At 60.8% G+C, this 85,846-nt stretch carries 79 protein-coding genes and 1 tRNA gene; 39 read left to right on the top strand and 41 right to left on the bottom strand.

Features of this window, described 5'->3' with window-relative positions; translation table 11 throughout:
• Positions 1-107: 107 nt before the first annotated feature.
• From C8K58_RS29965 to C8K58_RS29975, 3 genes are all read right to left on the bottom strand, one after another.
• Positions 108-2,006, bottom strand: coding sequence for a PhoX family phosphatase (locus C8K58_RS29965; protein WP_108574819.1), 1,899 nt, complete (start codon positions 2,004-2,006; stop codon positions 108-110).
• 79 nt (positions 2,007-2,085) lie between these two features.
• On the bottom strand, positions 2,086-2,850 hold the full coding sequence (locus tag C8K58_RS29970; protein ID WP_108574820.1) for a TOBE domain-containing protein: 765 nt from the start codon (positions 2,848-2,850) through the stop codon (positions 2,086-2,088).
• 52 nt (positions 2,851-2,902) lie between these two features.
• The gene (locus tag C8K58_RS29975) at positions 2,903-3,640 is read right to left on the bottom strand and encodes a ComF family protein (protein WP_108574821.1); all 738 of its coding nucleotides are present in this window, start codon (positions 3,638-3,640) and stop codon (positions 2,903-2,905) included.
• 92 nt (positions 3,641-3,732) lie between these two features.
• Here C8K58_RS29975 and bioB point away from each other — a divergent pair, with 92 nt between their 5' ends.
• The 10 genes from bioB (at position 3,733) to C8K58_RS30030 (ending at position 15,923) form a co-directional block, all read left to right on the top strand.
• Positions 3,733-4,788 (top strand): biotin synthase BioB, encoded by a 1,056-nt coding sequence (bioB, locus tag C8K58_RS29980; RefSeq protein ID WP_010207025.1) that lies wholly within the window; start codon positions 3,733-3,735, stop codon positions 4,786-4,788.
• A 46-nt stretch (positions 4,789-4,834) separates the two neighbouring features.
• On the top strand, positions 4,835-6,016 hold the full coding sequence (gene bioF, locus C8K58_RS29985; RefSeq protein WP_092355534.1) for an 8-amino-7-oxononanoate synthase: 1,182 nt from the start codon (positions 4,835-4,837) through the stop codon (positions 6,014-6,016).
• Positions 6,009-6,740: an alpha/beta fold hydrolase gene (locus C8K58_RS29990; protein WP_098480821.1), complete on the top strand. Its 732-nt coding sequence runs from the start codon at positions 6,009-6,011 to the stop codon at positions 6,738-6,740. Before bioF ends, C8K58_RS29990 begins: the two co-directional genes overlap by 8 nt.
• Positions 6,733-7,545, top strand: coding sequence for a malonyl-ACP O-methyltransferase BioC (gene bioC / locus C8K58_RS29995; RefSeq protein ID WP_098480822.1), 813 nt, complete (start codon positions 6,733-6,735; stop codon positions 7,543-7,545). The genes C8K58_RS29990 and bioC overlap by 8 nt, the downstream gene beginning before the upstream one ends.
• A complete protein-coding gene (gene bioD, locus C8K58_RS30000) occupies positions 7,542-8,222 on the top strand; it encodes a dethiobiotin synthase (RefSeq protein ID WP_108574822.1) in 681 nt (226 codons plus the stop codon). Before bioC ends, bioD begins: the two co-directional genes overlap by 4 nt.
• Before the next feature lie 106 nt (positions 8,223-8,328).
• Positions 8,329-8,610, top strand: a complete 282-nt coding sequence (locus tag C8K58_RS30005; protein WP_027605946.1) for a hypothetical protein — start codon at positions 8,329-8,331, stop codon at positions 8,608-8,610.
• A 252-nt stretch (positions 8,611-8,862) separates the two neighbouring features.
• Positions 8,863-10,668, top strand: a complete 1,806-nt coding sequence (locus tag C8K58_RS30015) for a phenylacyl-CoA dehydrogenase (RefSeq protein ID WP_027605944.1) — start codon at positions 8,863-8,865, stop codon at positions 10,666-10,668.
• 204 nt (positions 10,669-10,872) lie between these two features.
• Positions 10,873-12,162 carry a diguanylate cyclase gene (locus C8K58_RS30020; RefSeq protein ID WP_027605943.1) on the top strand — a complete coding sequence of 430 codons (1,290 nt, stop codon included), beginning with the start codon at positions 10,873-10,875 and terminating at the stop codon, positions 12,160-12,162.
• A 90-nt stretch (positions 12,163-12,252) separates the two neighbouring features.
• Positions 12,253-14,022, top strand: coding sequence for an acyl-CoA dehydrogenase C-terminal domain-containing protein (locus tag C8K58_RS30025; protein ID WP_027605942.1), 1,770 nt, complete (start codon positions 12,253-12,255; stop codon positions 14,020-14,022).
• A gap of 122 nt (positions 14,023-14,144) precedes the next feature.
• Complete coding sequence (locus tag C8K58_RS30030; RefSeq protein ID WP_098480824.1) at positions 14,145-15,923, top strand: acyl-CoA dehydrogenase C-terminal domain-containing protein; 1,779 nt, start codon at positions 14,145-14,147, stop codon at positions 15,921-15,923.
• A gap of 240 nt (positions 15,924-16,163) precedes the next feature.
• Here C8K58_RS30030 and C8K58_RS30035 read toward each other — a convergent pair whose 3' ends face one another.
• On the bottom strand, positions 16,164-17,063 hold the full coding sequence (locus tag C8K58_RS30035) for a LysR family transcriptional regulator (RefSeq protein ID WP_027605940.1): 900 nt from the start codon (positions 17,061-17,063) through the stop codon (positions 16,164-16,166).
• A 209-nt stretch (positions 17,064-17,272) separates the two neighbouring features.
• Between C8K58_RS30035 and C8K58_RS30040 the strand changes: the two genes are divergently transcribed.
• The 4 genes from C8K58_RS30040 (at position 17,273) to C8K58_RS30055 (ending at position 19,689) form a co-directional block, all read left to right on the top strand.
• Positions 17,273-18,541 carry an aspartate aminotransferase family protein gene (locus tag C8K58_RS30040; RefSeq protein WP_108574823.1) on the top strand — a complete coding sequence of 423 codons (1,269 nt, stop codon included), beginning with the start codon at positions 17,273-17,275 and terminating at the stop codon, positions 18,539-18,541.
• Between the two features lie 224 nt (positions 18,542-18,765).
• Positions 18,766-19,131, top strand: a complete 366-nt coding sequence (locus C8K58_RS30045) for a type II toxin-antitoxin system RelE/ParE family toxin (protein ID WP_065938221.1) — start codon at positions 18,766-18,768, stop codon at positions 19,129-19,131.
• Positions 19,115-19,435 carry a DNA-binding transcriptional regulator gene (locus C8K58_RS30050; RefSeq protein ID WP_027605937.1) on the top strand — a complete coding sequence of 107 codons (321 nt, stop codon included), beginning with the start codon at positions 19,115-19,117 and terminating at the stop codon, positions 19,433-19,435. The genes C8K58_RS30045 and C8K58_RS30050 overlap by 17 nt, the downstream gene beginning before the upstream one ends.
• Positions 19,436-19,530: 95 nt before the next feature.
• Entirely contained in the window at positions 19,531-19,689 is a 159-nt protein-coding gene (locus C8K58_RS30055) for a YqaE/Pmp3 family membrane protein (protein ID WP_024077743.1), read from the top strand.
• Positions 19,690-19,694: 5 nt separating this feature from the next.
• Here the strand turns inward: C8K58_RS30055 and pqqE are convergent, their stop codons facing one another.
• The 10 genes from pqqE to C8K58_RS30105 form a co-directional block, all read right to left on the bottom strand.
• A complete protein-coding gene (pqqE, locus tag C8K58_RS30060) occupies positions 19,695-20,825 on the bottom strand; it encodes a pyrroloquinoline quinone biosynthesis protein PqqE (protein WP_051429358.1) in 1,131 nt (376 codons plus the stop codon).
• Entirely contained in the window at positions 20,818-21,093 is a 276-nt protein-coding gene (pqqD, locus tag C8K58_RS30065; RefSeq protein WP_027605935.1) for a pyrroloquinoline quinone biosynthesis peptide chaperone PqqD, read from the bottom strand. Before pqqD ends, pqqE begins: the two co-directional genes overlap by 8 nt.
• Positions 21,090-21,842, bottom strand: coding sequence for a pyrroloquinoline-quinone synthase PqqC (pqqC, locus tag C8K58_RS30070; protein ID WP_065938223.1), 753 nt, complete (start codon positions 21,840-21,842; stop codon positions 21,090-21,092). The genes pqqD and pqqC overlap by 4 nt, the downstream gene beginning before the upstream one ends.
• Before the next feature lie 11 nt (positions 21,843-21,853).
• Entirely contained in the window at positions 21,854-22,765 is a 912-nt protein-coding gene (pqqB, locus tag C8K58_RS30075) for a pyrroloquinoline quinone biosynthesis protein PqqB (protein ID WP_010207003.1), read from the bottom strand.
• A 71-nt stretch (positions 22,766-22,836) separates the two neighbouring features.
• Entirely contained in the window at positions 22,837-22,911 is a 75-nt protein-coding gene (gene pqqA / locus C8K58_RS30080) for a pyrroloquinoline quinone precursor peptide PqqA (protein ID WP_003194766.1), read from the bottom strand.
• A 159-nt stretch (positions 22,912-23,070) separates the two neighbouring features.
• Complete coding sequence (gene pqqF / locus C8K58_RS30085) at positions 23,071-25,440, bottom strand: pyrroloquinoline quinone biosynthesis protein PqqF (protein WP_108574824.1); 2,370 nt, start codon at positions 25,438-25,440, stop codon at positions 23,071-23,073.
• A 48-nt stretch (positions 25,441-25,488) separates the two neighbouring features.
• Positions 25,489-26,283 (bottom strand): carbon-nitrogen hydrolase family protein, encoded by a 795-nt coding sequence (locus C8K58_RS30090; protein ID WP_108574825.1) that lies wholly within the window; start codon positions 26,281-26,283, stop codon positions 25,489-25,491.
• An 11-nt stretch (positions 26,284-26,294) separates the two neighbouring features.
• Complete coding sequence (locus C8K58_RS30095) at positions 26,295-27,977, bottom strand: NAD(P)/FAD-dependent oxidoreductase (protein WP_108574833.1); 1,683 nt, start codon at positions 27,975-27,977, stop codon at positions 26,295-26,297.
• A 168-nt stretch (positions 27,978-28,145) separates the two neighbouring features.
• Positions 28,146-28,592, bottom strand: coding sequence for an Lrp/AsnC family transcriptional regulator (locus tag C8K58_RS30100; RefSeq protein WP_027605929.1), 447 nt, complete (start codon positions 28,590-28,592; stop codon positions 28,146-28,148).
• Positions 28,593-28,628: 36 nt separating this feature from the next.
• On the bottom strand, positions 28,629-29,498 hold the full coding sequence (locus C8K58_RS30105) for a LysR family transcriptional regulator (protein ID WP_027605928.1): 870 nt from the start codon (positions 29,496-29,498) through the stop codon (positions 28,629-28,631).
• A gap of 111 nt (positions 29,499-29,609) precedes the next feature.
• Between C8K58_RS30105 and C8K58_RS30110 the strand changes: the two genes are divergently transcribed.
• A complete protein-coding gene (locus C8K58_RS30110) occupies positions 29,610-30,035 on the top strand; it encodes a VOC family protein (RefSeq protein WP_027605927.1) in 426 nt (141 codons plus the stop codon).
• Positions 30,036-30,108: 73 nt separating this feature from the next.
• Here the strand turns inward: C8K58_RS30110 and C8K58_RS30115 are convergent.
• The 5 genes from C8K58_RS30115 to rpsU form a co-directional block, all read right to left on the bottom strand.
• A tRNA-Ile gene (locus tag C8K58_RS30115) sits at positions 30,109-30,185 on the bottom strand.
• Positions 30,186-30,200: 15 nt separating this feature from the next.
• Complete coding sequence (locus C8K58_RS30120) at positions 30,201-33,944, bottom strand: EAL domain-containing protein (RefSeq protein ID WP_098480832.1); 3,744 nt, start codon at positions 33,942-33,944, stop codon at positions 30,201-30,203.
• Positions 33,945-34,065: 121 nt separating this feature from the next.
• Positions 34,066-35,916 carry an RNA polymerase sigma factor RpoD gene (gene rpoD / locus C8K58_RS30125; protein WP_027605925.1) on the bottom strand — a complete coding sequence of 617 codons (1,851 nt, stop codon included), beginning with the start codon at positions 35,914-35,916 and terminating at the stop codon, positions 34,066-34,068.
• 67 nt (positions 35,917-35,983) lie between these two features.
• Positions 35,984-37,954, bottom strand: a complete 1,971-nt coding sequence (dnaG, locus tag C8K58_RS30130; protein WP_027605924.1) for a DNA primase — start codon at positions 37,952-37,954, stop codon at positions 35,984-35,986.
• A 445-nt stretch (positions 37,955-38,399) separates the two neighbouring features.
• Positions 38,400-38,615, bottom strand: a complete 216-nt coding sequence (gene rpsU, locus C8K58_RS30135) for a 30S ribosomal protein S21 (RefSeq protein WP_002551877.1) — start codon at positions 38,613-38,615, stop codon at positions 38,400-38,402.
• 203 nt (positions 38,616-38,818) lie between these two features.
• Here rpsU and tsaD point away from each other — a divergent pair, with 203 nt between their 5' ends.
• Positions 38,819-39,844: a tRNA (adenosine(37)-N6)-threonylcarbamoyltransferase complex transferase subunit TsaD gene (gene tsaD, locus C8K58_RS30140; RefSeq protein ID WP_027605922.1), complete on the top strand. Its 1,026-nt coding sequence runs from the start codon at positions 38,819-38,821 to the stop codon at positions 39,842-39,844.
• A gap of 33 nt (positions 39,845-39,877) precedes the next feature.
• Here tsaD and plsY read toward each other — a convergent pair whose 3' ends face one another.
• A complete protein-coding gene (plsY, locus tag C8K58_RS30145) occupies positions 39,878-40,447 on the bottom strand; it encodes a glycerol-3-phosphate 1-O-acyltransferase PlsY (protein WP_053131126.1) in 570 nt (189 codons plus the stop codon).
• A gap of 72 nt (positions 40,448-40,519) precedes the next feature.
• Between plsY and folB the strand changes: the two genes are divergently transcribed.
• On the top strand, positions 40,520-40,873 hold the full coding sequence (folB, locus tag C8K58_RS30150; protein WP_027605920.1) for a dihydroneopterin aldolase: 354 nt from the start codon (positions 40,520-40,522) through the stop codon (positions 40,871-40,873).
• On the top strand, positions 40,864-41,394 hold the full coding sequence (gene folK / locus C8K58_RS30155) for a 2-amino-4-hydroxy-6-hydroxymethyldihydropteridine diphosphokinase (RefSeq protein WP_027605919.1): 531 nt from the start codon (positions 40,864-40,866) through the stop codon (positions 41,392-41,394). The genes folB and folK overlap by 10 nt, the downstream gene beginning before the upstream one ends.
• On the opposite strand, the gene C8K58_RS30160 is transcribed toward folK, so the two are convergent.
• From C8K58_RS30160 to C8K58_RS30210, 11 genes are all read right to left on the bottom strand, one after another.
• Positions 41,377-42,609, bottom strand: a complete 1,233-nt coding sequence (locus C8K58_RS30160) for a multifunctional CCA addition/repair protein (protein WP_027605918.1) — start codon at positions 42,607-42,609, stop codon at positions 41,377-41,379. The genes folK and C8K58_RS30160 overlap by 18 nt on opposite strands.
• 63 nt (positions 42,610-42,672) lie before the next feature.
• On the bottom strand, positions 42,673-44,238 hold the full coding sequence (locus tag C8K58_RS30165) for a SpoVR family protein (RefSeq protein WP_027605917.1): 1,566 nt from the start codon (positions 44,236-44,238) through the stop codon (positions 42,673-42,675).
• Positions 44,235-45,506 (bottom strand): YeaH/YhbH family protein, encoded by a 1,272-nt coding sequence (locus C8K58_RS30170; protein ID WP_108574826.1) that lies wholly within the window; start codon positions 45,504-45,506, stop codon positions 44,235-44,237. The genes C8K58_RS30165 and C8K58_RS30170 overlap by 4 nt, the downstream gene beginning before the upstream one ends.
• A gap of 113 nt (positions 45,507-45,619) precedes the next feature.
• On the bottom strand, positions 45,620-47,542 hold the full coding sequence (locus C8K58_RS30175; RefSeq protein WP_003194732.1) for a PrkA family serine protein kinase: 1,923 nt from the start codon (positions 47,540-47,542) through the stop codon (positions 45,620-45,622).
• 285 nt (positions 47,543-47,827) lie between these two features.
• Entirely contained in the window at positions 47,828-48,157 is a 330-nt protein-coding gene (gene glpE, locus C8K58_RS30180) for a thiosulfate sulfurtransferase GlpE (protein ID WP_027605915.1), read from the bottom strand.
• 9 nt (positions 48,158-48,166) lie between these two features.
• Positions 48,167-49,018 carry a symmetrical bis(5'-nucleosyl)-tetraphosphatase gene (locus C8K58_RS30185; protein ID WP_027605914.1) on the bottom strand — a complete coding sequence of 284 codons (852 nt, stop codon included), beginning with the start codon at positions 49,016-49,018 and terminating at the stop codon, positions 48,167-48,169.
• Positions 49,018-49,398, bottom strand: a complete 381-nt coding sequence (gene apaG / locus C8K58_RS30190) for a Co2+/Mg2+ efflux protein ApaG (protein ID WP_027605913.1) — start codon at positions 49,396-49,398, stop codon at positions 49,018-49,020. Before apaG ends, C8K58_RS30185 begins: the two co-directional genes overlap by 1 nt.
• Positions 49,399-49,501: 103 nt before the next feature.
• The gene (gene rsmA, locus C8K58_RS30195) at positions 49,502-50,314 is read right to left on the bottom strand and encodes a 16S rRNA (adenine(1518)-N(6)/adenine(1519)-N(6))-dimethyltransferase RsmA (RefSeq protein ID WP_027605912.1); all 813 of its coding nucleotides are present in this window, start codon (positions 50,312-50,314) and stop codon (positions 49,502-49,504) included.
• The gene (gene pdxA / locus C8K58_RS30200; protein WP_027605911.1) at positions 50,311-51,300 is read right to left on the bottom strand and encodes a 4-hydroxythreonine-4-phosphate dehydrogenase PdxA; all 990 of its coding nucleotides are present in this window, start codon (positions 51,298-51,300) and stop codon (positions 50,311-50,313) included. The genes rsmA and pdxA overlap by 4 nt, the downstream gene beginning before the upstream one ends.
• On the bottom strand, positions 51,297-52,637 hold the full coding sequence (locus C8K58_RS30205; RefSeq protein WP_027605910.1) for a peptidylprolyl isomerase: 1,341 nt from the start codon (positions 52,635-52,637) through the stop codon (positions 51,297-51,299). The genes pdxA and C8K58_RS30205 overlap by 4 nt, the downstream gene beginning before the upstream one ends.
• Positions 52,612-55,425 carry an LPS-assembly protein LptD gene (locus tag C8K58_RS30210; RefSeq protein ID WP_108574827.1) on the bottom strand — a complete coding sequence of 938 codons (2,814 nt, stop codon included), beginning with the start codon at positions 55,423-55,425 and terminating at the stop codon, positions 52,612-52,614. Before C8K58_RS30210 ends, C8K58_RS30205 begins: the two co-directional genes overlap by 26 nt.
• Before the next feature lie 130 nt (positions 55,426-55,555).
• Between C8K58_RS30210 and C8K58_RS30215 the strand changes: the two genes are divergently transcribed.
• The 3 genes from C8K58_RS30215 to C8K58_RS30225 are packed head-to-tail and all read left to right on the top strand — an operon-like array spanning position 55,556 to position 58,021.
• The gene (locus tag C8K58_RS30215; RefSeq protein WP_027605908.1) at positions 55,556-56,581 is read left to right on the top strand and encodes an aminoglycoside phosphotransferase family protein; all 1,026 of its coding nucleotides are present in this window, start codon (positions 55,556-55,558) and stop codon (positions 56,579-56,581) included.
• Positions 56,578-57,252, top strand: a complete 675-nt coding sequence (gene murU, locus C8K58_RS30220) for an N-acetylmuramate alpha-1-phosphate uridylyltransferase MurU (protein WP_027605907.1) — start codon at positions 56,578-56,580, stop codon at positions 57,250-57,252. Before C8K58_RS30215 ends, murU begins: the two co-directional genes overlap by 4 nt.
• A gap of 1 nt (position 57,253) precedes the next feature.
• Positions 57,254-58,021, top strand: a complete 768-nt coding sequence (locus C8K58_RS30225) for a TerB family tellurite resistance protein (RefSeq protein WP_108574828.1) — start codon at positions 57,254-57,256, stop codon at positions 58,019-58,021.
• Between the two features lie 44 nt (positions 58,022-58,065).
• On the opposite strand, the gene C8K58_RS30230 is transcribed toward C8K58_RS30225, so the two are convergent.
• Positions 58,066-59,040 (bottom strand): alpha/beta hydrolase family protein, encoded by a 975-nt coding sequence (locus C8K58_RS30230; protein ID WP_098480837.1) that lies wholly within the window; start codon positions 59,038-59,040, stop codon positions 58,066-58,068.
• A 77-nt stretch (positions 59,041-59,117) separates the two neighbouring features.
• On the opposite strand from C8K58_RS30230, the gene C8K58_RS30235 reads away from it, so the two are divergent.
• From C8K58_RS30235 to C8K58_RS30300, 14 genes are all read left to right on the top strand, one after another.
• Positions 59,118-61,112 carry a histidine kinase gene (locus C8K58_RS30235; protein WP_108574829.1) on the top strand — a complete coding sequence of 665 codons (1,995 nt, stop codon included), beginning with the start codon at positions 59,118-59,120 and terminating at the stop codon, positions 61,110-61,112.
• Positions 61,113-61,130: 18 nt separating this feature from the next.
• Positions 61,131-61,760 carry a response regulator transcription factor gene (locus C8K58_RS30240; protein WP_027605903.1) on the top strand — a complete coding sequence of 210 codons (630 nt, stop codon included), beginning with the start codon at positions 61,131-61,133 and terminating at the stop codon, positions 61,758-61,760.
• A 225-nt stretch (positions 61,761-61,985) separates the two neighbouring features.
• A complete protein-coding gene (locus C8K58_RS30245; RefSeq protein ID WP_028618154.1) occupies positions 61,986-63,098 on the top strand; it encodes an ABC transporter ATP-binding protein in 1,113 nt (370 codons plus the stop codon).
• Between the two features lie 43 nt (positions 63,099-63,141).
• The gene (locus C8K58_RS30250; RefSeq protein ID WP_027605901.1) at positions 63,142-64,182 is read left to right on the top strand and encodes an ABC transporter substrate-binding protein; all 1,041 of its coding nucleotides are present in this window, start codon (positions 63,142-63,144) and stop codon (positions 64,180-64,182) included.
• Positions 64,183-64,275: 93 nt separating this feature from the next.
• Positions 64,276-65,523: an ABC transporter permease gene (locus C8K58_RS30255; protein WP_027605900.1), complete on the top strand. Its 1,248-nt coding sequence runs from the start codon at positions 64,276-64,278 to the stop codon at positions 65,521-65,523.
• A 12-nt stretch (positions 65,524-65,535) separates the two neighbouring features.
• Positions 65,536-66,360 carry an ABC transporter permease gene (locus C8K58_RS30260; protein ID WP_017739612.1) on the top strand — a complete coding sequence of 275 codons (825 nt, stop codon included), beginning with the start codon at positions 65,536-65,538 and terminating at the stop codon, positions 66,358-66,360.
• 119 nt (positions 66,361-66,479) lie between these two features.
• Positions 66,480-67,628, top strand: coding sequence for an iron-containing alcohol dehydrogenase (locus C8K58_RS30265; RefSeq protein WP_027605899.1), 1,149 nt, complete (start codon positions 66,480-66,482; stop codon positions 67,626-67,628).
• An 84-nt stretch (positions 67,629-67,712) separates the two neighbouring features.
• The gene (rpe, locus tag C8K58_RS30270) at positions 67,713-68,387 is read left to right on the top strand and encodes a ribulose-phosphate 3-epimerase (protein WP_027605898.1); all 675 of its coding nucleotides are present in this window, start codon (positions 67,713-67,715) and stop codon (positions 68,385-68,387) included.
• Positions 68,384-69,202, top strand: a complete 819-nt coding sequence (locus C8K58_RS30275) for a phosphoglycolate phosphatase (RefSeq protein WP_065925377.1) — start codon at positions 68,384-68,386, stop codon at positions 69,200-69,202. The genes rpe and C8K58_RS30275 overlap by 4 nt, the downstream gene beginning before the upstream one ends.
• A gap of 70 nt (positions 69,203-69,272) precedes the next feature.
• On the top strand, positions 69,273-70,754 hold the full coding sequence (gene trpE, locus C8K58_RS30280; RefSeq protein ID WP_027605896.1) for an anthranilate synthase component I: 1,482 nt from the start codon (positions 69,273-69,275) through the stop codon (positions 70,752-70,754).
• A gap of 10 nt (positions 70,755-70,764) precedes the next feature.
• Positions 70,765-71,358 carry an aminodeoxychorismate/anthranilate synthase component II gene (locus C8K58_RS30285; protein WP_065925376.1) on the top strand — a complete coding sequence of 198 codons (594 nt, stop codon included), beginning with the start codon at positions 70,765-70,767 and terminating at the stop codon, positions 71,356-71,358.
• A 9-nt stretch (positions 71,359-71,367) separates the two neighbouring features.
• A complete protein-coding gene (gene trpD, locus C8K58_RS30290; protein WP_027605895.1) occupies positions 71,368-72,417 on the top strand; it encodes an anthranilate phosphoribosyltransferase in 1,050 nt (349 codons plus the stop codon).
• Positions 72,414-73,250: an indole-3-glycerol phosphate synthase TrpC gene (gene trpC, locus C8K58_RS30295; protein ID WP_027605894.1), complete on the top strand. Its 837-nt coding sequence runs from the start codon at positions 72,414-72,416 to the stop codon at positions 73,248-73,250. Before trpD ends, trpC begins: the two co-directional genes overlap by 4 nt.
• A 142-nt stretch (positions 73,251-73,392) precedes the next feature.
• Positions 73,393-74,088 (top strand): lipoate--protein ligase family protein, encoded by a 696-nt coding sequence (locus C8K58_RS30300; RefSeq protein WP_108574830.1) that lies wholly within the window; start codon positions 73,393-73,395, stop codon positions 74,086-74,088.
• On the opposite strand, the gene crp is transcribed toward C8K58_RS30300, so the two are convergent.
• Complete coding sequence (crp, locus tag C8K58_RS30305) at positions 74,085-74,729, bottom strand: cAMP-activated global transcriptional regulator CRP (protein WP_027605892.1); 645 nt, start codon at positions 74,727-74,729, stop codon at positions 74,085-74,087. The genes C8K58_RS30300 and crp overlap by 4 nt on opposite strands.
• Positions 74,730-74,973: 244 nt before the next feature.
• Here crp and C8K58_RS30310 point away from each other — a divergent pair, with 244 nt between their 5' ends.
• Entirely contained in the window at positions 74,974-75,396 is a 423-nt protein-coding gene (locus tag C8K58_RS30310; protein WP_005792019.1) for an OsmC family protein, read from the top strand.
• 62 nt (positions 75,397-75,458) lie between these two features.
• Here C8K58_RS30310 and coq7 read toward each other — a convergent pair whose 3' ends face one another.
• The 6 genes from coq7 to hemJ all read right to left on the bottom strand — a co-directional run bounded on the left by coq7 (position 75,459) and on the right by hemJ (position 79,906).
• A complete protein-coding gene (coq7, locus tag C8K58_RS30315) occupies positions 75,459-76,106 on the bottom strand; it encodes a 2-polyprenyl-3-methyl-6-methoxy-1,4-benzoquinone monooxygenase (RefSeq protein ID WP_108574831.1) in 648 nt (215 codons plus the stop codon).
• 117 nt (positions 76,107-76,223) lie between these two features.
• Positions 76,224-76,562, bottom strand: coding sequence for a histidine triad nucleotide-binding protein (locus C8K58_RS30320; protein WP_098467455.1), 339 nt, complete (start codon positions 76,560-76,562; stop codon positions 76,224-76,226).
• A gap of 46 nt (positions 76,563-76,608) precedes the next feature.
• Positions 76,609-77,397: an SDR family oxidoreductase gene (locus C8K58_RS30325; RefSeq protein WP_108574832.1), complete on the bottom strand. Its 789-nt coding sequence runs from the start codon at positions 77,395-77,397 to the stop codon at positions 76,609-76,611.
• 62 nt (positions 77,398-77,459) lie between these two features.
• Entirely contained in the window at positions 77,460-78,422 is a 963-nt protein-coding gene (locus C8K58_RS30330; protein WP_027605889.1) for a DUF805 domain-containing protein, read from the bottom strand.
• Between the two features lie 69 nt (positions 78,423-78,491).
• Entirely contained in the window at positions 78,492-79,454 is a 963-nt protein-coding gene (locus C8K58_RS30335; protein WP_027605888.1) for a nitronate monooxygenase family protein, read from the bottom strand.
• Between the two features lie 23 nt (positions 79,455-79,477).
• On the bottom strand, positions 79,478-79,906 hold the full coding sequence (gene hemJ / locus C8K58_RS30340; protein WP_027605887.1) for a protoporphyrinogen oxidase HemJ: 429 nt from the start codon (positions 79,904-79,906) through the stop codon (positions 79,478-79,480).
• Between the two features lie 135 nt (positions 79,907-80,041).
• On the opposite strand from hemJ, the gene argC reads away from it, so the two are divergent.
• Positions 80,042-81,076, top strand: coding sequence for an N-acetyl-gamma-glutamyl-phosphate reductase (gene argC / locus C8K58_RS30345; protein ID WP_092355503.1), 1,035 nt, complete (start codon positions 80,042-80,044; stop codon positions 81,074-81,076).
• Positions 81,077-81,241: 165 nt separating this feature from the next.
• Positions 81,242-81,592 (top strand): iron-sulfur cluster insertion protein ErpA, encoded by a 351-nt coding sequence (gene erpA / locus C8K58_RS30350; protein ID WP_003176443.1) that lies wholly within the window; start codon positions 81,242-81,244, stop codon positions 81,590-81,592.
• A 91-nt stretch (positions 81,593-81,683) separates the two neighbouring features.
• On the opposite strand, the gene C8K58_RS30355 is transcribed toward erpA, so the two are convergent.
• Positions 81,684-82,775 carry an anhydro-N-acetylmuramic acid kinase gene (locus C8K58_RS30355; RefSeq protein ID WP_092355500.1) on the bottom strand — a complete coding sequence of 364 codons (1,092 nt, stop codon included), beginning with the start codon at positions 82,773-82,775 and terminating at the stop codon, positions 81,684-81,686.
• A gap of 3 nt (positions 82,776-82,778) precedes the next feature.
• Complete coding sequence (locus C8K58_RS30360; RefSeq protein WP_027605884.1) at positions 82,779-84,197, bottom strand: peptidoglycan DD-metalloendopeptidase family protein; 1,419 nt, start codon at positions 84,195-84,197, stop codon at positions 82,779-82,781.
• A gap of 208 nt (positions 84,198-84,405) precedes the next feature.
• On the opposite strand from C8K58_RS30360, the gene tyrS reads away from it, so the two are divergent.
• Positions 84,406-85,605, top strand: coding sequence for a tyrosine--tRNA ligase (gene tyrS, locus C8K58_RS30370; RefSeq protein WP_027605883.1), 1,200 nt, complete (start codon positions 84,406-84,408; stop codon positions 85,603-85,605).
• Positions 85,606-85,846: the final 241 nt, after the last annotated feature.

The following is an 85,846-nucleotide window of genomic DNA, read 5'->3' on the forward strand; positions in this document are numbered from 1 at the left end:
GAGGCTTGGACGAGGTATGACCCGCGTCCAGGCCTCAAATGTGTAAACGATGTCCCCGGTTTCAGATGTAAACGATGTCTACGGTTCTACACCCCGATAGCGGTCTATCAGGCGCCGACAATCCCGCCATCATCCCGCCGAATCGCCATCACCGAGGAGCGCGGCTTGCCATTCGGCAGATGCTCCGGCCAGGTCGAACCCCCGGTTTCACCCGGGTGCTGGATCCCCACAAACAGGGTTTTCTGATCCGGCGAGAAGCTGATGCCCGTCACCTCACAGGCCACCGGCCCGACCATGAAGCGACGGATTTCACCGATGCTCGGGTCGGCGCAGAGCATCTGGTTATTGCCCATGCCCGCGAAGTCGCCGGCGTTGCTGTAGTCGCCATCGGTGAGGATCCACAGGCGCCCGGCCTTGTCGAACCCCAGGCCGTCGGGGCTGTTGAACATGTTCTGTGGGTTGATGTTGGACGAGCCGCCTTTTGGCGTGCCGGCATGCACGCCCGGGTTGCCGGCCACTACAAACAGGTCCCAGCTGAAGTCCGCGGCGCCATGGTCATCGGCGTTGGCCTTCCAGCGCAGGATCTGGCCGTAGACGTTTTTCTCACGCGGGTTGGGCCCGCCCACCGGTTGGCCGTCTTCGCCGCGCTTGGCGTTGTTGGTCAGGGTGCAATAGACCTGCCCGTCGGTAGGGCTGACCACGATCCATTCCGGGCGGTCCATGCGCGTGGCTTTCACCACACTGGCGGCCAGCCGTGCGTGGATCAGCACTTCGGCCTGGCTGGCGAAGCCGGTGCTGGCGTCGATGCCGTTTTTGCCATGGGTCAGCTCGACCCATTGCCCTTTGCCCTTCGGATGATCGGCGTTGCCATCGCCCGCATCGAAGATGGCCACGTACAAGGTGCCGTGGTCGAGCAGGTCTTTGTTGGCCTTGGGGTTCTTGTGGTTGATCTTGTCGCGGCTGACGAACTTGTAGATGAACTCGCCGCGCTCGTCGTCGCCCATGTACACCACGGCGCGGCCGTCACGGGTTTGCGCGAGGGCGGCGTTCTCGTGCTTGAAGCGGCCCAGGGCGGTGCGTTTTGCCGGGGTGGATTGCGGGTCGAACGGATCGATTTCCACGACCCAGCCGTGGCGGTTGAGTTCATTGGGGTTCTTGGCCAGGTCGAAGCGCGGGTCGTGCAGGTGCCAGTTGATCTCTTTGCTGGCGGCCACCACGCCATAGCGTTTCTGCCCGGCATCGAACGCTTGCTGCGGGTTGCTGCTGCCGAAGCAGTCGGTGAAGTTCTCTTCACAGGTCAGGTAAGTGCCCCATGGGGTCTGGCCGTTGGCGCAGTTCTGGAAGGTGCCGAGGGCTTTTTTGCCGGACTTATCGGCGCTGGTTTTCAACCATTCATGGCCGGCGGCGGGGCCGCTCAGGCGGATCGGCGAGTTGCCGTGGATGCGGCGGTTGTAGCGCGAGTCCTGGACGAACTGCCAGGTGTCACCTTTGCGCCGCACTTCGATCACCGACACGCCTTCACTGGCCTGGGCCTTGTGCACGTCTTCGGCCGATTGCGGCGCGCCGCCATGGGCGAAGAGGTAGCGGTAGTTGGTGTATTCGTTGTTGATCGCCATCAGCGCGCGGTTGTCGTCGCCGGGGAAGGCGAACAGGCTCATGCCGTCGTTGTTGTCGCCGAACTGTTGTTCCTGGGCTTTGGCGGTGCCGTTGCCGGACGGGTCGAAGGCCGGCGCGCTCTTGTGCAGTGGCTGGCCCCAGCTGATCAGCACCGAAGCGCTGTAGCCCGGCGGCAGGGTGATGGTGTCGCTGGTGGCCGCGGCGATGCTGGTAAAGCCCAGCAGCGGGCTGGCGGAGGCGGCGTTGACGGCCAGGGCGCTGCGGCTCAGCAGGTTGCCGCCGAGGAACATCGCCGCACCGCACAGGGCGCCGGCACCGATGAAGCGGCGGCGGGTGAGGCCGACCATCTGTTCGAGGTCGGTGGCTTGGTTTTCTTCTAATAGGTTCATGTCAGGCTCCCTGCGGTTTTTGCAAACACCATAAGGAGCGGGCGTGACGAAATTGTTGCAGTTTGAAGCGCCGCCGGGCTTAGACCGGCGTGCCGAGCAGTACATTACTGGGTGCACATTGCACGCGGAGTGTTTGGCCAGCGGCGGCGCCCAGGGCCTCGAGCGCGGCGGGCTGCGCCAAGGCGCATAAAACCTGGCCATTGGGCAGGGCGATGCGCACTTCGCTGGGGCCGTCCTCGGCGGCGAGAATCGCGTCGACGGTTCCGCTCATGCAATTGTGTCCAGGTGTTGCAGGTTTGTCGGGCGCCAGCAATTCCAGCCAGCCGGCCTTGATCAGCGCAACAACTTCCACGCCGACCTCCAGCTCCAGCCGTTGCGTACTGTCATGGGTGATTTGTGCCGCCAGGGTCAGCCCTCCGGCGAGCTGCAAGTGAATCAGGTCGTTGCGGCCAAGCTGTTCAATCGCAATGACCTGGCCATGCAACTGGTTACGGGCGCTGGTGCGCAGCATCAAGCGGCCGAGCAGGTTGAAGTCGCTGGCGGCTTCGTCCGAGCCAAGCACTTCGGCCTGCAACACTTGCAGGCGCTGGTAGAGGCGCAACACCCGTTCACCCTCGGCCGTGAGTTTGGCGCCGCCGCCGCCCTTGCCGCCGACACTGCGTTCGACCAAGGGTTTTTGCGCCAGGTTGTTCAGCTCGTCAATGGCGTCCCAGGCGGCCTTGTAGCTCAAGCCCGCACTTTTGGCGGCGCGAGTGATGGAGCCCTGCTCGGCGATATGCCCCAGCAGGGCGATACGCTGGGGGCGGCGGACAATATGTTGGCTGAGCAGAGTCGGTAGGGACATGGGCATTCGCTGTGGTGGGATGAGCGGACGTTGCGGCCGCGAGGCATGAGAGTCAAGTGCCAGGCTTTGGCGTGCGGGCCAGGCAGTACACGTCTACCTGTCGCGCGCCGGCTTTGATCAATAACCGCGCCAGGCTGTGGGCGGTGGCGCCGGTGGTGAGCACGTCGTCCACCAGCGCCAGGTGGCGTCCGCGCACCTCGGCACCGGGGGCCAGGGCGAAGGCGTTGAGCAGGTTGCGTTTGCGCGTCTTGGCGTCGAGGGCTTGCTGCGCGACGGTTTCATAAGGGCGTAGCAATAGATGTTCATCGTGGGGAAGGTCGAGGTCGGCGCTGAGCCAGCGCGCCAGCATCAGCGCCTGGTTATAGCCCCGTTCACGCAGGCGCCTGCGGGCCATGGGCACCGGCAGCAGCATGTCCGGGCGGGTGAGTGAGTGGTTGTCGAAGCGATGTTGCAGGTAGTGCCCCAGCAAGCGCCCCAGCATATGCCCGAGGGGCCAGCGTGCCTGGTGCTTGAAGCGACTGATCAGGGTGTCTACCGGAAAGCTGTAGGTCCAGGGTGCGATCACGTGTTTAAAGGCGGGCGGTTGTCTCAGGCACTGGCCGCAGACCAGGCCGTCCATCGCCAAAGGCAAGGCGCAGATTTCGCAATGCTCCATCAGCCAGGGCAGCTCGGTTTCGCAGACGTTGCACACACAGTCAGTGGTTTCAGTCGTCTCGTCGCAGATTAAACATTTCTGTATGTTTTTTGACCAGATGTAAACTTCGTGTTTGTAGCTTGGTTGACAGCGCATGAATCTTCCTTAAATATGCCGAGCATCCGTGTCGTGCCTGTGGGTATTGCCCTTCCCGCAGCGTTTGCCAAAGCATAATCAAGGAATCGCCCATGAGCGCCAGCACCACCGCCACCTTGCGTCACGATTGGTCTTTAGCCGAAGTCAAAGCGTTGTTCGTGCAGCCGTTCAATGACCTGTTGTTCCAGGCGCAGACCGTGCACCGCGCGCATTTCGATGCCAACCGTGTACAGGTGTCGACACTGCTGTCGATCAAGACCGGTGCCTGCCCGGAAGATTGCAAATATTGTCCGCAGTCGGGCCACTACAACACGGGCCTGGAAAAAGAAAAGCTGATGGAGGTGCAGAAGGTCCTCGAAGAGGCCGCTCGCGCCAAGGCCATTGGTTCGACCCGTTTCTGCATGGGCGCCGCCTGGAAACACCCGTCGGCCAAAGACATGCCCTATGTGCTGCAGATGGTCAAAGGCGTGAAGGCCATGGGCCTGGAAACCTGCATGACCCTCGGCCGTCTCGACCAGGACCAGACCGAAGCCCTGGCCCAGGCCGGCCTGGATTACTACAACCACAACCTGGATACGTCGCCGGAGTTCTACGGCAGTATCATCACCACCCGTACCTACAGTGAGCGCCTGCAAACCCTGGCCTATGTGCGTGAGTCGGGAATGAAGATCTGCTCCGGCGGCATCCTCGGCATGGGCGAGTCCCTCGACGACCGCGCCAACCTGCTGATCCAGTTGGCCAACCTGCCGGAGCATCCGGAGTCGGTGCCGATTAATATGCTGGTGAAAGTCGCCGGTACACCGTTGGAAAATGCCGAGGACATCGACCCGTTCGATTTCATCCGCATGCTGGCCGTGGCGCGCATCCTGATGCCGCAATCCCATGTGCGCCTGTCGGCGGGGCGCGAAGCCATGAACGAGCAGATGCAGGCCCTGGCGTTCTTTGCCGGTGCCAACTCGATCTTCTACGGCGACAAACTGCTGACCACCGCCAACCCGCAGGCCGACAAGGACATGCAACTGTTCTCGCGCCTGGGCATCCTGCCGGAAGCCCGTGAAGAGCATGCGGATGAAGTGCACCAGGCGGCCATCGAACAGGCGTTGGTGGAGCAGAAGAGCAGCGAGCAGTTCTATAACGCCGTTGTTTGATTCCCACCTGTTTTGACCGAGTTGCACCTGCCACCCCGAGGCCTGCATGTCTTTTGATCTCTCCGCGCGCCTCGCTGCCCGCCGTGCCGAACACCTTTACCGTCAACGCCCGCTGCTCCAGAGCCCCCAAGGCCCGGAGGTGGTGGTTGACGGTCAACCCCTCCTGGCATTCTGCAATAACGATTACCTGGGCCTGGCCAATCACCCGCAAGTGATCGAGGCCTGGCGCGCCGGGGCGTCCCGTTGGGGCGTGGGCGGCGGGGCTTCGCACTTGGTGGTGGGCCATGCCACGCCGCACCATGAGCTGGAGGAGGCGCTGGCCGACTTTACCGGGCGCCCGCGAGCGTTACTGTTTACCACCGGCTACATGGCCAACCTTGGTGCGGTCACGGCGTTGGTGGGGCAGGGCGATACGGTGCTGGAAGACCGGCTCAACCATGCTTCGCTGCTGGATGCCGGCTTGCTGTCCGGTGCGCGTTTCAATCGCTACCTGCACAACGACGCGATCAGCCTGGCCAAGCGCCTGGAGAAAGCCACTGGCAATACGCTGGTGGTCACCGATGGTGTGTTCAGCATGGACGGCGACCTGGCCGACCTGCCGGCACTGGCCCGTGCAGCCAGGGCCAAAGGCGCCTGGTTGATGGTGGATGATGCCCATGGCTTTGGTCCGCTGGGTGCCAATGGCGGCGGGATCGTCGAGCATTTCGGCTTGAGCCAGGACGACGTGCCGGTATTGGTCGGCACCCTGGGCAAAGCGTTCGGCACGGCGGGCGCGTTTGTCGCGGGCAGTGAGGACCTGGTCGAAAGCCTGATCCAGTTTGCCCGGCCATATATCTACACCACCAGCCAACCGCCGGCGCTGGCCTGCGCCACCCTGAAGAGCCTGGAGCTGCTACGCACCGAACATTGGCGGCGCGAGCACCTCGACCGCCTGATTCGTCAGTTTCGCCAGGGCGCCGAGCAGCTTGGCCTGGACTTGATGGACAGCTTTACACCGATCCAGCCGATCCTGATCGGCGACAGTGCCAAGGCCGTGCGCCTGTCGCAGATGCTGCGTGAGCGCGGCCTGATGGTCACGGCGATCCGCCCGCCCACCGTTCCCGCCGGCAGCGCGCGTTTGCGCGTGACCTTGACCGCAGCCCACAGCGAGGCGCAGGTACAGCTATTGTTAAACGCATTGGAAGAGTGTTTCCGCTTGTCTGGTGCCACGGAGCCCGACCATGCGTGATCGACTGATCCTGCTGCCCGGCTGGGGGCTCGGCGTATCGCCGCTGGAGCCTTTGGCCGCCGCCTTGCGTGGCCTGGACGCACACCTGCAGGTGCAGGTCGAGCCATTGCCGGCGCTTGCTTCCAGCGACCTCGATGAATGGCTCGACGAACTCGACGCTACCCTGCCCGACAACGCCTGGCTGGGCGGCTGGTCCTTGGGCGGCATGCTCGCTGCCGAACTGGCGGCGCGGCGCGGCGAGCGTTGCTGCGGGTTGCTGACCCTGGCGAGCAATCCGTGTTTCGTCGCCCACGAGGGCTGGCCCCATGGGATGCCCGCCGAGACCTTCGATGCGTTCCTGGCCGGCTGCCATGCCGATTCCCAAGTCACCCTCAAGCGCTTCGGCCTGTTGTGCGCCAAGGGCGCCGAAGACCCGCGCGGGCTGTCGCGCCTGCTGGTCAGTGGCGCGCCGCATTCAGCGTCCAACGTGTTGATGCCCGGCCTGGAACTGCTGGCCCAACTGGATACCCGCGAAGCCTTGCTGGCTTATCGCGGCCCACAGTTGCACCTGTTCGCCGGCATGGACGGGTTGGTGCCCGCCGAAGCCGCCAGCGACCTGCTGAGGCTGCTGCCGGATGTGGAAATCGGCCTGATTGAACAGGCTGGTCACGCTTTTCTTCTGGAAGACCCCCACGGTGTAGCGGGGGCCATCCAGGCTTTTTTGCATGAGTGCGTCGATGACTGATTTATCCCAGCCCTCCCTCCCGGGCGCCTTGCCGGACAAACGCCAGGTGGCGGCGTCGTTTTCCCGTGCGGCGGCCAGTTACGACAGCGTCGCCGAGTTGCAGCGCGCCGTAGGGCATGGGCTGCTGGCCCGGCTGCCATCAGCGTGTGCGCCACGTCACTGGCTGGATATGGGCTGCGGCACGGGTTATTTCAGCCGTGTGCTGGGCGAGTTGTTGCCCGCCAGCCAAGGTGTGGCGCTGGATATTGCCGAGGGCATGCTTAACCATGCGCGGCCTTTGGGTGGCGCACATCATTTTGTCGCGGGCGATGCAGAACGCTTGCCGCTGAAAGCCGAGAGCCTCGAGCTGCTCTTCTCCAGCCTGGCGGTGCAGTGGTGTGCGAACTTCGAGGCGGTGCTCAGCGAGGCCTATCGCGTGCTGCGGCCGGGTGGCGTGCTGGCGTTCGCCAGTTTGTGCGTCGGGACGCTGGATGAGCTGCGCGAAAGCTGGCGGGCGGCGGATGGCCTGGTGCACGTCAATCGCTTCCGCACCTTCGAGGCGTACCAGCACTTGTGCGCGGCCAGCGGTTTGCGCGTGGTCAGCCTGGAGCGGCGTGCCCATGTGCTGCATTACCCGGATGTGCGCAGCCTGACCCATGAGCTCAAGGCGCTGGGGGCGCATAATCTCAACCCAGGCCGCCCGGGAGGGTTGACGGGCCGTGCGCGGATTGTTGCACTGGTAGACGCCTACGAGCAGTTCCGTCAGGCCGAGGGACTGCCGGCCACGTATCAAGTGGTGTACGCCGTCCTGGAGAAGCCCCTATGAGCGCCGCCTATTTCATCACCGGCACCGATACGGATGTCGGCAAGACCACTATCGCCGCCGGCCTGTTGCACGCCGCCCGGCAAGCGGGCAGAAGCACTGCGGCTGGAAAGCCCGTGGCTTCCGGCTGCCAGGTCACGGCCAAGGGCTTGCGCAACGCCGATGCCGTGGCGCTGCTGGCCGAGTGTTCATTGCCGTTGAGTTATGCCGAGGTCAACCCGGTGGCGTTCGAACCCGCCATCGCGCCCCACCTGGCCGCGCGGGAGGCCGGCGTCGCGCTGACGGTGCAGTCGTTGTTGAAACCCATGCAGCAGATTCTGGCGCGTCAGGCGGATTTCACCCTCATCGAAGGCGCAGGCGGTTGGCGGGTGCCGTTGGCTGACCAGGACAACCTGTCGGACCTGGCCATGGCGCTGCAACTGCCGGTGATCCTGGTGGTGGGCGTGCGCCTGGGATGCATCAGCCATGCCTTGCTCACCGCCGAAGCCATCGCCCGGGACGGTTTGCCCTTGGCCGGTTGGGTGGCGAATATCATCGACCCCAAGACCTCTCGTCTGGAAGAAAACCTCGCGACCCTGGCCGAGCGTTTGCCCGCACCATGCCTGGGCCGAGTGCCAAAGCTCAAGCACGCCGGCGCCGAGGCGGTAGCTGAGTACCTGCAACTGGACCTGCTTGACTGATTCTGGCTATCGGCAAGGCATTATGCCATTAGTGTTTTTAACGGGCTTTTTGCCAGTATGTCTGCTTCAATTCAACTTCACGATTCTCTAAAGGCAGGTTGAAGCCATGGACATCTCTGGCAGCAGCGCGTTTTACTCGGGGCTGAGCACCATTCAGGCCGGGCAGAGCCGTGTCGACCAGGCCGCCGGCAGGATTGCCAGCGCCGCGACCACCCAGCCGTCTGACGCACAGAGCGACCGGTTGCAAGCCAATGACCGCGCCCAGCCGACGAATTCGGCGAGCAATATGGTTGAAATGGCCCAAGGCAAGTTTCAAGTGGAGTTGGGCGCCAAGGTCGCCAAGGCTTCAGACGAAATGCTCGGTACCCTGATCGACACCTTCGCTTAACCCCTCTTTCGTACGACCGGCTTCTTCCTGGGGCTGGTCGCCTTTGCGCAATCCTCCATTTTCTTCTGAACACCTTGTGGCATCCCGCCGCAGGCCTCGCCATGCCTGCCATTGACCCGCGTCATGACAAACGGTGTCTGGACGACGCTTGACATCCCCAGGTCGTAAACGTATGTTTCAAACACCTGTTTGACCGCCACAACACATCCACGCGGTTGTTCATTCCAGATACATCAGCAGAGGTTTATCGCTATGCCTGACTACAAGGCCCCCTTGCGTGATATTCGCTTCGTTCGTGACGAACTGCTCGGCTATGAAGCGCACTATCAGAGCCTGCCGGCTTGCCAGGACGCTACCCCGGACATGGTTGACGCCATTCTCGAAGAAGGCGCCAAGTTTTGTGAGCAAGTGCTGGCACCGTTGAACCGCGTGGGTGACATCGAAGGGTGCACCTGGAGTGAGTCTGGCGTTAAAACCCCTGCTGGTTTCAAAGAAGCCTACAAGCAATTCGTCGAAGGCGGCTGGCCAAGCCTGGCCCACGACGTGGAGCACGGTGGCCAAGGCCTGCCGGAATCCCTGGGCCTGGCCGTGAGCGAAATGGTCGGCGAAGCCAACTGGTCATGGGGCATGTACCCGGGCCTGTCCCATGGTGCGATGAACACCATTTCCGAGCATGGCACCCCCGAGCAGCAAGAGGCTTACCTGACCAAGCTGGTATCGGGCGAGTGGACCGGCACCATGTGCCTGACCGAACCACACTGCGGTACCGACCTGGGCATGCTGCGCACCAAGGCCGAGCCTCAGGCTGACGGTTCCTACAAAGTCTCCGGTACCAAGATCTTCATCTCGGCCGGTGAACACGACATGGCCGACAACATCGTCCACATCGTGCTGGCCCGCCTGCCGGACGCACCGGCGGGTACCAAAGGCATCTCGCTGTTCATCGTGCCCAAGTTCCTGCCCAACGCCGACGGCTCGATCGGTGCGCGCAACGCCGTGAGCTGCGGTTCCCTGGAACACAAGATGGGTATCCACGGTAACGCCACCTGTGTGATGAACTTCGACGCGGCTACCGGTTTCCTGATCGGCCCGGCGAACAAAGGCCTGAACTGCATGTTCACCTTTATGAACACCGCTCGCCTGGGCACCGCGCTGCAAGGCCTGGCCCACGCCGAGATCGGCTTCCAGGGCGGCCTGAAATACGCCCGCGATCGCTTGCAGATGCGTTCCCTGACTGGCCCGAAAGCGCCGGAAAAGGCCGCCGACCCGATCATCGTGCACCCTGACGTGCGCCGCATGCTGCTGACCATGAAAGCCTTCGCCGAAGGTAACCGTGCGATGGTGTACTTCACCGCCAAGCAAGTGGACATCGTCAAATACGGCACCGACGACGAGGCCAAGAAACAGGCCGACGGCCTGCTGGCATTCATGACCCCGATTGCCAAGGCGTTCATGACCGAAGTCGGTTTTGAATCCGCCAACCACGGTGTGCAGATCTATGGCGGCCACGGCTTTATCGCCGAGTGGGGCATGGAGCAGAACGTTCGCGACAGCCGTATCTCCATGCTGTATGAAGGCACCACCGGCATCCAGGCACTGGACCTGCTCGGCCGTAAAGTGCTGATGACCCAGGGCGAAGCGCTCAAGGGCTTCACCAAGATCGTGCACAAGTTCTGCCAGGCCAACGAAGGCAACGACGCGGTCAAGGAGTTCGTGGCACCGCTGGCTGCGCTGAACAAAGAGTGGGGCGAGTTGACCATGAAGGTCGGCATGGCCGCGATGAAAGACCGCGAAGAAGTGGGGGCCGCTTCGGTGGATTACCTGATGTACTCCGGTTACGCCTGCCTGGCTTACTTCTGGGCCGACATGGCGCGCCTGGCTGCCGAAAAACTCGCCGCCGGTACCAGCGAAGAAGCGTTCTACACCGCCAAGCTGCAAACCGCGCGCTTCTACTTCCAGCGCATCCTGCCGCGGACCCGTACTCACGTGGCCACCATGCTGTCGGGCGCCAGTAACCTGATGGACATGAAAGAAGAAGACTTCGGCCTGGCTTACTAAGCCTTACCGGGTTCATCTGAAACCGTCGCTTCCCTTGGGAGCGGCGGTTTTTTCATTGGGGGATAAAAAACACAGTGCAGCGCTCAGGGATTTTCTCCGGCTGCCGTTACAGTGATGGCAATGTGATACATGGCGGGCAGGGTGTGCTTAACTGTTCGCATCAAGGCACAGTGCCACTACTTTTTGCGGGTCGGAGTTTTACCCTTGTCACGCGTGTCTGCTTTACGTTTCAGTCACTTTCTTCCTTCGTTGCTGCTGTTGCTGGCCGGGCTCTCGGCTGCGTACGTCAAGGACCTCAGCGTCTTCTTCACCTCGCTGTTCAATGTGTTGCCGACCCTGGTGCTGTTGCTGGGCGGTTCGTACTGCGCGGTTTATCGCCGTCAGCGTGAATTGTTCCTGATGATCACGGTGTACATCGCCTACTTCCTGCTCGATACCCAGACCGATTTCTATCGCGACAATGGCCGCGTGCGCGAAGACGCGGCTGTGGTGTTTCACCTGTGTTGCCTGTTATTGCCGTTGCTGTTCAGCATCTACGCGCTGTGGCAGGAGAAGACCCACCTGTTTCGCGACTTCGTTGCCCGTTGTGCGGTGCTGCTGGCAATCGGCAGTGTGGCGCTGGCCCTGGAGCAAAGTTATCCCCAGGCACTGCTGAACTGGCTGGCGGAGATCCGCTGGCCAGCCCTGCATGGGACCTGGATGAGCCTGATCCAGCTGTCATACCCGATGTTCCTGGTCGGCTTCCTCACTCTGGCGGCGCAATACTGGTACCAGCCGCGTCCGCTGCATGCGGCGCAACTGGTCGGGTTGCTGGGGATGTTCTGGATGTTGCCGCAGACCTTCATCCTGCCGTTCACGCTGAATATCATGTGCAGCCAGGTCATGCTGATGATCGCCGCCGGCGTGGCCCACGAGGCTTATCAAATGGCATTCCGCGATGAACTGACCGGCCTGCCGGGGCGCCGAGCCTTGAACGAACGCATGCAGCGGCTGGGGCGCAATTATGTGCTGGCGATGACCGACGTCGATCACTTCAAGCGCTTCAATGACACCCATGGTCACGATGTGGGCGACCAGGTGCTGCGCCTGGTGGCGAGCAAGCTGTCCAAGGTCAATGGGGGTGGGCGTGCCTACCGCTACGGCGGTGAAGAATTCGCCGTGGTGTTTGCCGGCAAGACCCTGGATGAGTGCATGCCGCACCTGGAGGAAATCCGCGAGATCGTCGCCAACTACGACATCAAGCTGCGCAATTCGGACCGGCCCCAGGATGATCAACAAGGCCGTCAACGCCGGGCGGGCAGCGGCGCGTCGAGTGTGTCGGTGACGGTCAGCATCGGCGTGGCCGAACGCCAGATCGACCAGCGCACGGCGGAAGAAGTGCTCAAGTCCGCCGACCAGGCGCTGTACGCCGCCAAGGGCGCGGGGCGTAACTGTGTGGTTGCGGCCGGGCAGACCCGCCGTGGCGCGGTGCGCATGCAGAGCGCTGCCGGTTGAGTGATGGCGCTGTATTCAGCGGTTCTACAATGATTGTCCGAGGCGCTGGCCGGCAGTAGGTTGAAAGGATCTGCCGCCGGAGACACCGCCATGCCTGAGTACAAAGCTCCCCTGCGCGACATGCGCTTTCTGATCGACAACGTGTTTGATTTCCACGGCCACTACGCTGCCCTGGGCGCCACGGATGCCAGCCCGGACATGGTCAGTGCAATCCTGGAGGAAGGCGCCAAATTCTGCGAGAACGTGCTTTCGCCACTCAACCGCAGTGGTGATGAAGAGGGCTGCCATTTCGACAACGGCGTGGTGACCACGCCCAAGGGCTTCAAGGAAGCCTTCGCCCAGTACGTCGAGGGCGGCTGGCACGGGGTGGCGGCAGACCCGGCCTACGGTGGCCAGGGCCTGCCGCAATCGTTGGGCCTGGTGCTCAGCGAGATGATCGGCTCCAGCAACACCTCGTGGGGCATGTATCCGGGCCTGACCCACGGCGCGATGTCGGCGATCCACGCCCACGGCACCGAAGAGCAGAAGGCCACGTTCCTGAGCAAACTCACCGCAGGCGAATGGACCGGCACCATGTGCCTGACCGAAGCCCATTGCGGCACCGACCTGGGCCTGATCAAGACCCGTGCCGTGCCCCAGGCGGATGGCAGCTACGCGATCACCGGCAGCAAGATCTTCATCTCGGCCGGTGAGCACGACATGAGCGCCAATATCATCCATCTGGTGCTGGCCAAGCTGCCGGACGCGCCGGCGGGCACCAAGGGTATCTCGTTGTTTATCGTGCCCAAGTTCCATGTGGATTCGGCTGAGCGCAATGCGGTGCACTGCGGCTCCATCGAGCACAAGATGGGCATCAAGGCCTCGGCCACGTGCGTGCTCAACTTCGACGGCGCCAAGGGCTTTTTGATTGGCGAGGCGAACAAGGGCCTCAACTGCATGTTCACCATGATGAACCACGCCCGCCTGGGCACCGGCATGCAGGGCCTGTGCAATGGCGAGGCGAGCTTCCAGGGCGCGATCAAGTACGCCAACGACCGCCTGCAGATGCGCGCGCTGACCGGCGCCAAGGCCCCGGAGAAAGCCGCCGACCCGATCATCGTGCATCCCGATGTGCGCCGTATGCTGCTGACCATGAAAGCCTTCAACGAAGGCAACCGCGCACTCACCTATTTCACCGCGCAGTTGCTCGACACCGCGCACCTTTGCAACGACGCCGGCCAGCGCCAGGAGGCCGAAGACCTGTTGGCGTTCCTCACCCCCATCTGCAAAGCCTTTATGACCGACACCGGGCTGGAGGTGACCAACCACGGCATGCAGATATTCGGCGGCCATGGCTACATTCGTGAGTGGGGCATGGAGCAACTGGCACGCGATGCGCGGATTGCACCGATCTACGAAGGCACCAACGGCATCCAGGCCCTCGATCTGTTGGGGCGCAAGGTGCTGGGCAGCCAGGGCAAGCTGCTGCGCGGTTTTACTAAAATAGTGCATAAGTTTTGCGCGGCGAATGCCGAACATGCGCAGCTCAAGGGCTATGTGGTGCAGCTTAATCAACTGAATCAGGAATGGGGCGAGCTGACTACCCAGGTCGGTATGGCCGCGATGAAAAACCCGGATGAGGTGGGCGCAGCGGCGGTGGATTACTTGATGTACAGCGGTTACATCATCCTCGCCTACCTGTGGCTGCGGATGGCCATTGCCGCGCTGGCGCAGGATGACACTGAGTTTGCCAAAGCCAAGCTGGCCACTTGCGACTTTTACTTCAAGCGTCTGCTGCCACGTACCGCAACCCATCGCGCCGCCGTGGAAGCGGGCAGCGAATGCCTGATGAGTCTGCCTGCGGAGTCGTTTGCGTTGTGATGACTTAAAAATACCAATCAGTCACAAGTGGACCCTATGTGTCTGAAAAGTTGTTCGGGTACACTCGGAGCCTGTAAAACCGATCCTATCGAATCACTTTTCACGTTCTCACGAGGTTTGCCATGGCTGATTACAAAGCGCCGCTGCGTGATATGCGCTTCGTCCTCAACGAAGTCTTTGAGGTCGCCACCACTTGGGCCCAATTGCCGGCATTGGCAGACAGCGTTGACGCCGAGACCGTAGAGGCCATCCTCGAAGAAGCCGGCAAGGTCACCGCCAAATCCATCGCCCCGCTCAGCCGCGGTGGCGATGAACAGGGCTGCCGTTGGGATAACACCGCGGTGTTTACTCCGGAGGGTTATCCACAGGCCTACAAGACCTACGCTGAAGGTGGCTGGGTCGGCGTAGGCGGCGACCCCGTGTTTGGCGGCATGGGCATGCCCAAGGCGGTATCGGCCCAGGTCGAGGAGATGATCAACTCGTCAAGCCTGGCGTTCGGCCTGTACCCGATGCTGACCTCCGGCGCCTGCGTGTCGATCAACACCCACGCCAGCGAGGAACTCAAGGCCATCTACCTGCCGAAGATGTATTCCGGCGAGTGGGCCGGCTCCATGTGCCTGACGGAAGCACACGCCGGTACCGACCTGGGGATTATCCGCACCAAGGCCGAGCCGCAGGCAGACGGTTCCTACAGGATCAGCGGAACCAAGATCTTTATCACTGGCGGTGAACACGACCTCACCGAGAACATCATTCACCTGGTACTGGCCAAGTTGCCGGACGCACCGGCCGGTCCGAAGGGGATTTCGCTGTTCCTGGTGCCGAAGTTCATGGTCAACGCCGACGGCAGCCTGGGCGCACGCAACCCGGTGAGCTGCGGCTCCATCGAACACAAGATGGGTATCCAGGCATCCGCCACCTGCGTGATGAACTTCGACGAAGCCGTGGGTTACCTGGTGGGCGAACCCAACCGTGGGTTGGCGGCGATGTTCACCATGATGAACTATGAGCGCCTTGGCGTGGGTATCCAGGGCCTGGCGTCCGGCGAGCGCTCCTACCAGAACGCGATTGAATATGCCCGCGACCGCCTGCAAAGCCGTGCGCCGACCGGTGCCCAGGCCAAAGACAAAGTGGCCGACCCGATCATCGTCCACCCCGACGTGCGCCGTATGCTGTTGACCATGAAAGCCGCCAACGAAGGCGGTCGCGCGTTTTCCACCTATGTGGCGACGCAGCTGGACATCGCCAAGTTCAGTGACGATGCCGCTGCCCGCGAGCGGGCCGATAACCTGGTGGCCTTGTTGACGCCGGTCGCCAAGGCGTTCCTCAGCGACCTGGGCCTGGAAACCACCGTGCTCGGCCAGCAAGTGTTTGGCGGCCACGGTTACATTCGCGAATGGGGCCAGGAGCAACTGGTGCGTGATGTACGCATCACGCAGATCTACGAAGGCACCAACGGCATCCAGGCACTGGATTTGATGGGGCGCAAGATCGTCGGTAGCGGCGGTGCGTTCTACACCTTGTTCGCCGACGAGATTCGCCAGTTCATCGCCTCGGCGGGGCCCGAACTGGCTGAGTTCAGCCAACCGTTGAGCGCAGCGGTGGATAACCTGGACGAATTGACCGCCTGGGTGCTGGATCGCGCCAGGACCAACCCGAACGAGATCGGCGCAGCCTCGGTGGAGTATTTGCATGCATTTGGTTACATGGCCTACGCCTATATGTGGGCACGTATGGCCAAGGCCGCGTTGGGCAAGGAGACTGAGGAAGACTTCTACGCCAGCAAACTGGGCACCGCGCGCTTCTACTTTGCGCGTCTGTTGCCACGTATTCACTCGCTGAGTGCGTCGGTAAAAGCCGGTAGCGAATCCTTGTTTTTGCTGGATGAGGCACTGTTCTAAGGGCTTGGAGGGCGTGTAAGCATTCTCTTACATGACGTACTGCTAATCGTCCTCTATCGCCAAATTGGATCCACGGATAATCTACTTCACATGGACGTCGCGCAGGAAGCGCAAAGCAACAACACGGACACGTAGGATTCTGCCAGGATGGCGGAGTGAAATGGATGTCAGGGAAACAGTCTGCAAAGCCCCGCTTCGGCGGGGTTTTCTTTTGCCCGCGAAAAAGTCAGGCGCCGAATTTCACGGCAGTGCCTGCGGCGCATTCATCACGTCTTCCAGCAAGGTGCGCAGCAGCGCCATGGTTGCCTGCTGGCGCTGTACATCGCGACACACCAAACCTACCTTTAGTGGCACCCTGGGTTCACTCAAGGGCTTCCAGAGCAGCGACTGGCTGTTGTGTTCGTCCTGGGAGCGTCCCGGCAGCACCGTGGCCAATTTGGTGTTAGGCAAGCTGTCGAGAATCCCCACCATGGTATTCAACTCCGCCTGTACCTGCGGCCGGCGTCCGAGGTTGGATAACTGACCCTGCCAGATCTGTCGAACCTGGAACTCTTCCCCCAGCAACAACATCGGCAGTTCGGCGGCCTGTTTCAGCGAGACTTTCTTGAATTCGCGCAGGGGATGGTCCTCGGGGATGACCACCTTCAGCTCATCCTCATACAACAACACGCCGTGCAGCCCCGGCTGGCGTGGCGGCAGATAGCTGATGCCGATGTCCAGCGAGCCGTTAAGCAACCGCCGTTCAATCTCGATCCCGGTCAATTCGTAGATCTGCACCACCAGGTGCGGCTGGGCCTTGCGCACGCGCTCGAGCATTTGCGGGACCAGGCTGGTGTGCACGGTTTGCAGCACGCCGATGGCCAGGGTGCGCATGGCCTGGCCCTTGAAGTTACGCAAGGCTTCGACGGCTTGCTGCATGCCATCGATCAGCGGCAAGGCATGGTTGTACAGCGTATGGGCGGCCAGGGTGGGCAGCAGGCGTTTGCTGCTGCGTTCGAACAGGCTCACATCGAGGTTGCGCTCCAACTGGCGGATCTGTTGTGAGAGCGCCGGCTGGGAGATCGACAGGCGTTCAGCGGCACGGCCCACATGGCCTTCTTCATACACCGCGACGAAATAACGCAGTTGCTTAAAATCCATAAGGCTTACTTATCGAAAAAGCTGGAAAATCGAAATGGCCGGTAGCCCCCGAGGCGCCTAGTCTAGCGCCTATTCGCAGGGCTTACAGGGCCGGATCGGGCAATGAACAGCGTTTATGTTGATGGCGTTTACATAGGCAAGGCAACACACCCGCAGACAGTGATTGCAGGGAAAACCGACCAAGGCCCGGTTGCCACTGGGGGCAAGCTGTGAATCTCTTCAATATGCGTCGCCCCGTGCCCAGCCTGGACGACCTGGTGCTGGAGGCTTCACCCGATACGCTGTCCAGCGAGGCGCTGATGCCCACTGTGGCGAGGCCGCCTCAGGTTTTCGTACGTGGCCAGGGCTCCTGGCTGTGGGACAGCGACGAGCGTGCTTACCTGGATTTCAGCCAGGGCAACGCTGCCAACAGCCTCGGCCACAGCCCGCAGGTCTTGATCAAAGCCCTTGCCGACCAGACCCAGGCCCTGATCAATCCAGGCCTGGGTCTGCATAACCGCGCTCAACTCAATCTTGTCGACCGCCTGTGCCATCGTACCGGCAGCGACCAGGCCTACCTGCTCAACAGTGGCGCAGAGGCCTGCGAAGCGGCGATCAAGCTGGCGCGCAAGTGGGGCCAACTGCATCGCGGCGGGGCCTACCGCATTATCAGCGCGAGCAATGGTTGCCATGGGCGCAGTTTCGCCGCACTGGCGGCGTCGGCCGGCAATCTGGAAAACCGCTTTGAACCGCAATTGCCCGGCTTCAGCCATGTGCCGTTCAACGATCTGCCGGCCCTGCATGCAGCGGTCGATGCACAGACAGTCGCCATCCTGCTGGAGCCGGTCCAGAGCGAAGCCGGTGTGATCCCCGCGACGGAGCATTACCTCAAGGGGGTTGAACGGCTGTGCCGCGAACTGGGGATCCTGCTGATCCTCGACGAAGTACAAACCGGCCTTGGCCGTTGCGGCACCTTGCTTGCCGAACAGCAATACGGCGTGCGAGCCGACATCATCACCCTCGGCAAAGGCCTGGGCGGCGGCGTGCCATTGGCTGCGCTGCTGGCGCGCGGCAACGCCTGTTGCTTCGACGTGGGTGAGCTGGAAGGTACCCATCATGGCAACGCATTGATGGCATCGGCCGGGCTGGCGGTATTCGATACGGTGCTGGAGCATGGCTTCCTGGAACACGTACGTGAATCCGGCCTTTACCTGGGCGAAGGCCTTGCCCGGCTGGCCTACCGCTACGACCAGGGCCAATTGCGCGGCCACGGCCTGATGTGGGGCCTGACGTTGTCGGATGATTCTGCAGATGCAGTGGTAAAAGCCGCCCTGCACGAAGGCCTGATCCTCAACGCCCCGCAACCTGACTGCCTGCGCTTCACCCCGGCGCTTACGGTGAGCAAAAGCAACATCGACGAAATGCTCCTGCGCCTGGCCCGCGCTTTTTCCCGGGTGCGCACCGCCCAGTTGCAATGCCGCAAGGGCATCGCCGTCTGACCCACATTCCTGAACCGTCTCGCGGTATACGCGGCGCCTCCAGCCTGATTTTTTCGGCTGGGGGCGTTTTTTTGCGTGTGAAATTTTTGGATTGAAAGCGTTGATTGATCGCCTGTGAAAACAATGGCTTTTTAGCGTGCGTCGATAAGGACTGTCGACGGAGCACGGGTTGCTCCACTTCTAATCTATACCACTGGGTGGTATGTTTGTGGGAAGGGATATCCATGAGGCTTAGGTTATTTAAAACACGGCAGTTTGCTGATGCGGCCAGCAAGTCCTGGATCTACGATTCGGAGTTGAGGGAGGCATTTGGCCAATTGCTGAGGGGGCAGGCAGATAATCTGGGAGGCGGTGTTTGGAAAAAGCGCCTCAACCAGAATAGGCATCGCTCCATAGTGTTGGCCAAGGGCAGGCAATACTGGGTTTATCAGTTGCTGTTCGCCAAGCAAGACCAAAGCAATATCAGTCAGAAAGATTTGGCTTGGTTTCGGGCGATGGCAAAAGTTTATGAAGGCTTAAACGAAACGCAGATCCAGCAGCTCTTGGATCTCAGGGAGTTTGTGGAGATACATCATGACCAAAAAATATGAAAGTGAAGCGCTGGAGTCCATTCACCAATCCGCCAAAGCGCTTTATGCCATCGGTGCTATTAGTAAAACTACCCTTCGTGAATACGACGAAGCGTGCTTCTCTGCCGTCCCGGAACAAATACCTGCTGAACAGATCAAGCAGCTACGTGAAAGTAGCCATGTCAGCCAACCGGTGTTTGCTCGTTACCTGAATACCAGCGCCTCCACGGTGAAGAAATGGGAATCTGGCGAGAAGCAACCCAGCGGCATGGCGCTCAAACTTCTTAGTATCGTGCAAAAGCATGGGTTAGAAATTCTGGCCTGAAGGATGGCCCGGTGCCAGATCCCACTGAACCCTCACGAACGCCCAAGGTCGATTAGCTACACGGTTCACACGAGCCGATTTTCTGGAGCTGACCCATGGACTTCATTCGTATCATCATCGCCATTCTGCTGCCGCCACTGGGTGTGTTCCTGCAAGTGGGTTTCGCTGGCGCGTTCTGGCTGAATATTCTGCTGACCTTGTGCGGTTACTTCCCAGGCATCATTCACGCCGTGTACATCATCGCCAAGCGCTGAGCCCGTCAGCCTTTTGCGATGAGCCGTGAATTGCGCTCATTGCGAAAGGCCAGTTGCTCGATGGTCTGGGTAGCGTGCTCGGCTTCTTCCCGCGCCTTGAGGATAATGCCGTGCTGCTCGGACTTGCTGCACACCGGGTCGGCATTGCTCGCATCCCCCGTGAGCATGAAGGCCTGGCAACGGCAGCCACCGAAATCCTTTTCCTTTTCATCGCACGAACGACACGGCTCGGGCATCCAGTCGTAGCCGCGAAAGCGGTTGAACCCGAAAGAGTCGTACCAGATGTGCTGCATGCTGTGGTCGCGCACATTGGGAAACTGCACCGGCATCTGTCGGGCGCCGTGGCAGGGCAGGGCGGTGCCGTCTGGCGTCACGGTCAGAAAGATACTGCCCCAGCCGTTCATACAGGCCTTCGGGCGCTCCTCGTAGTAGTCCGGTGTCACGAAGATCAGCTTGCATGGATGGCCTTCGGCTTCGAGCTTGGCACGGTATTCGTTGGTGATGCGTTCGGCACGCACCAGTTGTTCCTTCGTCGGCAATAAACCCACGCGATTGAGCTGCGCCCAGCCATAGAACTGGCAGGTGGCAAGCTCGACAAAATCCGCTTCCAGCGCAATACACAGCTCGATGATACGGTCGATCTTGTCGATATTGTGCCGATGGGTGACGAAGTTCAGCACCATCGGGTAGCCATGCGCCTTCACTGCGCGGGCCATTTCCAGCTTTTGCGCGAAGGCTTTTTTCGAACCCGCCAGCAGGTTGTTCACCTGTTCGTCGCTGGCCTGGAAGCTAATCTGGATATGGTCCAGGCCGGCTTTCTTGAAATCGCTGATCTTCTGCTCGGTCAGGCCGATGCCCGAGGTGATCAGGTTGGTGTAGAACCCCAGCTTGCGCGCCTCGGCGATCAACTCGGCGAGGTCCTGGCGCACCAGCGGCTCACCGCCGGAAAACCCCAGTTGCGCCGCGCCCATCTCGCGGGCCTCGCGAAATACCTTGACCCACTGCTCGGTGCTCAGCTCCTTGCCCTGCTCGGCAAAGTCCAGCGGGTTGGAGCAATACGGGCATTGCAGCGGGCAGCGGTAGGTCAACTCGGCGAGCAACCACAGCGGCAGGCCGATGGCGGGTTTCTCAGGCAAGGGTGATCCAGTGCTCAGCACGGGCGACCTCCATGAATTGCTCGATGTCGTCACCCAGCTCAGGCACGCCGGGGAACTGTTCTTCGAGGGCAGCAATGATCGCCGCCACGTCGCGCTCACCGTCAATCAGGCCACCAATCAGCGCGGCGCTGTCGTTGAGCTTGATCATGCCTTCGGGGTAGAGCAACACATGGCCTTTTTGCGCGGGTTCGTACTGGTAACGGTAGCCCTGGCGCCAGGTCGGTTTTCTGCTGCGATCGAAGCTCATAGGGTGATCCCTTTATGCCACACCCGCTGCTCGGTCACGCTGTGATACGGCGGGCGTTTCAGTTCGTAGGCCATGCTCATGGCATCCAGCATGCTCCACAGGATGTCGAGTTTGAACTGGAGGATTTCCAGCATGCGCTCCTGGCCTTCACGGGTGGTGTAGTGCTGCAAGGTGATTGCCAGCCCATGCTCCACGTCGCGCCGCGCCTGGCCCAGGCGGGTGCGGAAATACTCGTAGCCGGTGGGGTCGATCCACGGGTAGTGCTGCGGCCAGCTGTCGAGGCGCGATTGGTGGATCTGGGGCGCGAACAGCTCGGTGAGGGAGCTGCTGGCGGCTTCCTGCCAGCTGGCGCGGCGCGCAAAGTTGACGTAGGCGTCTACCGCAAAGCGTACGCCGGGCAGCACCAGTTCCTGGGAACGCAACTGGTCGGGGTCGAGGCCGACCGCCTGGCCCAAGCGCAGCCAGGCTTCGATGCCGCCGTCCTCACCGGGTGCGCCATCGTGGTCGAGCAGGCGCTGGATCCATTCGCGACGGATCTCGCGGTCCGGGCAGTTGGCCAGGATCGCCGCATCTTTCAGCGGGATGTTCACCTGGTAATAGAAACGGTTGGCGACCCAGCCCTGGATCTGCTCGCGGGTGGCACGGCCTTCATACATCGCCACATGGTACGGGTGATGAATATGGTAGAAGGCGCCTTTGGCCCGCAAGGCGGCTTCGAACTCGGCGGTGCTCAATGGTGTGTCAGTCATGTCGTCTGCTCCTACAATTCAATGCTCATGCCGTCGTAAGCGACTTCGACATTGCGCCGCACCAGTTCCGCGCGCTCGGGAGAATCTTCATCGAGGATCGGGTTGGTGTTGTTGATGTGGATAAGCACCTTGCGCTGCTTGGGCAACTGCTCCAGCACTTCGAGCATGCCGCCGGGGCCATTTTGCGCGAGGTGGCCCATCTCACGGCCGGTGCGGGTGCCGACGCCACGGCGCTGCATTTCATCGTCGTCCCACATCGTACCGTCCACCAGCAGGCAATCGCTGCCGGCCATGATCTCCAGCAACGGCGCGTCGACTTTGCCCAGGCCCGGGGCGTAGAACAGTTTGCCGCCGGTGCGCAGGTCTTCGACGATCAGGCCGATGTTATCGCCAGGGTGCGGGTCGAAGCGGTGCGGTGAGTAGGGCGGGGCAGCGCTGCGCAGTGGCAGCGGGGTGAAGCGCAGGTTGGGGCAGGCCGGGATGGTGAAGCTGGCATCCAGCTCGATGCGGTTCCAGGCCAGGCCGCCGTTCCAGTGGGTGAGCATGGTGAACAGCGGGAAGCCGGTGCTCAGGTCTTCATGGACCATGTCGGTGCACCACACCTGGTGCGGGCAACCTTCGCGCAGGCTCAACAGGCCGGTGGTGTGGTCGATCTGGCTGTCCATCAGGATGATGGCACTGATGCCGGTGTCGCGCAGTGCGCGGCCGGGCTGCATCGGCGCAAAACCCTGGAGTTGCGCGCGGATATCCGGTGAGGCATTGCACAGTACCCAGTTCACGCCATCGTCGGAAATGGCGATGGACGACTGGGTCCGCGCCTGCGCCCGCAGGCTGCCGTCACGAAAACCTGCGCAGTTCACGCAGTTGCAGTTCCACTGCGGGAAGCCGCCGCCAGCGGCGGAACCTAGAATCTGGACAAACATGGCCGCTCCATCAAGCAAAGCTCAAAACAAAAACGCCCCGGGCGAACCGAGGCGTTGTATTACCCAGCGGCTTAGCGGCTGGCGAAGTACATGGTGACTTCGAAGCCGATGCGCAGATCAGTGTAAGCAGGTTTGGACCAGGTCATATTCTTACTCCTACGAAGGGATGGGACGTTTACTACCAAGTAATACATATAGTCCACCTCCAGTCGGAGATGTTCAGATGTGTGCGTGGGAATGTTACGCAATTCTTCTCAAGTTAGCGCTGTCTTGGTGGAAAAAGCCTGTTGCAGGGTTGGCAATGATCAGCTCGCTGGTTGCCAGCTCTCGTCGACAGGCGGGCCGTTGGCGATGCAGCGCCAGCCGCCGGTCGCATCCTGCAGCTGTTGGGCCGCGTGTTGCAGGTCCTCCCGTGTGCGGGCCTGGATCAGCTGTTGAAGCCGGTACAGGTAATCCGACGGATGGCCCGCCAGGCGCGCGTGCCAAAGCAGTTCGGCGCTTTGGGTGATCGGTAACGTCGCAGCGCAGAACTGCTGTGCCAAGGCGTGATTGCCCACGTCATCGGTGCCGTCGATCAACAACGGTAGGTGTTTCAGGAAGGCTTGCAGGTGATCGACGATACCTGCCAGTGAAACGCTGGGTGATTGCACACCCAACAGCAGGCCGGTTTGCCCGTTGATCTGTCGGACACCGCTGAATACGGCGTAGCCCAACTGCAACTCGACCCTCAGGCGTTGGTAGAACGGCCCTTGGAGCATGTGTCCAAGCAGCCGCCATGAGGCTTCATCGGCCAGGGATTGGCTGGGTGCCGGGCAAAACAGCAGCACGGCGGCTTCGGTTGAGTCAGTTTTAACCGTATGCCACACACGTTGACCGCCGAGGTGTTGAAGAGACGGTTCGAAGTGTGCAGGTTGCCCAGGCAGGCGGGCGGCGGCGGCCTTTATCAACGTTTCACATGCGGCGGGCAGACTCAGCCCCAGGCCGTGCCAGCGGGCAGTGGCCCAGGATCCAGGCTGTTCGCTGGCGTCGGCACGGCCGGTGGCGCAGCACGTGGGCAGGGCCTGGAGCAGTTCCCGGATAGCGATCATGGGCGCAGGTGCCCGGGCAGTTTCCTGCGGCAGGTTCAGGCGCTGCGCCAACGCCTCCAGCACGGCCGGCATCGGCTCGTGCAGCCCGGTCATCTTCACCAGCCAATCATGGCCGGTGGCTTCGAGAGATAATTCGACGCCCGCCTGGCGCGCATGCTCACGCAATGGCTGCAAGGTGTTTTCCAGCCCGGCAGGCGCTGGCGCGTCGAAGCGCCACTGCACGTACAGCGCGCCTTCATCGCCGTCATCCGCCAAGGCCTGGCTGAAGGTCAGCGCCGATACGTCCCTTCGCCCCCGTGAACGATCCTGGGCAAACGTGCGCAAGCCTCGGTGAGCGCTGGTTTGGCCACGGATCAGGCCGGCGCGTTCTTCTTTGACCGTTGGGCGCAGGAACGGGTTGTTCGGCGGCAGTTGCCAACGGTGTTCGGCGGGCGGCAAGTGCAGTGAATCAAGCAGGGCCTTGAGCGCGGCGACGCCCTGTTCACTGAGGTCTTCGCTGTCGTTTCGAGCCAATGCCAGGGCGCCCTGGACCTGTTGTTGGCGAGCGTTCAGCAGGGCGAACTCTTCGCGCAGTGGCGTCCAATCGCTGTGGGCGAAAAAGCTCAGCCAGTCGTGCAGCAGCGCCTCAATGGGTGTGGTCGGTTCGTCCTTGCTGTCGAGTGTAAAGTCGATGTCCAGTACGGCTTGTCCGGCGAAGTGGTACAGCACTGACCCCCGCAGTGCGCTGGCCAAGTGTCGGGTTTTCAACTCGGCGAGCAGCCCGCCCGGCGCAGAGGCATTGAGCCAGGTGCAGAGGAAATCCAGGGCTTCACGGGGCGCGTCACAGGTGATGACGTGGTGCAGGTGGTTGTTGTCGATGTGTTGATAGCGCCGAGCCTGGCCTTGCATCAAGGCCGGTGGTGAGGCCTGCGGATGCAAGGGGCCAGCGATCAGTTGCGCGCTGAAACGCTGCGCCAGGGCTTCCAGCTCATCCAGCGTCTGCGGGCCGGCGAGGCTCAAGGTCATCTGCCCGCTTTGATAGAAATATCCGTGGAATTCCCTGAGTGCCTTTTGAAATTCCTCGCGCTCCACCGGCAGGCTGTCGCGGTTGCCCGCGTGAAAGCCGCGCAGTGGATGATCCGCTGCCAAGCCTTCTAGCAGCGCCACCTGCTGCTGTGCCTTGGCATCCTGGGACCAGGCGACGTACTCGGCGTGCAGCACTTCGCGCTCGCGCAGTTGATCTTCCAGGGTCAGGCGCGGATGGGTCAGCATGTCCGCCAGTCGCTCCAGCCCGTGGGCAAAGACTGAAACCGGGAGTTCAAAGAAGAAGTCCGTGGTGCGTTCGCGGGTGCTTGCATTCACTTGGCCGCCGTGGCGCTGCACGTAGGCCATCAGCCCTTCTCCGGCGGGAAAACGCTCGGTTCCCAGAAACAACAAATGCTCAAGAAAATGCCCCAACCCCGGCCAGGCCAACGGCACGTCGTGGCTACCGGCAGCCACCCGCAGCGCCGCCGCGCAACGTTTTAAGCGCGGTGCATGGCGCAGGGAAACCCGCAGGCCATTGGCCAGGGTCAGGTGAACGGGATAAAGGTGGGCCGGGGCGGGCATGGGCACTTCCAGAACGGGGCAAGTGCCTATGCTAACAAACCCATTCAATCAGGGCTTGTGCAGCGGGCCGTAAAGCTCGGGACGCCGGTCTTGCAGGTAATGGTTGGCGGCGCGGGCGTCGAGGATCGATTGCCGGTCCACTGTCCCGACAATCAAGGCTTCATCCAGGCCCGCCTGGGCGATTCGCTGGCCATCCGGTGCGGCAATGCTGCTTTGCCCGCAGTACTGGATATCGCCTTCGTGCCCGCAGTAATTGGCGTAGGCCACATAGCACTGGTTTTCGAAGGCCCGCGCCCGCACGGTGACATCGGCGACAAAGTCGAACGGCACCATATTGGCGGTGGGCACCAGGATCAGCTCGGCACCGGCCAGGGCCAGGCGTCGGGTGTTCTCCGGGAACTCCAGGTCATAGCAGATCAGGAACCCTAGCTTCCATCCGTTGAGTTCCACCAGCGGGAAATCATCGTCGCCGGCACTGAACATCGAGTGATCCAGATCGCCGAACAGATGGGTCTTGCGGTAGTTGCACAGGCGCTGGCCGTGGGCGTCGATCAACTGCACGGCGTTGTAGATCTGCCCGTCTTCGGCCCGCTCCGGGTAGCCGTACAGAATGGCCCGCCCGGCGTTTTGTGCGATTTCGGCAATGGCTTGCGCAGACTCCCCATCCTGCGCTTCGGCCAATGCACCTACGGCTTCGGCGCCGATGTTGTAACCGGTGAGGAACATCTCCGGTAGCACCAGCACATCGGCATCGGTCGCTTCATGCGCTAGCTGGTGCAGGCGCTTGAGGTTCCCGGCTACATCCAGCGGTAGCGGCGGGCATTGGTACAGGGCGACACGCATGGCGTAACTCCTTAATCGGCCAGGGCGATCGGCCCGATCTCATCGAACACATCACCCGGCCCCGGGTTCTCGGGGTGAGTGCTGCCGCCAAAGTGGGTCATGATGCCCCACACCGCGTTCAATGAGGTTTGTACCGCGCCCTCCACCCATGCTGGAGTCCAGGACACGTCGTCACCGGCGATAAAAATCCCACGTTGTTCAGCGGGCATGTCCTTCTGCATGAAGTGCGCATACATACGCTGGTTGTAGCGGTAGTGACCTGGCAACGCGCCTTTGAAGGCCCCGAGGAAATGCGGGTCGGCTTCCCAGGACACGGTGATCGGGTCGCCGATGATGCGCGCCTTGATGTCGACTTTCGGGTAGATCTTGTTCAAGGCGTCCAGCGCCAGTTTCACCCGCTTTTCGATGGGCTGCGGGAGCATTTTCAGCGCGTCGCTCATCCACGAGTACGACAGGCAGATCACCCCTGGTTTGTCCTCGCCGTTGTCGAATAGGTAAGTGCCACGGGTCAGGCGATCGGTGAGGGTCATGCTCATCAGGTCGCGGCCGGTCTCCGGGTCTTTGTCTTTCCAGAATGGGCGGTCGACCATCACGAAGGTCTTTGACGATTGCATGTAGCGGGTACGGTCCAGGGCCATCCACATCTTTTGCGAGAACAGGGTTTCATCGCACTCGATCTGGGTGGTCAGCAGCCAGCTTTGGCAGGTGGTGAGCACGGCCGCGTATTCGCGGGTATCGCCGTAGTTGTCGGTCACCGCGAAACGGCCATCGGCAGCATGGGCGATGCGTTTTACCCCGGCCCGTGGTGCACCGCGGTGCAGCGAGCTCAGGCTGGTACCGGCGGGCCAGTGGGCGCATCGTTCCGGCACATGGCGCCAGATGCCCATCGGCACCTGGGCTACGCCGCCGACCACCAGGTGCTGGTGATCGTCACAGTTGGTCATGACCACGCGGAATATTTCCAGCATGGAGTTGGGGAAATCCGAGTCCCAGCCGCCGGTGCCGAAACCTACCTGGCCAAACACCTCGCGGTGGTGGAACGACAACTTGGCGAAGGCCTTGGAGGTGGCTACGAAGTCGTAGAAGGTGCGGTCGTCCCACAAGGGCACCAGCTTGTTCCACAACGCTTTGAGGCGCGGCACATCACGATCGCGGATGGCTTGCTGGATATCGCCGAACTGCGAGCCGGCTTCCAGGGCGTCGGCCCAGGCGCCAGCCACTTCCTGGAACAGCGCGGGTAAATCGGACAGCTTTTGTGCGTAGTGGGTCTGGCCTTCCAGATCGATCACCGTACTGCCGGAAGCTGGCGTCAGCGGGTTGGGGAAGGGTTTGGTTTCCAGGCCCAGCTTGTCGACGTAGTGATAGAACGCGGTGGACGACACCGGAAAGCGCATGCCGCCCAGCTCGGCGATGATGCCTTCGGCGCCTTCGAAGGCCTGGGAACGCAAACGGCCGCCCATCTTCGAGGCCTCATACACCACGGGCTTGAGGCCCAGCTTCATCAGCTCGTAGGCGGCGACCAACCCGGCGATACCGGCGCCGACGATGGCCACTTCGGCGCCATGGTTGGCGGCGGGGATACTGCCGAGTCCGGCGGGGTGTTCGATCCAGTCATCGAAGGCGAACGGGAAATCCGGGCCAAAGATGGTGATGGGTTTTTTACCGTCGGCAGGGTGGCGATGGGTCTTGCTGATGGTGCTGGACGGAATGCTCATGGCGGGCCCTTGCTGACGACTCGGCGGGAAGTGACCCGCTGAGTATAGGAAAAGATGGCAGCCAGTTTAGGGAGCGTTACGTTCGTTAATAAGACGCAAAGTGTCGTCGGAATGAATTGTTTTTAGTCATAGTGACGAATTAGGTGGTCAGATGGGTTGGCCGCGATCCAATTTGTTACTGAGGATGATCGATGTGGTGGTTTTCTCTACGCCATCGACACTGCCAATCTGGTCCAGCAATTGATCGAGCTGTTCCGGCGAATCGGTGCGCAACCAGGCCACGTAATCGAACTCGCCGCTGACCGCGCACAATTGTTGAACCTGGGCCATGGCGCTCAGCCTGCGCAGCACTTCTTTGCCCGAGCGCGGTTGCACGGTGATCCCCACATAGGCCTGCAAGCCCCCATCTACCACGCGTTGACCCAGGCGCACACCATAACCGGTGATCACCTGGGTTTTCTCCAGGCGCGCAAGGCGCGACGTCACCGTGGTGCGCGCAATGCCCAACTGCCGGGCGAGCATGGCCACGCTTTCGCGGGCGTTGATCTGCAGGGCGGCGATCAACTGGCGATCGATTTCATCTAGAACAGGCACGTGAGGCTCCGTGACGGGCGGCAATGGGAACGCATGTTACAGGCTTGGATCGGCCAGCAGGCAGCGGGCAAACAGTTGTGGCACCGGCAGGTGACGTTGGCTGTAGCGGCCCAGCAGGATGATCTCGCGGAAAAAAGTCAGCTTGCCCAGCGGGATTATTCTTACTTGGGGCGAGCGCTCCAGCCACAAGCCTGCCTTTGGAATCAACGATACGCCCAGGCCACACTCCACCATCCTGACGATGGCTTCGAGTTCATCCAGCTCCAGCGCCACTTGCATCTCAAGCTTCTGCTCGCGCAGAAACCGGCTCACGAGTCGGCCGCCAAACGAAGCACGGTCATAGCGCACATGGGGCTGGGTGTTGAGTAGGTGCAAAGGGTCGTCGCCCACCAATGTGTTCGGCACGACCAACACGAACGGCTCCTTGCGCAGCACCTGCACATACAACTCCTTGGGCAGGTCGAAGGGCGGTCGAATGATGATTGCCGAATCCAACTCTCCAGCGTCGACCTGGTTCAACAGCTCTAGGGAGACACCAGGCACCAACTTGCACTCAACCGTTGGTGCGGCCTGGCGCAAGCGCACCAACGCCTGGGGCAGCAAACCGGTTTGAGCCGTAGTGATAGCACCGACTTTCAACTCACCCCGGTATTCGTTGGTATTCACCGGCACCGCCATGCGGTTGAAGGTCTCCAGAATCTCCTTGGCCAAGGGTAATGCGCGCAAACCGGCGGCATTCAGGGTGGCCTGGCGGCCGGTGCGGTCGAACAACTGCACGCCCAGCGCTTGCTCCAACTGACGAATCTGGGCACTCACCGCTGACTGCGTCAGCCCGATATGCATGCCCGCTGCCGCAAACGTCCCGTGGCGCGTTACCGCAATAAAGGTCTTCAATTCACGCAACATGGGGGTCTCGATTCATCAAAATTTTTTGAGCTCGACGCAAAAACTATCGTCTTTTCATCGTTGGGAGCAAGGCTAAACTCGGCTAACTAACGCCCATAGAGGTTTGAACTGATGACACTCGCGCCCTTTCACCTGGCAATTCCGGTATTCGATCTCGCCGCTGCACGGCACTTCTACGGCGACGTCTTTGGGTTGGAGGAGGGCCGCTCCAGCGAACACTGGGTCGACTTCAACTTCTTCGGCCATCAACTGGTGATTCACGAACACCCGAAAACCGCCTCCCAGGAAGCCGCCCACACTAACGCTGTCGACGGCCACGACGTGCCCGTGCCGCATTTTGGCGTGGTGCTGGGCTGGGAAGATTGGCACGCCCTGGCAGACCGTTTACAGGCGCGGCAGACGACGTTTGTGTTGGAACCGCATATTCGGTTCAAGGGACAGGTGGGTGAGCAGGCGACCTTGTTCCTGTTCGACCCGTGCGGCAATGCGTTGGAGTTCAAGGCATTCAGGGATATTGGGCAGTTGTTTGCGAAGTAAGGTTGTAGGCCGCCCCCCACGCAAAACGTCTGTGCCAGACACACAAAAGCCGCGCAATGCGCGGCTTTGGAGTTGGTGGGCCCACACGGACTTGAACCGTGGACCAAAGGATTATGAGTCCTCTGCTCTGACCAACTGAGCTATAGGCCCTCAGTAGGTCGCGGATTATAACGATGGTTTCTCTACTGTGCTATCCGAAAAATCCTCAATGCTCCTGCGAAGGAAGGTCGCCGCAAAAAGCTCGGGCGGTAGCGGCAGGCTGACGATGTAGCCCTGCATCTGTTCGCAGCCTTCAGCAGCCAGGAAGGCTTGCTGCGCGGGGTTCTCCACGCCTTCTGCGATGATGGTGAATTGCATGCTGTGGCCCAGGGCGATGATGGCGCGCACGATGGCGGCGTCGTGGGGGTCGTCAGGCAGGCCGCGGACGAAGGACTGGTCGATCTTCAGGAAATCCAGCGGCAGGCGCTTGAGATAGCTGAGGGACGAATAGCCGGTGCCGAAATCGTCGATCGCCAGCTGTACGCCCAGGCGCTTGAGTTGGTGCAGGACTGCCAGCGCTTCTTCGGCCTGGCTCATGATGAAGTTTTCAGTGATCTCCAATTGCAGGCAGCCCGGTTCGAGGCTGTAGTCGCGCAGTAGCTGTTCGATACGAGCCAGTAAACCAGGGTGGCGCAGTTGCGCGCCGGCGAGGTTGACCGATAGTGGGCCAAAGTCATCGAAAGTGCTTTGCCAGGTGTGCATTTGCCGACAGGCGTGCTCCAGCACCCAGTCGCCAATCTGCAGGATCATGCCGTTCTCTTCGGCCAGGGCAATGAAGTGTTCGGGCGAGACGTCGCCAAAGGTGGGGTGGTGCCAGCGGATCAAGGCTTCGGCGCCGATCAATTCTTGTGTCAGCAGGCTCAGTTTTGGCTGGTAATACAGGACCAACTCATCACGTTCGATGGCTCGCCGCAGTTCGTGCTCCAGTGCCACGCGCTCGTTGGCCTGGGCTGTCAGGTCGCGGGTGTAACTTTCGACCCGGTTACGGCCCTTGGCCTTGGAGCGGTACATCGCGGCGTCGGCGTTCTTGACCAGGGTGGCCACGTCGGTACCGTCCTGGGGGTACAGGCTGGTGCCGATGCTGGCGCTGATGAAGAACTCGTGTTCGCCGGCCTGGAACGGTGGGGTGAAGCAGGCCAGCAGCTTATTGGCCAGTTGCTCGGCGTCGCTGGCGTGTTGCAGGCCGGGTAGAAGGATGATGAATTCATCGCCGCCCAGGCGCGCGACGGTGTCGATGTCACGCAGTTGCTCCTTGAGGCGTACGGCGATGTCTTTGAGCAGCAGGTCGCCGATCGGGTGGCCGAGGCTGTCATTGATGTGTTTGAAACGATCCAGGTCGAGAAACAGCACCGCGCCTTGTTTGCCGGTTTCCTGATGGCCGTTGAGGGCCGCCTGCAGCCGACTTTCAAACAGCGTGCGGTTCGGCAGGCCGGTCAGTGGGTCGTGGTGCGCCTGATAGTCGAGGCGCGCCTGGGCCAGCTTGAGGCTGGAGATGTCGGCAAACACCGCGACAAAATGCGTGATCAACTGGTCGCGGTTGCGCACGGCGCTGATGGTCAGCCAGCTGGGGTACAACTCGCCGTTCTTGCGGCGGTTGGAGATTTCGCCCTGCCAATGACCTTGGGCCGTCAACTGGTGCCACATGGCGGCGTAGAAGGCGCTGTCATGCAGGCCGGAGGCGAGCAGGCGCGGTGTCTGGCCCAGGGCTTCGGCTTCACTGTAGCCGGTGATCTCGCTGAAGGCGCGGTTGACGGCGCTGATGTTCTGGCGCGTGTCGGTGATCAATACGCCCTCGGCGGTACTCTCGAATACCGTGGCGGCCTGTTGCAGTTTTTCCTGCATCAGCTGGCGCTCGGTGATGTCCCGGGCGATGGTGAGCATGCAGTCTTCACCGGCAATTGGCAGTGGGCGGCTGGAGACTTCGCACAGCCGGATCTGCCCGTCGCTGCGGCGTATATGGCAGATGAAGTCACGCACGTATCCATCTCGATGCATCAACTCCAGCATGTGCTTGCGTTCGTTAAGATCGACCCAGATGCCCAGGTCAAGGGTCGATTGGTCGAGGGATGTCGTACTGTTGAAGCCGGTGATGCGACTGAAACCATCGTTCACTTCAATCAGCAGGCCATCCCGCTGGCGGCTCAGCAGCAAGCCATCGGGAGAGGCGTGGAAGGCCTTGGCGAATTTCTCTTCGGAGATTTGCAGTTGTTGCTGGGTTTCCTTGAGTTGGGTGATGTCGCGGACCACCACCACAATGGCTTCGGTGGTGTCGAGTTGAAACGGTTCGGCGGAAATCAGCCCGATAAAGGCCTGGCCATTGCTGCGCAGAAAGGGCATTTCCAGGTTGCGAATGCTGGTGGTTTGCACGCGTTTCAACAGATCGGGGCCGATACCGGGGATGCCCCAGATATTCAGGGCGGTCGCGGTTTTTCCGATCACCTCTGCGGCTTTCAGGCCCACTTGGTCCTCAAATGCTTTGTTGACCTCAAGCAGGCAGCCATCGGACAGTCGCGCGATCACCAGGATGTCGGGGCATTGCTGAAACACGGAAGCAAACTTTTGCTCGGAAAGCTGCAGCGCCTCTTCAGTACGTTTGGCTTCGCTGATGTCGATCATCAAGCCCCGCAACACTGGTTCATGGCCGTGTTCGATCAGGCTCACAATGTCACGCACCCAAAGGCAGCGGCCGTCCGCCGTGATCACCCGATAGTCGATGCTGTGGTCGCGGTTGGCGCGGGTTTCCCGGTAGCAATAGGCTTCGGCGCGGATGAGGTCGGCGGGGTGAATGATGTTGCGCCAGAAGCCCGGAATCAGCCAATGGGCGCGCGGGTAACCGAGCAGGTCCTCGGCGTGGGGTGACACATAGCTGTAGGTGAAATCGGTAACGCTGGCTTCCCAGGCGATGGCGGACAGGCTCTCCACCAGGCCGCGATAATGGTATTCGCTGCTGCGCAGTTCCTGTTCGAGGGCGACGCGGCGGGAAATTTCCGAACTCAGCCGGCGATTGATCCGAATGACGATGGCCAATACGGTGCTCAACAACAGCACGGCGGGCAGGCCGTACATCAGCAGGTCGGTCCAGAACGTACGGTGGTCGGTGAGGCTGCCCACCCAGTGTTGCTGGATGGCTTCTGTTTCAGCGGGGCTGAGGTCGGCGAGAACCTTGTCCAGGATACCCACCAGTATTTTGTTGTCCCGTGGTACGCCCATCGCCAATTGATAGCGGTACGGCGTTTCGCCACTTACGTACAGGCCATCGAGCTTGAGCTGGCGCAGACTCCAGACGCTCGACGCGAGGTCGCCCACCACGGCGTCGACTTCGTCGGTGGCCAAGGCCTGCAGCGTCGAACTGACATTGGGCAGAGCCACCAGGTTGAGGTCTGGATGGTGGGTGCGTAGCAGTTCATGGGGGGCATAGTTTTCCACCACGGCAATCTTCAGCCCATAAAGGTCATTGAGGTTGCGTGGTCGGGCGCCGCCTTCATGGGCGAGGATGACAATGGGAAAGTCCAGGTAAGGGCGTGTGAATGCCATGAAGTCCTGGCGTTCGGGGGTAGACATGATGCCCGGCAGCAGGTCGAGTTGGCTGTGGCGTGCCTGCTCCAGCAAGGCACTCCAATTGACCGGCTCAATCAGTTTGATCCTGACCCCCAGGCGTTCCTGGATCAGGCGTACGTAGTCCGCCGCCAAGCCTTGGTAGCGGCCCTCTTCATCACGGTATTCGAAGGGTGGCCAGGAGGCGTCCACCCCCACGCGCAACTCCTGATGGTCCGCCAGCCAGCCACGCTCATCATCGCTAAGAGTCAACGCGCCAGCCGTTGCGGTCCAGGTCAGCAGCGACAGCAGTAACACAGTCGGCAATCTGGGCATAACGGTCTCGTTATGGCACGGGGAATGTTTCGAGTGTAGACGGGCATTGCGGGGGAGGGGATTTGCGCAGGATTTTATCTGTACAAAGCAAAACCCCCGGCCTGGGCCGGGGGTTCTGGTGTCACTCGTCGAGGAAGGAGCGCAGATGCTCGCTTCGCGTCGGGTGGCGCAACTTGCGCAACGCCTTGGCTTCGATCTGGCGGATCCGCTCGCGGGTCACGTCAAACTGCTTACCGACTTCCTCAAGGGTGTGGTCGGTATTCATGTCGATGCCGAAACGCATGCGCAGTACCTTGGCTTCACGGGCAGTGAGGCCGGACAGTACGTCGCGGGTCGCTTCCTTAAGGCTCTCAACAGTGGCGACATCGATTGGCGACTGCATGGTCGAGTCTTCGATGAAGTCACCCAGGTGGGAGTCTTCGTCATCACCGATCGGGGTTTCCATGGAGATCGGCTCTTTAGCGATCTTCAATACCTTGCGGATTTTATCCTCAGGCATTTCCATGCGTTCGCCCAGCTCTTCCGGGGTCGGTTCGCGACCCATTTCCTGCAACATCTGCCGGGAAATACGGTTGAGCTTGTTGATCGTCTCGATCATGTGCACCGGAATACGGATGGTGCGGGCCTGGTCGGCGATCGAGCGAGTGATCGCCTGACGGATCCACCAGGTGGCATAAGTCGAGAACTTGTAGCCGCGACGGTATTCGAACTTGTCCACAGCCTTCATCAAGCCGATGTTGCCTTCCTGGATCAGATCGAGGAATTGCAGGCCACGGTTGGTGTACTTCTTGGCGATGGAGATCACCAGACGCAAGTTCGCTTCAACCATCTCTTTCTTCGCGCGGCGGGCCTTGGCCTCACCGATCGACATGCGACGGTTGATGTCCTTGATCTCGGCAATCGTCAGACCGGTTTCGGTCTCGAGTGCGGTCAGCTTCTGCTGGCAACGGATGATGTCCGGCTGCAGGCGGCCAATGGCTTCAGCGTACTTCGCCTTGCCTTTGGCCAGGGCGTCGCTCCAGCTTTCGTCCACTTCGTGGCCCGGGAACTGGCGCAGGAAGTCGGTACGCGGCATGCGCGCATCACGGACACAGAGCTGCATGATCGCACGCTCTTGTGCACGCAGGCGTTCAAGGGCGCTACGAACACGTTCAACCAGGCCTTCGAATTGCTTCGGTACCAGCTTGATCGGCATGAACAGCTCAGCCAGCGCCAGCAGCTCGGCAATTGCCAGCTTGTTGGAGCGACCGTGCTTTTTCAGGGCCTTGCGCGTGATTTCCATTTGATCGGAAACCGCGCCGAAACGCTGGGCAGCAATGATCGGGTCTGGGCCGCTTTCGACTTCATCTTCGTCGTCGGTGCTGGCTTCGGCATCGTCGTCTTCGGTGTCATCGTCCGCTTTCGCGGCTTTGGCATCGACAGGCGGCGGTACTTCTGCAGCAGGCGGCGCGATGCCGTCGTCCGGGTCGATATAACCGCTCAGGACGTCGGACAGGCGGCCACCTTCGGTGGTGACGCGAGTGTACTCGGAGAGAATGTGGTCAACCGTGCCAGGGAAGTGCGCGATTGCGCCCATCACTTCACGGATACCCTCTTCGATACGCTTGGCGATTTCGATCTCGCCTTCGCGTGTCAGCAACTCGACGGTACCCATTTCACGCATATACATGCGCACAGGGTCAGTCGTGCGACCGATGTCGGTCTCCACCGCGGCCAACGCGGCAGCGGCTTCTTCAGCGGCTGCCTCGTCGGTATCGGCGTCGGCCAACATAAGGGCGTCCGCATCCGGAGCACTCTCGTGTACGGGGATCCCCATGTCATTAATCATGCGGATGATGTCTTCCACCTGCTCTGGATCTGAAATATCCTCAGGCAGGTGATCGTTGACCTCTGCGTAAGTCAGATACTTCTGCTCACGACCAAGGGTGATCAACTCTTTGATACGAGACTGCTGTTGCGCTTTTCCGGACATAACACCCTATCCACTGAAGGTCTTGGCGGGCAAAAAACAAGCCGAGGATTATACCCGAGCTATGACCTCACACGCCAGCTGAGGTCGGGTTTGATGCGGAAACATTCTGTTTTAAGAGGTCGCGCATCTGTTTTGCTATCTGAATTTGCTCTTCAGCCGATAATCCCGGCTGTCTTGCTCTCTTGATGAGTTCATCGAGGGTCTGCGTGTGCTGGCCCGCGGATAACCTAGTAATGGTGTCTAAAAACTGTTGTTCAAGGTTATCGCCGTCAATTAGCCACTCCTTTTCCGCGAGCGCCTTCAACAAACGACCCTGTTCTGTGCCATGCCAGCGAGCCATCAGCTGAATGGAGTTTAGCTTAGGATTTTTCTGCACGGCCTCGATCAGTGCGATCAGCACCTGAGCGTAGGTATTGCTCGCGTTGGCAAAATGGTCGGCGCTTTCAACCTTGCTCGCTAATTGCGGGTGGTGGATAAGCGTGCGCAGGGCAATCAATGTGGGCGCTTCTACGGCGACCGGTGTGCGCGGGGCATAGGCTTCATCGCGATCGCCGCGCTTGCCGTTTTTGCTCCAGGGTTTCTTGTCCCATTTCTTGCCGCCGGCACCGGGCTTCTTCGGCGTCCATTCCTGCTGGGGGGCATACGCCTCCTGGGGTTGATGGAAGTCGGCATAGTCCGGCATGGCGTCATAATCCATGCCGGGGTCGTAGGCGGGCGGCGCGTCCTGCGGTGCGCTGTGCACCAGCTGGCTGACGGCCTCGCCACTCAGTCCTGTAATTTCCAGCAGGCGTTGGCGCATCAGGGTGCGCAGGTTCGCGCCTGGAACCTTGTCGATCAAGGGGGCCGCGAGGGTGGCCATATGGGCCTTGCCTTCGAGGGAGCGTGGGTCGGCTTCTTCGGTCAGTTGCTGGAAGAAATAATCCGCCAACGGCTGCGCATGTTGATTGATGCGGGCGCGGAATGCGTCGGTGCCTTCGGAGCGCACCAGGGTATCCGGGTCTTCCCCTTCGGGCAGGAACAGGAAGCGCGCGCGGCGCCCATCCTGCAGGCTCGACAGGGTGGCTTCGAGCGCGCGCCAGGCGGCGTTGCGGCCGGCCTGGTCGCCGTCGAAGCAGAACAGCACGCTTGGCACGACGCGAAACAGGCGCTTCAAGTGTTCTTCGCTGGTGGCGGTGCCGAGGGTGGCCACGGCGTTGCGCAAACCTTGCTGGGCCAGGGCGATCACGTCCATATAGCCTTCGACCACGATGATTTCATCGAGGTTTCGATTGTTCTTGCGCGCCTCGAACAGGCCATAGAGTTCCTGGCCCTTGTGGAATACCGGGGTTTCCGGGGAGTTCAGGTACTTGGGTTTGTCATCCCCCAGCACTCGGCCGCCGAAGGCGATGATGCGACCACGGCTGTCGCGGATCGGGAACATCACGCGGTCGCGGAAGCGGTCGTAGCGCTTGCCGGTCTCGGCGTTCTCAACCAGGAGGCCGGCGTCGATCATGGCTTTTTGCTGCAGGGTATCGCTGCTCAGGTGTTTGTACAGGTTGTCCCAGCCCGGTGGAGCAAAGCCGAGGCCGAAGTCCCGGGCGATTTCGCCGGTCAGGCCGCGCCCTTTCAGGTAGTCGACGGCGGCCTTGCGCTGCGGATGGCTTTTAAGGGCCTGACGGTAGAAGTCGGCAGCGGCAGTCAGCAGGGGGTACAGCGGCGAGTCGGTGGGTTGCCGTGGTTTATGCGGGCGGCCACTTTCTTCGCGGGGGACTTCCATGCCGGCGGCTTTCGCCAGGTCCTCGATCGCCTGGGGAAAGTCCAGGTTGTCGTGGTCCATCAGGAAGCCGAGGGCGTTGCCGCCTGCGCCGCAGCCGAAGCAGTAGTAGAACTGCTTGTCGGGGCTGACGCTGAACGACGGGGTTTTTTCCTTGTGGAACGGGCAGCAGGCCGTGTAGTTTTTGCCGGCTTTCTTCAATTGCAGGCGCGAGCTGACAACATCGACAATGTCGGTGCGGTTCAGAAGGTCGTCAATAAAGCTCTGGGGAATCAGCCCGGCCATGGCGTTCTCGTCATCACTGCGTGTAAATGAGTGCCCGTGAAGTGCTCAAGCGCACGTATCGAATGGCTTGACCATCAATCGTCTGCTTGGGCTGTCAGGAAGTGTATCTGCCGAACATTCACTGACGTTAGTTTCAATCAGTGTGTCGGCCTGGAAATGTTGCCCTCGAGTCCGGCGCCGGCCAATCGTGGCCTCGGATGCTCGTCGCTGGGCACAGCCGATACAGTTGATCGCCTGCTTATAAAATGAGTGTGCTCGTCAGTAGCCTTGTTAGGCTCGTCAGAAGAGACGTGCACCGCTGGCAAAAGAGCCAGTCCTGACGTTTGAAGCAGGTGTATCAGTCGCGTGTGCGGCGTCAACGATGAAGCATCAAGCGATATCCGCAAATGCCAACAGCCCGGCTGAGGGCCGGGCTTGGCAGAAGCTTGCTACGAACGTCTGTGTATTAGTACAGACGAACGGCGCGGCGCTGTTCGCGCTGAACTTTCTTGGCGTGACGCTTAACAGCGGCTGCTGCTTTACGCTTACGCTCAGAAGTTGGCTTCTCATAAAATTCGCGGCTACGAACTTCAGCCAGAACACCGGCTTTTTCGCAGGAGCGCTTGAAACGACGCAGAGCTACGTCGAAGGGTTCGTTCTCTTTTACTTTGACGGCTGGCATCCAGAGCTACCTTCTTTCATTACCGGGAATCAACGTTCTCGTCGCAAAAAATTCGCGGCTGAGGTCGTCGGTTTTTAAGGGTTGCGGATGTTAACCCCTCATTGGCAGGAATGCAAAGCCTCTGATCGAAAACCGCTAGTCGGGAGGGGGAGTGGCGACTATTATGCGCGCCTTCGAATTCAGCCTCTACAAGGCGCAAACCCATGCTAGTACTGGGACTTGAAACCTCCTGCGACGAAACCGGTGTCGCACTTTACGACAGTGAACGCGGGCTTTTGGCCGATGCACTGTTCAGTCAGATCGACTTGCATCGGGCCTATGGCGGCGTTGTGCCGGAGCTGGCCAGTCGTGATCACGTCAAACGTATGCTGCCGTTGATTCGCCAGGTGTTGGACGAGGCCGGTTGCGTGCCGACCGAGATCGATGCGATTGCCTATACGGCGGGCCCCGGATTGGTCGGAGCCCTTCTGGTTGGCGCCTCTTGTGCCCAGGCGCTGGCTTTTGCCTGGGGCATTCCGGCCCTCGGCGTGCACCATATGGAAGGCCATTTACTGGCGCCGATGCTGGAAGAAAACCCGCCGCAGTTCCCGTTCGTCGCTTTGTTGGTTTCGGGCGGGCATACGCAGCTGGTCCAGGTCGACGGAATCGGTCAATACACGCTGTTGGGCGAGTCCTTGGACGACGCCGCCGGCGAAGCTTTCGACAAGACCGCGAAGATGATGGGCCTCAATTACCCGGGTGGGCCGGAAATTGCCCGCCTTGCCGAAAAAGGCGTTGTCGGTCGCTACACCTTCCCGCGCCCGATGTGCGATCGCCCTGGCCTGATGTTCAGCTTCAGCGGCTTGAAAACCTCCGCATTGAATACCTGGCAGCACAGTGTCAGCGCCGGGGACGACAGTGAGCAAGCCCGTTGCGACATCGCGCTGGCGTTCCAGCAGGCCGTGGTGGAGACTTTGACCATCAAGTGCAAGCGCGCCCTGAAACAGGCCGGCATGAAGCGCCTGGTGATCGCCGGTGGCGTCAGCGCCAACAAGGCGTTGCGCAGTTCATTGGAAAAGATGCTCGGTGATATGAAGGGTGATGTGTTCTACGCCCGCCCTGAGTTCTGCACCGACAACGGCGCGATGATCGCCTATGCCGGTTGTCAGCGCCTGCAGGCGGGGCAGCACGAAAGCCTGGCGATCAGCGTGCAGGCGCGCTGGCCGATGGAGCAGCTGCCGCCCTTGTAAGTGTGCAACATGAGTCGGGCTCATTGGCGGTATTTAAAAATGCCGTTCGCGCCCGGCAAACAGGTCGCGTAGATTGCCCCGGTGTCGCCAGACGATCAGCAGTGTCAGCACGCTCATCGGCAGCAGCGCCGCCGGTTCCTGCCAGGCCAGCAACGGCAGGGTGAGCGGTGTGGCGATCAGAGCTGCCAGCGAGCTGGTGCGGGTCAGGTAGAACGTCAGCAACCAGGCGAGCACGGCCAGCAATGCCGCCGGCGGGTAGATCCCCAGCAGCATGCCGGCTGCCGTGGCGACACCTTTACCGCCGCGAAAACGGAAGTACAGGGGAAACAGATGGCCGAGGACGGCGCACACGCCCACCCAGGCCTGCTGCTGCAGGGTCAGGCCGGCGAGGTTGGCGATCAGTACGGGCAACAGGCCCTTGCATACGTCGCCCAGCAGCGTCAGTACGGCGAGCTTCTTGCCGGCCAGGCGCAACATATTGGTGGCGCCGGCATTGCCTGAACCACTCATTCGCGGGTCGGGATTTCCCGTCAGGCGGCTGAGCAAAATGGCGAAGGACAGCGAGCCGAGCAGGTAGGCGAGAATCGCCAGTGACCAAAACATGCTAACTATTCCGGGCGAGGATGCCCTGATTCTAACGGGGCATCGCGCCCTTGTCGTGCTGCGGAGAAGAGCTTGGACAGAGTGTTTATCGAAGGCCTGGAAGTCGACACCGTGATCGGGGCCTACGACTGGGAGCGCGGGATCCGCCAATGCCTGCGCCTGGACCTGAGCTTCGCTTGGGATAACCGCCCGGCTGCGGCTGGCGACGACCTGGCCCTGGCCCTGGATTACGCCAGCGTGTCCGCGCGGATCCAGGCCTTTGCCGAGCAGTCCCAGTACCAGCTGGTCGAGACCTTTGCCGAACGCCTGGCCGAAGTGCTGATGAGCGAGTTCCAGATTCCCTGGCTGCACCTCAGGCTGACCAAGCCCGGCGCAGTGCCGGCTGCCAAGGGTGTAGGCGTGGAGATTGAGCGCGGATGTCGCTGACTCAGGTTTACCTTGGCCTCGGTAGTAATATCGAGCGCGAGCCCCACCTGCGCGCCGGGCTCGACGCGTTGGCGAGTTTCCTGACGGATATGCGCTGCTCGGCGGTGTTCGAGAGCCAGCCGGTGGGCATCAAAAGCGGGCCCTTCTTCAATCTGGTGGTGTCGGCCTATACCGACCTGTCATTGATGGAGTTGGATCGTCGTTTGAAATCCATCGAGGCTGACAATGGCCGCTATGCGCCGGATCGCAAAGGCCTGCCGCTGGATATCGACGTGCTGCTGTATGGCGAGTTGGTGGGTGACTTCGATGGTTTGATCCTGCCGCGGGCGGAGATCCTGAAAAATGCCTTTGTGCTGTGGCCGCTGTCGATGATGGCGCCGGATCGGGTGCACCCTGAAGCGGGCAAGACGATGGCTGCGTTGTGGCGTGATGCTCAGATTGATCAGGTGCTGGCGCCTGTCGGGTTTGAATGGCAGGGCCAGCAACTCACCCCGGACTCGCTCCTACAAGGGTTTGTGTAGTTCCTTGTAGGCTTTGAGTGCCCTGAGTCGTTCACGCTTGAGCGCCTCGCCCAACTCCGGCCCCTTGAATCCCCGCTCAAGCAGTGGCGCAACTGCAACCTCGCGCGCTGCTTTCGCCGCGCCGCGTAAGTAATCCGCCTGTGGGTAGCTTCTTCGCTCCAGCCCCTTGCGGCCCCGGGCATCCATTTCGCAGGCGACCACAAACTCCTCAAAGCGCTGTGGCCTGCGGTATACGTCAAAACTTTGCAGCAACTCCAGCAGCGTCGAGGCTTTCAGCTCCAGCGCGCGATGACCGTGGGTGTGATACTGGCCCACCAATAGCGCCAATTCCTGGCAATCCCTTGGCACTTTGAAGCGCTCATTGACGGCCTTGATCAGCTTCAAGCCTCGATGCTCATGAGCGATGTGCTGCGGTAACTTATCCACAGGCGTCAGGCCCTTGCCCAGGTCATGCAGCAGGCAGGCCCAGCGTACGGTCAGGGGCTGTTTGTGCACGGCAGCTTGTTCCAGCACGCTCAAGGTGTGCACACCCGTGTCGATCTCGGGGTGATGGGCCTCGGGTTGTGGCACGCCAAAGAGTGCGTCCACTTCCGGCATCAAGATCTTCAGCGCATTACAGTCCCGAAGTACCTGGATAAACACCTCTGGCTGATCTTCCATCAACGCCCTGGAGATTTCTTTCCAGCTGCGCTCTGGGGTCAGGGCTTCCAATTCACCGGACTCGCTGAGTTGACGCATCAGCTCCAGCGTCTCCGGTGCTACCGTAAAACCCAGGTGTGCGTAGCGCGCGGCAAAACGGGCGACACGGAGAACTCTGAGTGGATCTTCGGCGAATGCGGGGGAAACGTGACGAAGTATGCGGGACTCAAGGTCGCGCTGGCCGTGATACGGATCAGTCAGGTTACCGTCGTCGTCTTCGGCCATGGCGTTGATGGTCAGGTCGCGACGGATCAGGTCTTCTTCCAGCGTCACCTCGGGGCTGGCGTGAAACACAAAACCACCGTAACCCCGACCACTCTTGCGCTCGGTGCGGGCCAGGGCGTACTCATCGCCGTTTTTCGGGTCCAGGAACACCGGGAAGTCCGAACCCACTGGCTTGAAACCCTTGGCGAGCATCTCTTGGGTGCTCGCGCCGACGACCACGCGGTCGACATCGGTGACCTTGATGCCCAGCAGGCGGTCACGCACGGCGCCGCCGACTTTGTAGATTTTCATGAAAAAGCCTCCATTAGCGGCACAGGATACCGCCTGTGCCTGGCCAATGGAGGCTTTGCTGTTTCAGAGATGAACGACGGCCAGGTCCAGGCGGCCGTAGTCGTTGTCGTTGTGATCGTTGCGCGGTGGCACATGGTGGGTCTTCATCACTTGGTCGCCTTGCAGGGTTTCCAGGTGGATGTCGAAGCCCCAGAGCCGATGCAGGTGCTTGAGCACTTCTTCGGTGGATTCGCCCAGGGGTTTGCGGTCGTGCTGCTGGTGGCGCAGGGTCAGAGAGCGGTCGCCGCGCACATCGATGCTGTAGATCTGCACGTTGGGCTCACGGTTGCCCAGGTTGTATTGCGCCGCCAGGGTTTCACGGATGGTGCGGTAGCCGGGTTCATCGTGGATGGCCGGCACCACCAGGTCATCCTTGAGGTCATCATCCAGGATGCTGAACAGTTTGAGGTCGCGGATCACCTGGGGTGAGAGGTACTGCAGGATAAAGCTCTCATCCTTGAAGCTGCTCATGGCGAACTTGATCGTCGACAGCCAGTCACTGCCGGCGATTTCCGGGAACCAGCGGCGGTCTTCATCGGTGGGGTGTTCGCACATGCGCCGAATATCGCGGTACATGGCAAAACCCAGCGCGTAAGGGTTGATCCCGCTGTAATACGGGCTGTCGAAGCCGGGTTGGAACACCACGCTGGTGTGGGACGTCAGGAACTCCATCATGAAGCCGTCGGTGACCAGGCCTTCGTCGTACAGGTCGTTCATCAGCGTGTAGTGCCAGAACGTTGCCCAACCTTCGTTCATCACCTGGGTCTGGCGCTGTGGGTAAAAGTACTGGGCGATCTTGCGTACGATACGCACGATTTCCCGTTGCCACGGCTCCAGCAGCGGTGCGTGCTTTTCCAGGAAATACAGGATGTTTTCCTGGGGTTCGGCGGGGAACCGCGCGTTGTCCTTGTCGCTGTTCTTGCCGGCGCGTTTGGGAATGGTGCGCCACAGGTCGTTGATCTGCTTCTGCAGGTGCTCCTCGCGCTCCTTCTGGCGCAGGCGCTCTTCCTCGGCAGAAATAGGGTATGGGCGCTTGTAGCGGTCGACGCCATAGTTCATCAGGGCATGGCAGGAGTCGAGCAAGTCCTCCACGGCGTCGATACCGTGGCGCTCCTCGCACTGCATGATGTACTGCTTGGCGAACACCAGGTAATCGATGATCGAGCTGGCGTCGGTCCAGGTGCGGAACAGGTAGTTGCCCTTGAAGAAACTGTTGTGCCCATAGCAGGCATGGGCCACCACCAGCGCCTGCATGCAGATGGTGTTTTCTTCCATCAGGTAGGCGATGCACGGGTCGGAGTTGATCACGATCTCGTAGGCCAGGCCCATCTGGCCCCGGGTGTACGACTTTTCGGTGCTGAGGAAGTGTTTGCCGTATGACCAGTGGTGGTAACCCAGGGGCATACCGACGGAGGCGTAGGCATCCATCATCTGTTCGGCCGTGATCACTTCGATCTGGTTGGGGTAGGTGTCCAGGGCATAACCCGCCGCGATGCGGCTGATTTCCCGGTCATAGGCCTGGATCAGTTCAAAGGTCCACTCGGAGCCGGTGGAAATGGGTTGGCGCTTAGTCTCTTTTTTGGCGGTCATGTCACTAACCTGCGCTGGAAGAGTTCACGGAAGACCGGATAGATATCGCCGGCCGAGACCAGTTGCTGTTGTGCGAACGTGTCGGCAAAGGCTTCGCCGATGCGCTCGTATTCGAACCACAGTGCCTGGTGCTCACGGGGGGTGATTTCGACGTAAGTGTAGTACTGCACAAACGGCATGATGTGGTTGATCAGGATGTCGCGGCAGATCGGCGAATCGTCGTTCCAGTTGTCGCCGTCGGAGGCCTGGGCCGCGTAGATATTCCACTCGTTGGCCGGGTAGCGCTCGGCCATGATCTCCTGCATCAGCTTCAAGGCGCTGGACACGATGGTGCCGCCGGTTTCCCTCGAGTAGAAAAACTCCTCCTCATCCACTTCCCGTGCGCTGGTGTGATGGCGGATGAACACCACGTCGATCTTGTCGTAGTTCCGCTTCAGAAACAGGTACAGCAGGATAAAGAAACGCTTGGCGATGTCCTTGGTCGCCTGGGTCATCGAGCCTGACACGTCCATCAGGCAAAACATCACGGCTTTTGAGCTGGGGTTGGGCTGCTTGACCAGCAGGTTGTACTTGAGGTCAAAGGTATCGAGGAACGGTACGCGGTGGATGCGCGCGCTGAGTTTCTCTATTTCCGCCTCGATTTCCTGGATATCGCCGAAGTTGTCCGGCTCTTCGCGCTTTAAACGCGCCAACTCTTCCTTCGCCGCCCTCAATTTGGCGCGGCTGCTGCCCGACAGGGCGATACGCCGCGCATGGGCCGAGCGCAGCGTGCGGATGATGTTGATTCGAGAGGGGTTGCCTTCGTTGCTGATCCCGGCGCGTACGGTCTTGAAGGTATCGGTGCCGGTCAGGTTACGTTTGACCAGGTTGGGCAGTTCCAGGTCTTCGAACATGAACTCGAGGAATTCTTCCTGGGTGATCTGGAACACGAACTCGTCCATGCCTTCGCCGGAGTTGCCGGCCTTGCCCGGGCCTTTACCGCCGCCACCGCCCTGCGGGCGCTGGATATGCTCGCCGGTGGTGAACTCTTTATTGCCGGGGTGCACGACAGTCTGCTTGCCGCCCCGGCCGTGGTGCAGCACCGGTTCGTCGATGTCGCGTCCGGGAATGCTGATTTGTTCGCCATGCTCCATGTCTGTAATGGAACGGCGGCTGACGGCCTCTTCAACGGCCTTTTTGATGTGGTCACGGTAACGCCGCAGGAAACGCTGGCGGTTTACCGTGCTCTTGTTCTTGCCATTAAGGCGTCGGTCGATCACATAGCTCATGAGGAGCCCTCCGGGCAGCTTCACGTTACAAGCTTCAAGCGGCGAGCTGGAAGCTTAGAGACAAGCGGTCAACTGCCAGGTCCATGACCTGGCAGTGGACGCCCATCGCTGCCTTACTGCGATTTGCGCACCCGCAGGTACCACTCGGAGAGCAGTCGTACCTGTTTGTCGGTGTAGCCGCGCTCGACCATTCGTGTGACGAAGTCGTTGTGTTTTTGCTGGTCCTCCTTGCTGGCCTTGGCATTGAAGCTGATGACCGGCAGCAGATCCTCGGTGTTGGAAAACATTTTCTTCTCGATGACCACCCGCAGCTTCTCGTAGCTGAGCCAGGTAGGGTTCTTGCCGTTGTTGTTGGCGCGGGCACGCAGTACGAAGTTGACGATTTCGTTGCGGAAATCCTTCGGATTGCTGATGCCGGCGGGTTTTTCGATCTTCTCCAATTCTTCGTTGAGGGCTACGCGGTTGAGGATTTCGCCGGTTTCCGGGTCGCGGTATTCCTGGTCCTGGATCCAGAAGTCCGCATACAGCACGTAGCGGTCGAAGATGTTCTGGCCGTACTCGCTGTAGGACTCCAGGTACGCGGTCTGGATTTCCTTGCCGATAAACTCGATGTAGCGCGGCGCGAGGTATTCCTTGAGGAAGCGCAGGTAGCGTTCGCGGGTTTCGGCCTGGAATTGTTCCTGTTCGATCTGCTGCTCCAGCACATACAGCAGGTGCACCGGGTTGGCCGCGATCTCATGGGGGTCGAAGTTGAAGACCTTGGACAGGATCTTGAACGCAAAGCGCGTCGACAGGCCGTTCATGCCTTCATCCACGCCCGCTGTGTCGCGATATTCCTGGATCGACTTGGCCTTGGGATCGGTGTCCTTGAGGTTCTCGCCGTCGTACACGCGCATCTTCGAATAGATATTCGAGTTTTCCGGCTCCTTGAGGCGCGACAGCACGGTGAACTGGGCGAGCATCTTCAGGGTGTCGGGTGCGCAGTGGGCCTTGGCCAGCGAGCTGTTGAACAGCAGCTTGTCGTAGATCTTGATTTCATCGCTGACCCGCAGGCAGTACGGCACCTTGACGATGTAGATCCGGTCGATGAAGGCTTCATTGTTCTTGTTGTTGCGGAAGGTGTGCCATTCCGATTCGTTGGAGTGGGCCAGCAGGATCCCGGTGAACGGAATCGCGCCCAGGCCTTCGGTACTGTTGTAGTTGCCTTCCTGGGTGGCGGTAAGGAGTGGGTGCAGCACCTTGATCGGCGCCTTGAACATTTCCACGAATTCCATCAGGCCCTGGTTGGCCCGGCACAGTGCGCCCGAGTAGCTGTAGGCGTCGGCGTCGTTCTGCGGGAATTCTTCCAGCTTGCGGATATCGACCTTGCCCACCAGCGCCGAAATGTCCTGGTTGTTCTCGTCGCCCGGTTCGGTCTTGGCCACGCCGATCTGGTTGAGGATCGACGGGTAGAGTTTCACCACGCGGAACTGGCTGATATCGCCGCCAAACTCGGCCAGGCGCTTGGTGGCCCAGGGCGACATGATGGTGTTGAGGTAGCGTCGTGGGATGCCGAAGTCTTCTTCGAGGATCGCGCCATCTTCCGTGGCGTTGAACAGGCCCAGGGGCGACTCGAAGACCGGTGAGCCCTTGATGGCGTAGAAGGGCACCTTCTCGATCAGTTGCTTGAGTTTTTCGGCCAGGGACGATTTACCACCGCCAACGGGGCCGAGCAGGTAGAGGATCTGTTTCTTCTCTTCCAGGCCTTGGGCGGCATGGCGGAAGTAGGAGACGATCTGGTCGATGCATTCTTCCATCCCATGGAAGTCTTCAAAGGCCGGATAGCGGCGGATCACCTTGTTGGAAAATATTCGCGACAGGCGCGAATTGTTGGCGGTTTCCACCAGCTCCGGCTCGCCGATCGCCAATAACAGGCGTTCGGCGGCAGATGCGTAGGTGCTGCGGTCCTGCTTGCACAGCTCGAGATACTCTTGCAGCGTGAGTTCTTCCTGCTGTGTGGACGCGAAGCGTTGTTGGAAGTGGCTGAAAATACTCATGACGTCGTCACCTCGCTCGATACGTGGAGCCGACGCCGGATCTATCAGTCGATGCTGGCAGTCATTGACGAACGCCAATGGCTGTTTTCCCCCCAGAACACCCTGAAACGCTACCGATGACCCGTACGCCGGTGTACCGGCTCTCCCCTGATTCGGATGGCCTGCGCTTAAGGATAGTTCGGAATCTGAGAGGGCAAGGCGCGATGCGCAATTAGTTTGACTGCGCCGTTCGTCAGAAACGGCGCGAGCCCAAGCGTCACGCGGGGTAGCGGGGTGTGAAAAAAATTATTGCGAATCGCCGGAGGCAATTTCTGCAGGATACGTCGTACGCCACAGCTCAAAGCCACCATCCAGGCTGTAGACGTCGGAGAAGCCCTGGCTGACCAGGTAGGCGGCTGCGCTCTGGCTGGAATTGCCGTGGTAGCAGGCCACGATCAGCGGTGCATCAAGGTCGGCGGTACGGATGAAATCGGCGATGTTGACGTTGTCCAGGTGCTGGGCGCCAGAGATATGGGCGGCGGCGTAAGTAGGCTGGTCACGGATATCGACCACCACTGCACCTTGCTCGCGCAGGGCCTGGGCTTGTTCGGGAGGGATACGTTTGAATTCGCTCATGGTGGGCTCCTATGGCCTGGCTGCAGCCGGCAGGGTAACGGGAAGAGTGGGTGGGCACTGGCAGCCGTGACGCTCGCCGGTGTCGATGTTCATCAGGGTCATGGCGCCGCCCCATACGCAGCCGGTGTCGAGGGCGAATACGCCCGGTTCGTCGCACTTGCCTTCAAGGGCTGCCCAGTGACCAAAGATTATCCTGGTGTCGCGGGTCTTGCGTTCCTTGTGGGCAAACCATGGTTTGTAGCCGGGCAGTGCCGTGTCGACGCCTTCCTTGCTCTTGAGGTCCAGCTTGCCCTCGGCGGTGCAGAAGCGCATGCGTGTGAAATAGTTGGTAATCACCCGCAGGCGGGCGACGCCGGTAAGGTCGTTGTCCCACTTCACTGGCTCGTTGCCATACATGCCGTCGAGGTAGGCGGTGTACAGGCTGTCATCGGCCAGGGCGTTTTCGACTTCGGCGGCGCACTTGAGGGCTTTTTTCAGCGTCCACTGCGGCGGGATACCGGCATGGACCAAGGCCATATTGCGGCTTTCGTCGTAATGCATGATCTTTTGTCGACGCAGCCAGTCAAGCAGTTGTGCACGATCTGGCGCCTCGAGGATTTCCCGCAGGGTATCGCCCTTTTTCAGGCGCTCGATGTTATTGCCGGCCGCCAGCAGGTGCAGGTCATGGTTGCCCAGTACGCACACCAGGGAATCCCGCAGGCTATACAGGTAACGTAGCGTTTCCAGGGACTCGGGGCCGCGATTGACCAGGTCGCCTACCAGCCACAGGCGATCGTTCGCCGGGTCGAAGGCCACCCGTTCAAGCAGGCACTTGAGAGGCTCCAGACAGCCTTGCAGGTCGCCGACCGCGTACGTTGCCATCAGTGCAGGGCGCCTGGTACGGCGAGGCGGAAAGGCTTGATGATGGCGTCGAACAGTTTGCCATCAGTGGCTTTCATCTGATACGAGCCTTGCATGGTGCCGACCTTGGAGGTCATTACCGTGCCGCTGCTGTAAGTGTGGCTGGCGCCAATGTCGATCAACGGTTGTTGGCCGACAACGCCTGCGCCGCGAACTTCCTCGACCTGACCGTCACCGTCGGTGATCACCCAGTGGCGTGACAGCAGCTTGGCCGGCACCTGCCCGTTGTTTTTCACCGTGATGGTGTAGGCAAAGGCGAAGCGGTTCTGTTCAGGTTGCGATTGGTCCGCGAGGAAGCGGGTGACGACGCTGACGTCGATCTGGTAGCGAGGATCGGACATGCAAGAGGCCTTAAAAGCAAAAGCGGAGGACAGCAGATGCGGATCAGTCTAGGCCAAGAGGTGGGCACTAGGCCAGACATGTGTCTGGCCATGCCTGGGGGTTTCAGTCGGCGACTGGCGCAGGCTGGATGGCAAGTTGGTCGGCCAGGCGCACGAACGCGGCGAGGTCCAGTTGCTCGGGGCGCAGGCTGCCGTCGACGCCGGCTGCTTCGATCTCGGCGTTGCTCAGCAGGGCCTTGAGTGTGTTGCGCAGTGTCTTGCGGCGCTGGTTGAACGCTTCACGCACCACGCGTTCCAGCAATTTGTGATCCTTGGCCGGGTGTGGCAGCACGGCGTGAGGCACCAGGCGCACGATGGCCGAATCGACCTTCGGCGGCGGGTTGAATGCGCCCGGGCCGACATTGAACAGGTGTTCGACGCGGCAGTGGTACTGAACCATGATCGACAATCGGCCCCAATCACCACCACCAGGGCCGGCAGCCAGGCGTTCCACCACTTCTTTTTGCAGCATGAAGTGCATGTCGCGGATGATCCCGGCGTTGTTCAGCAGGTGGAAAATCAGCGGTGTGGAGATGTTGTACGGCAGGTTACCCACCACACGCAGGCTATTAGGCGCGGCGTTGAGGGTATTGAAATCGAACTTCAGTGCATCGCCCTGATGCAGGTTGAAGTTGGGCTTGTCGGCGAACTGCTGGTTGAGGATCGGGATCAGGTCCTTGTCCAGTTCCACCACGTCCAGTTGGCCGCCACTGGCGAGCAAGCCTTGGGTCAACGCGCCCTGGCCCGGGCCGATTTCCAGCAGGCGGTCTTCTGGCTTGGCATGGATGGAGCGCAGGATACGGTCGATCACGCCGGCGTCGTGCAGGAAGTTTTGCCCGAAGCGCTTGCGCGCCCGGTGTTGGTAATGCTCGGTCATATACGGGTCTCGGCCATCTGATAGGCGGTTTCCAGGGCCACGTGCAGGCTGCCGGTATCGATCTTGCCGCTGCCTGCCAGGTCCAGGGCGGTGCCATGGTCGACGGAGGTGCGGATGATCGGCAGGCCCAGTGTCACGTTGACTGCGGCGCCGAAGCCTTTGTATTTCAGCACGGGCAGCCCCTGGTCATGGTACATCGCCAGCACTGCGTCGCAGTGCTCCAGATATTTGGGGGTAAACAGAGTGTCTGCTGGCAGTGGGCCACGCAGGTCCATGCCTTCTTGGCGCAGACGCTCCAGGGTTGGTTCAATGATGTCGATTTCTTCATGGCCCAAGTGTCCGCCTTCGCCGGCGTGGGGGTTGAGCCCGCAGACCAGGATGCGCGGTTGGGCGATGCCGAATTTTTGTTGCAGGTCGGCATGCAGGATGCGCGTAACGCGCTCCACACGCTCGGCGGTGATGGCGTCGGCAATGTCGCGCAATGGCAGGTGCGTGGTCACCAGGGCGACCCGCAGGCCGCGTGTGGCCAGCATCATGACGACTTGAGCGGTGTTGGTCAGCTCGGCCAGGAACTCGGTGTGGCCGGAAAACGCAATGCCCGATTCGTTGATCACGCCCTTGTGGACCGGCGCGGTGATCATGCCGGCGAAGTCGCCGTCGATGCAGCCTTGCCCCGCGCGGGTCAGGGTTTCCAGGACGAACGCCGCGTTGGCCTTGTTGAGTTGCCCGGCAACGACCTTGGCTTGCAGCGGGGTGTTCCACACATACAAGCTGCCGGCGGGCGCCGGCAGGTCGGGCCAGTTGCCCGGTCCCACGTCCAGCAGATTGACGACCACACCCAGCTGCGCGGCCCGCTCAAGGAGCAGGTCGCGGCTGGTAATGGCAATCAGGGGGTGCGGCTGGGGGTGCGAGGCGAGCAGCAGGCACAGGTCTGGACCAATGCCGGCCGGCTCGCCGGGTGTCACGGCGAAACGCTGGGGTTTCACGGAGCTGCCTGGTCGGTGCCTGTTTGCTCGGCGCCTGGCAGCTTGTTTTCCACGTAGGCTTCGTCACGGATCTGACGCAGCCAGGTCTGCAGCTCTTCGTCGTATTTGCGGTTACGCAGTACGTTCAGCGCCTGCTGCTCGCGGGCCTGGCTGGTGTTGTCGGTGGCGCGACGACCAAGGACTTCCAGTACATGCCAGCCATATTGGGTCTTGAACGGCTTGGACAGTACGCCTTGCGGAGTATCGGCCATTACCTGCTGGAACTCAGGCACCAGGGCTTTCGGGTCGATCCAGTTCAGGTCGCCACCGTTGAGGGCGGAACCCGGGTCTTCCGAGAAGCTCTTGGCCAGGGTGGCGAAGTCTTCACCGCTTTCGATGCGGTCATAGATCTTCTGGGCCAGTTCCTTGGTTTGGGCCTCGGTGCGGATTTCGCTTGGTTTGACCAGGATATGACGAACATGCACTTCGTCTTTCAGCGAGGTCTCGCCACCGCGACGTTCCAGCAACTTCAGGATGATGAAGCCGCCTGGGGTGCGGGCTGGCTGGGTGATGCCACCCACTTCCATGGCACTCAGTTCACGGTCGAACGGAGGTGGCAGTTGAGCCGCTTTACGCCAGCCCATATCACCACCTTCAAGGGCGTTGTCGCTGCCGGACTGGGCAATGGCCATCTGGGCAAAGTCAGCGCCGGCTTTCAGGCGATCATAGATAGCCTGGGTTTTCGCCGCTGCCGCATTCAGCTGCTCGGAGTTGGCACTGTCCGGGGTCGGGATCAGGATATTGGCCAGGTGCAGTTCTTCGGAAAGCTGCATCTTGCCCAGGTCCGAGGCCAGGAAGTTCTTCACTTCCTGCTCGGATACCTGGACCCGCTCGGCAACGCGACGCTGGCGCACACGGCTGATGATCATTTCGCGGCGGATCTGGTCACGGGCGTCTTCATACGAAAGACCGTCGTGGGCCAGGGCCGCGCGGAATTGATCAATGCTCATGTTGTTGCGCTGAGCGATGGTGCCGACCGCCTGGTTCAGTTCTTCGTCCGAAATGCGGATGCCGGAACGCTCGCCGATCTGCAGTTGCAGGTTTTCGACGATCAGGCGTTCCAGTACCTGCTGGTCCAGCACGCTGGTCGGTGGCACGCCGCCGCCACGCTTGGCGATGGTTTGCTGCACTTCCTTGACGCGCTGGTCCAGTTGGCTTTGCATGATCACGTCGTTATCGACGATGGCCACGACTTTATCCAGTTGCTGAACCGCAGCGTGAGCCGATACGGTGCCCAGGAACAGCGCGCCCAGCACTAGCGGGCGCAGACAATCAGAAAGCTTGGTCTTCACGTTCACGATAACCTTCAATGCCTTTGTCGAGGAAGCTCTCTACCTTGGCGCCGGTCAGGCCGCCGAGTCCTTTGAGGACGATCTGCAGGAAGAGCCCGTGGTCACCCTTTTCGTTAAGCGGGGCGATCTGGCTGTATTCGTCGTTGGAAACCCAGTAACGGTTGATGACGCGCAGTTTCCAGCAGCAGTTGTCGTACTCGAAACCACCGAAGGCTTCCAGGGTACGGTTGCGAGCGTAGTCATACTGCCAGCGGGTGATCAGGTTCCACTGGGGAATGATCGGCCACATCATCGAGAAGTCGTGTTGTTGGATTTTGTAGTAATCCTTCACGTAGTTCGGATCGCCTGGTTGACCGTAGTCGCCACCGAACTGCCATTTGCCGGTCAACTGGTTGTAGACGACCTGGTCGTTACGATAGCGATAACCGACGTTGATGATCTTGTTCGGGTTGTCTTCCGGCTGGTAGTGAAGCATCGCGCTACCGGAACGAGGGCTGTGCTCCTCGGTATCCCAGTTGTAGTCGGCAGTGGCACGCCAGTCGCGGTTGAAGCGGAACTCGTAGTCCAGGGCAACGGGCGATACGTCGGACTGTGCATCGGCACGGTCGGCCGCCAGGATGCCAGGCAGTTGTACTTCACGATCCTTGAAGTACACAGCCTGTCCCACGGATACGCGTTGACGCTCGAAACCGTTTTCTTCGATCCACCGGCTGGTCAAGCCCAGGGACAGCTTGTTCTCGTCGCCGATACGGTCGGAGCCGCTGAAGCGGTTGTCGCGGAACAGTGACGCGTAGCTGAACGAGTATTCGCTGGTGTCGAAGACCGGGATATCGGCCTGGTCCTTGTTCGGCACGTACAGGTAGAACGCACGCGGCTCGAGGGTCTGGCGATAATCCTTGCCGAACCAGTTGGTGTTGCGATCGAAGTACAGGCCGCTGTCGACGCTGGCCACCGGAACCGCACGGTCCTGGGAGCTCTTGAAGGTGCCGCCCGCGTACTGGGTACCGGCTGCCACTGCTGCAGCCTGATCGACAAGGATCTGGTTCTTGCCAATGTTATCCAGGTCCAGGTCGTACTTGGTGTACACGTACTTGAGCTTCGGCGTTACAAAGCCGTAGGTCCAGTTCATCGGGTACTCGACAGCCGGCGCTACGTTCAGGCGCGTGCCATTGGCACGGGTAAGACCGCGGACATAAGTGTCGAGGCGGCGCTCGATGTCCCCGTTCTCATTGCTGAAATTGCCGTTTTCCAGGTCACGATCAAAGCGTACGGCTTCGGTCTCATAGCTGAAGTTCAAGCCACCCGGATGATAAGGCAGGGTACCGTTGAAGGTGATCTGCGGCAGGCGGTTATACGGCGTGACCTGGGAGATCGTCGCCAGCTGGTAAGCCTGCAGGTTCAGGCGTGCCTGGAAGGTGTCACCGCGATAAGCCACGGAGCCCTGCTGGTTGACGTAGTCGCGGCTCTCGACACCTTCCTGGTAGGACTTGAGGTCCTGGAAGTAGTAAGGGTCACTGATCGTGGTGTAGTCGACCTGGGTCAGTACACGCGAATCCAGCCCGCCCTTGTGCTGCCAATTGAGCATGTAGCGGGTTTTTTCGTAGTCGGTCTGCTTCTTGCGTTCGTCGTTGTCGTCGTTCAGGTACGCGCCGCCGAACTGGCCTTCGCTGGACTTGGTGAGGTAGCGGAATTCGCCTTCCATCATCATGCCGCGCTTGGTCATGTATTGCGGGTACAACGTGGCATCGTAGTTTGGTGCCAGGTTGAAGTAGTACGGCGTGACCAGGGTAAAGCCGGTTTCGCTGCCGGTGCTGAAGCTCGGTGGCAGGAAGCCGGACTGACGACGGTCGTCGATCGGGAAGTAGATGTAAGGGGTGTACAGGATCGGAATGTTCTTGATCCGCAGCGTCGCGTTGGTGGCCGTACCGAAACCGGTGGCCGGGTTCAACGTGATGTTGTTGCCCCTGAGCTGCCAGGCGTTGCTGTCCGGCTCGCAGGTGGTGTAGGTACCGTCCTTGAGGCGGATGATCGCGTTTTCGGCGCGCTTGGCGTACAGCGCGTTACCGCGGATACGCGACTTGTGCAGCACGTATTCGGCGTTGTCGATCTGCGCAGCGCCGGTATCCAGTTGAACCTGGGCGTGGTCGCCGACGATCAATGCACCGTTGTCGCGCAGTCGCACGTTACCGTTCAGCTCGCCCCGGTTCTCGGCCTGGTACAGGCTGGCTTCTTCCGACTCCAGCTGCATGCTGCCCTGGCGCATGACGACGTCACCGGCCAGGGTTGCGACTTGTTGTTCCTGCTCGTAACGAGAGGCCTTGGCACCGATGAAGGTGGGCGCATCGCTCTTGTTCGTCTTGTCGTTCATGCCAGGACGAGTTGGCTCGATGTACGCACCGCCGCAGTAAGGACCGGTTTCCGCCAGCTGGGCTGCGGTCAACTTTTCGCGAGGCACCCAGTCCAAGTGGCTGTAGTCGGCGCTGCGCGAACGCAGGCCACGGCCCTTGGACTCGGTGACCAGTGCGGTCTTCGGCTCGGCTTCGGCACTGCCGCCAGCGTCGGCCTGCGCCGTGCTGTTGGCCGAGCTGACGGCTGCGCCGTCATGCACCGGGCGCGGTGGCAATGGGGCGGCGGCGGTCTTCGGCGCGCAGTCCCAGGCACCCGAAGCAGAGACTGAGCAGTCATACTGTTCCGCGGCGACCACGAATGAGGTGGCGAAGGGTTGCATGACCAGCAGACTGCCGGTTACCAGCAACGGAAATTTTCTACGAAACGCGGGGGATTTCAATGCCATCTTATTAGTCCGGGCTTCCTGCGTGCCATCTGCCCGCGGTTTGGGCCGCACGCCTCTCGATGGTCTGAAAAAGATGCGTGATAATAAAGCATGACCCGCTTGACGGCTAGCGCCGTCGGAGACCCTTGTAATGCCCGAGCAAGATCTACGTTTACAGCAGCTGGAAGTCTGGCTGGATGAGCAGTTGCCGATCCTTTTCAACGCTCAAGGCTGGGGTGCCGTACCCCCGGCCACATTGACCGCGGCCAGCAGCGACGCGAGTTTCAGGCGCTATTTCCGTTGGGAAGGCGGCGGTCGGACTTTCGTGGTAATGGACGCGCCGCCCCCTCAGGAAAACTGCAAGCCTTTCGTCGATATCGCTTATTTGTTGTCGACGTCGGGAATAAATGTTCCAAAAATTTATGCACAAGACTTGCCGCGAGGCTTTCTTTTGCTCAATGACCTGGGCAGAAAAACCTACCTGGACGTGATAAACGACGAAAACGCCGATCAATTGTTTGCCGATGCCATTGACGCCTTGCTGGCTTATCAGCAGTTGCCGATGGACGCACCACTGCCCAGCTATGACGTCGCCTTGCTGCGCCGTGAACTCGAATTGTTTCCCGAATGGTACGTGCGCCGACACTTGGGTCTCGAGCTGGATACCCGGCAGCAGGCACTTTGGCAGCGTGTCAGCGATCACTTGATCGACAGCGCCCTGGCGCAACCCAAAGTGCTGGTGCACCGCGACTATATGCCACGCAACCTGATGATCAGCGAGCCTAACCCTGGCGTGCTGGATTTTCAGGACGCGGTGTATGGTCCGGTCACCTACGACATTACCTGCCTGTTCAAGGACGCCTTTCTCAGCTGGCCCCAGGCCCGTGTGCGGGAATGGCAGCGCGACTACTGGGAACGTGCGGGCCAGGCCGGCATTCCGGTACAGCCGGATTTCGAAGACTTCCTGCGCGCCAGCGACCTGATGGGCGTGCAGCGCCACCTCAAGGTCATCGGTATCTTTGCGCGCATCTGCCATCGCGACGGCAAGCCACGCTACCTGGCCGACGTACCGCGCTTCTTTGCTTATATAGAGGCGGTGCTGGCCGATCGCCCGGAGTTGAGCGAACTGGCTGAGTTACTGACCAGCCTGCGGCAGCCCGCAGAGGCCGGCGTATGAAGGCCATGATCCTGGCCGCCGGCAAAGGCGAGCGGATGCGTCCGCTCACCTTGCACACGCCCAAGCCGCTGGTGCAGGCCGGCGGCAAGCGCCTGATCGAGTACCACCTGGAGGCGCTGGCCAAGGCCGGCTTTACCGATGTGGTGATCAACCATGCCTGGCTCGGCCAGCAGATCGAGCGCTACCTGGGGGATGGAGCGCAGTTCGGCTTGCGTATCCGCTATTCCCCGGAGGGCGAACCGCTGGAAACCGGCGGCGGGATTTTCCAGGCGCTGCCGCTGCTGGGGGATGAGCCGTTCCTGGTGGTCAACGGCGATATCTGGACCGACTACGACTTCACCCGACTCAAGCAGCCGCTTAAGGGCCTGGCTCATCTGGTGATGGTCGACAACCCGGCACATCACCCCTCGGGCGGTGATTTCTACCTTGATCAGGGCTTGCTTCATGATGCGGCGCCCGGTGCCGATAACCTGACCTTCAGTGGCATTTCAGTGCTCGACCCCCGGCTGTTCGAGGGTTGCAGCGCCGGTGCCTTCAAGCTGGCGCCGCTGCTGCGTGCGGCCATGGCGAAAGGTTTGGTAACGGGGGAACACATGGCGGGACGCTGGATTGATGTCGGCACGCTGGAGCGCCTGGCGCACGTCGAAACCCTGCTGACAGCGGGGCAGTAGCATGTTGTGGCCAGGGACGCTGATCGGCGCCGGGGCTGGCTTTGCCATTGCCAGTATTCCGGGGGCCTTGTTGGGTGCGCTGTTGGGGCAGGCGCTGGATCGCCGCCTGCAACTGCACAGTTGGGCACAGTTGCGCGAGCGCTTGGGCGGGCGTCCGGCGTTACGCAATGACGAGTTATTGTTTGTGTTGCTCGGGCGCCTGGCCAAAAGCAACGGGCGTGTGGTAGACGGGCATATCCATCAGGCGCGGCAGGAAATGCGCTCACTGGACATGACCGAGTCGGCCCAGCGCCGCGCGATTGCGGCGTTCAACCGCGGCAAATCCGGTTCCGACCGGGTACGCCGCTACCTGCGTGTGCTCAAGGCCCAGCCCCATGCGGCGGAAGGGGTGTTGCGGGCGTGCTGGCGGATGGTCTGGGCGGACGGCAAGGCGGATGCCGCCGAGCGCGACTTGATCGACCTGTGGGGGAAGTGGTTGGGCTGGACACCGCAACAGCTCCAGGCGTTGGCGGCCGACTACACACCTGAGCGCAAGCCGCTGGTCAATCGTGGCACGACCTACCAGGAAGCGTTGCGCTTGCTCGGCGTGACCGCTACCACCGAGCCGTCGGTCATCAAGCGTGCCTATCGCCGCCTGCTGAGCCGTCACCACCCGGACAAGGTGGCCGGCAGTGGCGCCAGCCCCGCGCAAGTGCGTGAGGCGACCGAGCGCACCCGTGAATTGCACAATGCCTATTCATTGATTCGCGAGCGCCGGGATTTTCGTTAGAGGCCGGTCTTTCACGGATAACCACATTGGTTCTGTGCTGATCCTCAGTCGGCGCTGGCCTGCGGGCTCAACCAGCCGCGAACCCGGCGATACAACTGTTCCTGCTCGGCGGCGCTGTTGCCGGGCAGGGTCTTCAATGACACCTGCTTATAGCCGTCATTCTTCAAGCGCTTCGCGGCCTGGGCGCGCGCCAGGGCGTTGTTGCGTGCTTGAGCGTTGTCTTGATAGAAGACGTCGGCCGTCGGCAGCTTCAGCGCCGGCGCCAGTTGCTGCACATCCGGATGACGCCCGGCAGGCGTCTGGGCGGCAACCATCACGAGCTTCTGCACCTGGGAGGGTTGTTTTTCAGTCAGGTAACGCGCCGCCCACCAGGCGCCAGTGCCATGGCCCACCAGCACCACCGTGCGTGCGCTCTGGGTCTGGGCAAAAGCCACGGCGGCATCGATGCGCGCGAAGATGCGCGAGGCGTCGGTCTTGTCCTGTTCGTCGGCACCCGGGACCACCGCCGGGTCGGTGCCTTCCGCCTCGGCGCTGGCGGCTTGCTCGATCGGCTTGTCGGCGGTGCTCGCGTCTTTACTGCTGGTGTCGACGGTGGCGTTGGGTGCTTCCATGACACGCGGTGGCAGGGTGTCCATGCTCACGTCCGGTAACGACAGGCTGAGGCTGCCCCAATTGGCATCCGGCAATTTACGTCGCAACGGGCCGATTGCTTGCGGCCAGTCAGCATTTTCGCCGGCGCCCGGTACGATAATCACCACGCCTTCGGGTTCGGCGCTGTTGGCCGGTTTCCACAGGGCAAGGAATGAATCACTGCCGGCCTGCAACTGTTGCTGCTCTTGCTGCGGGATTTTGCGTTCCAGGGCGCTGGCCTCTTCCTGGCTACGCTCGGGCAGGGGTTGGCGTTCGACGGGTTTTTCGGCAGCCGGTGCCGGTGCGTCTTCAGCCTGCACAGAAAAGGCACTGGTAAACAGCAGTGACAGGCACAATGCTGGCAGTGCCGAACGGTTTCGATAGGACATCGTTGATTTCCGGCCAGAAGTGATTCCAGCAGCCTAATGGGTTGGTCAGTATTTGTCAGTGATGTGAGACGTGGATCATGGGTTTTCGCTGTCTGCTGGTTATCGGCTGTTTGTGCCTTGCCTTGATGGCAAACGCTTCCCCCGCGCCCGCCACACCGCAGGCGCAGCTGAATGCGCCGCAGCGCGAATGGCTGGCCCGGCACCCGGAGCTGCGGGTGGGCGTGGTGTTGCAGGCGCCTTACGCGCAATACGACCGACGCCTGCAGCGCTTGTCCGGGGCGAATGTCGAGTTGATGCAGTGGCTGGCCAAGGCGCTGAATATCGAGCTGACCTGGCGCAACTTCCCTGATCAGGAGCAGTTGGAGGCGGCCGTACGCGATGACGAGGTAGACATTGCCCCTGGCCTGCAGCAAACCCCGGCCGGTTTGCGCCTGTGGCAGTTCACCGACCCGTATATGCGTGTGCCTCAACACATTGTCGGCATCCGCGAGGGCGGTGGTGCCGTGGAGCTGGAGAAGCTCGACGGTCAATCCCGGGTTGCCGTGCGCATGCCCAGCGCCGTGGCCGATTACCTGCGCAGTACCTATCCCGGCCTCAACCTGCAAGGCGTGCCCATGGAGCGCCAGGCCTTGCAACTGTTGGTCAGCCAGCAGGCGCGTTATGCCGTGGTGGATGAAGCGCAATTAAGCCGCTTGTCTGCAGAGGCCGAGTTCAGCGGGCTGGCGGTGGTCGGGGACATCGGCCTGCCGCAATTGCTGCGGGTCGCCACGCGCCGGGATTGGCCGGAACTGGCCGGCATCATGGAAAGTGCCCTGAGCGCGATCCCGGCCCGCGACCTGGATCAACTGCACAGTCGCTGGCTGCAACCCAAATACCCACGTTTATCCGAATCCAAAGGCCTTTGGCAGAACCTCAGCCTGCTGCTCGGCCTGTTGCTGCTCGCCAGCCTGGCCGTGGTGTTCTGGCAGCGCCGCCAGCAACGTGTGCTGGAGCACGACCTGCTGGCGGCCCGCGAAGAAAGCGCCGCCCGTGCCGCCGGTGCCGAAGCGTTGCGCTTGACGCAGTTCTCCATCGACCAGAGCACCGTCGGCATCCTGTGGGTCAACTGGGACAGCCATGTGCGCTACGCCAATCGTGCGGCCGAGAGCATGCTGGGTTACGAGCCCGGTGCACTGATCGAACGGCCGCTGGTCGACCTCGACCCGACCCTGGATATGGACCGCTGGCTCAATTTGTGGAAGCGCGCACGGGCCAGCGAAGAGGGGCCGCAGAACTTCGCCACCGATTGTTTGCGCGCCGATGGCAGCATCCTGCCGGCCAACGTGTCCTTGAGCTTTGTGCGATTTGCCGAGGCCGAATACCTGGTTGTCTACCTGAACGATGTCACCGAACTGCGCCGCACCCTGGCCGCCTTGATGCAAAGTGAAGCGCAACTGCGCGAGTTGTCCGCTCACCTGGAAACCGTGCGCGAAGAAGAAAAAGCCCGCATCGCCCGGGAAGTGCACGACGAACTCGGGCAAATGCTCACGGTGCTCAAGCTGGAAACCTCCATGTGCGAGCTGTCCTATGCGCAACTGGATCCTGGCCTGCATGAGCGCTTGAACAGCATGAAGCGCCTGATCGCCCAACTGTTCCAGTTGGTGCGGGACGTGGCGACGGCGCTGCGCCCGCCGATTCTCGACGCCGGTATTGCCTCGGCGATTGAATGGCAAGCCCGGCGTTTCGAAGCGCGCACGCAAATCCCTTGCCTGGTGCAGGTACCGGATAACCTGCCGACCTTGAGCGATGCCAAGGCCATCGGCCTGTTCCGTATCCTGCAAGAGGCACTGACCAATGTGATGCGCCATGCCCAGGCGCATACTGTCGAACTGACCCTGGCGGTGGAAGGCACCGACCTGCGGCTGACCATCAGCGACGATGGCGTCGGTTTCGTCCAGGCCCAGGGGCGCCCGGTATCGTTTGGCCTGGTGGGGATGCGCGAGCGCGTGCTGATCATGGGCGGGCAACTGAGCCTGGACAGTCAATTGGGCGAGGGCACCACCCTGAGTGTCACGGTGCCTTTGGATGCATAACGATAAGAGGAAGCCCTTGTGATCCGTGTACTGGTAGCCGAAGACCACACCATCGTTCGTGAAGGCATCAAGCAATTGATCGGCCTGGCCAAGGACCTGCTGGTGGTGGGGGAGGCGAGTAATGGCGAGCAGTTGCTCGAGACCTTGCGCCATGTGCCTTGCGAGGTGGTGTTGCTGGACATCTCGATGCCAGGCGTGAATGGCCTGGAAGCGATTGCGCGCATTCGTGCGCTGAGCAATCCGCCGGCGATCCTGGTGCTGTCGATGCACGATGAGGCGCAAATGGCCGCCCGCGCCTTGAAGGTGGGCGCTGCGGGCTACGCCACCAAGGACAGCGACCCGGCGCTGCTGCTGATGGCGATTCGCAAGGTCGCCGCCGGCGGGCGTTACATCGACCCGGACCTGGCGGACCGCATGGTCTTCGAGGTCGGCCTGACGGATTCAAGGCCCTTGCATTCGCTGCTGTCCGAGCGTGAATTTTCGGTGTTCGAGCGCCTGGCCCAGGGCGCCAACGTCAATGACATCGCCCAGCAACTGGCGTTGAGCAGCAAGACCATCAGCACCCACAAGGCGCGGCTGATGCAAAAGCTCAATATCACCTCCCTGGCGGAGCTGGTGAAGTACGCCATGGAGCACAAGCTCCTCTAACCACATACCCAATAACGACAACCCCAAAACACCGCCGAACCCATTCTTGCCGCGTGCAGCTCGCCTCTTGCCGCTGCCCTGTCCCATCCCCGCCATCCGTGTAGGGCGATCCCTACCCCAAACCTTCCATCCGGCTGATGCCATTCTCTCCTGGCCCCCGATTTCCGGGGGCTCGCGCCTGGACTACGCTTGTGCCACAGCAGTCCAAAATACAAAGGTGCGGGTATGAGCGAGGTGGATTCAAATGATGTGCTGGTCAGCTTTCGTGGCGTGCAGAAGAGCTACGACGGCGAGAACCTGATCGTCAAAGACCTCAACCTGGAGATTCGCAAGGGCGAGTTCCTCACCCTGCTCGGGCCTTCCGGTTCGGGCAAGACCACCAGCCTGATGATGCTGGCCGGCTTCGAAACGCCGACCGCCGGTGAAATCCAGCTGGCCGGACGCTCGATCAACAACGTGCCGCCGCACAAGCGCGACATCGGCATGGTGTTCCAGAACTACGCGCTGTTCCCGCACATGACCGTTGCCGAGAACCTCGCGTTCCCGCTGTCGGTGCGGGGCTTGAGCAAGACCGATATCAGCGAGCGGGTCAAACGCGTGCTGAGCATGGTCCAGCTCGATGCCTTCGCCCAGCGCTACCCGGCGCAACTGTCCGGCGGCCAGCAACAGCGTGTGGCCTTGGCCCGGGCGCTGGTGTTCGAGCCGCAACTGGTGCTGATGGACGAACCCCTCGGCGCCCTCGACAAGCAACTGCGCGAACACATGCAGATGGAGATCAAGCACCTGCACCAGCGCCTCGGCGTGACCGTGGTGTACGTGACCCATGACCAGGGCGAAGCCTTGACCATGTCCGACCGCGTGGCGGTGTTTCACCAGGGCGAGATCCAGCAGATCGCCGCGCCGCGCACCTTGTATGAAGAGCCGAAAAACACCTTCGTCGCCAACTTCATCGGTGAAAACAATCGCCTCAATGGCCGCCTGCACAGCCATACCGGCGAGCGCTGCGTGGTAGAGCTGGCGCGCGGCGAGAAGGTCGAGGCACTGGCGGTGAACGTCGGCCAGGTCGGCGGCCCGGTGACCCTGTCGGTGCGCCCTGAGCGTGTCAGCCTCAATGGCTCCAGCGAAAGCTGCGTCAACCGTTTCTCCGGGCGGGTGGCGGAATTCATCTACCTGGGCGACCACGTGCGCGTGCGCCTGGAAGTCTGCGGCAAGGCCGATTTTTTTGTGAAACAACCGATCGCCGAGCTGGACCCGGCGTTGGCGGTCGGCGACGTGGTACCGATTGGCTGGCAAGTCGAGCACGTTCGCGCACTCGACCCACTTCTAGAGGCGAATTGATCGCCCCATGGCTTCACCAACCCTGCACGTGGAGAGAACAACAATGTTGAGATCCCTGAAGTATTCCGTCCTGGCCCTGAGCTTGATGGGCGCGACACAGGCCATGGCTGGCCCGGACCTGACCGTCGTGTCCTTTGGCGGTGCGAACAAGGCTGCACAGGTCAAGGCTTTCTATGCACCTTGGGAAAGCGCGGGCAACGGCAAGATCGTCGCCGGCGAGTACAACGGTGAGATGGCCAAGGTCAAAGCCATGGTCGACACCAAGAGCGTGTCCTGGGACCTGGTGGAAGTGGAGTCGCCGGAACTGTCCCGTGGCTGTGATGAAGACATGTTCGAGCCGCTGGACCCGAAACTGTTTGGCAACACCGCCGACTACGTGAAGGGCGCGATCCAGCCGTGCGGCGTGGGCTTCTTCGTATGGTCGACCGTTCTGGCCTACAACGCGGACAAGCTGGCGTCTGCGCCAACCAGTTGGGCGGATTTCTGGGACACCAAGAAATTCCCGGGCAAGCGCGGCCTGCGCAAGGGCGCCAAGTACACCCTGGAATTCGCCTTGATGGCCGACGGTGTTGCACCGAAGGACGTGTACAAAGTGCTGGCCGGCAAAGATGGCCAGGACCGTGCGTTCAAGAAACTCGACGAACTCAAGCCCTCGATCCAATGGTGGGAAGCCGGCGCACAACCGCCGCAATACCTGGCCTCGGGTGACGTAGTGATGAGCTCGGCCTACAACGGCCGCATCGCCGCGGTGCAAAAAGAAAGCAACCTGAAAGTGGTGTGGAACGGCGGCATCTACGACTTCGACGCGTGGGCCATCCCTAAAGGCCTGTCCAAGGAACGTGCCGAAGCGGCGAAGAAATTCATCGCCTTCTCGGTGCAGCCGCAGCAGCAGAAGACCTACTCGGAAAACATCGCCTACGGCCCGGCCAACACCCAAGCCGTACCGTTGCTGGCCAAGGACATCCTCAAGGATATGCCGACTACGCCGGAAAACATCGCCAACCAGGTGCAGATCGACGTGAGCTTCTGGGCGGATAACGGCGAGCAGTTGGAGCAGCGCTTCAACTCCTGGGCTGCCAAGTAACACTGCATAACCTTGTGGGAGGGGGCTTGCCCCCTCCCACAAGGGATTTCTTGTGTGAAAGATTGCATTCATTTTCAAGATTCGGAGTCAGCCATGGCCATCGCCGTTCCCTCGAACGAGGTCAACAGCCCCACCCTCAAGCAGCGCCTGGCGCGTGCCGAGCGGCTCAATCGCTGGAAGGCCCAGGCCTTGATTGCGCCGCTGGTGCTGTTTTTGCTGCTGGTCTTCCTGGTGCCGATTGTTGCGCTGCTGTTTAAAAGCGTCGGCAACCCGGAAGTGGTGGGCGGTCTGCCGCGTACCGTGGTGGCGGTGACGGCCTGGGACGGTCGTGGTCTGCCGGGTGAGCCTGTGTACCAGGCCCTCAGTGAAGACCTGGGCGAGGCGCGCAAAAACCAGACCCTGGGTGATCTGTCCAAACGCTTGAACATGGAACTGGCCGGCTATCGCAGCCTGCTGACCAAAACCGCGCGGGCGCTGCCGTTTACCGAAGCGCCCGGCTCTTATAAAGAAGCGCTGGAAAACCTCGACGAACGCTGGGGCGACCCGGCGTACTGGCAGGCGATCCGGCGTAATACCAGCAGCCTGACACCGTTCTACCTGCTGGCGGCCGTCGATCACCGCATCGACGACCTCGGCGAAGTGGCCCCGGCCACCCCGGACCAGGCGATTTACCTGGACATCTTCGCCCGCACCTTCTGGATGGGCCTGGTGATCACCGCCATCTGCCTGTTGCTGGCGTATCCGCTGGCGTACTTGCTGGCCAACCTGCCGGCGCGCAAAAGCAACCTGCTGATGATTCTGGTGTTGCTGCCGTTCTGGACCTCGATCCTGGTGCGGGTGGCGGCGTGGATCGTGCTGCTGCAATCCGGCGGGCTGATCAACAGTGCGCTGATGGGCATGGGCCTGATCGACAAACCCCTGGAGCTGGTGTTCAACCGCACCGGGGTCTACATCTCCATGGTGCATATCCTGCTGCCGTTCATGATTTTGCCGATCTACAGCGTGATGAAAGGCATTTCGCCCACCTACATGCGTGCGGCAATCTCCCTGGGCTGTCACCCGTTCGCCAGCTTCTGGCGCGTGTACTTCCCCCAGACGTATGCCGGTGTCGGCGCCGGCTGCCTGCTGGTGTTCATCCTGGCGATCGGTTACTACATCACCCCGGCACTGCTGGGCAGCCCGAACGACCAGATGGTCAGCTACTTCGTGGCTTTCTACACCAACACCAGCATCAACTGGGGCATGGCGACGGCGTTGGGCGGCTTGCTGCTGCTGGCGACCGTGGTGCTGTACCTGATCTACAACCGGCTGGTGGGCGCCAGCCGCCTGCGCCTGAGCTGAGGAGACCTTGCGATGCTGAGTCCTTATATGTCACCGGTGGAGCGGGTGTGGTTCTACAGCTTGCGGATCCTCTGCGGCTTGATCCTGTTGTTCCTGATCTTGCCTGTGCTGGTGATCATCCCGCTGTCGTTCAACAGCGGCAGTTTCCTGGTGTACCCGTTGCAAGGCTTCTCGCTGCACTGGTACCAAGATTTCTTCGCCTCGGCGGAATGGATGCGTGCGTTGAAGAACAGCATCATCGTCGCCCCGGCCGCCACGGTATTGGCCATGGTGTTCGGCACCCTGGCGGCGATCGGCCTGACCCGTGGGAATTTCCCCGGCAAGGCGTTGGTGATGGCCCTGGTGATTTCGCCGATGGTGGTGCCGGTGGTGATTATCGGTGTGGCCAGCTACCTGTTTTTTGCGCCACTGGGCCTGGGCAACAGTTTCTTCTCGCTGATCGTGGTGCATGCGGTGCTTGGGGTGCCGTTTGTGATCATCACCGTGTCGGCGACCTTGCAGGGTTTCAACCATAACCTGGTACGGGCCGCGGCCAGCCTGGGTGCCTCGCCCTTGACGGCGTTTCGCCGGGTAACCTTGCCGTTGATTGCACCGGGGGTGATCTCCGGCGCGCTGTTTGCCTTCGCGACGTCGTTCGATGAAGTGGTGGTGACCCTGTTTCTCGCCGGCCCCGAGCAAGCGACCTTGCCGCGCCAGATGTTCAGCGGCATCCGCGAAAACCTCAGCCCGACGATTGCGGCGGCGGCGACCTTGCTGATCGCCTTCTCGGTGTTGCTGTTGCTGACCCTGGAGTGGCTGCGTGGGCGTAGCGAGAAACTGCGCACGGCCCAGGTCTAAAGACCAGTACAGCCCCCCTCCCACAGGGGGGGCTTTGACCATTCAGCGCCTGAATGGAAGACAACCCGATCCAGTCAGCTACTCTTGTGCCAGCCCATCACCGATAAGAGGCCGCGCACATGAGTACTTCCTCATTCAAGATCGCCCACAAACTGCTGACCGGCGCTGGCGCCATCGAGCAACTTGCCGCCGAGCTGACGCGCCTGGATGTGGATAACCCGTTGATTGTCACCGATGCGGTGCTGGTCAAGTCAGGCACGGTGGCGCTGGCACTTGAGCATCTGGGCGAGCGCTCTTATGAGATCTTTGATCGCGTGCTCCCCGACCCGGAAATCTCCATCGTCGAAGACTGCATGCAGGCGTACCGCGACGGTGGCCACGACGGCCTGATCGGCCTGGGGGGCGGCAGTGCCATCGATATTGCCAAAAGCGTTGCCGCCTATGCCGGTTACCACGGCGCCCTGGCGGACTTATTCGGCGTCGACCAGGTGCCGCGCAAGGGCCCGCCGCTGATCGCCATCCCGACCACCGCCGGCACTGGCTCGGAAGTGACCAATGTGGCGATCCTCTCCGACAAGGTCGCGCAGTTGAAGAAGGGCATCGTCAGCGACTACCTGCTGCCGGACGTCGCGTTGATCAGCCCGCAAATGACCCTGACCTGCCCGCGCAGCGTCACCGCCGCCAGTGGCGTGGATGCGCTGGTACATGCCATTGAGTCCTACCTTTCCCTGAACGCCTCGCCGATCACGGATGCCCTGGCCATTGGGGCGATCAAGCTGATCGCCAAGGCGCTGCCCAAGGCCTACGCCAACCCGGCCAACCTGCAGGCCCGCGACGATATGGCCACCGCCAGCCTGATGGCCGGCATGGCCTTCGGTAATGCCGGGGTGGGCGCCGTGCATGCGTTGGCCTACCCGCTGGGCGGGCGATTCAATATTGCCCATGGCGTCAGCAATGCGCTGTTGCTGCCCTACGTGATGCACTGGAACAAACTGGCCTGTGTCGAGCGTATGCAGGACATTGCCCAGGCCATGGGCGTGAATGTCAGCGGCCTGAGTGTCAACGATGCCGCCGACCAGGCCGTCGAGGCGATGACGCGATTGTGTGCCGCCGTGGAGATTCCTTCCGGCCTGCGCAGTTTCGGGGTTCCCGAGGACGCCATCCCGGCCATGGCCACGGAAGCGGCGGGTATCGAGCGCCTGATGCGTAACAACCCGCGCAAGCTCAGCGCGGCCGATATCGAGAAAATCTATCGGGCGGCGTACTAGCCGTTGAGTTAGGTCACGGTGCGCAGGGCAAAGCATGAGGTATACAATGCGCGCCATCGTGATTTAGCTCAAAAAAGGTGCGTCATGCAGCCCTTCGTTATTGCTCCATCGATTCTCTCCGCCGATTTCGCCCGCCTGGGTGAGGAAGTGGACAAGGTGTTGGCCGCCGGTGCCGACTTCGTGCACTTCGATGTCATGGACAACCACTACGTGCCCAACCTGACCATCGGTCCGATGGTCTGCGCGGCGCTGCGCAAGTACGGCATCACCGCGCCGATCGATGCGCACCTGATGGTCAGCCCGGTGGATCGCATCATCGGTGATTTCGTTGACGCCGGCGCGACCTACATCACCTTCCACCCGGAAGCCTCGCTGCACGTCGACCGCACCTTGCAACTGATCCGCGAGGGCGGTTGCAAGGCCGGCCTGGTGTTCAACCCGGCCACCCCGCTGGACGTGCTCAAGTACGTGATGGACAAGGTCGACATGGTGCTGCTGATGAGCGTCAACCCAGGCTTCGGCGGGCAGAAGTTCATCCCCGGTACCCTCGACAAGCTGCGTGAAGCCCGTGCGCTGATCGATGCGTCGGGTCGCGACATCCGCCTGGAAATCGACGGTGGGGTCAACGTCAACAATATCCGTGAAATCGCGGCTGCCGGCGCCGACACCTTCGTGGCTGGCTCGGCGATCTTCAACGCCCCGGACTACGAGGAAGTCATCGCCAGGATGCGCGCCGAATTGGCGCTGGCGCGTCCATGAGCGGCTTTGAGCAGCTGTTCCCCGGCAAACTGCCACGGCTGGTGATGTTCGATCTGGACGGTACCTTGATCGACTCGGTGCCAGACCTGGCGGCGGCGGTGGACGAGATGCTGCTCAAGCTGGGACGCAAGCCGGCGGGGCTTGCGTCGGTACGCGAGTGGGTCGGCAATGGCGCACCGATGCTGGTGCGCCGGGCCCTGGCCAATCACATCGATGCCGAAGGTGTCGATGAGGTTGAGGCCGAGCACGCCCTGGAACTGTTCAACGCAGCCTATGAGCGCAGCCACGAACTGACCGTGGTCTACCCCGGCGTACGCGACACCCTCAAGTGGCTGAGCAAGCAGGGCGTGGAAATGGCCCTGATCACCAACAAGCCGGAGCGCTTTGTCGCGCCGCTGTTGGACCAGATGAAAATCGGCCGTTATTTCCGCTGGATCATTGGTGGCGATACCTTGCCGCAGAAGAAACCCGACCCGGCGGCGCTGTTTTTCGTGATGAAAATGGCCAATATTCCGGCGTCCCAGTCGCTGTTTGTCGGCGATTCACGCAGTGACGTGCTGGCGGCGAAAGCGGCCGGCGTGCAGTGCGTGGCCCTGAGTTACGGCTACAACCATGGTCGTCCGATCGCTGAAGAGTCGCCGTCGCTGGTGATTGATGATCTGAGACTGCTAATCCCCGGTTGCTTGGGAGCTGGCGCTGAGATAACGTTGCCCGACATCGATCCGTCCCCTTCTGGAAATTCCATCGTGGTGGTCACTCGCAAACTCTGGATGAAAGTCATCAAGGCCCTGGCCCGCTGGCGTTGGCGCGCCTGACTGATCCTGGCCGCGCCATGCGGCACGTTTGCATACCTGACTGTTAGACCCTCACGCCACGAGGCACCTCATGATCCGCGAAGAATTCCTGCGTTTGGCCGCTGCCGGCTATAACCGTATCCCCCTGGCCTGCGAAACCCTGGCCGACTTCGACACGCCGTTGTCGATCTACCTGAAACTGGCCGACCAGCCCAACTCCTACCTGCTGGAGTCGGTACAGGGCGGCGAGAAATGGGGCCGTTACTCGATCATCGGCCTGCCATGCCGCACTGTGCTGCGGGTGCACGACCATCATGTGAGCATCACCCATGATGGTGTCGAGATCGAAAGTCATGAGGTCGAAGACCCGCTGGCCTTCGTCGAAGCCTTCAAGGCGCGCTACAACGTGCCGACCATCCCTGGCCTGCCGCGCTTCAACGGCGGCCTGGTGGGGTACTTCGGCTACGACTGCGTGCGCTATGTGGAAAAACGCCTGGGCAAATGCCCGAACCCTGACCCCCTGGGCGTGCCGGACATTCTGCTGATGGTCTCCGATGCGGTGGTGGTGTTCGACAACCTCGCCGGCAAGATGCACGCGATCGTGCTCGCCGACCCGTCCCAGGCCGACGCCTTCGAGCAAGGCCAGGCCAGCCTCGAAGCGCTGTTGGAAAAACTGCGCCAGCCGATCACCCCGCGTCGCGGCCTGGACCTCAGCCGTCCGCCGGCGGCTGATCCGGTGTTCCGCTCCAGCTTTACCCAGGATGACTATGAGCGCGCGGTCGATACCATCAAGGAATACATCCTCGCCGGTGACTGCATGCAGGTGGTGCCGTCGCAACGCATGTCCATCGACTTCAAGGCGGCACCCATCGACCTGTACCGGGCGCTGCGCTGCTTCAACCCGACGCCGTACATGTACTTCTTCAACTTTGGTGACTTCCACGTAGTGGGCAGCTCGCCGGAGGTGCTGGTGCGTGTCGAGGACAACCTGATCACCGTGCGCCCGATTGCCGGCACACGCCCGCGTGGAGCGACCGAAGAAGCGGATCTGGCGCTCGAAGAAGACCTGCTCAGCGACGACAAGGAAATCGCCGAACACCTGATGCTGATCGACCTGGGCCGCAATGACACCGGGCGTGTCTCGGAAATCGGCTCGGTGAAGTTGACCGAGAAGATGGTCATTGAGCGTTATTCCAACGTGATGCACATCGTGTCCAACGTCACCGGCGAGCTGAAGGCCGGGCTGACTGCGATGGACGCGTTGCGGGCGATTCTGCCGGCAGGCACCTTGTCGGGGGCGCCGAAGATCCGTGCGATGGAAATCATCGACGAACTGGAGCCGGTCAAGCGCGGTGTCTATGGCGGCGCCGTGGGGTATTTCGCCTGGAACGGCAACATGGACACTGCCATTGCGATTCGCACTGCGGTGATCAAGGACGGGGAGCTGCACGTGCAGGCCGGTGGCGGGATTGTCGCCGACTCGGTGCCGGCCCTCGAATGGGAAGAAACCCTGAACAAGCGCCGCGCGATGTTCCGCGCCGTAGCGCTGGCTGAACAGACCCCCAATTCTTGAGGTTTCCCCCATGTTGCTGATGATTGATAACTACGATTCCTTTACCTACAACGTTGTGCAGTATCTGGGGGAGCTGGGCGCCGAGGTCAAGGTGGTTCGCAATGACGAACTGACCGTGGCCGAAATCGCCGCCCTGAACCCGGAACGTATCGTGGTTTCGCCGGGCCCCTGCACGCCGACCGAGGCGGGTGTCTCCCTCGAGGCCATCAAGTACTTCGCCGGCAAGCTGCCGATCCTGGGCGTTTGCCTGGGCCATCAATCCATCGGCCAGGCCTTTGGCGGTGATGTGGTGCGCGCGCGCCAGGTGATGCACGGCAAGACCAGCCCGGTGTTCCATAAAGACCTGGGCGTATTCCAGGCACTCAATAACCCGGTGACCGTGACCCGCTACCACTCGCTGGTGGTCAAGCGTGAAACCTTGCCGGAATGCCTGGAGCTGACGGCCTGGACCCAGCTGGAAGACGGCTCCGTCGACGAGATCATGGGCCTGCGTCACAAGACACTGAATATCGAAGGGGTGCAGTTTCATCCTGAATCGATCCTGACCGAGCAGGGCTACGAGCTGTTCGCCAACTTTCTCAAGCAGAGCGGCGGCACGCGCTAAGGACTTTCCATGGATATCAAGACTGCCCTGAGCCGTATCGTCGGCCATCTGGACCTGAGCACCGCTGAAATGAGCGATGTGATGCGCGAAATCATGACCGGTCAATGCACCGACGCGCAGATCGGCGCTTTCATGATGGCGATGCGCATGAAGAGTGAAAGCATCGACGAGATCGTCGGTGCCGTATCGGTGATGCGTGAGCTGGCGGACAAGGTCGAGCTCAAGACTCTCGACGGCGTGGTCGACGTGGTCGGCACCGGCGGTGACGGTGCGAACATCTTCAACGTCTCGACGGCCTCGTCCTTTGTGGTGGCGGCGGCGGGCTGCACCGTGGCCAAGCACGGTAACCGCGCGGTGTCCGGCAAGAGCGGCAGTGCCGACCTGCTGGAAGCGGCCGGTATCTACCTGAACCTCACGCCGGTACAAGTGGCGCGCTGCATCGACAACGTCGGCATCGGCTTTATGTTTGCCCAGTCCCATCATGGTGCAATGAAGCACGCCGCCGGCCCACGCAAGGACCTTGGCCTGCGTACCCTGTTCAACATGCTCGGCCCGCTTACGAATCCGGCCGGTGTGAAGCACCAGGTGGTAGGCGTGTTCAGCCAGGCGCTGTGCCGGCCATTGGCTGAAGTACTCCAACGCATGGGCAGCAAGCATGTGCTGGTGGTGCATTCCAAAGACGGCCTGGACGAGTTCAGCCTGGCGGCGCCAACGTTTGTGGCGGAGCTGAAGGATGACCAGATCAGCGAATACTGGGTCGAACCGGAAGACTTGGGCATGAAGAGCCAGAGCCTGCACGGCCTGGCGGTGGAAAGCCCGGCGGCGTCCCTGGAGCTGATTCGCGATGCCCTGGGGCGTCGTAAGACCGAGAACGGTCAAAAAGCCGCGGAAATGATTGTTCTGAATGCTGGCGCGGCACTTTACGCAGCCGATCATGCCTATAGTCTTAAGGAAGGTGTCGAATTGGCCCACGATGCGCTGCACACCGGTCTGGCTCGTGAAAAGCTCGAAGAGCTGGGAGCATTCACCGCTGTATTCAAGATGGAGAATGAAGGATGAGTGTGCCGACCGTTCTGGAAAAAATCCTGGCCCGCAAGGCTGAAGAAGTCGCCGAACGCCGTTCCCGTGTGAGCCTGGCCGAGTTGGAAGCCCAAGCGAAAGCCGCTGACGCACCGCGTGGATTTGCCAAGGCACTGATCGCCCAGGCCAAGCTCAAGCAGCCGGCCGTGATCGCCGAGATCAAGAAAGCATCGCCGAGCAAGGGCGTGATCCGCGAAAACTTTGTACCGGCGGAAATCGCTCTCAGCTACGAGAAGGGTGGGGCGACGTGCCTGTCGGTACTCACTGACATCGATTTTTTCCAGGGTTCCGACCTGTTCCTGCAGCAGGCCCGCGCCGCGTGCAAGTTGCCGGTGATCCGCAAGGATTTCATGGTCGATCCGTACCAGATCGTCGAAGCCCGTGCCTTGGGTGCCGACTGTGTGTTGTTGATTGTCTCCGCATTGGATGACGTGAAGATGGCCGAGCTGGCGGCCGTGGCCAAAAGCGTTGGCCTGGATGTGCTGGTGGAGGTGCACGACGGCGATGAGCTGGAGCGCGCGCTGAAAACCCTCGACACACCGCTGGTGGGGGTCAACAACCGTAACCTGCATACCTTCGAAGTCAGCCTGGAAAACACCCTCGACCTGCTGCCGCGTATTCCGCGCGATCGCCTGGTGATTACCGAAAGTGGCATCGTCAACCGTGCCGATGTGGAGCTGATGGAAATCAGTGACGTTTATTCGTTCCTGGTGGGTGAGACCTTCATGCGTGCCGAGAACCCGGGGGCGGAACTGCAGCGTCTGTTCTTCCCGGAGCGTGGCGTGGCGGTCAGTGGTTCCACTCTCGATTGATTTGAAATGCGATCAACGTGTGGGAGGGGGCTTGCCCCGATGGCGGCGGTTCAGTTGGAGCATTCTCGACTGACACACCGCTATCGGGGGCAAGCCCCCTCCCACATTTGGGTTTGTGTTTATTCAGATAGGTAGGTGCCCATTGATCCAGCCAGTGTCGATGCGTGTTGAAGCAGGCCTTGCCGCCGAGCAAGCCTTGCTGGCCGCCGTTTGCGCGGATGAGCAGGCGTTTGGGTTGTTGTTCTGGCAGCCCAGCGACCAGGCACTGGTGATGCCACGCCGCTTGAGCCGATTGCCTGCTTTCGATGTCGCCAGCCGCGTGTCTGCGGATGCCGGTTGGCCGGTGCTCTTGCGCGAAACCGGCGGCGAACCGGTGCCGCAGTCCAGCGCCACGGTCAATATCGCCCTGGTCTACGCTCCGCCGCGCAGTGAGGGTGATCAAGGTCGCATCGAAACCGGTTACCAGCGTCTATGCCAGCCGATCTGCGATTTACTTATCGAGTTGGGCGGCGATGCCTCCGTCGGGGAAATCGACGGTGCATTCTGCGACGGTCGTTACAACGTCAACCTCAACGGGCGCAAAATGGTCGGTACTGCCCAGCGTTGGCGGCAAGGCGGGGGCCGCCCGGTGGGGTTGGTGCACGGTGCGTTGTTGCTGGATAACGATCGTGAAGAACTGATCGCGGCGGTCAACCGCTTCAACCAAGCCTGCGGCCTGGAGCAACGGGTTCGCGCCGACAGCCATATTGCCCTGCACGAAGCCTTCCCCGCGCCGGACGCAATCAGCCGGCTGGACACCTTGTACCGACAAATACTGGCCAGCTTCCTGCCGGCTTAACGGGTACCGAACACCACCATCGTCTTGCCTTTGACGTGCACCAGGTTGCGCTCTTCCAGATCCTTGAGCACGCGGCCGACCATCTCCCGTGAACAACCGACAATGCGCCCGATTTCCTGGCGGGTGATCTTGATCTGCATGCCGTCGGGGTGAGTCATTGCATCGGGCTGCTTGCACAGCTCCAGCAAGCAACGGGCCACACGTCCGGTGACGTCGAAGAACGCCAGGTCGCCAACCTTGCGCGTAGTGTCTCGCAGGCGCTGGGCGATCTGACCACTGAGGGCGTAGAGAATATCGGGGTCCTGCTGGGCGAGTTCGCGAAACTTTGCGTAACTGATCTCGGCCACTTCGCACTCGACCTTGGTCCGCACCCAGGCGCTGCGCTCCTGCTCCTTGCCTGCTTGTTCAAACAGCCCCAGCTCGCCGAAAAAATCCCCGGTGTTCAGGTAGGCGATGATCATTTCGCGGCCGTCTTCATCCTCGATCAGGATGGTGACTGAGCCCTTGATAATGAAAAACAGTGTTTCGGAGCGCTCACCGGCGCAGATGATGTTGTGCTTGGCGGGGTGGCGCCGGCGCTGGCAGTGCATCAGCAACTTGTCGAGATTCTTGATCTTGGGTATGGGCGTAAGAGCAACCATGGTTGTATCCCGAAAGGCAGCGCGAGGTGGTTGGAGTTGTTGTACTCAGCGGTATCGGCATTGATACACGTTGTATAAGGGTGGCAATACGCCACTCCTTTGGCGCCAGCTTAACAGACACATTCTGACTCGATTAGCGAATTTTCCGAGTCAGCTCCGTTATTGATCGCTTTGATGGGAAGCGCGGTTGCGCCCGGGCCCTGTGCTAAGCTGGCGACCCTTTTTTAGCAGTGGAGTCTGGGCGATGAAGGCACGCATCCAATGGGCGGGCGAAGCCATGTTCCTCGGTGAGTCGGGCAGTGGCCATGTGGTGGTCATGGATGGCCCGCCGGAAGCCGGTGGCCGTAACCTGGGCGTACGCCCGATGGAAATGCTCCTGCTTGGTGTGGGCGGTTGCAGCAATTTCGACGTGGTCAGCATCCTGAAAAAATCCCGCCAGGCCGTGGAAAGCTGCGAAGCCTTCCTGGAAGCCGAGCGCGCCACTGAAGATCCCAAGGTGTTTACCAAGATCCACATGCATTTCGTGGTGAAGGGCCGGGCGTTGAAAGAAGCCCAGGTCAAGCGTGCTATCGAGTTGTCGGCCGAGAAATACTGCTCGGCGTCAATCATGCTCGGCGCGGCGGGTGTGGCCATCACCCATGACTACGAGATCATCGAGTTGGGTTGACCGCCAATCGGCAAAAGAAAAGGGCGCTTCGATAGCGCCCTTTTTTGCAGCCGCAGGTTTAGTCAGATGCGGTAGGTGCTTTTGGTCATGACCTTGGCCAGCAGGCTCATGCCGACTCTCACTGGCGCCGGGAAGCGGAAACCGCCGGCATCCAATGCACTTTCGGCGTGGTGCTCCTCATCAATACGCATCTGCTCAAGAATCGCCCGGGACTTTTCGTCATCGGCCGGCAGTTGCTCCAGATGTTCATCCAGGTGCTTGCATACTTGATGTTCCGTCGCGGCGACAAAGCCGAGGCTGACCTTGTCGCTGATCAAGCCGGCAGCCGCGCCGATGCCGAATGACAAACCGTAGAACAGCGGGTTGAGCACGCTGGGATGGCTACCCAACTGGCGAATACGTTGCTCGCACCAGGCCAGGTGATCGATTTCTTCCTCGGCCGCATGCTCCATGGCCGCGCGCACCTGCGGCAGCTTGGCGGTCAGGGCCTGGCCCTGGTACAGCGCCTGGGCACAGACTTCACCGGTATGGTTGATACGCATCAGGCCTGCGACATGGCGGGTCTCGGTCTCGCTCATCTGCGCGTCAGGCTGCACGATGGCGGGCGACGGGCGGTACGGTTGGCCGCTGAAGGGCAGCAGTGTGCGCATGGCCATGTCGGCTTGCAGCAACAGACGGTCAATGGGCGAGTAGTGACGTTGGGTAGTCATGCTGAACTCCGGGAAGAATCTCGGCGGCCAGTTTACCGCAAGAGAGAGGAACGCGTTTGCCCTGAGTCAAGGGCATGGGGGCGCAGCCTTGGGCTGCGCCCCTTGTAGCGGGCTATTTCAGCCCGGCGGCCAGTTCATCTGGCGCTGGCCCAGCACATGCATATGGATGTGGTAAACGGTCTGCCCGCCTTTCGGGTTGCAATTCATCACCACCCGGAAGCCTTCTTCACAGCCTTGTTCCACCGCCAGGCGCTGGGCCGTGAACAGAATATGGCCGGCCAGGGCTTTGTCTTCCTCGGTCAGGTCATTGAGGGTGGCGATGTGTTTTTTCGGGATGACCAGGAAATGCACGGGCGCTGCCGGGTGGATGTCCTTGAAGGCCAGGACTTGATCATCTTCATAGATGATATCCGCAGGTATTTCCCGGTTGATGATTTTGGTGAACAGAGTATCCACAGCTGTTTCTCCGTTATGAAAGTGCAAGGTGAGTGTACCCAGGCGATCAGCGCGGGCAATAGGCCTTGTTGATCGCCCCGGCGATCTTGCGAGTCAACCAGCGTGGGCTGAAACGCGGGCTGAAGGCCAGCCAGCGATTACGTCGTCCAGGAATGATGATGGCTTTGTTCTTTTCCAGTGCGCGCACGGTATAGAGCGCCACTTCTTCCGGGCTCATCAATTGCTCGCTGCGCTCGAGTCTGGCGGTGTCCATCTGCGCCGTACCGAAGAAGGCGGTGCGCGTAGGACCGGGGCAAAGCACCGAGACCTTGATGCCACAGGTCTTCAGTTCTTCGCGCAAGCCTTCGGAGAAATGCAGCACGTAGGCCTTGCTGGCGTAGTAGCTGCTCATCCACGGGCCGGGTTGGAACGCGGCGACCGAGGCGACGTTGAGAATCTGCCCGCCACCGTGCAGCGCCATGGTGTTGCCCAGGGCGTGACAAATGCGGGTGAGGGCAAGGATGTTGACTTCGATGAGGTCTTGTTCGGTCATCCAGTCCTGGGCCAGGAATGGCCCGCTGGTGCCAATGCCAGCGCAGTTCACCAGCAAATCGATCTGCCGCTCGCCTTCTTCCAGCTCCAGCAGGAACCCGGACAAGCGCAATGGCTCGCCGAGATCGCATGCCCGAAACAGCACCTCGACGCCGAAGCGTTGGGTCAATTCGATTGCAATGTTTTCCAACTGATCACGCTGGCGGGCCACCAGAATCAAGCTGCGGCCGCGACGGGCCAGGGCTTCGGCCAAAGCCAGGCCGATGCCGCTGGTGGCACCGGTGATCAGAGCGTAACGGGTCATGCCTTTCTCCATCGCAACACGCCGCGCCTGGGATGGAGGCATCGCAGGCGCGGCGCGTTTCTTTACTGTTCTGGAGAGTCTACAGGTTCGGCCGCGTCGTCAGCACTTTGCGCGTCTTCTTCGTCGACGATCACGCTTTGATCGGCGTCTTCATCGGAAGTGATGGAGCTGCTTTCGTAGCTGCTGTCCACGTTGGTTTCGAGTTGATCCAGGTAGCCGTTCATGCCCAGCGACACCACGATGATGAGCATCAGCGGGATGAATGCCAGCCACAGCGAGGCCAGGACCTTCACCGCGGTGGAGTTGCGCGGTGGCGGTGCGCCGTACTGGTTGGCGCCGGTGTTACCTGGCATGACCAACAGCAGCAGCGGGAAAATACTGTTCACCAGCGGTACCAGGTTCAGCAGGTACAACCAGCCGGACCAGCCCAGATCGTGCAGGCGCTGCACGCCGATCTGCACGCTCACGACCACAACCGCGACGAACAGCGCGAAGCCCAGCAGCGAGCCGAGGATAATGGCTATCGTCGGCGACGCGGTTGCGATGGCAAAGCCCACAGTACTGAGGATGCCGGCTGCGACGAGCATGGCGACTGTCAGTACCAGCGTCCATGCCAGGTACCGCAGACGACCAATACGGCCATTGATGGTGAAGACCTTGAGGGTGGCGTATTCCGGCAGGCTTTCACCTACGGCGGCACGCGGTGGTGCGTACGGCGAAGCCGCAGGACGGGAGAAGTCCGCAGCGCTGGAATCTGTTTCGTGGGTTTCGGCAAGGCTGAAGGCTACGGGCTGTTCGGCCTCGATACGCGCGTCGACCCCGGCGTTTTTCAGCGCGGTGAGGTAGGTTTCGGCGTCGGGGCGGGACAGGTCGCGTTTCAGTGCAACAACGCGGCCGGTGAAGAGTTTCTCGATGTCCTCGACCGTGCTCTTGAACAGTTCAGCCAGGTTCAGCTTGGCTGTGGTGCTTTCGACACCCGGGAGCAGGGCCCCATCAAACACAATCTTGAAACGGTTGTCGCTCATGCGGGCATCCTTGTCACTGAATCAGTGGGGTAGTGCAGGCCTGCTCGATCGGCAGGCCTTGCGGTTGGGTCAGCGTGGCCAGCGCAACTGTGTCGCCTGCTCGCGCGCCTTGCGGTATTCGGCATCCAGGCGGGCAACGAGTTCATCGACGCCGGGTAAATCATTAATCTCACCGACACCTTGGCCTGCAGACCATACGGTCTTCCAGGCCTTGGCTTCGTCGCTCAGCGGCTTGAGCTTGGAGCCGAAGTTTACTTCGCCTTTGCCCTGCAGGGCAGCGAGGTCGAAACCGGCATTTTCCAGGCTCTGGCGCATAAAGCTTGCGGGCACGCCGGAGACTGCGGGAGTGTGCACGATGTCGGCGGCGCGCGATGTGAGCAGCATCTCTTTATACGCATCCGGGGCGTGGCTTTCGGTGGTACCGATAAACCGTGTGCCGAAATACGCCAGGTCTGCCCCCAGCAACTGGGCGGCGAGTATCTCATGGCCGTGGTTAAGGCAGCCGGCCAGCAGCAGGGTTTTGTCGAAGAATTGGCGAATCTCCGCGATCAGCGAAAACGGGCTCCAGGTACCGGCATGGCCACCGGCGCCTGCGGCCACGGCGATCAGGCCGTCGACACCGGCTTCAGCGGCTTTTTCGGCATGGCGACGGGTAGTGACATCGTGAAACACCAGGCCGCCATAGCTGTGCACCGCATCTACCACTTCTTTCACTGCGCCCAGGCTGGTAATCACGATCGGCACCTTGTGCTCAACACAGATCGCCAGGTCAGCCTCAAGGCGAGGGTTGCTGTTGTGCACGATCAGGTTGACGGCGTAGGGGGCAGGATTGTCCAGCTGCGCCAGGCCCGCTTCGATTTCCTCCAGCCAGGCCTTGAAGCCACTGCTCTCGCGCTGGTTGAGCGCCGGGAAGCTGCCGACCACGCCGTTGCGGCAGCAGGCCAGCACCAATTGCGGATTGGAAATCAGGAACATCGGCGCCACCACCACGGGCAGGTGCAGACGTTGTTCAAGCAGAGTGGGCAGCGACATTGGAGGTACCCCGAGTAATGACGTTAGAACGGTTTGACCACGACCAAAATTACGATAGCCAGCAATATCAGAACCGGGACTTCATTGAACCAGCGATAAAAGACATGGCTGCGGGTGTTTTCGCCACGGGCGAAACGTTTTACCTGCGCGCCGCACATATGGTGGTAGCCAATCAGGAACACTACCAGGGTCAACTTGGCGTGGATCCAGGCGCCCGATTGAAAGATGCCGGGGTTAAGGGCTATCAGCCAGATACCGAACACCAGGCTGGCCAGCATCGCCGGGCCCATGATGCCGCGGTAGAGCTTGCGCTCCATGACGCTGAAGCGTTCCTTGCTGACAGTGTCCTCGCTTTGAGCGTGGTAGACGAACAGGCGCGGCAGGTAGAACAGCCCGGCAAACCAGCAGACGATGCTGACGATATGGAAGGCTTTGACCCATAGATAAAGCATTTTTAGTTATTCCCAGGTTCACGGTAGCGCAGATAGTAGTGGCTCATGCGCCCATACGTCACGTTGACGGTTGTCGCAGGACGATACGGCCCCTATTATCGACGGCTTTCCAGTGGGTTCGTTGAGGGCAGGTTTATGGTCAAGGTCGGTATCGTCGGCGGCACGGGTTACACCGGTGTCGAATTGCTGCGTCTGTTGGCCCAGCATCCGCAAGCTGAGGTGGTGGTCATTACCTCTCGATCCGAGGCTGGCCTGGCCGTGGCCGATATGTACCCGAACCTGCGAGGCCACTACGACGGCCTGGCGTTCAGTGTTCCGGACATCAACACCCTTGGTGCCTGCGATGTAGTGTTCTTTGCCACCCCCCATGGCGTTGCCCATGCGTTGGCTGGCGAACTGCTGGCCGCTGGTACCAAGGTCATCGACCTGTCGGCGGACTTCCGCCTGCAAGACGCCGACGAATGGGCCAAGTGGTACGGCCAGCCTCACGGTGCACCGGAACTGTTGGAAGAGGCGGTGTACGGCCTGCCGGAAGTCAATCGTGAGCAGATCAAGCAGGCACGCTTGATCGCCGTGCCGGGTTGCTACCCGACGGCGACGCAACTGGGCTTCCTGCCGTTGCTCGAGGCCGGGCTGGCGGATGCTTCGCGCCTGATCGCAGACTGTAAGTCGGGTGTCAGCGGTGCCGGTCGTGGAGCAGCGGTAGGTTCCTTGTACTCCGAGACGTCGGAAAGCATGAAGGCTTACGCAGTAAAAGGGCATCGCCATCTGCCGGAGATTCGTCAGGGGCTGCGTCGCGCCGCCGGCAAAGACGTAGGCCTGACCTTCGTGCCACACCTGACGCCGATGATTCGTGGCATTCATTCCACGTTGTACGCCACCGTGGTCGAACGTTCGGTAGACCTGCAGGCGTTGTTTGAAAAGCGTTATGCCAACGAGCCGTTCGTCGATGTGATGCCTGCTGGCAGCCATCCGGAAACCCGCAGTGTGCGAGGCGCCAACGTGTGTCGGATTGCGGTGCATCGTCCGCAGGATGGTGACCTGGTGGTGGTGTTGTCGGTGATCGACAACCTCGTCAAGGGCGCGTCGGGCCAGGCGGTGCAGAACATGAACATCCTGTTTGGCCTGGATGAAAAGCTGGGTCTGTCCCACGCCGGCATGCTGCCTTAATACCATTGGCAGAGTGTGCAAAAGGCCCGTTGATCGGGCCTTTTGTGTTTCTAATGGCGGCGATGCAGATTGATATACCGTAACAATAGTTGACCGCTTTTCTAGGAGAAGCGGATAATGCCCGCCATTACGCATATGGCGGCGCTACGCCGGGAGATTATCAGCATGAGCGTTGAATCCTTCACCCCCACGGCTTTGCAATTTACCCACGGTGCTGCGCACAAGGTGAAGAGCCTGGTCGATGAAGAGGGTAATGATCGCTTGAAGCTGCGCGTATTCGTTACGGGCGGCGGTTGTTCAGGGTTTCAGTACGGTTTCACCTTCGATGAAGATGTGGCTGACGATGACACCATCGTTGAGCGCGAAGGCGTTAGCCTGGTCGTGGACCCGATGAGCTTCCAATACTTGGCAGGCGCCGAGGTGGATTACCAGGAGGGTCTGGAGGGTTCGCGTTTCGTGATCAAGAACCCTAACGCGACCACTACCTGTGGTTGCGGCTCTTCGTTCTCGATCTGATCGACAGCCTGATCTACAACGAATAAAAACGCCGCTTGGCTTTGATCGGCCAAGCGGCGTTTTGCTGTCTGCGATTCTGGCGAGGTGTTCGTCAGGCTGGGTAGATCGCGCCAAGTACCCTTAGCCCGCGTGCGCCGGTGACACTGGGCCGGTTGGCGGCAATGCCTTCCAGGCAGCAGTGAGCCAGCCAGGCGAAGGCCATGGCTTCGACCCAGTCCGGGTCTACGCCGTGGGTGGCGGTGCTGCTGACTTGAGTGGATGGCAACAACGCGGCCAGACGATTCATCATTGTGGTGTTATGGGCGCCGCCGCCACAGACGAGTAACGTTTCTGTCTCGGGCTGCGCGGTTTGCAGGGCCTCGACGATGGTCAGGACGGTCAGCTCCAGCAGGCTGGCCTGTACGTCCTGGGGTTCAAAGGCGGGCAGGCGGCCAAGATGCTGGTGCAGCCACTCGAGGTTGAACACTTCACGGCCGGTGCTTTTCGGGCCTTTGGTCAGGAAGAATGGATCGCTGAGTAGGGCCGTGAGTAGTTGAGGCTCGACCTTGCCACTACCCGCCCACTGCCCATCACGGTCAAAGTGTTCGCCGCGCTGCTGTTGAATCCAGGCGTCCAGCAGCACATTGCCTGGGCCGCAGTCGAAGCCGGCTACGGGCTTGCCGGTTTCGATCAAGCTGAGATTGCTGAAGCCCCCAATATTCAACACTGCACGGTTGCCGGTGCTTTCGCCAAACAACGCCTCATGAAAGGCGGGCACCAGAGGCGCGCCCTGGCCGCCAGCGGCAACGTCGCGGCTGCGGAAGTCGCTGACTACGCTGATGCCCGTCAGCTCCGCAAGCAATGCCGGGTTGCCGATCTGCACGGTAAAGCCTCGGGCGGGTTCGTGACGGATGGTCTGGCCATGGCTGCCGATCGCGCGTATGTCTTGAGGCTTGAGGTCGTGCTGGTCGAGCACCGTGTGAATGCCGTGGGCGGCGAGTGTGACCCAATGCTGCTGGGCTATCGCTGAGCGGGCAATCTCATCCGGGCCGCTGGCGCACAGGCTTAACAGCTCTGCGCGCAGGGTGTCCGGCATCGGTGTGTAGTGGGTGGCGATCAGATTGATCGCCGAGCCTTGTTCGATCAGGGCGATGTCCAGGCCATCGAGGCTGGTCCCGGACATTACACCTATATAGAACGGCATACCTTAACGCTTCGCCGAAGCAAGCAGGGTGGAGCGCTCCTGGTCCATGCGCGCCATCAGCGGCTGGCTCTGTTGCATAAAGCGTGCGCGCTCGGCCTTGGCGATCGGGTCGGCCATCGGCAGCTTCTGTCCCAATGGGTCAACGTGCACACCATTGACCTGGAACTCGTAGTGCAAGTGCGGGCCGGTGGACAGGCCAGTGGTGCCGATGTAACCGATTACTTGGCCTTGCTTCACGTTGCCGCCGGTTTTCACACCCTTGGCGAAACCTTGCATATGGCCATACAGGGTGCGGTAGGTGTTGCCGTGCTGGATGATCACCGTGTTGCCGTAGCCACCGCGGCGTCCTGCGAGCAGGACCTTGCCATCGCCGGCCGCCTTGATAGGCGTACCGCGTGGGGCGGCATAGTCGACGCCTTTGTGGGCGCGGATTTTGTTCAGAATTGGATGCTTGCGACCCATGGAGAAACGCGAGCTAATACGAGCGAAATCCACCGGGGTGCGGATAAAGGCCTTGCGCATGCTGTTGCCGTCGGCGGTGTAGTAGCTGCTGTTGCCTTGCTTGTTGGTGTAACGCACTGCGGTGTAGGTCTTGCCACGGTTGGTGAAGCGTGCGGAGAGAATGTTGCCGGTGCCGACCACTTTGCCGTTGGCGACTTTCTGCTCGTAGATCACGTCGAATTCATCACCCTGGCGGATGTCCTGGGCGAAGTCGATGTCGTAGCCAAACACGCTGGCCATGTCCATGGTCATGCTATGGGACAAGCCGGCGCGCGCGGCAGATTGCGACAGTGAGCTGTTGATCACGCCGTGAACGTAGGCAGAGCGCATGACTGGCTTGGTGGTAATACGGTTGAAGGCAAAGCCTTTGGCGCCCTTGGTCAGGGAGATGCTCTCGAGGTCACTGACGCTGGTGTGCAGGTTGTTCAGCTGACCGTCTGGTGTCAGTTCGAACTCCAGTTTCTGGCCGTGTTTGAGCTGGGTGAATTGCTTGGCTTGTTTATCGCTGGCCAGTACATCGTTAACGGTGGCTGCGGGAAGGCCTACCTTCTCGAACAGGGTCGAAAGCGTATCGCCTTTCGCCACGATCACTTCGCGGTGTTGAGGGTTCTTGGCAGTGTCTACTACGGGTTTTCTCTGTTCTTGAACGGCTTGCTGGGTGTCTTCCTGCGTGTTTTCGATCTGGGCAAACGGCGATTCAGTGGGAGCATTTGTGGCTTGTTGGGCGTCGGAAGCGTCTTGATCTTGTGTCAGTTGTTCAACTGGACTCTCCAAGTCAAGGCTCAGGGATGTTCGTTTGGCTTCTACGTCACTGGAAGGGAATACCAGGAGTGCCAGGCTGAGAAGGGCGGCGATACCACTTGCTGCGAGCAGGTGGGTCTTCGGGTAAAGCGGCGGCGCTTTAGACGGTTCAGTGGTCATAGGTAATTTGACTTTGAAGATGAAATGGAAAAGATGAATGACATGATGAAGATGAAATAACTGTATAAAATATAACCAAATCATCTGTGGCGCAAGCTCGCGAACGCTGGGCTTGCTGAACGGTGTCCGTGCGCAGGGCAAAACTTGTAATTAGTCCCTGATCTTGTATGGTTGGTTCCCTTTTGAATCTGAGCCTTGCGGGTCTGTTATGAAGTCGGTTGAAGAGCAGCTAGCGCTGATAAAACGTGGTGCGGAAGAACTGTTGGTCGAGGCCGAGCTGATCGAAAAGCTCAAGCGTGGCCAGCCCCTGCGTATTAAGGCTGGCTTCGATCCAACGGCGCCGGACCTGCACCTGGGTCATACCGTGCTTATTAATAAGCTGCGTCAGTTCCAGGAGCTGGGGCATCAGGTGATCTTCCTTATAGGTGATTTCACCGGGATGATCGGTGATCCGAGCGGTAAGAGTGCGACACGCCCGCCGCTGACCCGTGAGCAGGTTCTCGATAATGCCGAGACCTATAAGACCCAGGTATTCAAGATTCTTGATCCGGCCAAGACCGAGGTGGCGTTTAACTCCACCTGGATGGATCAGATGGGGCCGGCGGACTTCATTCGCCTCACTTCCCAGTACACCGTGGCGCGCATGCTTGAGCGTGATGACTTCGATAAGCGCTATTCAACCAATCAGCCGATCGCGATTCATGAGTTCCTGTATCCGCTGGTTCAGGGTTATGACTCGGTAGCGCTGCGCGCGGATGTTGAGTTGGGTGGTACCGACCAGAAATTCAACCTGCTGATGGGGCGTGAGTTGCAGCGTGCTTATGGTCAGGAGGCTCAGTGCATCCTGACCATGCCGTTGTTGGAAGGATTGGATGGCGTCAAGAAAATGTCCAAGTCCCTGGGCAACTATGTCGGCATCCAGGAAGCTCCGGGTGTGATGTACGGCAAGCTGGTCTCTATCCCGGATGCCTTGATGTGGCGCTACTTCGAACTGTTGAGCTTCCGCTCGATGGATGAGATCGATGCGCTGCGTGCGGATGTAGAGGCGGGTGCCAATCCGCGTGACGTGAAGATCAAGCTGGCGGAAGAGATCGTTGCGCGCTTCCATGGTGAAGAGGCTGCGGCCAGTGCTCACCGTGCGGCGGGTAACCGCATGAGAGATGGGGAGCTGCCGGATGATCTGCCTGAGATTGAATTGACGGCTACTGAGGCCATGCCGATTGCGGCAGTCCTTAATAAGGCTGGTCTGGTGAAGAACTCGGCGGTCGCGCGTGACCTTCTGGGGTCTGGCGGTGTGCGTATAGATGGTGAGGTGGTGGATCGCACCTTTATATACGAACTGGGTGCTACCCACGTTTGTCAGGCGGGGAAGAAGGCATTTGCGCGTATTACGCTCAAATCCGAATAAACCTGAAATTAAGTGTTGACGGCGAATTGTATCTGTCTATAATTCGCCCCACTTCCGGCGCAGTCGAAACGTAAAACTCCTTGGTAAACAAAGAGTTATGCAGAATAAGGCAGCGGATTGCTTCAGTTCATCGAAGCCCAGAAGGAGTTGGTAGAGTCGTGTTGTTTGGCGCTATTAACGATTCGATCTTCTCGGTCGAAAGCGGAGAAAAAGAGGTGTTGACAGCAGCGTGTAACGCTGT

The organism is Pseudomonas sp. GV047 (assembly GCF_003058245.1).
GTDB classification, from domain to species: domain Bacteria; phylum Pseudomonadota; class Gammaproteobacteria; order Pseudomonadales; family Pseudomonadaceae; genus Aquipseudomonas; species Aquipseudomonas marginalis.

Coding starts and splice junctions, on each gene's coding strand:
- C8K58_RS30245 (WP_028618154.1), top strand. CDS start 61,986: ATGAGCGAGGTGGATTCAAATGATGTGCTGGTCAGCTTTCGTGGCGTG.
- C8K58_RS30055 (WP_024077743.1), top strand. CDS start 19,531: ATGGACTTCATTCGTATCATCATCGCCATTCTGCTGCCGCCACTGGGT.
- C8K58_RS30275 (WP_065925377.1), top strand. CDS start 68,384: ATGAGCGGCTTTGAGCAGCTGTTCCCCGGCAAACTGCCACGGCTGGTG.
- hemJ (WP_027605887.1), bottom strand. CDS start 79,906: ATGCTTTATCTATGGGTCAAAGCCTTCCATATCGTCAGCATCGTCTGC.
- C8K58_RS30330 (WP_027605889.1), bottom strand. CDS start 78,422: ATGAGCGACAACCGTTTCAAGATTGTGTTTGATGGGGCCCTGCTCCCG.
- C8K58_RS30255 (WP_027605900.1), top strand. CDS start 64,276: ATGGCCATCGCCGTTCCCTCGAACGAGGTCAACAGCCCCACCCTCAAG.
- bioD (WP_108574822.1), top strand. CDS start 7,542: ATGAGCGCCGCCTATTTCATCACCGGCACCGATACGGATGTCGGCAAG.
- C8K58_RS30015 (WP_027605944.1), top strand. CDS start 8,863: ATGCCTGACTACAAGGCCCCCTTGCGTGATATTCGCTTCGTTCGTGAC.
- C8K58_RS30325 (WP_108574832.1), bottom strand. CDS start 77,397: ATGACCCGTTACGCTCTGATCACCGGTGCCACCAGCGGCATCGGCCTG.
- C8K58_RS30025 (WP_027605942.1), top strand. CDS start 12,253: ATGCCTGAGTACAAAGCTCCCCTGCGCGACATGCGCTTTCTGATCGAC.
- C8K58_RS30355 (WP_092355500.1), bottom strand. CDS start 82,775: ATGCCGTTCTATATAGGTGTAATGTCCGGGACCAGCCTCGATGGCCTG.
- C8K58_RS30105 (WP_027605928.1), bottom strand. CDS start 29,498: ATGTTGCGTGAATTGAAGACCTTTATTGCGGTAACGCGCCACGGGACG.
- folK (WP_027605919.1), top strand. CDS start 40,864: ATGTCGCTGACTCAGGTTTACCTTGGCCTCGGTAGTAATATCGAGCGC.
- murU (WP_027605907.1), top strand. CDS start 56,578: ATGAAGGCCATGATCCTGGCCGCCGGCAAAGGCGAGCGGATGCGTCCG.
- apaG (WP_027605913.1), bottom strand. CDS start 49,398: ATGTCCGATCCTCGCTACCAGATCGACGTCAGCGTCGTCACCCGCTTC.
- pqqF (WP_108574824.1), bottom strand. CDS start 25,440: ATGCCCGCCCCGGCCCACCTTTATCCCGTTCACCTGACCCTGGCCAAT.
- trpC (WP_027605894.1), top strand. CDS start 72,414: ATGAGTGTGCCGACCGTTCTGGAAAAAATCCTGGCCCGCAAGGCTGAA.
- C8K58_RS30120 (WP_098480832.1), bottom strand. CDS start 33,944: ATGCCCAGATTGCCGACTGTGTTACTGCTGTCGCTGCTGACCTGGACC.
- bioF (WP_092355534.1), top strand. CDS start 4,835: ATGTCTTTTGATCTCTCCGCGCGCCTCGCTGCCCGCCGTGCCGAACAC.
- plsY (WP_053131126.1), bottom strand. CDS start 40,447: ATGTTTTGGTCACTGGCGATTCTCGCCTACCTGCTCGGCTCGCTGTCC.
- C8K58_RS30035 (WP_027605940.1), bottom strand. CDS start 17,063: ATGGATTTTAAGCAACTGCGTTATTTCGTCGCGGTGTATGAAGAAGGC.
- C8K58_RS30250 (WP_027605901.1), top strand. CDS start 63,142: ATGTTGAGATCCCTGAAGTATTCCGTCCTGGCCCTGAGCTTGATGGGC.
- C8K58_RS30170 (WP_108574826.1), bottom strand. CDS start 45,506: ATGAGCTATGTGATCGACCGACGCCTTAATGGCAAGAACAAGAGCACG.
- C8K58_RS30050 (WP_027605937.1), top strand. CDS start 19,115: ATGACCAAAAAATATGAAAGTGAAGCGCTGGAGTCCATTCACCAATCC.
- C8K58_RS30235 (WP_108574829.1), top strand. CDS start 59,118: ATGGGTTTTCGCTGTCTGCTGGTTATCGGCTGTTTGTGCCTTGCCTTG.
- tsaD (WP_027605922.1), top strand. CDS start 38,819: ATGCTAGTACTGGGACTTGAAACCTCCTGCGACGAAACCGGTGTCGCA.
- C8K58_RS30310 (WP_005792019.1), top strand. CDS start 74,974: ATGAAGGCACGCATCCAATGGGCGGGCGAAGCCATGTTCCTCGGTGAG.
- erpA (WP_003176443.1), top strand. CDS start 81,242: ATGAGCGTTGAATCCTTCACCCCCACGGCTTTGCAATTTACCCACGGT.
- C8K58_RS29965 (WP_108574819.1), bottom strand. CDS start 2,006: ATGAACCTATTAGAAGAAAACCAAGCCACCGACCTCGAACAGATGGTC.
- C8K58_RS30335 (WP_027605888.1), bottom strand. CDS start 79,454: ATGTCGCTGCCCACTCTGCTTGAACAACGTCTGCACCTGCCCGTGGTG.
- pqqB (WP_010207003.1), bottom strand. CDS start 22,765: ATGTTTGTCCAGATTCTAGGTTCCGCCGCTGGCGGCGGCTTCCCGCAG.
- C8K58_RS30285 (WP_065925376.1), top strand. CDS start 70,765: ATGTTGCTGATGATTGATAACTACGATTCCTTTACCTACAACGTTGTG.
- pqqC (WP_065938223.1), bottom strand. CDS start 21,842: ATGACTGACACACCATTGAGCACCGCCGAGTTCGAAGCCGCCTTGCGG.
- C8K58_RS30110 (WP_027605927.1), top strand. CDS start 29,610: ATGACACTCGCGCCCTTTCACCTGGCAATTCCGGTATTCGATCTCGCC.
- C8K58_RS30215 (WP_027605908.1), top strand. CDS start 55,556: ATGCCCGAGCAAGATCTACGTTTACAGCAGCTGGAAGTCTGGCTGGAT.
- rsmA (WP_027605912.1), bottom strand. CDS start 50,314: ATGACCGAGCATTACCAACACCGGGCGCGCAAGCGCTTCGGGCAAAAC.
- C8K58_RS30360 (WP_027605884.1), bottom strand. CDS start 84,197: ATGACCACTGAACCGTCTAAAGCGCCGCCGCTTTACCCGAAGACCCAC.
- C8K58_RS30260 (WP_017739612.1), top strand. CDS start 65,536: ATGCTGAGTCCTTATATGTCACCGGTGGAGCGGGTGTGGTTCTACAGC.
- C8K58_RS30210 (WP_108574827.1), bottom strand. CDS start 55,425: ATGGCATTGAAATCCCCCGCGTTTCGTAGAAAATTTCCGTTGCTGGTA.
- bioB (WP_010207025.1), top strand. CDS start 3,733: ATGAGCGCCAGCACCACCGCCACCTTGCGTCACGATTGGTCTTTAGCC.
- crp (WP_027605892.1), bottom strand. CDS start 74,729: ATGGTTGCTCTTACGCCCATACCCAAGATCAAGAATCTCGACAAGTTG.
- pqqD (WP_027605935.1), bottom strand. CDS start 21,093: ATGAGCTTCGATCGCAGCAGAAAACCGACCTGGCGCCAGGGCTACCGT.
- coq7 (WP_108574831.1), bottom strand. CDS start 76,106: ATGACTACCCAACGTCACTACTCGCCCATTGACCGTCTGTTGCTGCAA.
- C8K58_RS30045 (WP_065938221.1), top strand. CDS start 18,766: ATGAGGCTTAGGTTATTTAAAACACGGCAGTTTGCTGATGCGGCCAGC.
- C8K58_RS30230 (WP_098480837.1), bottom strand. CDS start 59,040: ATGTCCTATCGAAACCGTTCGGCACTGCCAGCATTGTGCCTGTCACTG.
- C8K58_RS30165 (WP_027605917.1), bottom strand. CDS start 44,238: ATGACCGCCAAAAAAGAGACTAAGCGCCAACCCATTTCCACCGGCTCC.
- glpE (WP_027605915.1), bottom strand. CDS start 48,157: ATGAGCGAATTCAAACGTATCCCTCCCGAACAAGCCCAGGCCCTGCGC.
- tyrS (WP_027605883.1), top strand. CDS start 84,406: ATGAAGTCGGTTGAAGAGCAGCTAGCGCTGATAAAACGTGGTGCGGAA.
- argC (WP_092355503.1), top strand. CDS start 80,042: ATGGTCAAGGTCGGTATCGTCGGCGGCACGGGTTACACCGGTGTCGAA.
- rpsU (WP_002551877.1), bottom strand. CDS start 38,615: ATGCCAGCCGTCAAAGTAAAAGAGAACGAACCCTTCGACGTAGCTCTG.
- C8K58_RS30090 (WP_108574825.1), bottom strand. CDS start 26,283: ATGCGTGTCGCCCTGTACCAATGCCCGCCGCTACCGCTGGATGTAGCC.
- C8K58_RS30030 (WP_098480824.1), top strand. CDS start 14,145: ATGGCTGATTACAAAGCGCCGCTGCGTGATATGCGCTTCGTCCTCAAC.
- C8K58_RS30265 (WP_027605899.1), top strand. CDS start 66,480: ATGAGTACTTCCTCATTCAAGATCGCCCACAAACTGCTGACCGGCGCT.
- bioC (WP_098480822.1), top strand. CDS start 6,733: ATGACTGATTTATCCCAGCCCTCCCTCCCGGGCGCCTTGCCGGACAAA.
- trpE (WP_027605896.1), top strand. CDS start 69,273: ATGATCCGCGAAGAATTCCTGCGTTTGGCCGCTGCCGGCTATAACCGT.
- C8K58_RS30175 (WP_003194732.1), bottom strand. CDS start 47,542: ATGAGTATTTTCAGCCACTTCCAACAACGCTTCGCGTCCACACAGCAG.
- trpD (WP_027605895.1), top strand. CDS start 71,368: ATGGATATCAAGACTGCCCTGAGCCGTATCGTCGGCCATCTGGACCTG.
- C8K58_RS29975 (WP_108574821.1), bottom strand. CDS start 3,640: ATGCGCTGTCAACCAAGCTACAAACACGAAGTTTACATCTGGTCAAAA.
- C8K58_RS29990 (WP_098480821.1), top strand. CDS start 6,009: ATGCGTGATCGACTGATCCTGCTGCCCGGCTGGGGGCTCGGCGTATCG.
- C8K58_RS29970 (WP_108574820.1), bottom strand. CDS start 2,850: ATGTCCCTACCGACTCTGCTCAGCCAACATATTGTCCGCCGCCCCCAG.
- dnaG (WP_027605924.1), bottom strand. CDS start 37,954: ATGGCCGGGCTGATTCCCCAGAGCTTTATTGACGACCTTCTGAACCGC.
- C8K58_RS30160 (WP_027605918.1), bottom strand. CDS start 42,609: ATGAAAATCTACAAAGTCGGCGGCGCCGTGCGTGACCGCCTGCTGGGC.
- rpoD (WP_027605925.1), bottom strand. CDS start 35,916: ATGTCCGGAAAAGCGCAACAGCAGTCTCGTATCAAAGAGTTGATCACC.
- C8K58_RS30185 (WP_027605914.1), bottom strand. CDS start 49,018: ATGGCAACGTACGCGGTCGGCGACCTGCAAGGCTGTCTGGAGCCTCTC.
- C8K58_RS30005 (WP_027605946.1), top strand. CDS start 8,329: ATGGACATCTCTGGCAGCAGCGCGTTTTACTCGGGGCTGAGCACCATT.
- C8K58_RS30225 (WP_108574828.1), top strand. CDS start 57,254: ATGTTGTGGCCAGGGACGCTGATCGGCGCCGGGGCTGGCTTTGCCATT.
- rpe (WP_027605898.1), top strand. CDS start 67,713: ATGCAGCCCTTCGTTATTGCTCCATCGATTCTCTCCGCCGATTTCGCC.